The following is a 90,751-nucleotide window of genomic DNA, read 5'->3' on the forward strand; positions in this document are numbered from 1 at the left end:
ACTGGGCGGTCTCCAAGCCGCTCCAGGTCGCCCGCTTCGTCGCGGGCCCCCAGCACGTCTTCGCCCGCCTCTTCCGCCCCGTGATCGCCGCGCTCAACACGGTGGCCAACCGGCTCGTCCGCGCTCTCGGTGTCGAGCCCGCCGAGGAGCTGGCCTCCGCCCGCACCCCCGGCGAACTCGTCTCCCTGGCCCGGCACTCGGCGCGGGCCGGCGCGCTGGAACAGGACACGGCCGACCTCTTCGTACGGACGCTGTCGCTGGGCGAACTGACCGCCCAGCACGTCATGACCCCCCGGGTGAAGGTCAGCGCGCTCCAGTCGACGGCCACCGCCGAGGACGTCGTCAACCTCACCCGCGCCACCGGCCTCTCCCGCTTCCCCGTCTACCGGGAGCGGATCGACGAGGTCGTCGGCATGGTGCACCTCAAGGATGCCCTCGCCATCCCCTCGCACGACCGGCTGCGCACGCCCGTCGGCCGTATCGCGCAGGCTCCGCTGCTCGTTCCGGAGACGCTGCCGGTGCAGCCCCTCCTGGAGCGGCTGCGCAGCGAGCAGCCCATCGCCGTCGTCGTCGACGAGTACGGCGGCACGGCGGGCGTCGTCACCCTGGAGGACATCGTCGAGGAACTCGTCGGCGAGGTCCGCGACGAACACGACGGTCTCGACGTACCCGAACTCGCCGCCGCACCTCCCGAGGACGGCCGGCCTGCGTGGGAGGCCGACGGCAGCTGCCGCGTCGACATCCTCCAGCGCATAGGCCTCGATGTGCCCGAGGGCCCCTACGAAACCGTGGCCGGACTCGTCGCCGACCTGCTCGGCCGCATCCCCGCCCCCGGCGACAAGGCCGAACTGCCCGGCTGGCGGCTGTCCGTGCGCCAGGTCGGGCACTACCGCGCCGAACGCGTGCGCCTCGTGAAGACCGCGCCTGTCGTGGAGGCGGCCCGATGAGTCTGCTCCAACTCCTGTTCGCCGCCCTGCTCGTGCTCGCCAACGGCTTCTTCGTCGGCGCCGAGTTCGCGCTCGTCTCCGTGCGGCGCAGCCAGATCGAGCCGCTCGGCACCGCCCGGGCCCGGCAGGTGCTGTACGGCCTGGAGCGGCTGCCCCAGATGATGGCGGCGGCCCAGTTCGGCATCACCGTCTGCTCGCTGACGCTGGGCGCGGTCGCCGAGCCGACCGTGGCGAAGCTGCTTGAGCCCGTCTTCGAGGCGGTCCACCTCCCCGACGGCGTGATCCACCCCCTCGGGTACGTCATCGCGCTCGCCTTCGTGGTCTTCTTCCACCTGGTCATCGGCGAGATGGTCCCGAAGAACCTGGCGATGGCGGCGCCCGAGAAGACCGCGCTGTGGCTGAGCCCGGGGCTGGTTGCCTTCGCGCGCCTGTGCCGACCGGTCACGGTGGGCCTCGGCGCGTGCGCACGGCTCATCCTGAAGATGTTCCGTGTCGAGCCCAAGGACGAGGTCGAGGCCGTCTTCACCAGCGAGCAGCTCAACCGCCTGGTGGAGGACTCCGGTCAGGCCGGGCTGCTCGACCCCGAGGAGCAGGAGCGCCTGGAGGACGCGCTGGAGCTCGGCTCCCGGCCGGTCACGGACGTTCTCCTGGACCGCGACTCCCTGGTCACCGTGGGCCCCTCGGTCACCCCGGGCCAGGTCGTCGCGCTCACCGCCCGCACCGGGTACTCGCGCTTCCCGGTGATCGCGGAGAACGGCGCCTTCATGGGCTACCTGCACGTGAAGGACGTACTGGACCTGGAAGAGTCCGAGCGGGCCGTGCCGCAGCAGATCTGGCGCCCGATGACGACCCTGCGGGCCGAACTCCCGCTGGACGACGCCCTGACCGTGATGCGCCGCGCCGCGACGCACCTCGCGCAGGTCGCCGACGCGGCGGGCAAGGTGCTGGGTCTCGTGGCACTGGAGGATGTACTGGAGCTGCTGGTGGGCGAGGTGAGGGACCCGGCGCACCGGGATGCCGCCGAGCCGCTGACACTCACCGAACCGCGCGCGAGCGCCGCCTCGGAGGAGGCGGCGGCGCTGGCGGGCTGAGGCCGGAGGAGGTTTTTCGCCGGACGGAGCTGGAGATTTTCAGCCCGTCCGGCGATTGAGGACGAGCGCGACAGCGCGATGGCAGGGGAGATCGGCGGTCACATCGCCGACGGATCCTGCGGCCCCCGCCCCGAAAGCACCTCGCCGTACGCCTGCATGAGATCCGGCAGTCGAAGTGTCGACAAGTCGTCCCGCGACGGGATGCCCGGGTACCCCGACAGTCGCAGATCGCGGTAAGCGCAGCTCTTCTCGTACAGCGTGCGCAGGAAGCGGCCGTTGCCCAGCTCGTCGATCCAGCCCTGGTCGACGACGTGTCCGCTGATGGAGCGCAGCTCGTCGAGGGCCTCCTCGTCCCAGATGTCGCCGTTCTCGGCGGCCAGCACCTCGCCGATGGAGGTGAGTTCGAGGGGGCGGTAGGAGGGGAAGTCGACGCGGGTGGTGAAGCGGGAGGAGAGGCCGGGGTTGGCGGCCAGCAGGCGGTCCATGCCCTCCGGGTAGCCCGCGAGGATGACGACCAGGTGGTCGCGGTTGTCCTCGGCCCGCTTCAGCAGCACCTGCAGGGCCTCGTCGCCGTACGCGTCGCCCTTGCCGTAGCCGGAGTTGGAGAGGGAGTAGGCCTCGTCCACGAAGAGGACCCCGCCGATCGCGGAGTCGATCAACTCGTTGGCCTTGACCGCCGTCTGGCCGAGGTATTCGCCCACCAGGTCGGCCCGTTGGGCCTCCACCAGGTGGTCGCCGCCCAGCAGTCCGAGGGCGTAGAAGACCCGGCCGAGAATGCGGGCGACCGTGGTCTTGCCGGTGCCGGAGGGGCCGGAGAAGACGAAGTGGCGTTTGGGCGGCTGTACCGGCAGGCCCTGTCCGGCGCGCAGCCGTGCCATGTTCAACTGGGCGGACAGCGCCTTGACCTGGCGCTTCACGGGCTCCAGGCCCACCATGCGCTCCAGCTCGTTGAGCGCGTCCTCGAGTAATGCGGGGTCGGTCGGGCCCGTGGGCAGCGGCTGCACCGGCACCACTGCCTTCTCACGGACCGCGTCAGTTCGTGGCGGCAGCGCGCCCGGGGGCAGCGGATCCGGCTCCGAGAGCTTCAGGTCGCGTTCCTCGGTGCCGAACAGCGGTTCCACGCCGTCCGGGCCCTCCATCAGGTCCGGTCCGATGCCGGCGAGGGTGATCGCCGCCAGGTCGGTGGCCTCGTCGTACCCGTCGCCCTCGGCGATCGCCGCGAGCCGGGCCGAGGTGTCCATGAAGGCGGGGTCGACGCGGTGCACGGCCCGGTACAGCGGCAGCGCCGCGGCGGAGCGGCCGGTGCCCTCGTGCGCCCGCGCCAGCCAGTACCGCAGCTCCTTGCGCTGCGGCTGCTCGCTTCGGCAGCGCATCAGTGCGGACGACAGGAGCGGCTCCGCCTGTCCGAACATCTCCAGCCGGACCCGGGCCATGCCGCCGAAGAGGCCGGCCTCTATGCCCAGCAGGGCGTCGTCGAGCAGCGGGTCCGTGTGCCGGACCAACTGGTCCCAGTCCTTGACGAGATAGGCGCGGCAGGCGTGCAGGAAGCGCACCTGCGGGTCGGTGTCCACCGGGGGCAGACCGGCCAACGCCCGGTCCAGTTCGGGGACATGACGGCCGTCCAGCCAGTGCGAGGCGTGCGCGAGCAGCAGATCGCGCGGGCTCTCCATCACCGGTTGCACCCACCAGCCCAGCCAGTACCAGGAGTTGAGGGTGCGCCGGTGGCGGGTGCGCTGCTCCCCGAAGCGCTCCCGGTGCCGGAACATCCGCAAGAGCGCGGTCGTCGTGTCCACGCGCAGCGCGTGCAGGCCGAGCCAGCCGTCGGCCATGCCCGGGTCCATCCGGACCGCTGCGCGGAACTCCTCCTCCGCCTGCGGATAGGCGCCCATGGTGTAGGCATCCACACCTCGCAGCCAGGCGAGGTCGGCCGGGGCCTCGGGGCCCTGCGTGCCGAAGTCCATCACGTCCCCCACAAACCGTGCCCCCGTTGTTCTCCGCCGGGCCGGTGCCCGTCGGCAGCTTTGCTCAACCGCTGTGCCGCGGACGGGAGTTGCATCGGTGCGCGAAGCAGCCGTCCGAAGGTCGCACCGAGAGGCATCGTACCTGCGAGGACGGTGCGGACCGTAGGGTGCCGCACGGCCCGTTCCGCGAGGTGGGAGCAGATGGGGCGCACTCGGCGCAGTCACCCAGGGTGAGCAAATCGCGGCGCGGAGCGTCCGGAAAAGGGGGTGAGGACAGAACGAAGCCCCCGATCACGGGGGAACAACCGGGGGCTTCGCGTCTGAGGGCGGCTTCGAAAGGCCGCACATTGAGAACGTAAGTCCTGTACGGCCCCTCGGTCAAGCGGAGTTGGGACACTGAGGCAACTTCTCGCGCAAGGGTCTTCACAAGTTCAGCACACTGCGGATGGTCCGTCACCGTGGGTGACGGAAGGGCGCTCTCAGGGGGTCGCAACAGGCCCCGGCAGCACCTCGTACCCCTCGGGACACTGGCGCACCAGATGGTCGGCGAACGGCCTTGAGGGATCCTCAAGGAAGTGCCGGCGCTCGGCGCGAACCCACCTGACCCAGAACTCGCTCTGCTCCTCACCGTCCCGCAGCCTCCCTCGCGCCCAGGCCTCCTCGCGCGGCAACTCCATCCACAGCAGACCCGCGAGAAACGGGCGTACCTCGCGGCGGCCCGCCCCTACCCCCTCCAGCAGGATCACGGGGGCGGGCGGCAGCTCGCGGACCGCCCCGAAGCGCCGGGTGTTCCAGTCGTACGGGGGATAACGCGCCGGCTCGCCCTGCCGCAGCGGCTCGATCACCTGGGCGAGCAGCCGGCCGGTCCAGGCGAACAGTTCCTCGTGTGTCGCGATGTCGTCGAGGTGCAGCACGGGCGCACCGCCGAGCGCGGCGGCCAACTGCCGGGCGCAGGTGGACTTTCCGGAGCCCGCGTGTCCGTCGACGCCGATCAGGCGGGTGGGGCCGCAGGAGGGCGGCAGGCGTCGCAGGTGGGCGGCGAGGTCGTGAATCGTGGTTCCCGGGGAGCGGTGGTCGGTTCGCATATTCCAACAGCACATTCTATCGCGGTCGATACCGGACGAATTCAGGGGGAAGCGGGATCGTATGAAATTGAACAGTTTTCGAGTCGTCGCCGGCCGTCGCTTTCCGGCCGCCGCCGCGGATGAATGGCATCGATCCAGGTATTTCGGAACCCAGGTTCCGGTTCTGCTTGATGCTGAGTAGTGTTCGGGTTGCTGTCCGTGCGGGCGAGGAAAGTCCTGACCGAAATTCAAACCCGGACGGCATATGCGCACTGCGAGGCGTCGTACGGGGATGGACAGGGGAAGATGGCCGCGGGGTTATTCGAAGGGCAGTATGTCTGGCATCCGGCGGCCGACGACCGCAGACTCGCGAGCGTATGCGTGGATGTGCGGGCCGGCCGCTATCTGAGCGCGCAGGAGGCCCTGGCCGAGGCACGCGACGACTACGGACTGCGCGCCCACCGCTCGCTGGTGCTTGCCTCCGAGGCCGCCGACTCCGACCTGGCCGAGCAGTGGCTCGCCGAGGAGCCGACCCCCGAGGCCGGGCTGATGTGGGCCCGGGTGGCCGTGCAGCGGGCGCTGCGGGCGGCCGACGCGCGGGACGACCGCGCCGAGGCGCTGGAACGGATAGCGCTGGCCGCCTGTGAGCGGGCCTCCCAGATGGCCCCCGCCGACCCGACGCCCTGGGTCGCCAAGCTCTCCATGGCCCGGCTGCACGACCTCCGCGATCCCGCCCCGCACGGTCTGCTCACCGCGCCGCCCGGCCCCTGGCAGCTCTTCTCGCACGTGCTGCGGCTCGACCCCTGGAACCGTGAGGGCCACCACCGTTTCCTGGCCTTCTTCTTCACCCGGCACGGCGGTTCGGTGAACGCGGCCTGGGACGTGGCCGCCTTCCTCAGTCAGCGCGCGCCCGTCTCCTCGCCGCTGCGGCTGCTCCCGCTGGTGTCCCTGGTCGAGAGCTACAACCCCTCGCAGCTGCTCGCCGACCGCGTCTGGGAGCAGCCTCAGTGGCGCTCCACGGCGCTGGCCATCTACCAGAACTGGCTTCCCCAGGTGTCGGGCTACCGGTTCACACCGGTGCTCGACCTGGCGTATCTCGCGCACGCGCTGTTCATGGCGCAGCGCGAGTTCGAGGCGCGGGCGGTCTTCATGGCGATGGGCCCCTACGCCTCCCGTATGCCGTGGAGCGCGTTCGGCGAGCCCGCGGAGCAGCTGTCCCGCGCCCGCCGCTCCTGCGGCCTGCCGGTGCCGGGCGCCGGCTGATCCGCCCGGCCGGGCCTCCGGTCGCTCCCCAGACCTCCGGTCATCCCCAGACCTCCGGTCATCCCCCAGAGAAAGGTCAGGTTGTGTCAGAACGGATATCGGTCCCACGGACGAGAGGGCGTGCGGGTGAGGATCCCGCCGCCCTCGACGACGACGCGACGCTGCATGCGATGGGATATCCGCGAAAGCTGACGCGCCGATTCCAGGCGTTCGACAATTTCGCGATCTCCTTCACCATCATCAATATCATCTCGGGTATTTTCTCGTCCTTCGGATTCGGAATGAACGCGGGTGGGCCGCGTATTCTCGTATTCGGCTGGATCGGCGTCTCCGTCATGGTGCTGTTCATCGGCGCCGCCATGGCGGAGGTGGCTTCCGCTTATCCCACCAGTGGTGCGCTCTATTTCTCGGCGGGAAAGCTCGCCAAGCGTCACAAGGGCGCATGGTCCTGGTACACGGGTTGGCTGAACTTCGTGGGCCAGGTCGGCGGTACGGCCGCCACGGGCTACGCTGCCGCCACCTTCATCCAGGCCTTCATCGCCCTGCAGTGGTCCTCGTACCAGCCCACTGCCCACCAGACCGTACTGATCACGGCGTTGATCATCGTGCTCCAGGGTCTGGCCAATACCTACACCGTGCAGTTGGTCGCACTGCTCAACCGGATCTCGGTGTGGTGGCTCCTGATCGGGCTGGTAGTGATCGTGAGCACACTGATCGTGATGCCCGACGACCATCAGTCGGCCTCGTTCGTCACGCATTTCGCGAACAACACCGGTTTCACGAACGGCCTTTACGGAGGGATGCTCGGTCTGCTCGTCACCAGCTGGACGTTCACCGGCTTCGACGGCAGCTTCCACATGTCCGAGGAAACAGTGCGGGCCACGGTCAACGCGCCGAAGGGGATCATGCGGGCGATCGGCTATTCGGCGATCACCGGACTGATCCTGATGCTCGCCCTTGTGTACAGCATTCATGATTATGACCAGGTGGCCGGTTCCTCGGCGCCGCCGGTGCAGATTCTCATCGATGGCCTTGGCATGGGCATGGCTAAGTTCATCCTGTTGATCGTGATCGGGGCCATGCTCTTCTGCGGCCTGGCCAACCTGACGAGCAACACCCGGCAGATCTTCGCCTTCTCGCGCGACGGCGCCATGCCCGGCTCGCACTGGTGGCACTCGGTCTCGCCGCGCACCCGCACGCCCGTCAAGGCCGTCTGGCTCGCCGTCGGCTGCTCGCTGGCCCTGGTGGTGCCCGGCTGGTGGTCGCACACGGCCTTCACCGCCATCGTCAGCGTCAACGTCGTCGGCCTCTTCCTCGCTTACGCCGTGCCGATCTTCCTGCGGCTGCGGCTCGGCGAGGAGTTCCAGGCCGGCCCCTGGAACCTGGGCCGCTGGAGCAAGGTCGTCGGCTGGGTGGCCGTGCTCTGGATCCTGGCCAGCAGCGTGCTGTTCATGCTGCCCTCGGTCTCGCCGATCACCGTCGACACGTTCAACTACGCGCCGATCGCCCTCGCCGCGGTGCTGATCATCGCGACCGTCTGGTGGTTCGCCACCGCGCGCCGCCGCTTCCAGGGACCCGTCAGCTACGGGCGTCCCGACGAGGTCGCCGCGATGGACCTCATCTGACCCGCGCGCTCCCGGCCCCGGCCCACGGCATCGCCGTCGGCCGGGGCCTCGCAGGTCATGCCAGTGGTCCCGACCAATATTGATGGGCGTGGCGCGGGTCGAAGTGCTGGCAGGAGTCGGTGTACGGCGTCCATAGTGGGCGCACAGCCGTGTGCCTGAACCGCCGCTTCCGGACGAACTGGGGGTCACCCGCCCATGACCAGAGCCGCAGAGCCGTCCCGCAGAGTCATCCTGGCCGTGGCCCTCGCCGCGGCGGCGACCGGTGCCGGGGGCCCCGCGGCCGCGGCACCCATGACCCGCTCGACAAAGGCGCCCTCGCCTCTCGTGGACAACCACGCCTGGACCTCGTGCGCCGACTGGCGCGGCGGCAGCGCGCAGGGCACCCGTGCCGTCGCGGGCGCGCGCCCCGGTCTGGTGATCGCCGCCCCGGCCGGGACGACCGACTACACAGACCCGCACACCCAGAAGACCGCCACCTGGGAGTACGCGGTCTGGACGTCGCCGCTCCACCGGCTCTCCGTGCCGGCCACCGAGGTCATCGCCTGCTGGAACGCGAATACCCCGGCCGGCACCTGGCTGCAGGTCGAGCTGACGGGCACGTACTCCGACGGCACAGACACCCCCTGGTACGTGATGGGCCGCTGGGCCGCCGGTGACCAGGACATCAAGCGGACCTCGGTGGACGATCAGACCGACGACAAGAGCACCGTCTGGACGGACACCTTCTCCATCGACGACGCCGCCTCCGGACTGCGCCTGACCGCCTACCGGCTGCGGCTGACGCTCCACCGCACTCCGGGCACGAAGCAGACGCCCACCGTGTGGCGCCTGGGGGCGATGGGCTCCGACATCCCCGACCGCTTCACGGTCCCGGCCTCCGCACCCGGCCCCGCCGCGGAGTTGGCGGTGCCGCGGTACTCGCAGGAGATCCACGCCGGCCAGTACCCGCAGTACGACAACGGTGGCGAGGCCTGGTGCAGCCCGACCTCCTCGCAGATGATCATCGAGTACTGGGGCCGCAAACCCACCGCGGAGCAACTGGCCTGGGTCGACCCGCAGTTCGCCGACCCGCAGGTCTGTCATGCGGCCCGGTTCACCTACGACTACCAGTACGGCGGCTGCGGCAACTGGCCGTTCAACGCCGCCTACGCGGCGACGTACAAGGATCTCCAGGGCGTGGTCACCCGGCTCGGTTCACTCACCGACCTGGAGACGCTGATCGCCGCGGGAATCCCGGCCATAACGTCGCAGTCCTTCCTCAAGACCGAGCTGACGGGGGCCGGTTACGGCACCTCCGGCCATCTGATGACGGTGATCGGCTTCACCGCGGACGGCGACGTGATCGCCAACGACCCGGCCTCGCCGGGCGACGACGCGGTCCGCCGTGTCTACAAGCGGCGCGAGTGGGAGAACATCTGGCTCCGCACCAAGCGCTACAACGCCTCCGGAAAGGTCGTCTCCGGCACCGGCGGTGTCTGCTACCTGTACTTCCCCGCACATCCGACCCCGGCGCAGCGGCGCGCGCTGGCCGCGGTCGGGGTGCGCTGAGGGCACCGCCTGCCAGTGGTCCCGGTTCGCGGCGGCGAGGAGCGTCCGCAGGCGCACCTCCCCACCGCGGGGTTCAGCTCTGGACCGGGGTGACCACCCAGTCCGGGTGGTTCGGCATCGGCGGGGTCTTCGGCCCGTACAGCCACGGGTGCAGGAAGTCCTCCAGGTCCTCACCGGAGACCTTCGACGCCAGGTCGATGTAGTCCTGCGTCCCGGCCGTCTTCCCGTGGTACTTGGCGAACCAGGCCCGCTCGATCTTCCCGAACGTCTCCTGGCCGACCTTCTCGCGCAACGCGTACAGGACCAGCGTCGAGCCGTCGTACCGCATCCGCTTGAAGAGGTTCGGCTCGGTCGGCTCGGCCGGGGCGCCGTAGTCGTGGCGCCACTGGTCGTGGGCGGCGTACGCGGTCTTCATCGTCTCCTCGAAGTTCACGCCGCCGTGCGCCTCCGAGTAGAGCCGCTCGTAGAAGCGGGCGTGGCCCTCGCTCAGCCACAGGTCCGACCACGTCTTGACCCCGACGCTGTCGCCCAGCCACTGGTGGGTCAGCTCGTGCACGAGGTTCCGCTCGGCGCTGACCTGGTCGCCGAGCAGGTCGGCCTTCGGGACCAGGGAGAGGGTCTGCGTCTCCAGGGCCACGCCCAGGTCGGTGTCGCCGACCAGGACGCCGTACCGGTTGAAGGGGTACGGGCCGAGCCGCGCCTCCAGCCAGGCGATGTGGTCCGAGGTGAGCTTGCGGTACTGCGCGGTCGGCGCCACCAGGTCGTCCGGGACCACGTCACGGATCGGCAGTCCGTGCGGGCCCGTGCTGTCCACGAAGGTGAACTTGCCGATCGCCAGCTGCGCGAGCTGCGCCGCCACCGGCTGCTCCGAGTCGTACGTCCACTTCACGCGCCCGTCGGCCTGCTCGGTGCGGTCGGTGAGCTTGCCGTTGGCGACGGCCTTCAGCCCCGCCGGGGTGGTGATGTGGAAGGTGATCGGCGCGCGCAGGCTCGGGTGATCGTCCGACGGGAAGATCATCTTGGCGCCGTTGGGCTGCGGATACAGCACGGTGCCGTCGGGAGTGGGGATCCAGCCGTAGTCCTCGATCGCGTCGTCGCGGTGCCGTATCTGGGTCGGGTCGGCGGTGTACGTGACCTTGACCGTGAAGGACGTTCCGTTGGGCAGGGGTGCCTTCGGTGTGACCACGAGCTCGTCGCCGTCGCGTTCGGCGGTGGCCTTCGCCCCGTTCACGGTGACCGTGTGCAGGGTGTTGCCGGCGAAGTCGAGGTTGAAGCGGGACAGGGACTGGGTGGCGGTCGCCTTGATCGTCGCGGACGCCTCGAACGGGGTCTTCGGCGCCTGCCAGTCGAAGTCGAGGGTGTAGCGGCCCACCTTGTATCCGCCGTTGCCGTCGAGCGGGAAGATCGGATCGCCGATGCCCGCCGCGCCCGGGGACGGGGCTGCGGAGGAGGAGGAAGCGGCTTGCGAGACCGGACCCGTGAAGGCTGCCGCAACGGTGATCGCCGCCGCGAGTGCGAGGCGGGCTCTGCGGTGAGGCGTCCGGAATGAGCTCATCGAGGACCTTTCGTTGGCTGACCACTGTCATGTGAAAAGACGCACAGCCGACGCACATCGTTGTGGTCACCCGCACCATTCGAAGGTCGTCGAAACGTGGGGCGTGACCAAGCTCTCTACCGCTCGGAGCCGTTCCGGTGGCAAGGTGGTCGGGTCGGAGGGGAGCCGGCCGAGGCCGGGGGGTGTCCAGCGCACCACTACGTCAGCGAGATGCCAATGACCGCGACCTCCGCCACCGCCACCCGTCTCCGTGCCCGCACCGGCGGCCCCAAGGACGACGGGCCGAAGATCCTCGAGCACGTGCTGGGCTGGACCCTTGTGGTGGTCCTCGCGATGCTCGTGACCCAGCTGGGCCTGGTCTGAGCCATCCGGCCCGCCGCTGTTCGAACCCAACTGCCGTGATCGTCAAGCGAGTTGTCGATCATCGTCGAACGGGCGGATGACCCGGTCTGCCATACTGCGGTTGTCCCGTCGGCAGTTGGAGACCAGGGCTGAAATTGAATCAGAGTCAACAGCGCGGCGTCGACCGCCCGCGAGCGCGCGGAACCGACCGCTCACTGGCGCGCCGCGCCGAACTCATCGCCGTCGGACGGAAGCTGTTCGCCGACACGTCCTACGACGCACTGTCGATGGACGACATCGCCAAGCAGGCGCGCGTCGCCAAGGGGCTGATCTACTACTACTTCCAGTCCAAGCGCGGCTATTACCTGGCCATCGTCGAGGACTCGGTGGCCGACCTGGTCTCCCGCGCGGCGAGCGGCCTCGAACTGCCCCCCGAGGAGCGGGTGCACCGCACCATCGACGGCTACCTCCGTTACGCCGAGTGCAACCAGGCCGCGTACCGCACGATCATCAGCGGTGGCGTCGGCTTCGACACCGAGGTGCACGCCATACGTGACGCGGTGCGCGCGGCCATCGTGGAGACCATCGCCGAAGGCGCCTACGGCAGGCGAAAGATCGATCCGCTGCCGCGCATGGCACTGCTCGGCTGGCTGTGCAGCGTGGAGGGGGCGACCCTGGAGTGGATCGGCCGGCCGACCCTGCAGCGGGCCACCATGCGTGACCTGCTGGTGAAGATGCTGGGTGGCGCGCTGCGCGCCGTCGAGGAGATCGACCCCGCGTATCCGGCCCCGGCGGCGGCCCGCCGGGACAACTGAGCGAGGGGCGGGGGTCCGGAGACCCCCGCCCCAAGTGCCGTATCTCCGACGCTAGTTGATCGCCTTGATCAGTTCGCCGTTGGAGGTGTCACCGCTGAGCTCCCAGAAGAAGGTGCCGCCCAGGCCCTGCTGGTTCTTGTAGGTCATCTTGCCCGCGATGGTGGAGGGGGTGTCGTAGCTCCACCAGTTGCTGCCGCACTTGCCGTACGCCGTGCCGCCGACCGTGCCCGTGGCCGGGCACTTCGTCTTGAGCACCTTGTAGTCGTCGATGCCCTGCTCGTACGTCCCCGCAGCCGGACCGGTGGCCGTGCCGCCCGGCGCCGCCTGCGTGACGCCCGTCCAGCCGCGCCCGTAGAAGCCGATGCCGAGCAGCAGCTTCGAGGCGGGGATGCCGAGGCCCTTGAGCTTGGCGATGGTCGCGGAGGTGTAGAAGTTCGCCTTGGGGATGCCGCTGTACGAGTTCAGCGCCGAGTGCGGAGCGGTCGGACCCGTGGCGTCCCAGGCGCCGAAGTAGTCGTACGTCATCGGGTTGTACCAGTTGACGTACTGCGCGGCGCCCGCGTAGTCGGCCGCGTCGATCTTGCCGCCGCTGGTGGCGTCGGCCGTGATCGCCGAGGTGACGAGCGCGCCGGAGCCGAACTTCGAACGCAGCGCCCCCATCAGGTTCTTGTACGCCGCCCTGCCGCTGGTGTCACAGGTGTTGCCGCAGGCGTTGGGGTACTCCCAGTCGATGTCGATGCCGTCGAAGACATCCGCCCACTTGGAGTTCTCCACCAGGTCGTAGCAGGACTGTGCGAAGGCCGCAGGGTTCCTCGCCGCCTCACCGAAACCGCTCGACCAGGTCCAACCGCCGAAGGACCACAGGACCTTGAGGTTCGGGTGGAGCTTCTTCAGTTTGCGCAATTGGTTGAAGTTGCCGCGCAGGGGCTGGTCCCAGGTGTCGGCGACTCCGTCGACGGACTGGGCGGCGGTGTAGGCCTTGTCGGTCGCCGCGTACGCGTCGCCCATGGCGCACTTGCCGCCGGTGACGTTGCCGAACGCGTAGTTGATGTGGGTCAGTTTGGCGGCCGACCCGGACGTCTGGATGTTCTTGACGTGGTAGTTCCGGTCGTAGACACCCCATTCCGTGAAGTAGCCGACGACCTTCGATCCGGCCGCGGTCGCGGCTGCGGGGGTGTCGGACGGCTGGGCCGTCGCGGTCGCGGTGCCTGCGCCGGCCAGCAGTCCGGCGCCGAGGACGGCGCAACACGCGGTGGCGAGAAGGGTGCGGAGGCGGGAGCCGTGCGGTCTGAGCATCATGTCTCCTCGTGGGGGAGGGGAGCGCGGGGAAGTGGTGCCGGGACCTGCTGGGAGCAGACAGTAGGAGGACTAGACCAGTGCGTCAATGGTTCGGACCAATTTCCCTTTCTTTTAGTAAGCGGTCGTTAACTGGTGACTCGATGCCGCCGATCGGGCATACTCACAGCGCCACAGTCACTGGTCAGGCCGTTCTCCACCCCCGGACGGCACCATCGGCTGAGCCGTGAAAGACCGGCGGAGCCGCCCCACCCAAGGCGCGTTTTCCGTCGATGTGCCCGACAGGGAGGAGAGCGTCGCCATGCCTGACCGCGCCCCGCAGCCGGTGGACCGTCAACTGCCCACGGACGAGGCCCGGGATCTGATCTCGCTCGTCCGCGACATCGCGCAGCGTGAGATCGCCCCGAAGTCGGCCGAGGAGGAGGACGCCGGGCGCTTCCCGCGCGAGGTCTTCGCACTGCTCTCGCAGTCCGGGCTGCTCGGACTCCCCTACGACTCCGAGTACGGCGGCGGTGACCAGCCCTACGAGGTCTACCTCCAGGTCCTGGAGGAGCTTGCCGCGGCCCGCCTCACCGTCGGCCTCGGCGTCAGTGTGCACACCCTCGCCTGTCACGCGCTCGCGAACTACGGCACCAAGGAGCAGCAGGTCGAGCACCTGCCCGCGATGCTCGGCGGCGGTCTCCTCGGCGCGTACTGCCTCTCCGAGCCCTCTTCCGGATCGGATGCCGCGTCGCTGCGCACGAAGGCCGTCCGGGGGGACGAGGGCTGGACGATCACGGGCACCAAGGCCTGGATCACGCACGGCGGCGTCGCCGACTTCTACACCGTCATGGCGCGCACCGGCGGCGAGGGTGCCCGGGGCATCACGGCCTTCCTCGTGCCCGGCGACGCCGAGGGGCTGCACGCCGCGCTGCCCGAGAAGAAGATGGGTATGAAGGGCTCGCCGACCGCCCAGGTGCACTTCGACGGGGTCCAGGTCCCCGACGACCGGCGCCTCGGCGACGAGGGACAGGGCTTCGCGATCGCCCTGTCCGCGCTCGACTCCGGGCGCCTCGGCATCGCCGCCTGTGCCATAGGGGTCGCCCAGGCGGCCCTGGACGAGGCCGTCGCGTACGCCACGGGACGCGAGCAGTTCGGCCGGCCGATCTCGGACTTCCAGGGGCTGCGCTTCATGCTCGCCGACATGGCGACCCAGATCGAGGCGGGCCGGGCGCTCTACCTGGCGGCGGCCCGGCTGCGCGACGCGGGCCGGCCGTTCTCCAAGCAGGCGGCCATGGCCAAGCTGCTGTGCACCGACACCGCGATGAAGGTCACCACGGACGCCGTCCAGGTGCTCGGCGGGTACGGCTACACCGCGGACTTCCCGGCCGAGCGGTACATGCGCGAGGCCAAGGTCCTGCAGATCGTCGAGGGCACCAACCAGATTCAGCGCATGGTCATCGCCCGTCACCTCGCGGGTCCCGACTCGCGCTGAACGGCCCGTAGCCGTACCCGTACATCGCCGACGGCGCCACCAGTCGGGCCCACTCCGGGTCGTGGCGTCCCGGCAGGGTACGGCCGCGGTCGGCCCAGGTCCTGATCAGGGCGCGGTAGATGGGCGGATCCTGCAGCGGCACAGCCACCTGCGGAACCGATTCTGCCGACGTGGGCCCTACGGGAGCCGCGGGTACGAGAGTGCGGCGCCGACGGCCTGTCGCGGGATATGTGGCGGTCATACCAGGGCAACGCACGGGCGGCGGCCGGGTCACCGGCGGGCCGAATCGAGCGTGAGTTCACGGGGGTCCGGGGCTGAGCGCCGGATGCCGAGAAGCAGGCGACGAAGCCGCCGCCGAAGGCGTGGCCTCCGGCTTCGGGAGCCGAACCCCGCGCGCCGAACCGCCGGGCATCCGCCCCGTTCCGCCGGACGGACCCTGGCCCCCGCATGGCATCTGACGTACCGTCAACTCCGCCGCCGGGGCCGTACCCCTCCGGTCGACGTCAACTGCCGTGCGCCCAGGGAGGCATGCCGTGACCGACGACCGACCCGTCGCCCTCGACGAATACCCCGTGCACCAGGTGCCGCTGTCCATGAAGCACGTCGCCACCGGCGACCGGAACGCGTACGACCGCTGCATCTTCCACGTCCTCGACCACGAGGGACGCGCCCTGCTGATCCTCGGGCTCGGGGTGTACCCGAACCTCGGAGTGATCGACGCGTACGCCACGCTGCGGCTCGGGGACAGCCTGCACGCGCTGCGCGCCTCCGACGCCCTCGGTGACGACCGGACGAACCTCGCCGTCGGACCGCTGCGCATCACGGTCGAGGAGCCGCTGCACCGGCTGCGCCTCCAGGGCGACGGCGACTGCCTGTCCTACGACATCACCTGGACCGCCGGCTTCCCCGCGCTCTGGGAACCGCACCACGTCCAGCGCCGCGGCGGCCGGCTCACCCTGGAGGGGCGGCGCTTCGTGCAGGCGGGCGGCGTCGAGGGCGTCATCCGCGTCGACGGCGAGGAGATCCCCGTGCGCGCCGGCGAGTGGACGGGCACCCGCGACCGCAGCTGGGGCGTGCGGCCCGTACCGGGGGAGGAGAGCGGCCGCCTGGCGGACGAGAACCCGACCGAGGGCTTCCACTGGATCTGGTGCCCGGTCAGCTTCGACGACCGCTTCCTGATGGTCATCACGCAGGAGGACGCCGACGGCTACCGCACCCTCAACGACGCGACTCTCGTCCGCGACGGTGAGAGTGACCGCCAACTCGGCTGGCCCCAGGCCGACATCGCATACCGCTCGGGCACCCGCCACCCCGAGCGCGCCGTCATTCACCTCACCGACCCGCGCGGTCGCAAGCCCCTGGAACTCGGTGTCGAGGTGCTGACCTCGTCCCCGCTCGCGCTCGGAGCGGGCTACCCGCCCGCGGACGACTGGCAGCACGGCACCTGGCGCGGCCGCGGCTGGACCGACGAGCGGGTGTACGACCTCGCCGACGCCTCCGCCCACCCCCTCGCCGCGTACGGCGTGATCGACCACGCCGCCCGCTTCACGCTGGACGGTCAGGTCGGCCACGGCATCTTCGAACACGGCTCGTTCGGCCGCCACGATCCGAGCGGCTTCACGGGATTCGACTCGATGGCCCCCTGACGTGGATGAAGCCCGAAGCCAGTGCGGTCACCGAAGTCCGTGAAGCCCGTGGAGCCCGTGAAATCCCCGAAGGGAGTGGCGAGATGAGCACGGCACCCCGCCCGCGCACGACCACCCGTGACCCGGAGGAACTCGCCCGGCGCCTGACCGTCTGGCTGGACACCCGGCTGCCCGGCGCCAAGGCGGCCGGCGTCCGCGTCCCCGAGTCGAACGGCATGTCCAGCGAGACCCTCCTCTTCGACATCGAACACCCCGAACCCCCGCTGCGTGCCTGCGCGTTGAGGCTGGCGGCGGACCCGGCGGCGTACACCGTCTTCCCGGTCTACGACATGCGCGCGCAGTACCGCACGATGCGCCTGGTCGCCGAGCGCACCGACGTGCCCGTACCGCGCGTGCTGTGGCTGGAGGAGGACCCCGGCCCGCTCGGGGCGCCCTTCTTCGTCATGGAGCGCGTCGAGGGGCGTGTCCCGCCGGACGTCATGCCCTACACGTACGAGGGAAACTGGCTGCACGCGGCGAGCGACGAGGAGCGGGCCCACCTGGAGGCGGCCTCCGTCGGGGTGTTGGCACGCCTGCACGACCAAGTGCCGGTGGGGGAGGCCGAGTTCCTCGCCCCGCCCGGCGAGGGCAGTTACCTTCGCCGTCACGTGGAGAGCCAACGCGCCTACTACGCATGGGTGACTGACGGGCTGTCACCTTCGCCCCTGATCGAGAGCGCCTTCGACCGGCTCGACGAACTGTGGCCGCACGACGAGGGCGAGCCGGTGCTCAACTGGGGCGACGCGCGCATCGGCAACGTCGTCTACGACGGCTTCGAACCCGCGGCGGTGCTCGACTGGGAGATGGCGTCCCTCGCTCCACGCGAGGTCGACCTCGGCTGGACCGTCTATCTGCACCGCTTCTTCCAGGACTTGACCGTCGGCTTCGGCCAGCGCGGACTGCCGGACTTCCTGCGCCGCGACCGCGTGGAGCGCCGCTACGCCGAACTCACCGGCCACACACCGCGGGACATGGACTTCCACACGCTGTACGCCGCCCTGCGGCACGCGATCGTCATGCTGCGCGTCGCCTACCGCCAGGCGCACTTCGGCGAGGTCGCCGTTCCCGAGGACCCGGACACCCTGATCCTGCACCACGGCAGCCTGCGGGCCATGGTGCAGGGCAGTTACTGGGATTGACGCGGGTCGCCGCCGGGACGGCTCAGGCGGCCTCGCGCCGCATCTCGGGGACCCGCATCGGGCGCGAGCCCGGGCCACCGACGTGCGAGAAGGGCTGCGTCCGCCAGTCCAGGCCCTGAGGCAGCGTCAACAGAAGGGCCGTGTCCTGCTCCTGAGGCTCCGCCGACTCGTCGGCCGGGCGGGCGTCGGCAGCCCCGCGGCCCGTGCCGGCGCAGACCGTGAGCCCGAACGGGTTCCACGGGGAGGCGCACAGCGCGTGCTCCGGCAGAACCTCCTCGTCCGCCAGGAGTGCGATCGGCTGCGAGCAGTCCGGGCAGATCACCCGGTACATCTCGAAGGTGTCGTACGCGTCGAACTCCTCGCCGTCGAGAGCGTCCGGTTCGACACCCTCCGGCTCGGCATCCAGCACCGGCTGCTGCCGCTTGGGCGCAGTACGACCAGGGCGCTTAAGACTCTGCATGGGATTCTCCCCCTAGGGCTGGGCCGACAAGGCGCTGCGGCCTCGACCACAGCAAGCACTTCCCGTCCCGTCTCTGCGGTAATCACGAGAACATCACGGACCCGGTTCCAGCTGTGTGGCGTTCGTCACATGCCACCCGCAGGTGCCCGGCCCGGTGGATATGTCCCCGCGCGGCGCACAGGCCGCTCTCAGCCACATCACGAACAGGGTATGACCTGCGCGGCTCAGGTATCCGCCGGGATCAACGGACCTGTAGGTTCTTGCGCCATGGAGGAGCTCGACCGACAGATCGTGCAGTTGCTCGTCGCCGATGGGCGGATGAGTTACACCGACCTGGGCAAGGCCACGGGCCTGTCCACGTCGGCCGTGCACCAGCGGGTCCGCCGCCTTGAGCAGCGCGGCGTCATTCGCGGCTATGCCGCGGTCGTGGACCCGGAGGCCGTCGGGCTGCCGCTGACCGCGTTCATCTCGGTGAAACCGTTCGACCCCAGCGCCCCGGATGACATCGCGGAACGCCTCGCCGACGTCCCCGAGATCGAGGCCTGCCACAGCGTCGCGGGCGACGAGAACTACATCCTCAAGGTCCGCGTGGCCACCCCGCACGAGCTGGAGGAGCTGCTGGCCCGTCTGCGCACCCTGGCGGGCGTGTCGACGCGCACCACCGTGGTCCTGTCGACGCCGTACGAGTCGCGGCCGCCCCGCATCTGACCCCTCTCGCGGACCCGCGCGCGGGAGAGCCCTGCCGAGGCGCGAGACTGTTCCCCATGAGTGAGAGCACCGCCTCGTCGGACACCGTGCTGCTGCGCGGTGGAGAAGTCCACAGCCCCGCCGACCCCTTCGCCACCGCGATGGTCGTCGAACGCGGCCAGGTCGCCTGGGTCGGCTCCGAAGGCGCGGCCGACGCCTTCGCGGACGGGGTCGACGCAGTCGTGGACCTCGAAGGGGCGCTGGTCACCCCGGCGTTCACCGACGCCCACGTGCACACCACCGCCACCGGACTCGCCCTCACCGGCCTCGACCTGTCCGACGCCCCCTCCCTGGAGGCGGCCCTCGCCCGGGTACGCGACTTCGCCGCCGCGCGCCCGGCCGACCGGGTCCTGCTCGGGCACGGCTGGGACGCGGCCCGCTGGCCCGGCGGACGCCCGCCGACGCGTGCCGAACTCGACGAGGCCACCGGCGGACGCCCGCTCTACCTCTCCCGCATCGACGTGCACTCGGCGGTCGTCAGCACGGCGCTCCTCGACCTGGTCCCCGGGGCCCGGGCCCACGAGGACGGCCCCCTGACCCGCGACGCCCACCACGCCGTACGGGCCACCGCGCTTGGCGCCGTCACCGCCGCCCAGCCCGCCGAGGCGCAGCGCGCCGCACTCGCCCACGCCGCCTCGCTCGGCATCGGCTCGGTCCACGAGTGCGCGGGCCCGGACATCTCCTCCGAGGACGACCTCGCGGGGCTGCTCCGGCTCGCCGACGAGGAGCCCGGGCCCCGTGTGGTCGGCTACTGGGCCGAGTGGGGCGACGAAGGCATCTCCAGGGCCCGCGCCCTGGGGGCGATCGGCGCCGCCGGTGACCTCTTCGCCGACGGCTCCATCGGCTCGCACACCGCGTGCCTGCACGGGCCGTACGCCGACGCCGACCACACCGGCACCGCCTACCTGGACGCCGCCGCCGTCGCGACCCATGTCGCCGCGTGCACCGAGGCGGGCCTCCAGGCGGGCTTCCACGCCATCGGGGACGCTGCCGTGGCCTCGGTGGTCGAGGGCGTGCGGTCAGCCGCCGAGAAGGTCGGCCTGGCCCGCGTCCGCGCCGCCCGGCACCGCGTCGAGCACGCCGAGATGCTCACCCCCGAGACCATCGCGGCCTTCGCCGAACTCGGCCTCACCGCCTCCGTCCAGCCCGCCTTCGACGCGCTGTGGGGCGGCGAGGACGGCATGTACGCCGAGCGCCTGGGCGCGGAACGGGCGCGCACGCTCAACCCGTTCGCGGCCCTGCTGCGCGCCGGCGTCCCGCTCGCCTTCGGCTCCGACAGCCCCGTCACGCCGCTCGACCCGTGGGGCACCGTCCGCGCCGCCGCCTTCCATCGCACGCCCGAGCACCGGGTGTCCGTCCGCGCCGCGTTCACCGCGCATACGCGGGGTGGATGGCGGGCGGTCGGACGGGACGACGCGGGTGTCCTGGTGCCCGGCGCGCCCGCCGACTACGCCGTGTGGCGCACCGACGACCTCGTCGTGCAGGCCCCCGACGACCGGGTCGCGCGCTGGTCCACCGACCCCCGCTCCGGCACCCCCGGGCTGCCGGACCTGACGCCCGGGGGCGACCTGCCCGTCTGCCTGCGCACCGTCGTGGGCGGCCGCACGGTATTCGTACGGCCGGACGAGTGATGTCCGGGGGTGGCGCGGCCCCGTTCCGCGTCCGCGCCCGTGTCGCGCGACCTGCGCATCCTCCCCGCTGACCAGGCGATTGAGGGAAACGTCGCAGGTCAAACGCCTGTTGACAGCTGGCCGCAGGGGGCCGGTAGGTTCGGCCGGGTCCACCACCGGACGTCCGACCGGGGAACTTCCGAGCAGTCGTCGAAGCGCCGCTGGGTCAGGGGTGGTGCGCCGCACCGGCGCACCACACTGGGAGCCAGGCCCAGCGCCCGCGCCAGGCGAGGGAACGTTCAGTCAGTCGGCTTGGTGTGACCCGGGTGGGGCCCGGACGTTCAGTAGACAACGGCTTTCGGTCGATCCGCAGCCAGCGGGTCCCAGGTCGGCCCGAAGGGCGCCGGGCCCCGATCCGCAGCACGCCTGCTCAAGGCCGCAAGGCACCCTCTTACCCGCCTCTAGGGGAATCGACACCCCCGTACTAACGCGTCGACGCGGAACCACTGGTTACGGCCACTATGGTGGACCCCTGCGTACGGACATGAAGGGGCAGCAGTGAACGACGGCGACGGGACCCTCGCGGCAGAGGCCCAGGGGAGACGGTTCGGCCCGCTCGGCACGGCCTTGGTGATCATCCCGACCTACAACGAGGCGGAGAACATCAAGAAGATCGTCGCCCGGGTGCGGACCTCCGTGCCCGACGCGCACGTTCTCGTGGCCGACGACAACAGCCCCGACGGCACGGGCAAGCTGGCCGACGAGGTGGCCGCCGAGGACGACCAGGTCCAGGTGCTGCACCGCAAGGGCAAGGAAGGCCTGGGCGCCGCCTACCTCGCGGGCTTCCGCTGGGGCATGGACAACGGCTACGGCGTCCTGATCGAGATGGATGCCGACGGCTCGCACCAGCCCGAGGAACTGCCCCGGCTGCTGACCGCCCTCAAGGGCGCCGACCTGGTTCTCGGCTCCCGCTGGGTGCCGGGCGGCCGGGTGGTGAACTGGCCCAAGTCCCGCGAGTTCATCTCGCGCGGTGGCAGCCTCTACTCCCGCGTCCTGCTCGACGTGCCGATCCGCGACGTCACCGGCGGCTACCGCGCCTTCCGCCGCGAGACCCTCGAAGGCCTCGGCCTCAGCGAGGTCGCCTCGCAGGGGTACTGCTTCCAGGTCGACCTGGCCCGTCGCGCCGTCCGGGCCGGCTTCCACGTCGTCGAGGTGCCGATCACCTTCGTCGAGCGGGAGCTGGGCGACTCCAAGATGAGCCGCGACATCCTCGTGGAGGCCCTGTGGCGGGTCACCACATGGGGCGTGGGGGAGAGGGTCGGCAAGGTCTTCGGCCGCGGCAAGCAGCCCTAGCCGTACGGCCGCACAGCTGCCGTCGATCGTCCCCTTATCCCGCGCTGAGCTGCGTCCAGGCACACTGGACGTATGACGACAGGCGCACCGACCCCCACCTACCCCGCCCGGCCGCGGCGTTCCCGGCTGCGCACCTTCCTGCCGCTCGGCGTCGCCGCCTGGCTGGTGCTGGAGATCTGGCTGCTCACCCTGGTGGCGGGCGCCGCCAGTGGCTTCACGGTCTTCCTGCTGCTGGTCGCCGGGTTCGTGCTCGGCTCCGTGGTCATCAAGCGGGCCGGGCGCCGGGCCTTCCAGAACCTGAGCGAGACGCTGCAACAGCAGCAGAGCGGCACGCCGCCCACGGCCGGCAGGGGCAACGGCAACGGCCTGATGATGCTCGGCGGCCTCCTTCTGATGATCCCGGGCCTGATCTCCGACGCCCTGGGACTCCTCCTGCTCGTCCCGCCGGTCCAGAAGGCTCTCAGTGCCTACGCCGAGCGAGCGATCGACCGCAGGATGAGCCAGGCCGTCCCGGGCCCTCTGGGCGACGCCTACCAGCAGACCCGCATCCACCGCCCCGACGGAAAGATCGTCCAGGGCGAGGTCATCAGGGACCGGAGCGAAGGGGCTTAGCCCCTACGGGCCCGTCCGCCGGTCGGGCCCGTCCGGCGTTCGGTGACGAGGCCGGAAGAGGACGCACGAAACCGCAGGCACCGTACCCAAATCACGGTGCCTGCGGTTTCGTGCACTATGCCGCCCAACCCCCGGAGGGACTACGCGGACTTGCGGCTGTCTCGCGGGTGCACCGCGATGTTCATCGCGCCGGAGCGGAGAACCGCCAGACGCTCTTCGAGGACCTCTTCGAGCTCCTCGCGAGTGCGCCGCTCCATCAGCATGTCCCAATGCGTACGCGCGGGCTTGGCCTTCTTTTCCTCAGGGCCGTCGCCGTCCACGAGGAGTGCCTGGGCCCCGCAGACCTTGCACTCCCACTCCGGCGGAATTTCGGCCTCCACCGAGAAGGGCATCTCAAACCGGTGCCCCTTCTCGCATGCGTACTCCACGGCCTGGCGCGGAGCCAGGTCGATGCCGCGGTCCGTCTCATAGCTGGTCACTACGAGGCGTGTGCCGCGAAGAGCTCGCTCACTCATGAATCGTGCCTCCCGGGCTTGTCGCCCACAGGACAGGTGTCGCTGTCGTCGTCATCCGGTCAACGTCCGGTCGGCGGTAAAGATTCCCGTTCCGGGCCATGCGTCGCCGTCGTAGCCGCCCCTTGTTGTACCCACCTGCGCCCGGTTTGTCACATCTGACAGTAGATGTCACCCAGCGTTTCGTCTTCTTTGACGCGCAGTAACGGTACGCCTGGCAGGCCAAACGCGTACACTACCGGCCTTTGGCCTCGCGCGCTAAATCCTGTCCGGTACGGGATTGCCCGCGTCGCGCACCGCCTGCTCCACCGGGACCCTCGCGAGCAGCACGAATCCGACGACGAAGAAGGCCACGAGCGAGATGATCGCGTCCCGATAACTCCCGGTCAGCTGGTAGGTCAGGCCGAACAGCAGCGGTCCCAGCCAGCTCATGCCGCGGTCGCTCATCTCGTACGCGGAGAAGTACTCGGCTTCCTTGCCGGGCGGCACGAGATGCGAGAAAAGGGAGCGCGACAGGGCCTGGCTGCCGCCGAGGACCAGACCGATCCCGGAGGCGAGCACGAAGAACCAGACGGGCGCGCCCGCCGGCAGGAAGTACCCGGCGGCGAGCGTCACCGTCCAGGCGGCCAGTGAGCCGAGAATCGTGCGTTTCGCCCCGTAGGTGCGGGCCAGCCGTCCCATGCCGAGGGCGCCCGCCACCGCGAGCACCTGCACCAGCAGCACGGCGGTGATCAGGGTGGACTGGCTGAGACCGAGCTCCTCCGAGCCGTACACCGACGCCTGGGAGATCACCGTCTGGATGCCGTCGTTGTAGACGAGGTAGGCGAGCAGGAAAGCGAGGGTGAGGGGCTTGCCGCGCATGTCCCGCACGGTGGTGGCCAGCTGCCGCCAGCCGTGTACTGCCGGCGCCGCCGCGGTGGCCCGGCCCGGCCGGCGGTCGCGCAGCCGCTTGAGCGGGACGAGGGTGAAGGCGCCCCACCAGACGCCCGCCGAGGCCAGACAGATGCGCACGGCCGTCGACTCGGAGACACCGAAGGTGTCGTGGGCCGTGAAAAGGACAAGGTTCGCGACCAGAACCAGGGATCCGGCCGCGTACCCGAAGGCCCAGCCCCGGGAGGAGACCGCGTCGCGCTCCTGCGGCGGGGCGATCTGCGGCAGGTAGGAGTTGTAGATCACCATCGACACGGCCACCGACGCGTTCGCCACGATCAGCAGCAGTCCGCCGAGCAGATAGCGGTCGCCGTCCAGGAAGAACATGCCGGTCGTCGCCGCGGCGCCCAGATAGGCCGCCGCCGCGAGGAGCGGCTTCTTGCGGCCCGTGCGGTCGGCGGCCGCGCCCGCGATCGGCATCACGAAGATCGACAGGATGACGGACGCGGAGACCGAGTACGCGAAGAAGGCCCCCGCGCTGACCGGGACACCCAGGGGATGCACGAAGCCGTCCGCGTCGGCCGCCGACTTGGCGACCGAGGTCAGATAAGGGCCCAGGAACACGGTGAGCACGCTCGTCGAGTAGACGGAGCACGCCCAGTCGTACACGTACCAGCCGTGTTGTTCGCGCCGTCGCTCGGCGGCCTCGTCGGCAGCCTCCGCCCGCACGGTGTCGGTGCCCACCCGTGCCCTCGCTTCCCCGTGAACGGACCGCGCGAGGGGCCTTTCGAGGGGTCCTGCAGGGACTCAGGCCCAGGTGCCCCGGTCCTCCAGGACCTTGCGCAGCGTGTCGATGTGATCGGTCATGATGCCATCGACTCCCAGGTCGAGGAGGCGGTGCATGCGTTGCGGTTCGTTCACGGTCCACACGTGCACCTTCAGCCCGCGCGCGTGGGCGGCGCGTACGAAGCGGTGATCGACCACGGGGATCCCCGACTGGGACTCGGGCACCTGGGCGGCGACCGCCGACCGGCGCAGCGCGGCCGGGATGCCGTACGAGAGCAGGCGCAGGCCCAGGACGCCCCGGGTGCCGTAGGACGTGGCGAGGCGCGGGCCGGCCAGCTGCTGGGCGCGGGCCACCCGCGGCTCGGAGAACGAGCCGACGCATACGCGGTCCCAGGCGCTGGTGCGGTCGAGCAGGTCCAGCAGAGGGCGCACGGCGGGCTCGGCCTTGATGTCGACGTTCCAGCGCGCCTGCGGGAAGGTCTCCAGGAGTTCCTCGAAGAGGGGGACCGGTTCCTTGCCCGCCACGCGCGCGTGGCTCACGTCCTGCCACGGAAGGTCCGCGATCCGGCCCGCCCCGTCCGTCATCCGGTCCAGGGTCGAGTCGTGGAAGGCGACGAGCCGGCCGTCCGCCGTGGCGTGCACGTCCGTCTCCAGATACCGGTAGCCCGTCTCCACCGCGCGCCGGAACTGGGCCACGGTGTTCTCCAGACCGTCCGCGGCCCCGCCCCGGTGGGCGAAGGCGATCGGTCCCGGGTGGTCGAGGTAGGGGTGGCGTATCGGCGTGGTCACGGACGCAGTATCGCCCTCTCCGGTTGACCCGTGGCAACGACCGTGCTTCCGCCCGATGCCGACGGGACGGCGAACACGCGCAGGAACACCTGGGCCAGCGGGCCGATGGACAGCGCGTACAGGACGGTGCCGATGCCGATGGTGCCGCCGAGCACGAAGCCCGTGACGACGACCGCCACCTCGATCCCCGTCCTCATCAGCCGGATCGAGCGGCCGGTACGGCGGTGCAGTCCCGTCATGAGGCCGTCGCGCGGGCCCGGGCCGAAGGCCGCGGAGATGTACAGGCCGGTGGCCACACCGTTCAGGAGGATGCCGGCCACGAGCAGCGGGACCCGGATCGCCAGGCCGTGGGCGTCGGGGGCCAGCGCGAGGGTGCCGTCCATGGCGATGCCCACGACGAACACGTTGGAGACCGTGCCGAGGCCCGGGCGCTGGCGCAGCGGGATCCACAGGAGCAGCACCGCCGCGCCCACGATGATCGACACCACGCCGATCGTCAGGCCGGTGAGCTTCGCCAGGCCCTGGTGGAGCACGTTCCATGGCTCCAGGCCGAGGCCGGACTTCACGAGGAGCGCGGAACTCGCGCCGTACAGCGCCAGGCCGACGTACAGCTGGATCAACCGTCTCGCGAGACGGCTCTGCGTGGACAAGAAGTGCCCCCCTGTGGTGGTAGTGGCCTGACACATGACACTCTGTGGCTTGGAAAGAGAAGCCATCCATGGCCAATTCGGGGAAGGTGGACTGGTAGACATGGCGCAGTGGACTTCGGCGGTGGGGGCGGCGCAGCTCGCCCGGCTGCTCAACTCCCAGCAGGAGCGGCCCGCCGGCCCCGGCACGCGCCGCCCGCCCGCCTACCGCGCGCTCGCCGACGGGATCCGGCTGCTCGTCCTGGAGGGCCGGGTGCCGGTCGCCGCCCGGCTGCCCGCCGAGCGGGAACTCGCGCTGTCGCTGTCCGTCAGCCGTACGACGGTCGCCGCCGCCTACGAGGCGCTGCGCGCCGAAGGCTTCCTGGAGTCCCGTCGGGGCGCGGGCAGTTGGACCGCCGTGCCCGCCGGGAACCCGCTGCCCGCACGTGGCCTGGAACCGCTTCCGCCCGAGGCCCTCGGGTCCATGATCGACCTCGGCTGCGCGGCGCTCCCCGCGCCCGAGCCATGGCTCACCCGCGCCGTGCAGGGCGCCCTGGAGGAGCTGCCGCCGTACGCGCACACGCACGGCGACTACCCGGCCGGACTGCCCGCGCTGCGCGCCACGCTCGCCGACCGGTACACCGCGCGGGGCATTCCGACGATGCCCGAGCAGATCATGGTGACGACCGGGGCGATGGGCGCGATCGACGCGATCTGCCATCTCTTCGCCGGGCGCGGCGAACGGATCGCCGTCGAGTCGCCCTCCTACGCCAACATCCTGCAGCTGATGCGGGAGGCCGGGGCCCGGCTGGTCCCCGTCGCCATGGCCGAGGGACTCGCCGGCTGGGACATGGACCGCTGGCGGCAGGTCCTTCGGGACGCGGCACCGCGGCTCGCATACGTCGTCGCGGACTTCCACAACCCCACCGGGGCGCTCGCCGACGAGGACCAGCGGCGGCGGCTCGTCGACGCGGCGCGGTCCGCGGGCACCGTCCTCGTCGTCGACGAGACGATGAGCGAGCTGCATCTGGACGAGGGCCTTGAGATGCCGCGTCCCGTGTGCGGCTTCGACCCCGCCGGGTCGACGGTCATCACCGTCGGCTCCGCCAGCAAGGCGTTCTGGGCCGGGATGCGGATCGGGTGGGTGCGGGCGGCTCCGGACGTCATCCGGAGTCTGGTCGCCGCGCGGGCGTACGCCGACCTCGGGACGCCGGTGCTGGAGCAACTGGGCGTGAACTGGCTGCTCAGCACCGGGGGCTGGGAGCAGGCCGTGGACATTCGGCGAGGGCAGGCCAGGGAGAACCGGGACGCACTCGTCGCCGCCGTACGGCGCGAGCTGCCGGAGTGGGAGTTCGACGTGCCGCAGGGCGGGCTGACGCTGTGGGTGCGGACCGGGGGGCTCTCGGGGTCGCGGCTGGCCGAGGTGGGGGAGCGGGTGGGGGTGCGGGTGCCGTCGGGTCCCCGCTTCGGCGTGGACGGCGCCTTCGAGGGGTATGTGCGGTTGCCGTTCACCGTGGGGGGTGCGGTCGCCGAGGAGGCGGCGGTGCGGCTTGCTGCTGCGGCGCGGTTGGTCGAGGCCGGGGTCAGTGGGGGTACTGAGGCGCCTCGGACGTTTGTGGCGTGATCTGGCGGGGCGCCCTTCGCGGGGCGCCTGCGGGTGACTTGTGGGTCGGGGCCGTGCCGGTGCATCCGCCCGTCGCGTACGCGGTCACTTCTGTTTTCCGGGATGGCTGGAGTTGGATGTGACCGCGTACGCGACGGGCATGTGATGTACCGGCACGGCCCCTTCCGTGCGTGGGCGCCTGCGGGTGCGTGGGGGTGGCGGTCGCCTTCAGCGCCGGCGTCGGTGGGCGGCTGCGGGTGTGTGGGGGTGGCGGTGGCAGTCGCGTTCAGTGCCGGGGGGCGGCTGCGGGTTGCGGGGGTCTGCGTCTCGGATGTTGGGGTGGGGTTCGGGGGATGCGGGGGCGGGGCTAGCGTGGGGGCATGACCACTGCTCCTGTCTCCCTCGACCGTGCCCGTAGCGACTATGCGGCGCTTGTCGGACGCGGCCTCTCCCTGGACATCACCCGTGGCAAGCCGTCTCCGCGGCAGCTGGACCTCGCCAATGAGCTGCTTGCTCTGCCCGGTGGTGACGTCCACACGGCCGAGGACGGCACCGATGTGCGCAACTACGGGGGGCTGAAGGGGCTGCTCGAGCTGCGGCGGATCTTCGCCGGGCCGTTGCAGGTGCCGGTCGAGCAGTTGCTGGCCGCCGGGAACTCGAGCCTGGAGCTGATGCACGACGTCGTCGTACAGGCCCTGCTGAGCCGGGTTCCCGGGAGTGAGCGGCGCTGGGCCGACGAGCCGCGTGTCGCGTTCCTGTGCCCGGTGCCGGGGTACGACCGGCACTTCGCCCTGACCGACCGCTTCGGGATCGAGATGATCCAGGTGCCGATGACCGACGACGGTCCGGACATGGACGTCGTCGAGCGGCTCGTCGCCGAGGACGCCGGGATCAAGGGCATCTGGTGCGTGCCGAAGTACAGCAACCCGAGCGGCGTCACCTACAGCGACGAGACCGTGCGGCGACTGGCCTCCATGACCGCCGCGGCCGGTGACTTCCGGGTCTTCTGGGACAACGCCTACGCCGTGCACCACCTGACCGAGGAGGAGACGCCGCTCGCCGACTTCCTCGCCCTCTGCGCCGAGCACGGCAACCCGGACCGGGCGCTCGTCTTCGGTTCGACTTCGAAGATCACCCTCGCGGGCAGCGGTGTGGGCTTCCTCGGGGCTTCCGAGGCGAACATCGCCTGGTGGCTCGGTGTGGTCGCCAAGCGGACCATCGGGCCGGACAAGGTCAACCAGCTGCGGCACGCCTTCTTCCTCAAGGACGAGGACGGTGTGCGTGCGCACATGCGGCGGCACGCCGGGATCATCGCGCCCAAGTTCGCCGCGGTGGAGCGGATCCTCGCGGAGGAACTCGGTGACTCGGGGCTCGCTTCTTGGACCGAGCCGATCGGCGGCTACTTCATCTCGCTGACCGTGCCCGAGGGGACCGCCAAGGAAGTGGTGCGGCTGGCCAAGGAGGCCGGGATCGCGCTCACCCCGGCCGGGGCCACCCATCCGCGTGGTGAGGATCCGGCCGACGCGATCATCCGGATCGCCCCGACCTATCCGGACCTCGCCGAGGTCGAGGAGGCCATCCGCGGTCTGGCCGTGTGCGTTCGACTGGCCGCCGCGCAGCGGGCCTGATCAGCTCTCGACGATCGCCGCTTCCGCCGCTACCGGCTGCGCTTCCGCCGATACCGGCTGTGCGTCCGCGGGTACCGGCTGCGCGTCCGCCGGAGTCGTGCGGTCCGGGAGCAGGTCGAGGACCGCGCGGCGGTGGGTATCGCTCGTCGCGTCGTCGTACGGGTCGGGGGTGGCCGGGACCTGGAGGCGCAGCACCGGGCCCGTGCCCAGGCGGGCGTAGCCCCGGCCGGGCGGCACGTCCTTGACGGGGGTCGTGTGCGGCGGGGCGCCGAGTACCGCTTCGAGCCGGTCCGGGGACGCCGGGCCCAGGACGACCCGGGCGCGCGTGTGCTGCCGTACGGCGTCGCTGAGGGTGTCAAGGGTGTCGAAGTGCTCGGCCACCACGACCGTGACGTTCGCCGCGCGGCCGTGGCGCAGCGGGACCTGGAGGAGGGTCTGCGGGTCCGGGTGGCCGTCGGCGGCGGCGACGTGGCCGAGGACGCTCGGGCGGTCCAGCAGGATCCACAGAGGGCGCTTGGTGTCGTCCGGCGCCGGGTGGCCCGCCTGGCGGGCGCGGTTCGCGGCGATCAGGCGGCGTTCGGTCTCGTGGGCGGCCCACTCCAGGCTCGCGAGCGCCCCGGCGAGGCCGCACTCGACGGCCAGCACGCCGTCACGGCCGGTCAGACACGCGTACTCGCCGGTGCCGCCGCCCTCGACGATCAGGACGTCGCCGTGGCGCAGGGCCTGGAGCGCGAGGGAGCGCAGCAGAGTGCTCGTGCCGCTGCCCGGCTCGCCGGCGACCAGCAGATGGGGCTCCGTGGAACGGACGCCCGTGCGCCACACGACCGGCGGGACGTCGCGCTGCTCCTCCCCGTGGGTGAGGGGGAGCGTGCGCTGGACGCCGGTCGGGTCGGTGAAGCCGAGGACGGTCTCGCCCGGCGCCGTGACGAAGCGCTGGGCGGCGATGTCGGTGGGCAGCGGCGCGAGGACGGTGACCGCGAGCTGGTTGCCCTCCTCGTCCCACTCGAAGTGGTACTCGCGGCCGCGGCCCGACTTGGCGTGCAGCAGCTGCTCGATGCGGGCGCGGCAGTCCGTCTCGCCGTCCGCGAAGTAGGCCGGGTAGTGGATGAGGAGGCGGGACACGCGCCCGGTGTCGTCGAAGTCGTAGGCCGGGAAGGCCTTCTCCCAGTCCCCGCCGTGGGCGTAGAGCGGGGCCGGGTCCTCCGCGGCCGAGAAGTACGGGACCAGGGCTTCGTAGAGCGACCTCAGGCGTTGGACCTGTGATTCGTCGGGGCCCTCGGGCTCGGGATCGGTGCGGTCACGGCCCGTCCAGGCTGCCGCCGCCATCAGGGTGATGGCGGCGAGCAGCGGTCCGTACGGCACCAGGGCCACGACCAGGATCACCGAGGCCACCAGGAACAGCAGCGGCCCGCGCCGGTCCTTGGGAGTGGCGGCCCATCTGCGCCGTCCGGCGGTTGCCAGCCGGCGCAGACCACGAGTGATCGTGATCAGTGGATGGAGGACGTCGGTGGCGCTGTCGGCTGCCGTCCGGGCCAGCTCCCTGCTTCGGGCGATCTGGGCGGTGCCGTTGCTCAGGATGCGGGGGAGGGGGCGCCGGGCCACTGCTGTCTCCTGAAGGTGCGTACGAGCTGGACGAACGTCAGAACTTGATCCCGCCGAGGAGGCTCGCGAGGCTCGCCCCGCCGGCCGTGATGCTCGGGGCGATGGCGGTGCCCGCGAGATAGAAGCCGAAGAGTGCGCACACCATGGCGTGCGAGGCCTTGAGGCCGTCCTTGCGGAAGAAGAGGAAGACGATGATGCCGAGCAGGACGACGCCTGAGATGGACAGGATCATTTGAGCTCTCCTGGTTGAAGGGGGACAGTCACCATGAGTTCTTCCAGGCTCACAGGATGTATCCATACGATAAAAGGTGCAACTGGGTGAATTTCGGCGTTTTTCACCCAGGTGGGGGAGCCGTCCTGGGCCGCCTGAGCAGGTCTGTCGTCTCCTGTGGCGCCCGTGCTGATCCTTGCCTCGGGCGGGGCCCGTCATGTGTCGCCGCAGCCAGTACGCTGGCGATTCACCCGTACGGCTGCAAGCGCTCGCTGCCGTACGCTCACGCAGTCCCCCGTTGCAGTCGTAGTGAGAGGCGGTCCGGCCGATGAGTGAAGCCCCCGACCCCGAGGTCGTGGAGCTGGCGACCAAGATCTTCGATCTGGCCCGCCGGGGCGAGACCGAGGCGCTGGTGGCCTATGTCGACGCGGGCGTGCCGGCCAACCTCACCAACGACCGCGGCGACTCGCTCGTGATGCTCGCCGCGTATCACGGCCACGCCGAGGCGGTGCGCGCCCTTCTGGAGCGGGGCGCCGAGGCCGACCGGATCAACGACCGGGGCCAGACCCCGCTCGCCGGAGCCGTCTTCAAGGGCGAGGAAGCGGTCATCCGCGCCCTTCTGGACGCCGGAGCCGATCCGGCCGCGGGCACGCCCTCGGCCGCCGACACGGCGCGGATGTTCGGCAAGACGGAACTGCTCGAATTGTTCGGCGCACACTGACTCGAACGCCCTGACCAGGCGAAACGCAGCAAAAGGGGGAGGCGGAACGGGGCCGCCGGAAATACGGTCGCGGCAGGAAGAACTGCCGAGTCATCATGACTTCGTGATTCACGGACGTGATGGCTGGGCAGATGTTGCCGCACCGCGCGGGCCGTGACGCGGCCCGCATGGGCCACCGACGAGAGGCAGAGGAAGATGGTCTACAGCAAGCAGGAAACGGCGGGCGCCCCGACGTGTTGTCACGCGGCCAGGTAAAGCACGATCCCCGGTTGCGTCGACGCTTGATGTGAGGCTGTTTCCCATGTTCGATCCGGTCATAGCGCCCAGCGGTACGCTGCTCGGCCTGCTCCAGAGGGGCCGCGGCGACGGCACGCTGCACGCACTCACCGCCCCGCGCGCCGAGGCGCTCGCGGCACTGAACCACTGCGTGCTGCGCGACCCCCGCCACGACTGGCAGGTGGAGAACCGCTCCCTTTACTACGCCCGTCTCTACCTCGATCTGAGCGGTGAGCTCGACGAGATCGAGCGGCACCTCTTCGACGCCGAGGACATCCTCGACACCTGCGAGTCCCGCACCGGGCTCGCCCTCGCGGTCCTCGGGCACCTCGCCTCGTACGGCAGGCGGGACGCCCTGGAGCTGCTGCGGCGCTACGCCGCCGGCGGCACAGGCTGGGCCTGGGCCCTCGACGAGCTGGCCCTGCGCGACGACGACGCGGGCCTGCGCGCCCTCGCGGAACCCGTGCTGGCCCGTTTCCCCGCCGACCCGGAGGGCGAGGCCGAACTCGCCGTCGTCGTGCGCGACGCCTTCGAACCCCGGCCCTGGCGGCTGTGGGCCGAGGATCCCCGGGCCTCCGTCGGCGGACGCGTGCGCGCCGCCCAGGAGGCCGGCTCCTTCGACCGCTGGCAACGCCAGATGCGACCGTCCGGGCCCCGCCCGGGCTGGAGCGTGCAGGCCGTCTTCGAATGGGCCCAGCAGGGCATCGAACGCGGAGCCGCGCTCCATGTGCCGGCCGCCCGCTGCCTCGCGGCCGTCGCGGGCCCGGAGGACCGGACCGCGATCATCGAAGCCGCCCGCTCCGGTGGCGACGGCGCTCGCTGCACCGCCCTGCGCTATCTCGCCGACAGCAACGATCCGGACGCCCTCGACCTGATCGAGGGCGCGGTGGCCGACGGCTCGACGACAGCCGTCGACGCCGCAGTGGACGCCTTCGAACGGATGCGCAGCGTCGCCGCCGTCGACCGGGCACGAAACTGGGCGCACCGCCCCGACGCGCTCGGCGCCGCCGCAGGACGGATGCTCGCCTGCCGGGGTGGCGCCCAGGACAGCGAACTGGTCCTCGGCGCCCTGCGGGAAGCCATCCGCGGCGAAGGCCCCGACGCGCCCACCCTGTGGACCCTCGTCGACGGCACCGGACGCCTCGGCATCGCCTGCGCCGCACCCGTGCTGCGCCATATCTACCGCGAGACCGCCTCCTCCCATCTGCGCGGCCGCGCAGCCCGCGCCCTCGCCGCCACCGACCCCTCCTTCCCCGCCGGCTTCGCCGTCGAATGCCTGTGGGACTGCGAGGAATTCACCCGCGAGGTCGCCGCACGCCACGCCGAGACCGGTGACGCGCGCGTCGTCGACCAGCTCCGCCGACTGGCCACGGACCCGGCCGAGGAAGCGGAGGTCCAGACCGCCGTACGCAGCCGGATGGGGCCCGACATGCCCGCCGTATGAACGCGGGGTGACCCGGCGAGCAGCCGGGCGTGGACGCCACCCGACGCGCTCGGGTGTGCAGCGCAACGCTCATGGGACGTTCCTCGTCCGGAAAGATCGACGTTGACGTGACCACGTCCGGCTCGGCGACAACACGGGTATGCGTGTCGTCATCGTGACCGAGTCCTTTCCCCCCGATGTGAACGGCGTGGCCCACTGCGCGCTCCAGACCGCCCGGCACCTCGTCGATCGCGGTCACTCCCCCCTCGTCGTCGCCCCGGCCACCGCCGGGCACGGGCCCGACGCCTCCGCGCCGTGCCCCGTCGTCCGTGTCCCCTCCCTACCGCTCCCGGGCTACCCCCAGGTCCGCGTCGCCCTCCCCAGCCGACGCGTCGCCGCGGCGATCACCGAACACCGCGCCGACCTCGTCCACCTGGCCAGCCCCTTCGTCCTCGGCGTCCGCGGCATGGCGGCCGCCGCCCGGCTCGGCATCCCCGCCGTCGCCGTCTACCAGACCGACCTCGCCGGATACGCCCGTACGTACATGGGCGCGGGCGAGGCCACCGCCTGGCGGCGCATCCGCTCCGTGCACGCCGCCGCCGACCGCACCCTCGCCCCGTCCAGCGCGGCCCTGCACGACCTGGAGGCGCACGGTGTGCCCCGGGTTCGGCTGTGGCCGCGCGGTGTGGACACCGTCCGCTTCCGCCCCGACCGCCGGGACGAGGCGCTGCGCCGTGAACTCGCCCCCAACGGCGAGCTGATCGTCGGCTACGTCGGCCGGCTCGCCCCCGAGAAACAGGTCGAACTGCTCGCCGCCGCCTGCGCGCTGGACGGCGTACGCGTCGTGGTCGTGGGCGACGGCCCCAGCGAGACCGCGCTGCGCGAGACGCTCCCCGGCGCGGTCTTCCTCGGCCGCCGCACCGGCGACGAACTCGCCCGGATCTTCGCCTCGTTGGACGTCTTCGCGCACACCGGCCCCTTCGAGACCTTCTGCCAGACCGTGCAGGAGGCCATGGCCAGCGGCGTGCCGGTCGTCGCGCCGGCGGCGGGCGGACCGCTGGACCTGGTGGCCCACGGCCGTACGGGGCTGCTGGTGCCACCCGGCGACGCCGACGCCGTACGCGACGCGGTGTGGTCCCTGGTCGCCGATCCGGCCGGGCGGGCCGCCTACGGCGCCGCCGGGCGCCGCACCGTCGAGGGCCGCACCTGGGCGGCCGTCGGCGACCAGCTCATCGGGCACTACGCCGACGTCCTCTCGGCGCGGACGGCGGTCGCGGCATGAGCCTCAGGATCGTACGGCTCGCCAACTTCGTCGCCCCGGCGTCGGGTGGACTGCGCACCGCCCTGCGGGAACTGGGGACCGGCTACCGCAGGGCCGGGCACGAACCCGTGCTCGTCGTCCCCGGCGAGCGCGCCACCGACCGGGACACCGAGCAGGGGCGGGTGATCACCCTGCCCGGGCCGCTGCTGCCCGGCACCGGCGGCTACCGCGTCCTGACCGACAAGCGCCGGGTCGCCGCCCTCCTTCGGTCGCTCGCCCCCGACCGGCTGGAGGTCTGCGACCGGACGACCCTGCGCTGGACGGGCGTATGGGCGCGCCGGGCGCGGGTGCCCGCGGTGATGGTCTCCCACGAGACCGCCGACGGCGTGCTGCGCACCTGGGGGATCCCCGAGGGCATGGCGCGACGCACGGCCGACGCCCTCAACACCCGTACGGCGCACATGTACGCGCGCGTGGTGTGCACCACGGAGTTCGCGGAGCGTGAGTTCGTGCGCATCGGCGCCCGCAATGTCGTACGGGCCCCGCTGGGCGTCGACCTGACGGGCCGGCACCCCGCGCTGCGCGACCCCGGCGTGCGCGCCCGGTACGCGCGCGTGGACGAGGCGCTGCTCGTACTGTGCTCCCGGCTGTCCGTGGAAAAGCGGCCCGGCACGGCGCTCGACGCGCTGGAGGAACTGCTCGGGCGCGGCCGACGCGCCGTGCTCGTGGTCGCCGGGGACGGGCCGCTGCGGGGCCGGCTCGAACAGCGCGCCCGGGAGCGACGGTTGCCCGTCACGTTTCTCGGACATGTCGCCGACCGCGAGGTGCTGAGCGCGCTGCAGGCCTCCGCCGACGTGTGCCTGGCCCCGGGGCCCGCCGAGACGTTCGGGCTCGCCGCTCTGGAGGCGATGGCCTGCGGCACACCCGTGGTGGCCAGCGCCTCGTCCGCTCTTCCGGAGGTCGTGGGGTCCGCGGGGGCCACCGCGGCCGACAGCGGCGAGGCCTTCGCGGACGCGGTGCGGCTTCTTCTGGGGCGCCCCGAGGGCGCGCGCAGGGAAGCGGCACGCGCGCGTGCCGAGTGTTTCGGATGGGATGCCTCGGTTGCGGCGTTTCTCGCCGCGCACGACGCGGAGGTCCCGGTGCGGCGCCGACTGCAGGAGGGCGTCGGATGAGGCCCCTGCGGTTCGTGGCCATCGGGGACTCGCTGACCGAGGGCGTGGGCGACCCGGTGGGCGAGGCCTGGCGGGGGTGGGCCGCGCTGCTCGCCGCCGGGCTCGCGCCGAAGGACGCGCCCGTCGAGTTCACCAACCTCGCGGTGAGCGGAGCGCAGTCCCGGGACGTGCTGGAACGGCAGACCCCGGCCGGCCTGGCGCTGCTGCCGGACGTGGTGTCCGTCGTCATCGGCGTCAACGACACCCTGCGGTGCACCTTCGACATCCACGCCGTGGCCGCCCGGCTCGACCAGGTGTACGCGGCGTTCACGGCACAGGGCGCGGTGCTGCTCACGGCCTGTCTGCCCGACCCCGGCGCGATGCTGGGGCTGCCCGGAGCGCTGGGGCACCCGCTGGCCCGGCGGCAGCGGGCCGTCAACACGGTCGTGCACGCGCTTTCCGAGCGGTACGGCGCGGTGCACCTGCACGCGGCGCAGGGCGCGTGGCTGACGGACCGCGCCCTGTGGAGCGCGGACCGGCTGCACCCGGGGGAGCGGGGCCACCGGCAGCTCGCCGTCCGCTTCCATGCCCTGCTCACCCAGGCGGGCCTGGCCACCGGCCCGGCGCCCGCCGCCGAACCCGAGTTCCCCGTGCCCACCCGGTCGGCGAGCCTGTGGTGGCTGGCCACCGCGGGCACCGGCTGGGTCGCCCGGCGCTGCACCGACCTGCTCCCGCAGCTCCTCACGCTGGCCGCCGACGAGGTACGCCACCGCGCCCGCGGCACCAGCGCCCGCCTCGACCTGACCGCCTCCCGCGCCGTCGCGTCGGCGCTGGCCGCGCTGTCGGTCGCGGAGCGGCCGGATGCCGCATGAGGGGTGAGGGCGGCCGGTTCAGGAGCGCGGGACTCAGCGCCGGCGCCGTACCGCCGTGAACCGGACGGGGATGCCCGGCACCGCCTGGGCCGCGGCGGGCAGGTCCGCCGGGTCGACGACGGCTATGACCGGGTAGCCGCCGGTGGTGGGGTGATCGGCGAGGAAGACGACCGGTCGGCCGTCCGGGGGAACCTGGACAGCGCCCAGGACCATGCCCTCGCTGGGGAGCTCGCCGGAAACGGCCCTCTCCAGGGAGGGCCCTTCCGTGCGCAGGCCGATGCGGTTGCTCGCCGAGGACACCTGGTAGGTGCGCGTGGTCAGTGTGCGCAGGGCCGAGGGTGTGAACCAGTCGTCGCGTGGGCCCGGTGTCACGCGCAGGACCAGTTCCGAGGGCGGCGCCGGCTGCGGGACGACGTCCACGCGCGCGCGGACGGTGGCGGCGCGGCCCAGCGGCAGCACCATGCCGTCGGTGAGGGGTGGCGGGCCGAGCCCGGAGAGGAGGTCCGTGGAGCGGCTGCCGAGCACCGGGTCGACGGCCACTCCGCCCGCGACGGCGACGTAGGCGCGCAGCCCCCGGTCGGCCCGTCCGATGTCCAGCAGGGCTCCCGCAGGCACGCGTACGGCAGCACCCCAGGGCGCTGGACGGCCGTCCACGGTGACCGGGCAGGGCGCGCCCGCGACCGCCACGGTGAGCGTCGAACGCGGGCGCAGGGCACAGCCGTTGAGGGTGGTCTCCAGGACGGCGGCCTCGGGCGGGTTGCCGACGAGACGGTTGGCGAGGTCCGCCGCGGGCGCGTCCAGGGCCCCCGAGCGCGGTACGCCGAGGTGGGCATGGCCGGGGCGGCCCCGGTCCTGGACGGTGGTCAGGGCCCCGGCGCGGACGACGGAGAGGGCCCGGTCGGTCATGCCTGCCTCACCGGTACGAAGCGGACCCGGGTGCCGGGGGCCAGCAGTGCGGCCGGCACGCGCGCGGGGTCCCACAAAGCGGCGTCCGTCGTGCCGATCAGCTGCCAGCCGCCCGGCGAAGAGCGGGGGTACACGCCCGTGTAGGGGCCCGCGAGGGCCACGGAACCCGCCGGGACGCTCGTGCGCGGGGTCGCCCGACGGGGAACGTCGTAGCGGGCGGGCAGCCCCGTCAAGTAGCCGAACCCGGGCGCGAACCCGCAGAAGGCGACCCGGAACCCGGCCGCCGCGTGTATCGCCGGAACCTCGGCCTCCGGCACCCCCCACAGGGCCGCGACGTCCGCCAGGTCCGGGCCGTCGTACCGTACGGGGATCTCGACCGCCGCCTCCGCGCGCACGGGCAGCGGCGGGATCCGCCACGAGGTGAGTGCGGCGGCCAGGCAGGCCGGGTCGTCCACGCCGTCCAGGAGGACCGTGCGGGCCGCGGGGACGATCTCACGCACGCAGAGGGAGCCCTCCGCGCGGCGGCGCAGCAGCTCGGCGTGCAGGGCCTGTGCGGCGTCGCCCGAGGACACCTCGACGAGCAGTGCACGGTCGCCGACCGGGAGGGCCCTCATGCGAACGCCTCCACCAGGACGCCCGAGGACTCCAGCCGGGCGCGGACCCGGCGGGCCAGGTCCACCGCGCCCGGCGTGTCCCCGTGCAGGCACAGCGAGCGGGCGCGGACCGGGATGCGCTCCCCGGAGTGGGCCGTCACCGTGCCGAAGCGTGCCAGGCCCACCGAGCGTTCGGCCACCGTGTCGGCGTCCGTGATCACCGCGCCGTCCTGGGAACGCGGCACCAGGGTGCCCTCGGCGGTGTACGCGCGGTCCGCGAACGCCTCGGTGGCGATGGGCAGTCCGGCCTTCTCGGCGAGGGCCAGGAGCCGTGAGGAGGGGAGGCCGAGGACGGCCAGGCGGGCGTCCGCGAGCAGGACGCCGTCCACGACGGCCCCCGCCTGCTCCTCGTCGTGCACGACGCGGTTGTAGAGCGCGCCGTGCGGCTTCACGTACGACACGCGCGTGCCCGCCGCGCGGGCGAAGACCTCCAGGGCGCCGATCTGGTAGGCCACTTCGGCCGCCAGCTCGTCGGACGGCACGTCCATCGAGCGCCGCCCGAACCCCGCCAGGTCGCGGTAGGAGACCTGGGCGCCGATCCGTACGCCCCGCTCGGCCGCCAGCTCGCACACCCGCCGCATGGTGGCCGCGTCCCCGGCGTGGAAGCCGCAGGCCACGTTGGCGCTGGTGACGACGGACAGCAGCTGTTCGTCGTCGGTCAGCCGCCAGCGGCCGAAGCCCTCACCGAGATCGGCGTTGAGATCGATCGGGGTCATGAGATCTCTGTTTCTCCTGTTCGGTCGATGCTCAAAGGACGCGGTACTGCTCGTCGCGGGTGTCCGTGACGAACATCTGGCCGGGCGCGTGGGTGATCGCGAAGGGCGGGCGCGACGCCATCACGGCTGCCTGCGGCGTCACTCCGCAGGCCCAGAACACGGGTATGTCGTCGGGCGCGAGGTCCACCGGATCGCCGAAGTCGGGGCGCGAGAGATCCTCGATGCCGAGGACCGACGGCTCGCCGCAGTGGACCGGGCTGCCGTGCACGGCCGGGAGCAGACTGCTCTCCCTGATCGCCGCGGCCAGGTGCTCGGGCGGGACAGGGCGCATCGACACCACCATGGGGCCGTGCAGCCGCCCGGCCGGGCGGCACCGGCGCCGGGTCACGTACATCGAGACGTTGCGGCCCTGCTCGATGTGGCGCATCGGGACGCCCGCCCCGGTCAGCGCCCACTCGAAGGTGAAGCTGCAGCCGATGAGGAAGGTGACGAGGTCGTCGCGCCAGCGGTCCACCACGTCCGTGGGCTCCTCGACCAGCTCGCCGTGCTCCCACACGCGGTAGCGCGGCAGGTCGGTGCGCAGGTCCGCGCCGTCGGCGAGGACGGTCGTCCACGCACCGGCGTCGGTGACGTCGAGGACGGGGCACGCCTTCTGGTTGCGCTGGCAGAACAGCAGCATGTCGTACGCCCAGTCGGCGGGCACCGAGATCAGGTTCACCTGGGTGTGGCCCGCGGCGACTCCGGCGGTCGGCCCCGACACGCCCGAACGGAACAGGGAGCGTGCCTTCTTGGGGGTCCACGCGTGCGCGTGGCCGTCGACCACGCACAACGGGCGGTCCTGGGAGGTGCGGTTCACCGGAGCTCCTTCCCCAGGGTCTCGGGGAGCCCGAGCAGCGCCAGCGCGGCCAGGGCGTAGCCGATGGCGCCGAAGACCAGGGCGCCGCCGACGCCCCAGCTGTCGGCGAGGAAGCCGACCGTCGTGGGGAAGGCGGCCCCCACGGCCCGGCCCGTGTTGTAGGTGAAGCCCTGGCCGGTGCCGCGCACCGCCGTCGGATACAGCTCGCTCAGGAACGAGCCGAAGCCGCTGAAGATCGCCGACATGCAGAAGCCCAGCGGGAAACCGAGTACCAGGAGCAGCGTGTTGGCGCCGCTGGGGATGTTGGCGTACACGAGGATGCCGGCCGCGGAGAGGACGGCGAAGAGCAGGATGTTGCGCTTGCGGCCCAGCCGGTCGGTCAGATAGCCGCCGGTGAGGTACCCGATGAAGGCTCCGGAGATCAGGAACGTGAGATAGGCGCCGGTGCCGACGACGGACAGACCGCGGTCCGTCTTGAGGTACGTCGGCACCCAGGTGGCCAGCGTGTAGTAGCCGCCCTGTACGCCGGTGGACAGCAGAACGGCGAAGAACGTGGTGCGCAGGAGGCCCGGGGAGTCGGCCGTGGCGGGCTTGAAGATCGCCGCGAACGAGCCCTTGTGGCCGCTCTTGGCGCGTTCGGCGGCCGCCTCCGGTGCGTCGTGCACCCGGCGCCGCACCCAGACGACGAGCAGCGCGGGCAGCGCGCCGGTCCAGAACATGACGCGCCAGGCGAGGCCGTCGTCGAGGTACTGGAAGACCAGGGTGTAGACGATCACGGCCAGCGCCCAGCCGACGGCCCAGGCGCTCTGGATCGCGCCGAGCGTGCGGCCCCGGTGCTTCGCGCCGGTGTACTCGGCGACCAGGACCGCGCCGACCGCCCACTCGCCGCCGAAGCCGAGGCCCTGAAGGGCGCGGAAGACCAGCAGGGTCTCGTAGTTGGGCGCGAAGCCGCAGGCCACGGTGAACACCGCGTACGTGGCCACAGTGATCATCAGCGCCTTGACGCGTCCGATCCGGTCCGCGACCACACCCGCGACGGCGCCGCCGACCGCCGAGACGACCAGCGTGACGGTGGTGAACAGGCCGGTCTGGCCGCTGTCCAGGCCGAAGTACGCCGCGAGCGCGACCATGCTCAGCGGCAGGGTGAAGTAGTCGTACGAGTCGAGGGCGTAGCCGCCGAACGCACCGCCGAAGGCGCGTCGGCCTCGCGGGCTCAGGGCGCGCAGCCAGCCGAACGCGCCGTCGGGGGTGTGGGGTTCGCCCGTACCGGGAGCGGGATCGGCGGTCAGGGCCTGGGAGGGAGGGGTCGTGCTCATGGGCACCTCGCAATGAGGGACGGAGGGTGCTTGAGGGATGAGCCGTGCCGTGCGGAAGCGGGGGCGCCGGGGCTGTGCCGTCGGCGCCTGACCGACAAGGTAGAGGATCGTTGAACGATCCCTCAATACCTATGTTGTTTCGTTCTTATTTCTGCGATTGAATTCCGGGCATGGCAGAGCTGACGGGACTGGCCGACGATCGCGCCCTGCTGGGCCGCACCAGCACCGCCGAGCGGGTCTCGGACATCCTCAGGAGCCGGATCGCCGACGGGTTCTTCCCGCCCGGGACCCGGCTGTCCGAGGACAGCATCGGCGGCGCGCTCGGCGTCTCGCGCAACACGCTGCGCGAGGCCTTCCGGCTGCTCACACACGAGCGGCTGCTGATCCACGAGCTCAACCGGGGTGTCTTCGTCCGGGTGCTGACCGTCGAGGACGTAGAGGACATCTACCGCACCCGCGGTCTCGTCGAGTGCGCGGTCGTACGGAGTCTCGGCCGGCCGCCGTACGCCGTCGACGGGCTCGCCGAGGCGGTCGACGACGGGCAGCGCGCGGCCCGCGAAGATGACTGGAAAGGCGTCTCCACCGCCAACATCCACTTCCACGGGGAGCTGGTCGCGCTCGCCGGCAGCGCCCGCACCGACGAACTGATGCGCAGCGTTTTCGCCGAACTGCGGCTCGCCTTCCACGTGGTGGACGATCCACGCCGGCTGCACGAGCCGTACCTCGCACGCAACCGGGAGATCCTCCGGACACTCCAGGCGGGCGATCGGGACGGTGCCGAGCGTCTGCTCGCGGAGTATCTCCAGGACTCGCTCAAGGGACTCGTCGAGGTGTACGGGCGACGAGTGGGGTGATCCGGCCGGGCTGCGGGGCGTGCACCCGCCGGGACGGCGGTCGCATCTGCGTCGTTTCGACCGTTGTCAGACCGAGGACCTAGTCTGTGCACCGTGACTTCGCCTGCATCGACGGACAGCGTTCCGCCCCAGCTCAGCGCGGGGCCGCGCCCTGCCCCGGGCCCGGCCGCCGACGAGGGCCTGGCGCGGCGGCTGCGCGCGCTCGCCTGCACCGCGCCGCTGCACGACCTCGACGCACGCAAGGCGAACCTCGCGGGTGAGTACTCGGTGTACGGCATGGCGGAGGTCGCCCTCGCCGCCATCGACCTCGTCACCCTGAACATGGACTTCGACACGGGCGCCGACCACGACCAGATAGTGGCCAGGCTCATCCCGCGCATCGCCGCCCAGGCCCCGCAGCGGCCCGTCGCCGAGCACGAGCGCGTGGCCCGCTGGGTCCTGGAGAACCTGATCAACGTCGGCAGCGTCGACCGCGGCTTCCGCGCCGTGTACGGCACATTCGCGCCCGACGGCTCCTACGTACGCCGCGACTACGACTTCAAGCTGATCGAGGAGGTCCCGGGATACGGCGGAACCGTCTACCTCCGGACGACCGACGAAGCGGTCAACGTCCTCGTCGGCGCCCTCGACACCGACGTCACCAGCGCGCAGATCGCCGCCGAGGTCAAGCTCGAGGTGCTGATCAGCCGCGGCCGGCTCGCCGACGCCCAGCTCGCCGCCGAGCAGGCCCGGTACCGGACCGTGCAGTACTCGGAGACGCTGCGGCGGGCGCTTGACGCGACCCGGCGCAACGTCCGCGCGGTGGACTGGCTGCAGGCCGTACCCGACATGATCGCCGAGGCCCTCGACCACGTCGCCGACCGCTACCGCCACGAGAACGCGATCCTCACCAACATCCGCAAGGCCCGCGACGAGTCCGAGGACTCCGAGCAGAAGCGCCGCGCCGCCGAACTGGTCGACATCGTCAAGGACTGCATCCGCCGGCACACCCAGCTGCAGTCCCGGCTCCTGGAGGCCGGACCGCTGTTCCGCGCCGAGCAGGACCGGCAGGCCTTCGCCACGCCCATGACCACCTCGGGGATAGACCTCTACGGGCACCTCGTCGCGCCGCTGCTGCCGCTGCCCGTGGAGCAGGCGTTGCGCGTGACCGACGCCTTCTTCGCGCGTGGTACGGGCCTGCGCACGCCCGTCTCCGTCCGCGTGGGGGACCTCGTCGACATACTGCTGACGCCGCCCACCGAACGGGAGCACCTCGGCGCCGAGATGCCCGAGCCCGACCTGATCGCCACGCCCGACGACAGCCGGTTCAGCGAGGAGCAGCTGGCGAGCGCTCTGGAGCTGCTCGACCTGCCCGCAGACGCACCCCGTCGGCTGTCCGGGCTGCTCGCCGAGGCACGCCGCCGTGACCCCGAACTGCCGTACCTCGTCGCCCTGCTGGCCGTCCACGCGGCCAGCCCCCCGGTCGGCACCGCCTACCGGCAGGGCGAGGAGAAGCTGCTGTTCGCCGTCGACGACGGCACCGAACTCGACGACCCCGAGTTCGGCGGCGCCGACCTCGTCGTCGGCATGGCCCTGCTGGACGCTGCCGGCATGGCGGCGGACCGGACGGAGGCGGCGTGAACTCTCCGCTCAAGGCGCAGGCGAACTACGGGTCGTCTCAGAACAAGGAGCAGCAGCCGTGACCGAGCCCGTCGAGTGGAGCGAGCCGGAGGCCGCCGCCGCACTGGCGCCCAGTGCCGCCGTCACCCCCGCCGACGCCGCCGACGCGGCGCGGCTCGTCGCCTTCGGGCTGCAGCCCAAGCTGCAGCCCGCGCGCGACCAGGAGTACGCCGAACTGCTGCGCCGCTACCGCGAGGACGCGCCCTTCGCGCGGCTCGCGGACGCCGTGGCCGCCGGTCTCGGCCTGGTCGTCCTGGAGGTGTCCCCGCGTGCGGGGATGGCCGTGACCGCCGCCGAGGACTCCGTGTTCGCCGTCCGCATGGGCGACTACGCACGTCGTACGTCGGCCGACGGCACCGACCGTTTCCTGCACGGCCTCGCCCACCTCGCCGTCGCCGCGATGGCGTTCCCCCGCCCCGAGGACCTCGCCGACGACGGGTACATCGGGCGCGTCTCGGTCAACGGCGTCGACGCGTTCGTCCGCCAGGCCTGCCGCAGGCTGGAGGAGCGGGCCGAGGAGACGGGGGAGAACACCGACCCGGCGACGGACGCGCCCGGCCTGGAGGCCGCCTGGCGGATCTGGGCCCGCAGAAGCTCCGCCGGCGCCACCAAGGACGCGCGCAGACTCGCCGGTTCGACGACCGGCATCGTCGGCAAGGCCCTCGCGTTCCTCACCGATTCCGGGTTCCTGCAACGCACCGGCGACGACGCCGGGGGAACGTACCGGACCACCGCCCGCTACCAGCTCCAGGTGCGCGACATGGCGGGCAGTGCCGCCCTCGCCGAGCTGCTGGAGCTGGGCATCGTCCCGGTCACCGACGGCACGGCGACGCTGCTGCCGGCCCAGGACACCGAGGACCTGGAGCTGGTGGCCGACGCCGGGCTCCCGTTCCACTCCTGACCTCCCGAACTGCCTTCACGACTACGAGAGTCCGCCCATGTACGAGCTGTCCCGGGTTCGCCTCTACTCCATCGGACCGGCCGGTGCGCGCTATGCCGACACCGTGCTGGACCTGCGGGGTGTCGGCGAGCCCGTGCCCGACCCCGCGCCCACCCAGGCGGAGTTCTTCGCGGACGAGCCCGTCGGGCCGCCCCGCCGGCCCGCGCCCGCGGGCGTGCTCTTCCTGGAGAACGGCGGCGGCAAGTCGGTCCTGCTCAAGCTGATCTTCTCGGTGATGCTGCCGGGCCACCGCAACACCCTCGGCGGCGCCAGCTCCGGAGTGCTGCGCAAGTTCCTGCTCGCCGACGACTGCGGGCATGTCGCGCTGGAGTGGCAGCACACGCTGACCGGTGAGTGCGTCGTCGTCGGCAAGGTGAGCGAGTGGCGCGGGCGGCAGGTCTCCAACGACCCGCGCAAGTTCGCCGAGGCCTGGTACTCCTTCCGGCCCGGCCCCGGCCTCAGCCTGGACAACCTCCCGGTCGCCGAGTCCACCGCCGTCCGGCCGTCCGTGGAGGGCGCGTCCGGCGCCCAGGGGCGGCGGCGCACTATGAAGGGCTTCCGGGACGCGATCACCGAGGCGGGCAAGGCGTACCCGCACCTCGAAGTGCACTGGGAGGAGATCCACGACCGCTGGATCGAGCACCTCGGCGACCTGGGCCTGGACCCCGAACTCTTCCGCTACCAGCGGGAGATGAACGCCGACGAGGGCGAGGCCGCCGGCCTCTTCGCGGTCAAGAAGGACTCCGACTTCACCGACCTGCTGCTGCGCGCCGTCACCGACACCCGGGACACCGACGGCCTCGCCGACCTGGTCGGAGGCTTCGGCAACAAACTGGGCCGACGCGCCGAGCTGATCGCCGAACGCGACTTCACGGCCGGCTCCGTGGACCTGCTCGGCAGGATCGTCGAGGCCGCCGAGGCCCGGGGCCGCGCGCGGGACGTCCACACGGCCGCCGAGCGGCGCACCCGGACCCTGGCACGGCGCCTGTCCGCGCGCGGCGTCCAGGAGCGCCTCCGCGCCGGAGACCTGGCACAGCGGGTCACGGCCGCCGCGTACGCCGTCACGCACGCCGAGGGCTCCCGCGGGCGCAGCGCCCTCATCGCCGCCGAACTCGCCTTCCGGCACGCCTCGTTGGCGCTGGCCGGAGCCGAGAAGTCCGCCGCCGCGCAGAAGCGGGAACTGGCCGACGCGCGCACGCTGCACTCCGCCTGGCAGGCCGCCGAAGCCGTGCTGCGCCACCGGGCCGCCGCCGACCGCTCCGCGCGGGTGGCCGCCGCGATCCTCGAGGCCGAGCGGGACGCCGCGCCCGCGCTCGCCGCCCGCGCCAGAGCCGCCGTCGACCTGGTCCGCGCCCTGCACCGCGCCGCCGACGGCGCCGAGGCGCTCGCCAACGAGGAGGAGGAGCGCTCCGCCGGGCTCCAGGAGGTCGGCGAGGCCGCCCACCGGGACGCCACCGCCGCCGCCACCGCGGCGCAGCGCGCCCGCAGCGAGGTCGGACACCTGCGCCAGCGCCTGAGCGAGGTAGAGCAGGAGACCGCCGAGGCCGTGCGCGCGGGCTGGCTCGACGACAGCGCCCCGGACGCCGACCCGGCCCGGGCCGCGCTCGCCGCGAGCGACGCCGAGAAGACCGCCGTCGCCGGCTGGGACACCGCGCGCGAGGCATCGAGGCGCGCCGGCGAGCACGCCCGCGAGGCCGCGTCCGCCGAGTCCCGTGCCGAACTCACGGCGGCCCGCGCGTCCGACGCCGCGACCGCGGCGGAGCGCGCCTACGACGTGGAGCGGCGCACAGCCGAGGGGCTGGCCGCGGAAGAACGCCTCGCGGAGCTGCTGAGCCTGCCGGGCCCCGTCGGCGCGGGGCGCGGCGCGGTGCCGGTGCCCCGGGCGGGCGGGGCACACGACGAGGACGCCGGCGACACGGACCGCACCTCCACCGAGCCGGACACCGGAAAGGCCCGCGGTGCGCGCCCCACCGCCGAAGGTCCCCTCGCCCCCGAGGAGTTGGACCGCTACGCCGACGAGCTTCGGGAACTGCTCGACGACGGGGTCGCCTCCGCCGAACGCCAGCTCTTCGACCTGCGGACCGCCGCGGCCGACGACGCCCGGATCCTCGGCGCGCTCGGTGACGGCGGGCTGCTGCCGCCGGGCCCCGACGTGCTCGCCACCGTCGAGTACCTCGGCGAGCACGGCATCCCCGCACTGCCCGGCTGGCGCTACCTCGCGCAGGCCGTCGACCCCGCCGATCACGCACGGGTACTGGCCGCGCGGCCCGAGCTGGTCGACGGTGTGATCATCACCGACCCGGACACGCACGCCCGGGCCAGGGAGGCACTCGGCGACGCCGCCCTGCTGCCCCGCTCGGCCGTCGCGGTCGGCACGGCCGCCGCGCTGCTCGCCCCCACTCCGGCCCCCGACGCGGCCGACAGCAGCGTCTTCCTCGTACCGCCGAACCCGGCCATGCACGACGAGCACGCCGCCGACGAGGAGCGGCAGGCGCTGCGCGCCCGGGCGGCCGAGCGGGACGAGGAGATCCGGGTGCTCGCGGCCCGGCTCGGAAAGGACCGGGAACTGGCGGCCCGGCTCGCGTCCTGGCGCACCGGCTGCCCGGCCGGCCGGCTCGTCGAGCTGGCCGCAGCAGCCCAGGAGGCGCGCGCGTTCGCCGAGGAGAGCGAGGCCGAGCTGTCCGAGGCGCGCACCCTGCGATCCGAGGCCGACGAGGCCGCGGCCGAGGCGGCCCTCGTGCGCGACGAGCGGCAGGAGGCAGCCCAGCGCGCCCGGCGTGCCGCCGACGCCCTCGCCGGACTCGCCTTCCGGCTGCGGGAACGGGCGGGCTGGCAGGTCAAACTCCGCGAACTCGCCGACGAGGCGGCCGAGTCGGAGGCCCGCGCCCAGGTCTGCCTGGAGCGCGCCCGCGCCGCCGACGAGGACCGCCGCGCCATCCAGCGGGCCGCCGACGACGCCCGCCGCACGGCCCGCGCGCTGCGCGCCGAGCGCGCCGAGATCGCGGGCGCCCCCGACGACGTACCGGACGACGAGCAGGCAGCCGCGAAATCGTCGTTGCCCGCTCTGCGGGAGGCCTACCGGGCCGCCTCGCAGCTGTACGAGAAGGTCGGCGTCGGCGCCGACCTGCGGGCCGAGCAGGCGCGGGCCGAGAGTGACGAGAGCGGCGCGCTCGCGGACCTGGACCGGCTCAGCAACAAGGTGCGCACGCGCGCCGCGCAGCTACTGGAGTCGACGGACGGATCCGACGGGCCGTCCCGGCAGGCCGCGGCCGCCCGCGCCGAGGAGCTGGTCCAGCTCCTGGAGACGCGTATGTCGACCGCGAGCGAGCAGCTCGGACGGCTGCGCGGCGAGGCCGAGCGGCACGCACCGCAGGAGGGCGAGGCGCACACCGAACTGCCGGAGGAGCTGATCCCGCGCGACGGCGAGCACGCGCAGATCCTGCTGCGCACCGCCACCGGTGAACTCGCCTCCCGCACCGAGGCGTTGGCCCAGGCACGCGAGGCACACGCCGAACTGCTCGACGCCCATCGCGCCGCCGAGGACGGCGCCGGAGGGTTCGACGAGACGGCCGCCCTGCTCAGGGACCTGCTGCGCGAGCACGGCGACGACGAGCAGGAAGAGCCCGAGCCCTACCCCGGGGACCTGGAAGAGGCCCGCCGGGCCGCTGCGGAGACCCGCAGATCGCTGCGCGGCTGCGCCGCCGACCTCTCCGCCGCCGAGGCCGCCGTACGCGAGGCGAGCGACATTCTCGTACGGCACGCCAACTCCACCCGATACGAGCAGGTCCGCACCCCCGCCCGCCAGCAGATCCGCGAGCTGCCCGCCTCCGCGCTGCCCGAGCACGCGCAGAAGTGGGCGGATGCCTTCGCACCCCGACTGCGCGTCCTCACCGACGAGTTGGCGCAGCTGGAGCGCAACCGCGACTCGATCGTGGACCGGCTGCGCGGCCTCGTGGAGTCCTCCCTCGCGACCCTGCGCTCCGCGCAGCGGTTGTCCCGGCTGCCGGAAGGGCTCGGCGAATGGTCCGGGCAGGAGTTCCTGCGCATCCGCTTCGAGGAGCCCGACCAGGCCACCCTGGCCGAGCGGCTCGGCGAGGTCGTCGACGAGGCGACCCGCGCGGCGGTGAAGAAGAACTCCGACCTGCGGCGGGACGGCATGACGCTGCTCCTGCGGGGCGTCGCCGCGGCGCTGGAGCCCAAGGGCGTCGCCGTGGAGATCCTCAAGCCGGACGCCGTGCTGCGCGCCGAGCGCGTCCCTGTCGGGCAGATGGGCGACGTGTTCTCGGGCGGCCAGCTGCTCACCGCGGCCATCGCCCTGTACTGCACGATGGCCGCGCTGCGCTCCAACGACCGCGGCAGAAGCGACAAGCACCGGCATGCGGGCACGCTGTTCCTGGACAACCCCATCGGGCGCGCCAACGCGACGTACCTGCTGGAGCTGCAGCGGGCCGTCTCCGACGCGCTGGGCGTCCAACTCCTCTACACCACCGGTCTGTTCGACACGACGGCGCTGGCCGAGTTCCCCCTCGTCATCCGGCTGCGCAACGACGCCGACCTGCGCGCCGGGCTGAAGTACATCAGCGTGGAGGAGCACCTCCGGCCGGGACTGCCTCAGCAGGCCCCGGCCGGGGAGGACGAGTCGGTGCACAGCGAGATCACGGCGACTCGGATGTTCAAGCGCCCGGCGCCCACGACGAGTTGATCAGCTGTCCTCCTTCAGCATGTCCGCGCACTTCTCGCCGATCATCATCGTCGTGATGCACGGGTTGACGGAGATGAGGTCCGGCATCACCGAGCCGTCCGCGACCCGCAGGCCCTCGACCCCCTTGACCCGCAGCCGCGCGTCGAGCGGGGCCGAGGCGTCGTCGTCCGCGCCCATCTTCACGGTGCAGGACGGGTGGTAGACGGTGTTGTGGGTCTTGTGGATGTAGTCGAGCAGCTCGTCGTCGGTCCGCACGTCAGGTCCGGGCGCCAGCTCGGCGCCCGCCCAGCCGCTCAGCGCGGGCTGCTCGGCGATACGGCGGGCCAGCTTCAGGCCGTACGTCATCACACGCACGTCGTGCTCGTGCGTGAAGTAGCGCGGATCGACCCTGGGCTTGTCCCGGTAGTCGAGGGTGCGCAGCCGTACCGTGCCCCGTGACCTGGCGCGGGTCACGTTCGGGGTGAGGCAGAAGGCGTTCTCGGATGTCGGGTAGCCCCAGCGCGCCGTGTTCATGTCGAAGGGCACCGAGCCGTAGTGGAACATCAGGTCGGGCCGGTCCAGGCCCGGTTCGGTGTCGTAGAAGATGCCCGCCTCCCACCACTGGCTGGACGTGGTGGTCATCGGCTGCTTGGCGTCCCACATGATGACGCCCTCGGGGTGGTCCTGGAGGTTCTCGCCGACGCCCGCCGAGTCCACCACCACGTCGACCCCGACCTCACGCAGATGCTCCGCGGGCCCGATGCCCGACAGCATGAGCAGCTTGGGGGTGTCGATGGAGCCGCACGACACGATCACCTCGCGCCGGGCGCGCACGGTCCGGGTGTGGATCAGGTCCGGGTCCAGGTACTCGGCGCCCACGCAGCGTCGGCCTTCGAGGACCAGCTTCTTGGCCCGCACCCCGGTGCGCACCTCCAGGTTGGGGCGCTTGCCGATGATCGGGTGGAGATAGGCGACCGACGAGGACTGCCGGATGTTGTTCTCGTCGGAGTTGATCTGGAACCAGTTGGCGCCGCGCACCACGGTCGTACCGGAGTTGAAGGCCGTCGTCGGGATGCCGGCCTGTGCGCACGCCTCCAACAGGGCGGTGCCGCACGGGTCTTCGCCCTTCAGCGTGCGCAGCTTCACCGGGCCCGTGCGGCCGTGGTGGTCGCCGGGAGCGTCGTTCGACTCCAACCGGCGGTAGAGCGGGAAGAGTTCGGCCGCACTCCAGCCCGTACAGCCCGCTGCCGCCCAGTCGTCCAGGTCCTGGGCGGGTGCCCAGAAGGCGATACAGGAGTTGTGCGAGGAGCAGCCGCCGAGCACCCTGGCGCGGGCGTGCCGCATGAAGCTGTTGCCGCTGGACTGCGGTTCGACCGGGTAGTCCCAGTCGTAGCCGGACTCCAGCAGGCCCATCCAGCGCTCCAGCTTCATCACGTCGTCGTCGCCGACGTCGCTTGGTCCCGCCTCCAGGACGCACACCGTGACGGCGGGGTCCTCGCTGAGCCGGGCCGCGACCACGTTCCCCGCGGTGCCGCCGCCGACCACGACATAGTCGAACTCATCGATGCTCATGGGAAGTTGACCTCCTTGAGTGACGCGTCAGTCGGTCTTTCGCCGGTCCTCAGTCGGCGGCGGGGGCGGCGAGGGGAGTGGCGGCGGCGGGGTCGTGGAGCCGGTGCTCGGCGAGTACGCCGGTCTTGTGGCGCTGGATGAACCAGTAGTAGGCGAAGCCGCCGCCGGCGATCACCGCGACGAACAGGACCGCGCCCCACTTCAGGTACCAGTGGAAGGGGGCGGCGGCGTTGTAGACCTCGGCCCGTGGCCAGATCAGGTTCAGCGTCATGGCCGCGCCCCAGACCACGGCGATGATGTTGACGAGCAGGCCCCAGCGGCCGAGCGAGAACTTCCCGTCCCCGGCGGGCTGCCACCTGCCGCGCAGCCGGGCCACCAGCATCGGTCCGGTCACGCCGAGGTAGGCGAGGTAGATCATGATGATGCCGATGCTGGTGACGACGGTGAAGATCTGCGGCTGGCGGATGTTGACCACGAGGATCGCCACGGCCAGTATGCCGATGATCACCGCGGGCAGCACCGGCGTCTGGAAGCGCGGGCTGACCTTGGCCAGCAGCGAGGAGGCGGGCAGGTTGTTGTCCCGGGACATCGCGAAGGCCAGCCGGATCGCCGCCGTGTGCACGGCCAGCGCGCAGACGGTGACCGCGATCAGCACGCACCACAGCATGGCCTTGCCGGCCGTCGGGCCGAGCACGTCGAGCACGATGTACTGCAGGCCGTCCGTGGACAGCTTCTCGCCCTTGAGGCTGGAGACGCTCATCAGCGCGAACAGCAGCACCAGGCCGCCCAGGATGAACGAGGCGACGATGGCGCGGATGATGGCGCGCGGCGCGTTGCGCGAGGGGTCGAGGGACTCCTCGCCGAGCGAGGCGGCCGTGTCGAAGCCGTACATGACGTACGCGGATGCCAGCGAGGCCACCATGAACGCGCCCAGGTAGCCCGCGGAGTGCCCGGCTCCGGTGCCCTGGGTGTCGGTGACCACCTGGGGGCCTCGTGTGATGTGGACGGCGAACAGCACGATGAGGACGACGGTGGCGACCAGTTCGATGAGGACGCCGGCGCTGTTGATGGTGGCCATCAGCTTCACACCGAAGGCGTTCACCAGGGTCGTGAACAGAATGAGGACCGTGGCCAGGACCACCGCGTTCGTCGCCACGTCGTACTTGCCGGTGCCGTCGCCCACGAACTGGAAGACGGAGGAGATCTGAGGAAGCGTCAGTTGATAGGCGAGGGCCACCGCGGAGATCGACACGATGGACGCGATCAGCATCATCCAGCCGGCCAGCCAGCCGAGGTGCGGATTGCCGATCTTCTTCGACCAGTTGTAGACGGAGCCCGCGACGGGATAGCGGGCGGCCAGCTCCGCGAAGCACAGCGCGACCATGAACTGGCCGACGAAGACCATCGGCCATGACCACCAGTAGGCGGGGCCGCCGCTGCCGTAGCCGAAGTAGAAGAGCTGGAAGGTGCCGGTGAGGATGGAGATGTAGCTGATGCCGGCGGCGAAGGTGTGGAAGTTGCCGAGGGTGCGCTTGAGTTCGGGTTTGTAGCCGAACTCGGCGAGCTCGGTGTCGTCATGACCGTGTTGGCCGGAACCGGATGGTGGTTGTTCGGTTTTCGTCATGAGCGGACTCCTGGTGGGCCTGGAGGAGGGGTGAGGGAGCGGCTCGTGCGGGTGCCGGGATCAAGGGGACGCGTTCGAAGGGGACGTGTTCAAGGGGGAGGCGGGCCAGGACGGCGCGGCTACGCGAACCAGCCCTGCGGGGAGGGGTCGGTGTTGCGCCAGATGTGCTTGGTCTCGCGGTACTCGGCGAGACCCGAGGGCCCGAGCTCGCGGCCGAAGCCGGACTGCTTGAACCCGCCCCACTCGGCCTGCGGCACGTAGGGGTGGTAGTCGTTGATCCACACCGTGCCGAGCCGCAGCCGGGCCGCGACCCGCTGGGCCTTGGCCTCGTCGGTGGTCCAGACGGCGCCCGCGAGGCCGTAGATGGTGCCATTGGCCAGTCGTACGGCCTCGGCCTCGTCGGTGAAGCGCTCGACGGTCAGCACCGGCCCGAAGGACTCGTCCTGGACGACGGTCATCTCGGGCGAGCAGTCGTCAAGGACGGTCGGCAGAAAGTAGAAGCCCTCGTCGAGTCCCTCGGGGCGCTTGCCGCCGCAGCGCAGTACCGCGCCCTCGGCGATGCCACTCTCGACATACGCCTCGACCTTGGCGCGGTGCGCGGCCGAGATCAGCGGGCCGGTCTGCGCCCGCTCGTCGAACGGGCCGCCGAGCCGGATCTCCGAGGCCCGGCGTACCACCTCGTCGACGAACCGGTCGTGCAGCGAGTCCTCGACCAGGAGCCGGGCCCCTGCCGAGCAGACCTGCCCGGAGTGCAGGAACACGGCGGTCAGCGCCATGTCGACGGCCGTCTCGAAGTCGGCGTCGGCGAAGACGATGTTGGGGTTCTTGCCGCCGAGTTCGAGCGCGACCTTCTTCACCGTGCCGGCCGCGGCGGCCATCAGCCCGCGCCCGGTCTGCAGTCCGCCGGTGAAGGAGACGAGGTCGACGTCCGGATGGTCGGCGAGCGGAGCACCGGCTTCCGGTCCCGCCCCCAGGATCAGGTTGGCCACGCCCGCTGGAAGTCCGGCCTCCTCGAGGAGTCGCATCAGATGGATCGCCGTATGCGGGGTCAGCTCGCTCGGCTTGAGGACGAAGGTGTTGCCCGCCGCGAGCGCAGGGGCGACCTTCCAGGCCGTCTGGAGAAGGGGGTAGTTCCAGGGAGTGATCAGCGCGCAGACGCCGACGGGTTCGTACACGACCCGGCTGTCCGCGGCGGCGGAACCCGTCTCGATGATCCGGCCCGGCTCGGTGGCGGCCTGCCGCCCGAAGTAGCGGAAGCAGTTCTCGATGTCATCGATGTCGTACGCGCTTTCGACCAGGCGTTTGCCGGTGTCGAGGGACTCGGCGCGGGCGAGCTCGTCCTTGTCGCGTACGAGGAGGTCGGCGACGCGCAGCAACAGGTCACCGCGCTCGGCTGCCGGCGTCGTAGGCCAGGGGCCCTCGTCGAAGGCACGGCGTGCCGCGGCGATCGCCTCGACGGTGTCCTTGCCGCCCGCCTCGTCGACGACGGCGACCAGCGAGCCGTCGGCGGGACAGTGGATCTCACGGGTGCGCCCGTCGAGCGCGTTCTTCCAGCTGCCGTCGATGTAGAGGGTGGGGACGGCGAGGGCGGGTCTGTCGGTGGTCTCAGCCACGGGGGCCTCCCGGCGAATCGTTTCGTTCAGGCACCGTGGCCTCCCAGCCGCTGGATCAGCCATTCGTGGAAGATCCCGATGTGGTGCTCGGTGGGCACCAGCACACCACCGTTCCGGTACGCGCGCGAGGCCATGGCGGGCTGGGTCCGCTCGCAGGCTTCGAAGTCCTGTGCGTTGACCCGGTGGAAGAGCTCGACCGACTTGGACACGTCGGCGCCGGACCGGACGACCTCCGGCGCGTACAGCCAGTCGCACTCGACCACCGTGCGGTCCTCCGCGAGCGGGAACATGCGGTGCAGGATGACATGGTCGGGGACCAGATTGATGAAGACCGTCGGTTTCACCGTGATCGCGTAGTAGCGGCGGTCCTGGTCGTCCGCCACCGCCGGGAGCCTGCCGAAGCCCTCGCTGCCGTCGACCGTGAACCCCTTGATCTCCTCGCCGAACTCGGCGCCGTGCCCGACGTAGTACTGGGCGGCGTAGCCCTCGGCGAACTCCGGGAGGACATCGGTGAGTTCGGGGTGGATCGTGGCGCAGTGATAGCACTCCATGAAGTTCTCGACGATCAGCTTCCAGTTCGCCTTCACGTCATAGGTGATGCGTTTTCCGAGTGCGAGGTTCTCGGTGCCGTAGTGCTCGATGGCCGCCGCGTCGCCGAGGCGCTCCACGGCCGCGCTCATCACCGCCTCCTCGAAGGAGGGCGGCTCGTCCGCCAGGCACACCCAGGCGTAGCCGAGCCACTCCCGCAGCGCGACCTTGACCAGGCCGTACGCGGTGCGGTCGACGTCGGGCATCTTGACCAGGTTGGGCGCGGCGACCAGCTTGCCGTCGAGGTCGTAGGTCCAGGCGTGGTACGGGCACTGGAGGTTGCGGCGGACCTCGCCGGACTCCTCCGTGCACAATCGGGCCCCGCGGTGGCGGCAGATGTTCAGGAAGGCGCGCAGTTCACCGGTGCGCGAGCGGGTGACCAGGACGGACTCGCGGCCGATCCGGACGGTCCGGAAGGCGCCGGGTTTCGCCAGGTCGGCACCGCGCACCGCACAGAACCACATCGACTCGAAGAGCCGCTCCTGCTCCTGCCGGAAGATCTCCGGGTCGGTGTAGTAGCGGCCGGGAAGGGTGGCGACCAGGCTGGCGGAGAGCTGGGTCGGGGAGAGGGGGGTCGTCGTCACGTGCGTACTCCTCGGGCGGGCGCGGCGGCGAGGCGGTGGGGGTCGAAAACGCCGATCGGGTGAGCGGTGGCGCCGGTCGGGCGGGACGTGCGGTCCGCCGTGGGCCGTACCTCGTGGTCGTACACGGTCCGGTCGACGGTCTGCGGCGTGCCCTGGGCACCGAGGTCGATTTCCTCCGCAGAGCTCACGACCACGTCGTAAGTGGGGGACACGGGTGCCTCCTAGCGGCGGATGCGGGTCATCTTCGGGTCGAAGAGCGGTTCGTCCGCGACGGTCGCGGGGACCTTCTCGCCGAAGTACTCGATGTGCACGCCGGTACCGGTCGGCAGCGTGGGCAGCCAGGCGTAGGCGACGCAATGGCCCAGCGTGTAGCCGTACGAGGCGCTGGTCACGTAGCCGGCCGGGGCGCCGTCGACATACACGGGCTCCTTGCCGAGGACGACGGCGGCGGGGTCGTCGAGGAGGAGCGGGGTGAGCCGGCGGGCCGGGCCGGCGGCCGCGTCGAGTGCCTCGCGACCCACGAACTCCTTGTCCATGCGCACCGCGAAGCCGACGCCCGCCTCGAACGGGTCGTGCTCGTCGGTCATGTCGGTGCCCCAGGCGCGGTAACCCTTCTCCAGGCGCAGGGAGTTGAAGGCGGAGCGCCCGGCCGCGACCACGCCGTGCCGCTGCCCCGCCTCCCACAGGGTGTCCCAGAGCCGCAGACCCAGGTCGGCGCTGGTGTACAACTCCCAGCCCAGCTCGCCGACATAGCTCAACCGCATGGCGGTGACCGGGACATGGCCGAGATACGTCTGCTTCGCGCGGAAGTAGCCGAAGGCCTCGTGCGAGAAGTCGTCGCGGGTCAGCGGCTGGACGAGGTCACGGGCGAGCGGACCCCAGACGCCGATGCAGCAGGTGCCGGAGGTGATGTCCCGGATCTGCACGTCGGCGGGCGCGTGCCGTGTCAACCAGTCGAGGTCCGCGGGGGAGTTGGCGCCGATCTGGAAGCGGTCGGGGCCCAGACGCGCGACGGTCAGGTCGGAGCGGATGCCGCCCGTCTCGTCCAGGAGCAGGGTGTAGGTGACCGCGCCTGGCTTCTTGCGGAGGTTGTTGGTGGTCATGCGGTGCAGGAAGTCGAGGGCGCCGGGGCCGGTGACTTCCAGACGGCGCAGGGGAGTCATGTCGTAGAGCGCGACCTTCTCGCGGGTCGCCCGGGCCTCGGCGGCCGCGATCGGGGACCAGTAGCGGGCCGACCAGGCGTCGCGCTCGGGCAGCGGGCCGAGCGCGTCGACGAGCGGGGCGTTCGCCTCGTACCAGTGCGGCCGCTCCCAGCCGCCGCCCTCCAGGAAGAACGCGCCGAGCTGCTGCTGGCGGGCGTAGAAGGGGCTGACCCGCAGGGGACGCGGCTGCTCCATCGGCTGGAGCGGGTGGAGGACGTCGTACACCTCGACGAACTGCTGTGAACCGCGTTCACGGATGTACGACGGTGAACGCTGCGCGTCCTCAAAACGCGTGAGGTCGCATTCGTGCAGGTCGATGGAGGCGCGCCCGTCAACCATCCATTCGGCGACCGCCTTCGCGACGCCCGCGGAGTGGGTGACCCAGACGGCCTCGGCCAGCCAGAAGCCGCGCAGTGCGCGTGATTCACCCAGCACGGGCATGCCGTCCGGGGTGAAGGAGAAGACGCCGTTGAAGCCCTCCTCGATCTCCGTGTCGCGCAGCGCCGGGAGCAACAGGCGGCAGTCCTGCCAGCTGGGCGCCCAGTCCTCCTCGGTGAAGGGGAAGGAGGAGGGCATCTCCATGTCGTTGGCGCGCGCCTCGTCGTAGCCGAGGATCGCGAACGGGTCGACGGGCAGCGGCTGGTGGGCGTAGCTGCCGATGCCGATGCGGTCGTTGTGCTCGCGGAAGTAGAGGTCGCGGTCCTGGAAGCGGAGGATCGGCTTCTCGGCCTCGGCGGTGGCGCCCGCGAGTTCGGGCAGTGGCTTGGTCTTCGCGTACTGGTGGGCGAGTGGCTGGAGAGGGACGTCGATTCCGGCCATACGGCCGATGACCGGGCCCCAGAAACCGGCCGCCGAGACGACATGGTCGGCCGGGAAGGTGCCCCGGTCGGTGACGACCGCGGTGACCCTCCCGTCCTGCTGTTCGATGCCGGTGACCGTGTGGCGGTCCAGGAAGCGGGCGCCGCGGCTCTCGGCGCGCGTCATCTGGGCGCGGGCCGCGAGCAGGGCGCGGGCCAGGCCGTCGTCCGGGGTGTGGAAGCCGCCGAGGACGGCCGACTCGTCGATGAGCGGCCACAGTTCCTTGCAGCGGGCCGCGCTGACGAGTTCGCCGCGTACGCCCCAGGAGGCCGCGTAACCGGCCTTGCGATGCAGGTCGGCGAGGCGCTCGGGGGTGGTCGCGAGTTCCAGCCCGCCGACCGGGTTGAAGCAGGAAACGCCGTCCACCTGCAGGGAGTTGAACTTCTCCACCGTGTACTGGGCGAAGGCCGTGAGGGTCTTGGACGGGCTGGTCCGGAACACCAGGCCCGGCGCGTGCGAGGTGGAGCCGCCCGGGGCGGGCAGCGGTCCCTGTTCGAGGACGGTGACGTCGGTCCAGCCGCGGGCGGTCAGCTCGTCGGCGAGGGAGCAGCCGACGATCCCGGCGCCGATGACGACGACCTGGGGACCGCGCGGGCGGGTTGCGGGCGTGCTGGACATGCCCCTCCTAGTGGTGGCGGGGATGACGGGGGGTCTGCGGAGCTTGCGAGGCCTGGGTGGCGAAGGTGGCGAGGAGGCGAGATGGCTAGGCGGCGGGGACGTGGGGCCGTTCGGCCGCGATCGTCGTGTCCTGGCCGTGCCCGGTGTGCACGACGGTGTCGCCGGGCAGGGTGAGCAGGCGGTTGCGCAGGGAGGCTTCGATGGTGGGGCGGTCCGAGTAGGAGCGGCCGGTGGCGCCCGGGCCGCCGTGGAAGAGGGTGTCGCCGGTGAAGACGGCGTTCAGGAAGGGGGCGTGGAGCGAGCAACTGCCCCAGGTGTGGCCGGGGTTGTGGATCACCTGGAGTTCGATCCCGGCGACCGCGAGGATCCGGCCGTCGGTGAGCTCGCCGTCCGGCTTGCGGGCGGGGTGGGTGAAGGACCACAGCTCGTTGTCGTCGGGGTGCAGGAGGACGGGGGCGCCGGTCAGGACGGAGAGTTCGGCGGCCGCGCCGACGTGGTCGTCGTGCGCGTGGGTGCAGACGATGGCGGTGACATGGCGGCCCCCGACGGCCTGGTGGATCGTACGGGCGTCGTGGGCGGCGTCGACGATCAGCACCTCTTCGTCGTCGCCGACCAGCCAGACGTTGTTGTCCACGTCGAAGGTGTCTCCGTCGAGACTGAAGGTGCCCGAGGTGACCACGCGTTCGACGCGGGCGGTTCCCCGGGCGGTCACAGGACCACGACCGAGCGCAGCACTTCACCGCGCTGCATCTTCGCGAACGCCTCCTCGACCTGCTCCAGGACGATGGTCTCGCTGACGAAGGCCATGAGGTCCAGCTGCCCGTAGAGGTACTGGTCGATGAGGAACGGGAAGTCGCGGCTCGGCAGGCAGTCGCCGTACCAGGACGACTTGAGCGCGCCGCCGCGGGAGAACAGGTCGATCAGCGGGATCTCGACCTTCATCTCCGGGTCGGGGACGCCGACCTGGACCAGGATGCCGGCGTGGTCGCGCATGTAGAACGCCTGCTTGTACGTCTCCGGGCGGCCGACCGCGTCGATGGCGATGTCCACTCCGAAGCCGTCGGTGAGTGCCCGTACGGCCTCGACGGGGTCCGTACCGCGGGAGTTGACGGTGTGGGTCGCGCCGAACCTCTCCGCCTGGTCGAGCTTCTTGTCGTCGATGTCGACGGCGATGACCTTCATGGCGCCGTTCAGGCAGGCGCCCGCGATGGCCGCGTTGCCGACACCGCCGCAGCCGATGACGGCGACCGTGTCTCCGCGGCCGACCTTGCCGGTGTTGACCGCGGCACCGTATCCGGCCATCACGCCGCAGCCGATGAGGCCGGCGGCCTCCGGGCGGGCGGCGGGGTCGATCTTCACCGCCTGTCCGGCCGCGACCAGGGTCTTCTCGGCGAAGGCGCCGATGCCCAGGGCGTTGCTGAGCGGGGTGCCGTCGAGCAGCGTCATCGGCTGGGTGGCATTGCGGGAGTCGAAGCAGTACCAGGGCCGGCCGCGGCGACAGGAGCGACAGGAGCCGCAGGGGGCGCGCCAGGCGAGGACGACGTAGTCGCCGGGGACGAGGTCGGTGACGCCGTCGCCGACCGCCTCGATCGTGCCGGCCGCCTCATGGCCCAGCAGGAAGGGGAAGTCGTCGGTGATCGCGCCTTCCCGGTAGTGCAGATCCGTGTGGCAGACCCCGCAGGCCTGCACGTTGACGAGCACCTCGCCCGGCCCGGGATCGGGAACCACGATCGTCTGCACCTCGACGGGTGCGCCCTTTTTGACGGCGACTACGGCACGGACCTCGTGTGGCACGACCGGGCTCCTCTGCTGTTGCGCAGTGCACGATGGGTTGCGTGATGAGAGACATATTGAGAACGGCATCAAGCTGCCGTCAAGAGGTTCGAGTTAACCCTTGGCAAAAGGAACGGGCGGTACGAAACCCGGTCGACACACAGAAGCGCGGGACCAGGAGATTCCTGGCCCCGCGGTGCGTTGCGTGGTCCTTGCGAGATTCCGTGCGGTTCCGCCGTGAAGTGCGGCGCGCGTTACGGGGCGGCTTCTTCCGGGGCTGCCGCGGTCCGTCAGAAGCCGTAGCCCATACGGCGTGAGAGGTCGGCCGCGGCGGCGACCGTCCGCTTCGCCAGCTCGGGCAGCCGGTCCGCGCCCAGCCGGTACACGGGCCCGGAGACGCTGATCGCCGCGATGACCTTGCCGTCGTGGGCGCGCACCGGGGCCGCGACGGCGGCGAGGCCCAGCTCCAGCTCCTCCAGGGTGACCCCGTAGCCCTGCTCGATCACGGCCTCCAGTTCGTTGCGCAGCACCGAGGTACCGGTGATCGTGCGTTCCGTGAAGCGTGGCAGGGAGCGGGCGAGCAGGCCCTCGCGCAGGGTGGGCGGCATGTGGGCGAGCAGCACCTTTCCGCTGGAGGTGGCGTGCAGCGGGGTGCGTCTGCCCAGCCAGTTCTGCGCGGTGACGGACGCGGTGCCGCGGGCCTGCATGATGTTGACGGCCGCGTCGTCGTCCAGGACCGCGATGTTGACCGTCTCGCCCAGCTCGTCCGCGAGTTCGCGGCAGACGGGCACGCCCTCCTGCGAGATGTCCAGGCGCACTGCGGCCGCCCCCGCGAGGCGCAGTACGGCAGCGCCCAGGTAGTACTTCCCGCGGTCCTTGGCCTGGGCCACCAAGCCGCGGTTCTCCAGGACGCCGAGCAGGCGGAACGCGGTCGACTTGTGGACGTCCAGCTCCTCGGCGATCTCGGTCACGCCCACCTCGCCGTGCCGCGCGAGGATCTCCAGCACGCTCACCGCGCGGTCCACCGACTGGACGGCGCTGGTCGTGCCCCTGCCCTGCTGCTTGTCCGGACTCTCCTCGCCGCGGTCAGGATGCTTCTGCGTGCGGGTCATGACTCAACTCTCACCACCTTGCGGCCCGGTTTGGGCCGCATCTGCGGGAAGCCCTTGACGTGGCGGGACCCCCGCGCGGATTCTGTTGCGCATAGCGCTCCCTCGTGCGCCATACGAAACATCATGTTACCGAAGCGTCCGCAACCGCAAAGGGTTCGGACAGCCTGGACCTGAAAGGTCCCGGACATCGTGTCCCGGACCGAGAGGGGGGCCCGTGATTCCCGTCTGCCGCCTTGAAGACCTCCCCGAGGGCGAATCCGTCAGAGTCGACACCACGCCGCCCGTCGCCGTGTTCAACGCCGACGGCGAGTTCTACGCCATCGACGACACCTGCACCCACCAGGACGCCTCCCTGTCGGAGGGCTGGCTGGAGGGCTGTCTGGTCGAATGCCCGCTGCACGCCGCATCATTCGATCTCCGCACGGGACAGCCGACGTGTCTGCCCGCACGCCGCCCCGTCCGCACCCACCGCGTCACCGTCGACGACGGCATCATCCACGTCCACCTGGCCGCGGAGGAGGACACCGCCGCATGACGAACGAGACCGGGGCCGACCAGGCCGAGGCCGGTACGACCTGGGCCCGAGGGGCCGGCTTCCACGGGTCCGAGGTTCCAGGAGCCGGAGTCCCGGGAGCCGGAGTCCGTGAGGCCCGTACTGCGGCCGGGGACACAGGGGAGTGCCCATGAGGACCGTCACCGTCGTCGGAGCCTCTCTCTCCGGGCTGTACGCGGCCCGCGAACTGCGGGCCCAGGGCTTCGACGGGCGGCTGGTGATCGTCGGCGACGAACCCCACCGCCCCTACGACCGCCCGCCGTTGTCCAAGGACTTCCTCACCGGCCGGGCCGACGAGGACCGGCTCGCCCTCACCGACGCGGAAGAGAGCGCCGAACTCGACGCCGAGTGGCTCCTCGGCGTCCGTGCCCGCGGACTCGACGCACGTGGCCGCACCGTCCTCCTCGACGACGGCCGCACCGTCTCCACGGACGGCGTGGTCATCGCGACCGGCGCCTCGGCCCGCCGCCTCCCCGGCGACGACCTCGTCGGAGTACACACACTGCGCACCCTCGACGACGCCCGAGCCCTGCGCGCGGAACTCACGCGAGGCACATGCCGAGTCGTCGTCATCGGCGGCGGCTTCATCGGCGCCGAGACCGCGTCCTCGTGCGCCGCCCTCGGCCACGAGGTGACCGTCGTCGAGGCCGCTGCACTGCCGCTCGTGCCCCAACTCGGCTCCGACATGGCCGCCGTGTGCGCCGCACTGCACCGCCGAAGCGGCACCGACCTCGTCACCGGCACCGGCGTCGCCGGGCTGCGGGGAAGGAGCGTCGCCGGGACCGACGGCCGCCGCGCCGTGAGCGGCGTGGAGCTTGCCGACGGCCGGACCCTTCCCGCCGATGTCGTGATCGTCGGCATCGGCGCCACCCCCAACACCGGCTGGCTCGCCGGTTCGACGCTCGCCCTGCACGACGGCGTGCTGTGCGACGACGGCTGCGTGACCGGACTGCCGCAAGTGGTCGCCGTGGGCGATGTCGCCCGCGTCGCCGGTTCCCGCGCCGAGCACTGGACCTCCGCGACCGAGCAGCCCCGCGTCGCCGTACGCAACCTGCTCGCCGCGCGAACCGTCGAGACCGTGCGGTCGACGCCCTACTTCTGGTCCGACCAGTACGGTGCGCGGATCCAGTTCGCGGGCCGGCGCCACGCCACCGACACCGTCCGCATCGCCGAGGGCACGCTCGTGGACGGTGCGCCCGCCGAGGGTGGCCTCCTCGCCCTGTACGAACGCGGGGGCCGCACGACCGCCGTCCTCTCCGTCGACCGCCCCCGCCTGTTCATGCGGGCGCGTCGCGAACTCGCCCGCAGCGCAGGCCCGGTGGAGCCGGCGCCTCTGTGACGCCCGAACTACGGGCGGGCGCGCCTACGGGCGAGCGGGCCTACGAGTGCGACAACTGCCCCGCCCCGCCCCTGCGGCGTATTCGCTCCTGCGCCCGTGCAGCCGTGCGGGCCTGGCGTCGGGCCTTGCGCCGCTCGCGCCGCAGGGCCCGTGCGGTGCTGTTCGGGGCCGACACCACACCGTTGCGCTGGTTCCACACCTGTCGGGTCACCCACACGTCGAGCGCGCCCCAGGTGGCGACGATCGTGCTCGCCACGCTGCTCAGCACCATGGGGAAAGCCAGCCAGGATCCGGCCAGCGTGGACAGGAAGGCCACCATCGCCTGGATCAGCGTCACGCTGATGAGCAGTACCGCGCGCACCGCCGCCGTACGCACCGGATCGGGCAGTCGCCGTCTGCGCGCGGGTTCCTCGATCCACAACGGGCGGTAGTACGCCTGCTCTTCCTGCTCCTGAGCCGCGGCGATCCGCACGTCCGAGCGAGCGCGCTCGCGCGCCGACGTCGAATGCCCGTCCGTGTCCTCGCGTCCGCTCCCCGGAATGTCGCGATCCGGTGCCTGAACGGCCCGCCGCTCCGTCACGGGCGCCGCGACACCGATCTCGGGCGCCTCGCTCCGCTCTGCCGTGCCCATCAACTCGTCACTCCCCACCGCCCAGCAGACACCTTGCACCGGTGTCACGAGACACCGCTCCCCAGTGGCTGCCCGGCTTGCGCTGTTTTACGCCGCCTGGACGCGGCATGCGGCGCCTGTGGCCGATTCCGCCCCCAATTCCCTTACAGAAAGACGAACGACGTACCCCGAAGATTCCCACTGAACGAAGAAATCCGGCCAACTGACCATGTTCGTCACCGGACACGATCCAGGCCCAAGTGCCGCACCGGAGGCGGCAATCTCCCCCAATGAACGGACAACTCCCCATGTCTCGTTCCCCGGCCACCAAGAGTGCGTTCGGACGGGCCTTCGAGTTACCTGTGTGTCGGTAGTAGGCTCACGCCGTTTGTTGACGCACATGTGTACCCCCCGGGCCGGAGGGGGTCGAGCTGGGGGAGGCCATGCGCTTTCGCGGGAAGTCCATCCGCCGGAAGATCGTGGCGCTGCTCCTCGTGCCGCTGGTGTCCCTGACCGCGATCTGGGGTTTCGCCACGATCATCACCGGGCGTGAGGCAAGTCAGCTGTTCAACGTCTCGGACGTTGTGGAGAAGGTCGGCTATCCGACCGAGGACGCCGTCCGCGTCCTGCAGACCGAACGCCGCCAGACCCTCGTCTATCTCGCCGACCCGCGCGCCTCCGACGCCCTCACGGCTCTCAAGCGCAGCAGGGCCGCCACCGACAAGGCCGTGGCCAAGGTGCGCCGGAACGCCCGGAACGACGAAGTACGCGACGACATGAGCCCGGGCACCGCGCAACGCCTCGCCTCCATTCTCGACGCCCTTGAGGGAATCGCATCGCTGCGCCACAGCGTCGAGGAGGGCACCGTCGACCGGTCCCAGGCCCTCAACCAGTACAACCGCCTCATCGACCCCTGTTATGTCCTGATGGCCAACCTCCATGTGCTCGACAACGTGGAGATGGACAAGCAGGGCCGCGCGCTCGTCAACGTCGCCCGCGCCCGCGAACTGCTCTCGCGGGAGGACGCCCTCCTAGGCTCCGCCCTCGTCGCCGGACACCTCACCCGCGACGAGATCCGCGACACGTCCGACCTCGTGGCCCAGCGCACCCTCCTGTACGACATCAGCCTTCCGCTGCTGCCCGCCGCCGACCGCGAGCGCTACCAGAGCTATTGGAAGAACGCCGACACGGCGCCTCTGCGCGTCGCCGAACAGGCCATCGCCCTCTCCCCGGCAGGCTCGCCCAGCGGGGTCACCGCCAAGAGCTGGGACGGCGTGGCGGGACACGTCCTGGGCCAGCTCAGCAAGCTCGACGACCAGGCGGGCGACCGCTACCAGGACCGGGTCCGGCCCGTGGCCATGGGCATCATCGTCAAGGCAGCCGTCGCGGGCATCCTCGGACTCATCGCCCTGCTGGTCTCGCTCTTCATGTCCGTACGCGTCGGCCGCAGCCTCATTCGCGACCTGCGCCGACTCCGGCTGGAGGCCCACGAGGCGTCCGGGATCCGACTTCCCAGCGTCATGCGCCGCCTCTCCGCCGGCGAACAGGTCGACATCGAGACCGAAGTGCCGCGCCTGGAGTTCGACAAGAACGAGATCGGCGAGGTCGGCCAGGCGCTCAACACCCTTCAACGCGCGGCCGTCGAGGCCGCCGTCAAGCAGTCCGAGCTGCGCGACGGCGTCTCCGAGGTCTTCGTCAACCTCGCCCGCCGCAGTCAGGTCCTGCTCCACAAGCAGCTCACCCTGCTCGACACCATGGAGCGCAGAACCGAGGACACCGACGAACTCGCCGACCTGTTCCGCCTCGACCACCTGACCACGCGCATGCGCCGCCACGCCGAGGGCCTGGTCATCCTCTCCGGGGCCGCTCCCTCCCGGCAGTGGCGCAAGCCCGTCCAGCTCATGGACGTCGTCCGCGCCGCCGTCGCCGAGGTCGAGGACTACGAACGCATCGAGGTACGCCGTCTTCCGCGCGTCGCCGTCACCGGCCCCGCGGTCGCCGACCTCACCCACCTGGTGGCCGAACTCCTGGAGAACGCCACGGTGTTCTCGCCGCCGCACACGGCCGTGCAGGTTCTCGGCGAGCGCGTCGCCAACGGCTTCACCCTGGAGATCCACGACCGCGGCCTCGGCATGGCCGCCGAAGCACTCCTCGACGCCAACCTGCGCCTCGCCGAGACACCCGAGTTCGAACTGTCCGACACCGACCGCCTCGGCCTCTTCGTGGTCAGCCGGCTCGCCGAGCGCCAGAACGTCCGTGTCTCCCTCCAGCCCTCTCCGTACGGCGGCACCACCGCCGTCGTCCTCATCCCGGACACCCTCCTCACCGACGACGTCCCGGACACCAACGGTGTCGGCTTCCGCCTCGACCGTGCGCTGCCCTCGAAGGAGAGCGGCAGCGAGGAGGAGCGCAAGGCGGCACTCTCCCAGGTACCGGTGCAACTCCCGGGTCTGCCCGCCTCGATTCTGGACGGGCCGGTCGAACTGGAGGCGCCCGTCGACCTGGACGCCCTCACCGACTTCCCCGGCGCGCTCGGAGACGACGACAGCGAACGCGGCGGTCTGTTCCGTCCGCGCCGCTCCCTCGCCGGCGTCGCGGGCGAACAGCACCAGCAGGCCCGCGACAACCGGGGCGAACCCGCACGCCCCGGCGACGAGGACCACCCCGGCGGCCCCGTCCCGCTGCCGCGGCGCCGGACCCCCAAGCTCGTCAGCTCGCACGGGCGTCCCGTGACCGAGTCGAGGACCCGGCGTGGCGTGCCGGACGAGGAGCAGCCCGCGCAGAACCGGGAACCGATGGGCGGCCTGGAGCCGGTGGACCGGGGCGTGACCGACCGGGCCATCGGGGAACTCGACGCGGCCAAGCCGTCGGCGAATCGCCGCGAGGCGCGCGCCGAGACACCCGCGCGTCGCAGCGGCGATCGCCCTGCGGGCTCGGCGCGCCAGGGCGTCGAGAACGCCGAGGCACTCGGTCTCCGCCAGAGCCCCGCCCTGCCTCAGCGCACCCGTCGCCCCGCCTCCGCGTCGGGCGCCGAAGGCACCTCCGCGCGAGCAGGCGGCACCACCCCGCGCTCCGACGCAGCGACGGACGGGGCAGAATCGGGCGCGGGTCTGCTGCCCCGCCGCGTCCGACAGGCCAATCTGGCCCCGCAGTTGAAGAAAGGGCCCGCGCGACAGACCGAGCGCGGCAAGGACCAGGGCGGGACCGACCCCGCCGACCGCGACGCCGACGAGGTGCGCAGCCGGATGGCCTCGCTCCAGCGGGGCTGGCAGCGCGGCCGCGACGAGAACGCCGCGGGCGACGAGGCCCAGGACGGCACAGCACGACGAAACACAGAGGGGGACGGTCGATGACCGCACCGAAGGCCGCAGGGCCCACCACGACCAGCACGGCGACCGGGGAGCTCAACTGGCTCCTGGACGACCTGGTGGACCGCGTCGCCAGCATCCGCAAGGCGATCGTGCTCTCCGGCGACGGCCTTCCCACCGGCGTCTCCAAGGACCTGACGCGGGAGGACAGCGAGCACCTGGCTGCCGTCGCCTCCGGATTCCACAGTCTCGCCAAAGGCGTCGGCCGCCACTTCGAGGCGGGCAGCGTCCGGCAGACCGTCGTCGAGCTCGACGACGCCTTCCTGTTCGTGACGGCTGCAGGCGATGGCAGCTGCCTCGCCGTGCTGTCGGACGCCGACTCGGACGTCGGGCAGGTCGCTTACGAGATGACGCTCCTGGTGAAGCGAGTAGGCGTACATCTGTCCGCCGCTCCGCGCACCGATCTGTCCTCGGGCGGGTAGTGGGATGACATGAGCGGAGACGGTCAGGGAAAACGCCACTGGTTCGACGACGAGGCCGGACCGGTGGTCCGTCCGTATGCCATGACGCGCGGCCGCACCACGAGTGCGGCGCAGCACCGCCTCGACCTGATCGCGGTGGTCGTCGCCCAGACGCACTCGGACGACCCCGACGCGGACCGGACCCTGTCCCCGGAGCACGTGGACATCGTCGAGCTGTGCCGCGACACCCCCCAGTCGGTCGCCGAACTCGCCGCCGAGCTCGACCTCCCCATCGGAGTGGTACGCGTCCTCATCGGGGACCTCGTGGACGAGGAAATGGTCCATGTGACACGGCCGGTACCCCCGGCGGAGCTGCCGGACGAGAGTATTCTGCGCGACGTGATCAGCGGCCTCCGAGCGCTCTGAACAGCGCGGAAGCGGGGAACAGACGTGACAGGCTGGCAGTTCTGGGTCGACCGAGGCGGCACCTTCACCGACATCGTCGCGCGGCGCCCGGACGGCCGCCTGCTCACCCACAAGCTGCTCTCCGACAACCCGGCCCGGTACGCCGACGCGGCGGTCGCCGGCGTACGCGAACTGCTCGGCGAGGGCGGTGAGATCGACGCCGTCCGCATGGGAACCACGGTCGCCACCAACGCCCTGCTGGAGCGCACCGGCGAGCGCACCCTCCTCGTCGTCACCCGCGGATTCCGCGACGCGCTGCGCATCGCCTACCAGAACCGCCCCCGGATCTTCGCCCGCGCGATCGAGCTGCCCGAGCTGTTGTACGAACGCGTGGTCGAGGTCGACGAGCGGATCGCCGCCGACGGCACCGTCCTGCGCGCCCCCGACCTGGACGCGCTCGCCGGGCCCCTGCAGGAGGCGTACGACACCGGAATCCGCGCCGTGGCCGTCGTCTGTATGCACAGCCACCTCCACCCCGCCCATGAACAGGCCGTCGGCGAGCTGGCCGCCCGCACCGGCTTCCCGCAGATCTCGCTCTCCAGCGAGGTCAGCCCGCTGATGAAGCTCGTCCCGCGCGGCGACACCGCCGTCGTCGACGCCTATCTGTCGCCCGTCCTGCGCCGCTACGTCCAGCACGTGGCCGATGAACTCCTGGGCGTGCGGCTGATGTTCATGCAGTCCAACGGCGGGCTCACCGAGGCCGGCCAGTTCCGCGGCAAGGACGCCATCCTCTCCGGGCCGGCGGGCGGCATCGTCGGCATGGCCCGCATGTCGCAACTGGCGGGCTTCGACCGCGTCATCGGCTTCGACATGGGCGGCACGTCGACGGACGTCTCGCACTTCGCGGGCGAGTACGAGCGGGTCTTCACCACGCAGATCGCCGGCGTACGGCTGCGGGCGCCCATGCTGGACATCCACACCGTCGCGGCCGGCGGCGGCTCCGTGCTCCACTTCGACGGCTCCCGCTACCGCGTGGGCCCCGACTCGGCGGGCGCGGACCCGGGACCCGCCTGCTACCGGGGCGGCGGCCCGCTCACCGTCACCGACGCCAACGTGGCACTCGGCCGCATCCAACCCGCGCACTTCCCCAAGGTGTTCGGCCCCGCTGGAGACCAACCCCTGGACGAGCCCCTGGTCCGCGACCGGTTCGCCGCGCTCGCCCGCGACATCCGGGAGAGGACCGGCGACGACCGCACCCCTGAGCAGGTCGCCGAGGGGTATCTGCAGATCGCCGTGGCCAACATCGCCAACGCGGTGAAGCGGATCTCCGTCCAGAAGGGGCACGACGTCACCCGGTACGCGCTGACGACCTTCGGCGGCGCGGGCGGCCAGCACGCGTGCATGGTTGCCGACTCGCTCGGCATCCGCACCGTCCTCGTACCGCCCATGGCCGGCGTCCTGTCCGCCCTCGGTATCGGTCTCGCCGACACGACGGCCATGCGCGAGCAGTCCGTCGAGGTGCCCCTGGAGGCGTCCGCGATGCCCGGCGTCCTGAAGACCGCCGACGACCTGGAGGGCGCCGCCCGCGCCGAGCTCCTCGCCGAGGACGTGCCCGAGGACCGCATCCGGGTCGCCCGCCGCGCCCAGCTCCGCTATGACGGCACGGACACGGCGCTCACCGTCGAACTCACCGAGCCCGACACCATGACCGACGCCTTCGAAGAACGTCATCGCGCCACCTACTCCTTCACACTCGACCGCCCGATCGTCGTAGAAGCCCTCTCGGTGGAAGCCACCGGTCTCACCGAACCCCCCGATCTCTCCGCCCTCGCCGCCGACGCCACCGCCACCGCCCGTACCCGCCCTCCCGCCGCGCTGACGGTCAGCCTCCATACAGGCGGCGCCCGGCGCGACGTACCCCTGCACCGCCGCGAGGAGCTGCCCCCCGGTGAAACGGTCACCGGCCCCGCGATCATCACCGAGGCAGGTGCGACGACCGTCGTCGACGACGGATGGCAGGCCGCCACGACCGACGACGGGCATCTGGTCATGGAACGCGCGGCGGTCACGGAGAGTTCCGATCTCGGCACAGAAGCGGACCCGGTTCTCCTGGAGGTCTTCAACAACCTCTTCATGTCGATCGCCGAACAGATGGGCGCCCGGCTGGAGTCCACCGCCCAGTCGGTCAACATCAAGGAGCGCCTCGACTTCTCCTGCGCACTGTTCGACCCGGAGGGAAACCTGGTGGCCAACGCGCCGCACATCCCCGTCCACCTGGGCTCGATGGGCACCAGCGTCAAGGAGGTCATCCGGCGGCGCGGACCGCGGATGCGGCCCGGGGACACCTACGCGGTCAACGATCCGTACCACGGCGGCACGCACCTGCCCGACGTCACCGTCATCACCCCCGTCTTCGACACGGCGAGCACGGAGGGTGACCACAGGCTCCTCTTCTACGTGGCCTCCCGCGGCCACCACGCCGAGATCGGCGGCATCGCGCCCGGTTCCATGCCCGCCAACAGCCGCACGATCGAGGAGGAGGGCATCCTCTTCGACAACTGGCTGCTCGCCGAGGACGGCCGGTTCCGCGAGGTGGAGACCCTGCGTCTGCTCACCGACGCGCCCTACCCCTCCCGCAACCCGAGGACCAACCTCGCCGACCTGCGCGCGCAGATCGCCGCCAACCAGAAGGGCGTGGACGAGGTCGCCCGCATGATCGAGGACTTCGGACTCGATGTCGTGCAGGCGTACATGAAGCACGTCCAGGACAACGCCGAGGAATCCGTCCGGCGTGTCATCGACACCCTTGAAGACGGCGAGTTCGCCTACGAGACCGACTCCGGGGCCGTCATCCGGGTCCGTGTCTCGGTGAACCGCGAAAGCCGCTCCGCGACGGTCGACTTCACCGGCACGTCCCCGCAGCTCACCACCAACTTCAACGCGCCCTTCGCCGTGGTCAACGCCGCCGTCCTGTACGTCTTCCGCACTCTGGTCGCCGACGACATCCCCCTTAACGACGGCTGCCTGCGCCCCTTGGACATCGTTGTGCCGCCCGGCTCGATGCTCGCGCCCGAACCTCCGGCCGCCGTCGTCGCGGGCAACGTCGAGACCTCGCAGGCGATCACCGGCGCCCTGTACGGAGCCCTGCGCGTGCAGGCCGAAGGTTCCGGCACCATGAACAACGTCACCTTCGGCAACGAGCGGTACCAGTACTACGAGACCGTGGCCTCCGGGTCCGGCGCGGGCGATGGCTTCCGAGGCGCGTCCGTGGTGCAGACCCACATGACCAACTCGCGCCTCACCGACCCCGAGGTCCTGGAGTGGCGGCTGCCGGTCCTGCTCGACGAGTTCGCGGTGCGCCCCGGCAGCGGCGGCACGGGCCGGTGGCGAGGTGGAGACGGAGCCGTGCGCCGCATCCGGTTCCGCGAACCCATGACCGTCTCCACGCTCTCCCAGCACCGCCGCGTCCCGCCCTACGGCATGGCCGGCGGCGCCCCCGGAGCGCTCGGGGCCAACCGGGTGGAGCGCGCGGACGGTACGGTCTTCGAGCTCGCCGGAAGCGACGCGGCGGATGTCGGCCCCGACGACGTGCTGGTCATCGAAACCCCCGGCGGCGGAGGCTACGGCCCACCGCCGCACGACCCCCATCAAGCAGGAGAAGAAAGCGATGATCTTCGGGCGTACTGAGCGCGGCAAGCCCCCGGTCGAGCCCGTCACCCTCAAGATCCTGGTGGCCGGCGGATTCGGCGTGGGCAAGACGACCCTTGTCGGCGCGGTCAGCGAGATCAAGCCGCTGCGCACCGAGGAGCTGCTCACCGAGGCCGGCCGCCCGATCGACGACACCAGCGGCGTGGAGGGCAAGAGCACCACCACTGTCGCCATGGACTTCGGCCGCATCACGCTCCGCGAGGACCTGGTCCTCTACCTCTTCGGGACACCGGGGCAGGACCGCTTCTGGTTCCTGTGGGACGAGCTGGCCACCGGCGCCCTGGGCGCGGTCGTGCTCGCCGACACCCGCCGCCTGGAGGACTGCTTCGCGGCCGTCGACTACTTCGAGCGGCGCTCCATACCGTTCGTCGTCGGCGTCAACTGCTTCGAGGGCGCCTCCCGTTACCCCGCCGACGACGTCCGCCAGGCACTCGACCTCGACCCCGAGGTGCCCGTCGTCCTGACCGACGCGCGCGACCGCGAGCCGGTCAAGGAGGTCCTCATCCGCGTCGTCCAGCACGCGATGGCGTACGCCGCGGCCCGCCGGGAGACCGTCGCGACCTGACGCCGGGTACCGCCGCGGGCGCACGTACGGCCCGTACCCCCGCCGACCGGGGTACGGGCCGCAGTCGTGCACGCGCGCGTGGTTCACGCGGGACGCACGCGCGCGTGGAGCCCGGTTCTCAGCCCACTCCGTCCTCGTGCCAGCCGAAGCTCTTCTCCACCGCCTTGCGCCAGTTGTGGTACTCGCGATCGCGTTCGGACGCCTCCATTGCCGGCGTCCACTCGACGTCCTTCTGCCAGTGCGACTTCAGCTCGTCGAGGTCGTTCCACACTCCGGTCGCGAGTCCGGCCGCGTACGCGGCGCCCAGACACGTCGTCTCGGAGACCTTGGGCCGCACCACCGGCACGCCGAGCACATCCGCCTGATGCTGCATCAGCAGATTGTTCTTGGTCATGCCGCCGTCGACCTTGAGGATCGTGATGTTGACCCCCGAGTCCTGGTACATGGCGTCCACGACCTCGCGGGTCTGCCAGCTCGTCGCCTCCAGGACCGCGCGGGCCAGGTGTGCCTTGGTGACGTACCGGGTGAGCCCGGTGATGACGCCCCGCGCGTCGGAGCGCCAGTAGGGGGCGAACAGACCGGAGAACGCGGGCACGATGTACGCGCCGCCGTTGTCCTCGACGCCGGCCGCCAGGGTTTCGATCTCGTCGGCGGAACGGATGATGCCGAGCTGGTCACGGAACCACTGCACCAGTGCCCCGGTGATCGCGATCGATCCCTCCAGGCAGTAGACCGGCGCCTCGGTGCCGATCTTGTACCCCATCGTCGTGAGCAGGCCGTTCTTCGAGGGAACGGGCCGGTTACCGGTGTTCAGCAGCAGGAAACTGCCCGTGCCGTACGTGTTCTTGGCGGTGCCCACGTCGTAGCAGGCCTGCCCGAACACCGCGGCCTGCTGGTCGCCGAGCGCCGACGCGACGGGCACGCCCGCGAGTTGGCCCACGGCGGTGCCGTACACCTCGGCGGAGGACCTGATCTCGGGCAGGACCGCCTCGGGGACGTTCATCGCGGAGAGGATGGACGGGTCCCACTGAAGCGTTTCGAGGTTCATCAGCATGGTGCGGCCGGCGTTGGTGACGTCGGTGACGTGCTGTCCCCCGTCCGTGCCACCGGTCAGGTTCCAGATCAGCCAGGAGTCGATGGTCCCGAAGGCGATCTCGCCGCGCTCGGCGCGGGTGCGCAGGCCCGGCACGTTGTCGAGCAGCCAGGCCGCCTTCGGTCCGGAGAAGTAGCTGGCCAGCGGCAGTCCGGTCTGCTCGCGGAAGCGATCCTGCCCGTCCGTTCCGCCCAGTTCGTTGCAGAGCGCGGACGTCCGGGTGTCCTGCCAGACGATCGCATTGTGCACGGGCTTGCCCGTGGCGCGGTCCCAGAGAACCGTCGTCTCGCGCTGGTTGGTGATGCCGAGCGCACTGAGCTCGTCGGCCCGCAGCCCGGCCTTGGCGATCGCTCCCGCGACCACCGCCTGCACCTTCGACCAGATCTCGGTGGCATCGTGCTCCACCCAGCCCGGCTTCGGGAAGATCTGGCGGTGCTCGCGCTGGTCGACGGCGACGATCGCGCCGTTGCGGTCGAAGATGATGCAACGGCTGGAGGTGGTGCCCTGATCGATTGCGGCAACGTACTTCTGGGCGTTGTCCGGCATGACGTCCCCTTCGTCAGAAGGCTGCGTTGTGGATCACGGCTCCGATGGCGCCGCCCGTGATCGGGCCGGCCACCGGGGTCCAGGAGTAACCCCGCTCCGAGGTGCCCTTGTCGGTGATCGGCAGCAGCAGGACGGGCAGGCCTGCGCCGCCGGTGCCGTCAACGCGCTTGCCCAGCGTCTCGGTGGGGTTGCCTCTGGTGAGTTCGATCCGGCCCGGGCAGAGCAACCGGCTCAGCGCCGCTCCGGTCATGGCTTCGGCGAAGTGCCTGTCCGCCCCGGCAAGCACCCCGAAACCCCGTGCGAGGGCGATGACCGCCCGGCCGACGCCCTGCGCCGTGGACTTGCCGGGGGTGAGAGCGGCGCACCCGCCCGCGCCGAGCGGGATCGGAAACGCCGCGCCGGTCAACTCGCCGACAGAGATGTCTCCGTTGCTCATGGCGGCTCCTAGGCCTCGCCCGGAGTGGACCGTTCCGGGCCGGCGTGCAGGGTGCGTTTCCCAGGGCTACTTCAGCCGGAGGCAGGGAGATCCCGCCCCCCGCCCGGCGTCCGTGACGAGCGTGCCGTCGCACCGGAATCGCCTGTGGGGGATGGTCCTTGATGCAGGCGGGAACCCGAGCGGCGCAGTGCCTGGAGACGCCCGAATGCGGCGATGCCGACTGACACCCGGAAGTGTTCACCGGCGCCCAGAGGGCGTCAAGGTCGCGGACCGCAATGGTTGGGGCGCGGACGCGCCACGAGGCCCGGGACTTCCGGCGGACCGTGCCTTCTTCGCGGGTGCGGGCCCACAGCGGGGTCGTAAGCCGCCGTGGACGGCTGCGGTATGCGCTTGCGGTTGTCGCGTCGAGACGGAAGGCCTGCCCCGCCGGCCCGTCAGGCCCGGTGCCGCACGTTCGTTGCTCGCGGCATAGGTGACATCCATGGCGTTGTCGCCGCGGACCGGCGGCTGGCGCACGCAGGACAATCGGGCATGGTCGGCGCGGCAGGGGGCCGGCTCCGTCAAGCCCGCACTCTCCCGGAACGCCTGTGCCTCGAACTCCTGATCTCGCCCGGGCGGCCACTACTGCTGCCAGTCGGCCTGCGGTCAACTGTCCTGCCTGCCAAGTCGGCTGTCGACTGATCAGCCCCTGCTCGGCTCACCCGCCCCGCAGCCGGCCTGCGTCGGCGCCGTCGCTTGCGCCGCTCCCGAACCGCGCCGGATCTCATGCCCGGGAAAGCCCGCACGGCCCAGCACCCAACTCGCCCCGCTGAGCGCCTTGGCGGCCTGCTTGAGCGGCGCCAGGCAGGCGGCGGCCTGCCGGTGGTCGAGAACGCTGCCCGGCGCACACAGAACGGTCGCCAGCGACAGCGTGACGGCCCGTCCGCCCGCCGACCACGGCGCGTCGAGCACCGCGGCGGCCAACGGGTCGAGTGTGTCGGGGTCCGCGAGGACGAGGAAGTCGTCGCCGCCGATGTGGCCCACCCGCGTCGCGCCGGAGGCCGCGTGCTGCAGCGCCCGGCCCACCGCCCGGATCAGCTCGTCGCCCGCCGCGAACCCCGCACCGTCGTTGACCCGCTTGAAGTGGTCGATGTCCAGCCAGGTCAGCGCGAACATCCGGCCGTCCGCGATCCTGCGGTCCACCTCGCCGGTGATCGCGTCGGAACCGGGCAGCCGGGTCAGCGGGTTGAGGGATGCCGCCTCCTCGACGCGGCTCTCGGCCAGCGCCCGTACAAGATCCGCCAGCCGTACGACACCCACGCACCGTCCGTGGTGGTCGACGACCGCGACGTCGTCGGACGTACGGTCCCGGTCCCCGACCGCCACCACGTCGAGGACCTCCCACGCGGTGGCGTCGACGCCGACCGTGCGCGGCGCGTCGCCCAGCTTGGCGGCCGGCCGGTCGGCGTACAGCGCATGCCCGTAGCGCCCCGACATCGACAGCAGGAACCGGGAGCGGTGCACCGACCGCACCGGCGCCCCGGTGGCGTCCACGAGCAGCACCCCGGACACGTCGGGAGAGCCCGTGAGCAGCGCCCGCACCTGTCCGGCGGACGCGGTGGCGGGCAGCAGCGCCGCCGGTCGTACGAACTGCCGTACTGGCGGCCCCGAGCGCGGTGTCGTGAGGACGGCGGGGGAGAGCGCCGGAACGTATACGTCCGCCGCGGGCAGCCGGGAAGGCGGCGCGAAAAGCTCGCCCTGCGCCCACTGCGCGCCCGCCGCGATCGCGGCCGCGCACTGCCGCTCCGTCTCGACCCCCTCCACCGACAGCAGCGCGCCCAACTGCTCGCACAGGGTCCGCATCGCCCGGATCGCCGCGGGCCGTGCCAGCAGGGAGACGTCGAGCTTCATCAGGTCCGGCGCGAGGTCGGTGAGCAACCGCAGGGGTGCGTCACCGTCGCCCACTCCGTCCGCGCAGATCCGGAAGCCCTCGGCGCGCAGCGCCGCGACCGCCTCCAGCAGGGCGAGCTGGGGCACGTGCGTGTACGGCGGACCGATGTCGATCGTCACCTCCCAGGGCCGCCGCCCGGCCTCGCGCACCGCGTCGCGCAGGGCGGCGAGCCCACCGAGATCGGCGAGGGTCCCCGCGAACACGTTGACGTGCAGCGGCAGCAGCGTCTCCTTCTGAGCTGCCGCCCGGATCGCCGACGCGGCGAGACGGCCGTCGAGTTCCGGGTCGCGCCGGGCCTGCGCCAGGACGTCACCGGTCTCCGGGCGTGCGAGTATCTCCAGCGCCGCGACTCCTCCGGTCGTCAGGTTGACGATCGGCTGGAAGGCGAAGCGAAGAGCGTTCGTCCAGGAGGGCACGGGAGCATGATGGCGCCGCAGGCGCACCCCCGGGCGCGATTCATGAGCTGTTCACGCACGATTCCCGACCCGTCACACTGGGTGGGCACACCTGTCCGAACGCCGGGTGTTCGTCCGGCGGGGGAGCACCGTAGGACTTCGCGATCGCCGCACAGCGTCGAGGGCCGGGGCGCGACCCCTGCGCTACCGCACGGCGACGACCGACGACCCGTGCCCGAACAGGCCCTGGTTCGCGGTGATCCCCACCCGCGCCCCGGCGACCTGCCGTTCACCCGCGACGCCCCGCAACTGCCAGGTCAGCTCGCACACCTGGGCGATTGCCTGCGCCGGAACCGCCTCTCCGAAGGAGGCGAGCCCGCCGCTGACGTTCACCGGTATGCGCCCGCCGAGCGTCGTGGCGCCCTCGCGCAGCAGCTTTGCGCCGTCGCCCTCCGCGCACAGGCCCAGGTCCTCGTACCACTGCAACTCCAGGGCCGTGGACAGGTCGTACACCTCGGCGAGGGAGAGGTCCTCGGGGCCGATGCCCGCCTCTTCGTAGGCCGCCCGTGCGATCGACGCGCGGAAGGTCTCGGCCGACGGTTCCACGGCGGCCGCCGAGTCCGTCGCGATGTCGGGGAGATCGAGCACGGTGCTGGGATAGCGCGGCGTCACCGTGGAGACGGCCCTTATCCGTACGGGATCCGCGGCCCCGTGGCGTCGCGCGAACTCCATGCTGGACAGCACCAGCGCCGCGCCGCCGTCGGAGGTGGCGCAGATGTCGAGCAGCCGCAGCGGATCGGCCACGACCGCGGAATCGGCGACCTCCTGCGCGGTGACCTTCTTGCGGTAGCGCGCGTTCGGATTGAGCGCCCCCTGCGCCGCGTTCTTCACCTTGACCTGCGCGAAGTCCTCCGGTGTGTCTCCGTGCACGGCCATCCGCCGCCGCGCGTACAACCCGAAGTACGTCGGATTCGTGGCCCCCAGCAACCGGAACCGCAGCCAGTCGGGGTCGTCCGCCCGCTCCCCGCCCGCCGGGCGGAAGAACCCCTTGGGTGCCGCATCAGCACCGACCACGAGCACCACGTCCGCGAACTCCGCGAGGATGTGCGCACGCGCGGTGTTGATGGCCTGCGCCCCGGAAGCGCACGCCGCGTACACGCTGGCGACGCGCGCCCCCTGCCAGCCGAGCGCCTTCGCGAAGGTCGCCCCCGCCACGTATCCGGGATAGCCGCCGCGCACCGTGTCCGCGCCCACGATCGAGCCGACGTCCCGCCAGTCGACCCCCGCGTCGGCCAATGCGGCGCGCGCTGCCACCACCCCGTACTCGATGAAACTCCGCCCCCACTTGCCCCATGGGTGCATGCCCGCGCCGAGCACCGCCACCTCGCCTGTCATGCCGTCACCCCCGTAGGCCGCCAGTGCCATGTCGTCCAGGTCGTCTCCGCGTCCTCGCTGAGCACACCGGGGACGACCTCCACCTCCATGCCCACCGTCAGGTCGGCGACGGTGACCCCGGGAACCGTCTGACCGAGCACCACGATGCGCTCGGATTCCAGCTCCACTGCGATCAACGCATAGGGTTCCCACGAGAGTTCCGGATCGGACACGTACGGTGACGGAGGCCGGTAGCGGCTGTCCGTGTACGACCAGACGCGGCCCCGCCGGGACAGCGGCACCTCCTCCAGCTCGCCGCCTGGACAGCCGGGGTTGCGGCAGAAGGCGTCCTCGCGAGGGAAGAAGACCGAGGCGCACGCCGAACATCGTGTACCGAGGAGATGGAAGCCCTCCCCGTCCCCGGCGAACCATCCTGCGACCACGGGTGTGCGTGCAGGCGACAAGACCCCTCCATGACACTGGATCTGACGGAACGTCAGAAGTGTGCCACGGGCAACCGTAATCCGGCAGGCCGTCACGGAGAACCATGCGGGCCCTTCCGGCGTCGGAGTATCGGAAGGGACGGCCGGGGCCCACGGGGGTGGTTCCGGCCGCCCCTCGTCCTCCAACAGGGCGGGGCTGCATGCGATCGCTTCCCACGAGGAGCCCGCGCCTGATAGATGCAGGGGGCATGACACGACTCTCCACCGCCGTACGGGGACTGGTGACCACGCTCGCCGCCCTGCTGGCCGTGACCGCCGCCTCCGCCACCGCGCAGGCGAAGCCCGAACCGAAGGCCCCCAAGGACTTCGTGGCCCTGAGATCCGTGGACCCGACGATCATCCAGGAGATGCGCTACTTCACCACCCACAACTTCGTGGGCGAGCACATCGACGGCTACCGGCAGCCCATCTGCATCCTGACCCGGACCGCCGCCGAAGCACTCCACAAGGCGCAGACGCGACTCCTGCGTCAGGGCTACACCCTCAAGGTGTACGACTGCTACCGCCCCCAGCGCGCCGTCGACCACTTCGTCCGCTGGGCCGAGGACCTCGACGACCAGGCGATGAAGGCCGAGTTCTATCCCCAGGTCGACAAGACCCGCCTCTTCGAGGACGGATACATCGCCGAGAAGTCCGGACACAGCCGCGGTTCGACGATGGACCTCACCATCGTCCGGCTGCCCGCTGTGCCGACCCGGCCCTACGTCCCCGGGGAAACCCTCGTGCCCTGCTATGCGCCCAAGGACGAGCGCTTCCCGGACAACTCCGTCGACATGGGCACCGGCTTCGACTGCTTCGACACCCTCGCCCACACGCTGGATCCGCGTGTTCAAGGCAGCCGGCGCGCCAACCGGTTGCTTCTGAAGAGCACCCTGGAAGGAACCGGTTTCGTCAACCTCCCCGAGGAATGGTGGCACTTCACGTACAAGCCCGAGCCCTACCCGGACACCTACTTCGACTTCCCCGTCTCCAAGAAGTCCCTCACTTCCTGCCGTTGAGCCTCCGCGGGCCCGCACCGGTGCACGGTACGGGCCCGCCGAGGGCGCCCTTGCAGTGATCGGCTACAGTCCGCGGCGTGTCCGCAACCCAGCACCCGCCCGCCGACTTCGCGCCGGATTCCCACTGTTCCAGCTGCGGAGCGCGCTACGGAGAGAACGTCTCCGGCTGGCCCCGCACCTGTGCCGCCTGCGGCACCGTGGCCTACCGCAACCCCCTGCCCGTCGCCGTGGCCCTGCAGCCCGCGTACGACAGCACCGGCACCTCCCTGGTGGTCATCACCCGGACCATCGCTCCCGCGCGCGGAGGCATCGCTCTGCCCGGGGGGTTCATCGACCACCGGGAGGACTGGCGGCATGCCGTCGTCCGGGAACTCAAAGAGGAGACGGGCATCGACGCGGCGAGCCACGAGGTACGTCTCGCCGACGCGATGAGTTCCCCCGCCGGGCACCTGCTGCTCTTCGGGCTCCTCCCGGAGCGCCCTGCCGCCGACCTTCCGCCGTCCGCGGCCACGGACGAGACGGAGGGCTGGCACCTGCTGCGCAGACCGGCCGAACTGGCCTTTCCGCTGCACACCCTGGCGGCCCGCGCGTGGTTCGAGGGGCGGTACTGAGCGGGCCGCCACCGGCCCGCCCGACGACCGGTCACCGCGTCCCGAGACCGCGAACCCGCACCGGATAGGACGGCTCGACCGAACCGTCGTCCCCCTCCCGCCGCACGACCACCCGTTGCCCCTCCCAGTACGCCACATAGCGCTCGATCTCGGGCTCGTCCCAGCCGTCGCCCCCGTCGGGTACGACGAGCCCGCCCCCAATACGCCCGCGCGCGGGCGCCCACACCTCCAACTCCAGACCGCCGTCGTCACCCCGCACAGGCACCACCGACCCCGCACGGGCCAGCACCGCAATCCGCCCCAAGGGCGCCTCGACGAGCACCTGAGCAGGCCCTTCGTACGCCTCCTCGGTCACCGTGTCGTACCAGCGCCCGCGCGGCAGCTGCACCGCACGCCGGTCCGCCCCGGGGTCGAGCACCGGCGCCACCAGCAGACAGTCGCCGAGCAGGAACGCGTCCTCGCAGTCGCGCAGCGTCCGGTCCTCGGGTGCGCCCCACCACAGAGGACGCACGTACGGCGACCCGGTACGCCGCGCCAGATGCGCCAGGGTCAGGAAGTACGGCAGCAGACGGCGCCGTTCGACGAGCGCCACGCGCGCGTGCTCCAGGACGGCGTCACCGAACTCCCAGGGCTCCCTGCGTCCGGCTCGCAGGCTCGCGTGGGTTCGGAACAGCGGGAGGTACGCGCCGAGCTGGAACCACCGCAGATACAGCTCCGGTGACGGACTGCCGTCGAAGCCGCCCACGTCGGGCCCCGAATACGGCACCCCGCACAGCCCGAGGCCCAGCACCAGCGACAGCGATGCCCGCAGACCCGGCCATCCCGTGGCCACATCCCCGGACCAGGTGCCGCCGTAGCGCTGCATGCCGGCCCACCCGGAGCGCGAGAAGAGGAACGGCCGCTCCTGGGGTGCCAGTTCGCTCAGCCCTTCGTATCCGGCCCGGGCCATGCACAGCGCGTACACGTTGTGTGCTTCACGATGGTCCCCGCCGCGCCCCTCCAGGGAGTGCCGTGCCGAGCGCGGCAGCGTGTTCTCCCCGAAGGCCGTGAACGACGTCGGCTCGTTCATGTCGTGCCAGAACCCGGAGAACCCCTGCGCCAGCCGCTCCTCGTAGAGCCCGCCCCACCACCGCCGCACGCGCGCGTGCGTGAAATCCGGGTACACCGACTCCCCGGGCCACACGACACCACGGACGAGCCGGCCCGCGGAGTCCCACACGAACGCGTCCTCGACGAGACCGCTGTCGTACACGGCGTTGCCCGGCTCGGCCTTGACCGCCGGGTCGACGATCGACACCAGCCGTATGCCGTCGCGGCGCAGCTCCTCGGCGAGTACGGACAGCTTCGGGAAGCGCTCCCGGTCGACCGTGAACACCTGGTGGGCGTCGTAGTGGTCGATGTCCAGATGGATCGCGTCGAGCGGAAGCCCGCGCTCCTGGTACCCCGCGACGATCCGCCGCACCTCCTCCTCGCTGCCGAACCCCCACCGCGCGTGGTGGTGCCCCAGCGCCCATGCCGGGGGCAGCGCGGGCGCCCCGGTGAGCGAGGCCCAGGCATGCAGCACGCGCGCGGGGGTGCCCACGATCACCCAGCAGCGCAGCGGGCCGCCGTCCATCCGCAGCTCGCTCGTCCCGGCCCGGTCGTGCCCGGAACCGGCGCCCTCCTCACCTTCGCGCAGCTGGACCGTGCCGTCCCACGAGGTGTCGTGGAAGACCAGATGCGTGGCCGCGTCGGAGACCACCATCTGCACGGGCATGGTGATGTACAGGGGATCGTCGCCGGGCGCGAAGGTGTGCCGCGGATCCGTGTTCCACAGCCGATGGCTTCCGTTGCGCAGCCGGGGGCCGGCCGCACGCCCGCCCAGGCCGAAGAACCGGGCATCGGCGGCCACCTCCGAGCGCTGCAGCCAGCGCGCCGCGCCGCCGTCGACCGGCTCCCACCAGCGGGGCGGCAGATCGCGGCGCAGGACCACGCCACCGGGGGTCTGCACCTCGATCGCCCCGTGCCGCGAGACGACGACCGTCGCCCGCTCGGACACGACCCGCCACCCGCCGTCCTTGTCGGGCTCAAGGACCGCTCGCGGGTCCGGCTCGGGACAGCGGCCCGCAAGGGCGTACGACGGCTCGGGATCCGCCCCGTCCCAGCCCCAGAACACGGCTCCGTTGACCGTGACGACGATCCGCAGCTCGGAGCGCGTGAACCGTACGACACCCCCGCCGGGCTCCGGCTTCACATCCTGCACCGGCCCGGGCACCCGAGCGCGCTCTGCCCCCCGCCGCGGCAGCCCGCTGGCATCGGCACGCCTCCTGCGCCACGCCGCCCGCACGGTCCGCAGCCTCTGGGCCGCCCCCACCGAACCAACCACCTTCACCGAACGCACCAGGTCACGACCGTTCATGCTGCTCACCCTGCCATTGACGGCGCCGAATGGGTGAGTCGTTCAACTCCCGTTCACCCGTGGTGGCAGCACATCTTCACGTCGCCGACTATGTGCGGCGCGCCCTGGTGTAGAAGTCGATCACATGGCATCGTCCGTGTCAGCCGCGTGACGCGCACACCCCTGCTCGTGCGCGACCTACGCACACGACGCGCACAGTCCGGGAGCCGCCCCATGTCCACCGCGAACCCCTCGCCGCTCTGGCAGCCAGACGGGGACCGTATCGCCCAGGCACAGATCACGAAGTTCCAGGCCTGGGCGGCCGAGCACCACGGAGCCCCGTCCGACGGCGGCTACGCGGCGCTGCACCGCTGGTCGGTCGACGAACTGGAGACCTTCTGGAAGGCCGTCGCCGACTGGTTCGACGTACGGTTTTCGACCCCCTACGCGCGCGTACTCGGTGACCGTTCCATGCCGGGCGCCGAGTGGTTCCCCGGCGCGACCCTCAACTACGCCGAGCACGCCCTGCGCGCGGCCGGCACCCGTGGCGACGCGCCCGCCCTCCTGTATGTCGACGAGACCCACGAGCCGATCCCGGTGAGCTGGTCCGAACTGCGCCGCCAGGTCGGATCCCTCGCCGCCGAACTGCGAGTCCTCGGCGTACGCCCCGGAGACCGGATCAGCGGGTACCTTCCCAACATCCCGCAGGCTGTCGTCGCCCTGCTGGCCACAGCCGCCGTGGGAGGCGTCTGGACGTCCTGCGCCCCCGACTTCGGCGCCCGCAGCGTGCTGGACCGCTTCCAGCAGGTCGAACCCGTCGTGCTGTTCACCGTCGACGGCTACCGCTACGGCGGCAAGGAGCACGACCGCCGCGACACCGTCGCCGAACTGCGCCGCGAACTGCCGACACTGCGTGCCGTCGTCCACATCCCGCTGCTCGGCACAGACGCCCCTGAAGGGGCCCTGGAATGGTCCGCTCTCACGGCCGCGGTCGTGGAGCCCGTCTTCGAAGAGGTGCCTTTCGACCACCCCCTGTGGGTGCTCTACTCCTCCGGCACGACCGGCCTGCCCAAGGCCATCGTCCAGTCGCAGGGCGGCATCCTCGTCGAGCACCTCAAACAGCTCGGCCTGCACTGCGACCTCGGACCGGAGGACCGCTTCTTCTGGTACACGTCCACGGGCTGGATGATGTGGAACTTCCTTGTCTCCGGGCTGCTGACGGGCACCACGATCGTCCTCTACGACGGCAGCCCCGGCTACCCGGACACGGCCGCCCAGTGGCGCATCGCCGAACGCACCGGCGCGACCCTCTACGGCACTTCCGCCGCGTACGTCATGGCCTGTCGCAAGGCAGGCGTCCACCCGGCCCGTGACTTCGACCTCTCCCTTGTGCAGTGTGTCGCCACCACCGGCTCGCCGCTGCCGCCCGACGGCTTCCGCTGGCTGCACGACGAGTTCGCCGAGAGCGGGGCCGACCTGTGGATCGCCTCCGTCAGCGGAGGCACCGACGTGTGCTCCTGCTTCGCAGGAGCCGTCCCCACGCTCCCCGTCCACATCGGCGAACTCCAGGCCCCTGGGCTGGGCACCGACCTGCAGTCGTGGGACCCCAGCGGCAAACCGCTCACCGACGAGGTCGGTGAGCTCGTGGTCACCAACCCGATGCCGTCCATGCCCATCCGCTTCTGGAACGACCCCGACGGCAGCCGCTATCACGACAGCTACTTCGACACCTATCCCGGCGTGTGGCGCCACGGCGACTGGATCACCGTCACCTCACGTGGCTCCGTCGTCATCCACGGCCGCTCCGACTCCACGCTCAACCGTCAGGGCGTGCGCATGGGATCGGCCGACATCTACGAAGCCGTGGAGCGGCTTCCGGAGATCAAGGAGTCGCTCGTCATCGGCGTCGAACAGCCGGACGGCGGCTACTGGATGCCGCTGTTCGTCCACCTCGCCCCAGGAGCCGTCCTGGACGAGGCCCTGCTGACCCGCATCAAGCAGACCATCCGCGAACAGCTCTCGCCGCGCCACGTCCCCGACGAGGTCATCGAGGTGCCCGGAGTCCCGCACACCCTCACCGGCAAGCGCATCGAGGTCCCGGTCAAGCGACTCCTTCAGGGCTCGGCCCTGGAGAAGGCGGTCAACCTCGGCTCCGTGGACGACGTCGAACTGCTGCGCTTCTACGAAGAGCTGGCCCGCAAGCGCGCCTGATCAACCCCCGTAGGTGGCCTCGGACTCGCCGAGCACGGCAGCGAAGTCCGAGGCCAGCCGCGCCGCGTCGGCGGGCTCGAGTTCGGCGACCGTGAGGCGTACACCGGGTGCGGAGGCGAGCCGGAAGCGCGAGCCGGCGGCGACCCACCATCCGTAGGACCGCAGCCCGTTCACGACATCGGACTCGTCCCGCACGGGCACCCACACGTTCATCCCGCTCACCGCGTGGGCCCCGATACCCCGCGCGCCGAGCTCCCGGACCAGAGCACCCCGCCGCGTCCGGTACGCCTCCTCGGCCCGTGCGACCAACGCGCGCGTGCCCTCATCCTTCAACAGGCCGTACACGGTCTCCTGCAGCAGATGGCTGACCCATCCCGAGGTCAGCAGCAACCGGCCGTCGTGCCGGGCGAGCGTCGTCGGATCACAGGCCGCCGCGGCCCACCGCAGGTCGGTGCCCAGGAACTTGCTCACGGTCCGCACATGCACCCACCGCGCCAGACCGCCCCCGGTCAGCGTGTGGAGAGGCGCGCCCGCGACAGCGGACGCGTGGTCGTTCTCCACGACCAGCACATCGGGTTCCCGCTCAAGGACTGCCACCAACGCGTCCCGGCGCGCGCTCGAGAAGCACCCGCCGTACGGATTCTGCGCCCGGGGACTGCACACCACCGCCCGTACACCGTCGCCGAGCGCGTCGCGCAACGCCTCGGGACGCATTCCCTGGTCGTCCACGGCGACGGGGACCGTGCGCAGGCCCATCGCCGTCACGAGATCCAGCAGATGGTGATAGCCGGGGTCCTCCACGGCGACGGCGTCTCCCGGACGCAACTCCACGGACAGCAGTCGTCCGACCAGATCCAGGGCGCCGTGCGCGAAGGTCACGTGCTCCGTGGGTACTCCGTCCGGCCCGAGCCAGTTCCGCACCGCGTCCTCCAGCCGCTCAAGGCGAGGCGTGCCGCGGTGCGATCGCGCCCCGGGGGAGAGACGGGAGGGCGGCACGAGCCCGGGGAGCCGCTCGGGATCCGGATGCCCGCCGGCCAGGTCGCGCAGCCCTGCGGGCACCTTGGGAGGCCGGCGTGACGCCACAGCAGGGGCCGCGGACACAACTGTCCCCCCGCGCCCGCGCGTCACCACGATCCCGCGCCGCCGCAGCTCCTGGTAGGCCGTCGCGACCGTCCCCGGGCTCACCCCGAGCTCGTCGGCCAGCCGCCGAACCGGAGGCAGCGCCTCCCCTGGGTCCAACGAGCCCTCGGCCACCCCTCGTTCGACCGAGGAGGCAATTCCCTTGGCCGTCGTACCCGTGATCGCATATTGTGTTGCCACGTTACCAAGTATGTATCAATACATAAATGGAAGCAAGGGGGAGCAGTGAGTCCGATACGCCGCGCAGCCGCATGGTGGACCCGCATGCCAGGAGGCCCCGACGGCCGAAGAATGCTCTGGATCGCCCTGGTCGACCGAATCGGCAGCGGCCTGTGGGCCACCGTCTCCGTCCTCTACTTCACGTACGTCACCGGTCTCTCCGTCGCCCAGATCGGCACTCTCGCCGCCGTCTCCGGGGCCATCGGCATCGCCGGAGCGCCGCTCGGCGGCCGCATCGCGGACCGGCTGCCCCTCACCCACGTCCTCATCGCCCTTCAACTGCTGCGGGCCCTGGCCTCCCTTGCCCTGCTCACCACCGACAACTACACCCTGCTGCTGGCCGTCTCGGCCGTCGGCAGCCTCGGCGACCGCGCGGCCAACGTCCTCACCAAGCTGTACGCCGCCCGCGTCTCCGGACAGGACCGCGTCCGCTACCAGGCCGTCAACCGGACCCTCGCCAACGCCGGCTGGGCCCTGGGCGGCCTCGCCGCCGCGGCGGCTCTCGCCCTCGACACCAGAGCCGCATACCAGTGGCTCCTCGTCGGAGACGCCCTCTCCTTCGTCGCCGTCGCCCTCCTCACCTCACGCTGCGGCGAACCGCCCTCCCCCTCCCGCACGGTCGCCTCGTCGAAGGACACCGCCCCCGCCCCGCAGACGACCGGGCCCTGGCGCGACCGCACCTACCTGGCGTACGTCGCCACGGAGACCGTCCTCTTCCTCGACGACGCCGTCTTCAAGGTCGGCCTCCCGCTGTGGATCGCCCACTCGACGAACGCGCCGCACGGCCTCGCCCCGCTGCTCATGGTCCTCAACAACGTGATGGTGGTGGCCCTCCAGGTCCCGCTGGCCAGATTGGGCGCCACCACTGCCGCGGCACGCGCCCTGCTGCTCCCCCTCTCCGCCGCCTTCGCGCTGGGCGGCATCACCATGGCTCTCTCCGCCATGGGCGGGCCCCTCAACGCAACCCTCTTCCTGACCGCCTCGGCAGCCGCTTTCACCGCTGCCGAGATGCTTCACGCCACCGTGTCCTGGGAGCTCTCTCTCGCCCTGGCACCCGACGCGGCGCAGGGCGCCTACCTCGGAGCCCACGGTCTGGCACAGTCCGCCCAGCGCAGCATCGGACCACTGGCCGTCACCGCGGCCATCGCCACCGGCCCCGTCGGCTGGACCGTCTTCGGCGCGACCATCGCTCTGACCTGCATCATTCAACACCGACTGGTTCGGGATGCCCTCGTCCGACCGCCGTTGTCAGTGGCGCCAGTTACTGTGAGTGAGCATTGATCGACTGCGCACAGGGGGAAGAATGGCGCACACCCAGCACCAGACCATGCGACGTGTCCTGCGCCGGGAAATCGCCGGCACCATCGGCCTGCTGACCGACGAACAGGACTTCACAGCGATGCGGCGCTACCGCACCTTCACCTTCGACGACCACACTGCCTATCTCAAACAGGTGGAGGCTCTGCTCAGGACGCTCGCCGCGCAGGGCGGCCACACCGCCGTGGCCCTCTTCGACCCCGAGGAGTACGCGGAGTTCTGCGCCGACAAGGGCCTCGAACCCGACGCCGTGGCCAGCCGCACCCGCTTCACCGCGGAACTGGCGGCCACAGGCCCGACCCTCCTGTACGAGGGACAACCCCTCGCCGAACTGGTCCCGGGTCTGGTCGACGAGGCCATCCGCCAGGCGACCTGGCAGTACGCGACGACGATCCTGGCCCGCATCGGCGACTGCGCGTCCTGCGGAGAGGACGTCGGACGTGCAGCCTTCGCCCGCGCCTCCCATCTGCTCACCCGAATCCTCGCCACCGCCGGCCGGGGAGCCTGCCACCTCGTCTGCAGTGTCGCGGCATCACCCGAAACCCTCGTCGCCGTGCTCCGCACCACTGACCAATCCGAGGGCGTCGCCCGCCTCGACGAGACAGAAGCCCTCGAATTCACCACCGTCCTGGCCCTCGGCATCGCCACCGGAAGCGCCGGGGGACTCGTCATGCGCGTCACCGAGCAGGACACGTCCGACCGTGTCTACGGATGGCGCCTGCGCAACGACGGCCTGGAGGCCCTCACCGCCGGAGAAGTGTTCGACGCCTACTGCACCGACATCGATTCCGGCGACCTCGTCTCCCCGGAATCCGGAGTCGACTACTGCTTCCCACCCGACCTCGGAGAGCAGGGACAGGGGACAGGGCACATCCACTGACAACGAAAAGGGGCGCCCCACCCGCAGGTGGAGCGCCCCACGACGCCCGTACGCCGACCGGATCAGGCTGATCGGCTCGACTGGGCGACCTGTTCCAGCTAGTTGCGCATTGCTACTCGCCGGACAGCACCGCCTGAGCTGCGGTGCGTGCTTCCTCAGCCGTGTCCGCGGCACGCGCGGCCGCGGCGGCACGCTCGCACTGCGCCAGCGTGTACTTGGCGAGAGTCGACCGGACGTAAGGGATCGACGCGGCGCCCATCGACAGGGAGGTGACACCCAGACCGGTCAGCACACATGCGAGCAGCGGGTCCGACGCGGCCTCGCCGCAGACTCCACAGCTCTTGCCCTCGGCCTTCGCCGCCTCCGCGGACAGCGCCACCAGGTCGAGCAACGCAGGCTGCCAGGGGTCCTGCAGACGGGACACCGCGCCCACCTGCCGGTCGGCGGCGAAGGTGTACTGCGCCAGGTCATTGGTCCCCAGCGACAGGAACTCGACCTCCTGCAGAATCGACCGCGCACGCAACGCGGCCGACGGAATCTCCACCATCGCGCCGAACTTCGCCTGCAACCCGGCCTCACGGCACGCATCGGCGAACGCCTTGGCGTCGGTGCGGTCCGCGACCATCGGAGCCATGACTTCCAGGTAGACCGGAAGCCCCTCCGAAGCCTTCGCCAGGGCGGTGAGCTGCGTACGCAGCACCTCGGGGTGGTCGAGCAGCGTCCGCAGACCTCGCACGCCCAGCGCGGGGTTCGGCTCGTCACCCGGCGTCAGGAAGTCGAGCGGCTTGTCCGCACCGGCATCCAGCACACGCACCACGACACGCCCCTCGGGGAATGCCTCGAGGACCTGCCGGTACGCATCGACCTGCTTCTCCTCGGTCGGCGCGTTCTTGCTGTCGTCGAGGAAGAGGAACTCGGTACGGAACAGACCGACACCCTCGGCCCCGGCCTCGACAGCGGCCGGCACGTCCGCAGGACCACCGACGTTGGCGAGCAGCGGCACCTTGTGCCCGTCGGAGGTGGCGCCCGGACCGCTTGATGACGACAGCGCCGCCTTGCGTGCCGCGGCAGCCGCCTCCAGCTGGGCCTTCTTCTCAGCACTCGGTTCCACGAAGATCTCACCGGTGCTGCCGTCCACCGCGATGACCGTGCCCTCGCTGAGTTCACCCGCACCCGGCAGCGCGACCACGGCGGGCACACCGAGCGCCCGCGCCAGGATGGCGCTGTGGCTGGTCGGCCCGCCCTCCTCGGTGACAAAACCGAGTACGAGAGTGGGGTCCAGGAGCGCGGTGTCCGCGGGCGCGAGGTCACGCGCAATAAGGACGTACGGCTCGTCGCTGTCCGGGACGCCCGGCATGGGCACCCCCAGAAGCCGGGCGACGATACGATTCCGCACGTCGTCGAGGTCGGCCACGCGACCGGCGAGGTACTCACCCGCACCGGCGAGCAGAGCACGGTACGAGGCGAACGCGTCGTAGACCGCGCGCTCGGCCGTGCTGCCGACCGCGATCCGCCGCTCCACATCCGCCATCAGCTCGGGGTCCTGGGCCATCATGGCCTGGGCCTCAAGCACGTGCTGGGCTTCGCCCCCCGCCAGATTGCCTCGCGCAATCAGATCGGCCGCCACAGCCTCGACGGCCTTGCGGGCGCGCCCCTGTTCGCGCTCCGCGTCCTCCGCCGGGATCTGCTTGGCGGGCGGCTCAAGCACCGCCGTTCCCATGTGCCGAACCTCGCCGATCGCCACACCGTGGCTCACGCCGACGCCTCGCAGCGTTGTCTCCATCTCACCCGTCTCCGATTTGTGCGGCGGGCCCCGCCACCGCGATGGTTGTGTACTTGCCGTCTAGTACGGGTTTGACGTCAGCGCCAGGTGAAGAGCTGGTCGCCGGACTTCACGTCGCCGTCTTCTCGGAGGTCGACGAGAGAGTCGGCCGTGGCCTCAAGGGCCACGATCGGGCACACAGGGGACTTACCGGCCGCCTCGACGGCAGCCGGGTCCCAGCGGACGACAGCCTGACCGCGGGTCACGGTGTCGCCCTTGTTGACGAGCAGTTCGAAGCCCTCGCCGTTGAGCTGGACGGTGTCGATGCCGAGGTGAGTCAGCACACCGTGGCCGTCTGCGTCGACCACGACGAAGGCGTGCGGATGGAGCGAGACGATGACTCCGTCCACGGGGGCGACAGCCTCAGAGGGCTCACGGACGGGGTCGATGGCCGTTCCGGGACCCACCATCGCTCCGGAGAAGACGGGGTCCGGCACAGCGGCGAGCCCGATGGCGCGTCCTGCAATAGGGGACGTCACGGTGGTCATGGGAAGCCTCCCAGGGGTGGAGATTCATATGGGCCGTCACTGCCTGTACCGGACGGCGCACTGTTGAGCAGGGTATGTCATATGAAGTGCCGGTTCCGCGCGAGAGGTCCCGGTTGGCGGCCGTAGAGCACAGCACAAACGATTTGCGCCCGCTCCAAGCCCCCGTGTACAGTCGTACTCCTGCTTGAGGCTGAGCGGCGTGACCAAGCGCCCTTGCCTGGCAGGACCCAACTTGTCAGATCCTATCTCGGGGTCCGTTTCCGCATGCCTGCGGGACGGTGGTCAGAGAGCCGGAGAAACACTGATAGAGTTTGGGAACACGAAGGGAAGCGCCCGGAGGAAAGCCCCAGAAAATGTTCTGTGGGTGAGTACAAAGGAAGCGTCCGTTCCTTGAGAACTCAACAGCGTGCCAAAAATCA

General features: G+C 71.4%; 73 protein-coding genes (1 of these 73 running past the window's edge). 37 read left to right on the forward strand and 36 right to left on the reverse strand.

The features are described 5' to 3' along the window. Both ACN6LB_RS13845 and ACN6LB_RS13850 read left to right on the forward strand, forming a co-directional pair. Window positions 1-947, forward strand: the 3' portion of a protein-coding gene (locus ACN6LB_RS13845) for a hemolysin family protein (protein WP_356143248.1). It extends 379 nt beyond the left edge of the window; only the last 947 of its 1,326 coding nucleotides appear in the window; the start codon falls outside the window, past its left edge; it ends in the stop codon at window positions 945-947. Next, window positions 944-2,038 carry a hemolysin family protein gene (locus ACN6LB_RS13850; RefSeq protein ID WP_445026047.1) on the forward strand — a complete coding sequence of 365 codons (1,095 nt, stop codon included), beginning with the start codon at window positions 944-946 and terminating at the stop codon, window positions 2,036-2,038. The genes ACN6LB_RS13845 and ACN6LB_RS13850 overlap by 4 nt, the downstream gene beginning before the upstream one ends. Window positions 2,039-2,136: 98 nt before the next feature. Here the strand turns inward: ACN6LB_RS13850 and ACN6LB_RS13855 are convergent, their stop codons facing one another. Both ACN6LB_RS13855 and ACN6LB_RS13860 read right to left on the reverse strand, forming a co-directional pair. Then, window positions 2,137-3,999, reverse strand: a complete 1,863-nt coding sequence (locus ACN6LB_RS13855; RefSeq protein ID WP_445026048.1) for an AAA family ATPase — start codon at window positions 3,997-3,999, stop codon at window positions 2,137-2,139. Between the two features lie 479 nt (window positions 4,000-4,478). Continuing rightward, a complete protein-coding gene (locus ACN6LB_RS13860; RefSeq protein WP_445026049.1) occupies window positions 4,479-5,084 on the reverse strand; it encodes a uridine kinase family protein in 606 nt (201 codons plus the stop codon). Window positions 5,085-5,369: 285 nt separating this feature from the next. Here ACN6LB_RS13860 and ACN6LB_RS13865 point away from each other — a divergent pair, with 285 nt between their 5' ends. The 3 genes from ACN6LB_RS13865 (at window position 5,370) to ACN6LB_RS13875 (ending at window position 9,499) form a co-directional block, all read left to right on the forward strand. Continuing rightward, the gene (locus ACN6LB_RS13865; protein ID WP_445026050.1) at window positions 5,370-6,326 is read left to right on the forward strand and encodes a hypothetical protein; all 957 of its coding nucleotides are present in this window, start codon (window positions 5,370-5,372) and stop codon (window positions 6,324-6,326) included. A gap of 83 nt (window positions 6,327-6,409) precedes the next feature. Then, window positions 6,410-7,951 (forward strand): amino acid permease, encoded by a 1,542-nt coding sequence (locus ACN6LB_RS13870; RefSeq protein ID WP_445026051.1) that lies wholly within the window; start codon window positions 6,410-6,412, stop codon window positions 7,949-7,951. 195 nt (window positions 7,952-8,146) lie between these two features. Further along, window positions 8,147-9,499: a peptidase C39 family protein gene (locus ACN6LB_RS13875; RefSeq protein WP_445026052.1), complete on the forward strand. Its 1,353-nt coding sequence runs from the start codon at window positions 8,147-8,149 to the stop codon at window positions 9,497-9,499. 73 nt (window positions 9,500-9,572) lie between these two features. Here ACN6LB_RS13875 and ACN6LB_RS13880 read toward each other — a convergent pair whose 3' ends face one another. Next, window positions 9,573-11,054: a M1 family metallopeptidase gene (locus ACN6LB_RS13880; RefSeq protein WP_445026053.1), complete on the reverse strand. Its 1,482-nt coding sequence runs from the start codon at window positions 11,052-11,054 to the stop codon at window positions 9,573-9,575. Window positions 11,055-11,270: 216 nt separating this feature from the next. Here ACN6LB_RS13880 and ACN6LB_RS13885 point away from each other — a divergent pair, with 216 nt between their 5' ends. Beyond that, window positions 11,271-11,417 carry an SCO1431 family membrane protein gene (locus ACN6LB_RS13885; protein WP_356143231.1) on the forward strand — a complete coding sequence of 49 codons (147 nt, stop codon included), beginning with the start codon at window positions 11,271-11,273 and terminating at the stop codon, window positions 11,415-11,417. Between the two features lie 134 nt (window positions 11,418-11,551). Then, window positions 11,552-12,211, forward strand: a complete 660-nt coding sequence (locus tag ACN6LB_RS13890; protein ID WP_445026054.1) for a TetR/AcrR family transcriptional regulator — start codon at window positions 11,552-11,554, stop codon at window positions 12,209-12,211. 51 nt (window positions 12,212-12,262) lie between these two features. On the opposite strand, the gene ACN6LB_RS13895 is transcribed toward ACN6LB_RS13890, so the two are convergent. After that, window positions 12,263-13,507: a glycoside hydrolase family 18 protein gene (locus ACN6LB_RS13895; RefSeq protein ID WP_356143267.1), complete on the reverse strand. Its 1,245-nt coding sequence runs from the start codon at window positions 13,505-13,507 to the stop codon at window positions 12,263-12,265. Between the two features lie 301 nt (window positions 13,508-13,808). On the opposite strand from ACN6LB_RS13895, the gene ACN6LB_RS13900 reads away from it, so the two are divergent. Then, window positions 13,809-14,981, forward strand: a complete 1,173-nt coding sequence (locus ACN6LB_RS13900; RefSeq protein WP_445026055.1) for an acyl-CoA dehydrogenase family protein — start codon at window positions 13,809-13,811, stop codon at window positions 14,979-14,981. On the opposite strand, the gene ACN6LB_RS13905 is transcribed toward ACN6LB_RS13900, so the two are convergent. Further along, complete coding sequence (locus ACN6LB_RS13905; protein ID WP_445026056.1) at window positions 14,944-15,222, reverse strand: hypothetical protein; 279 nt, start codon at window positions 15,220-15,222, stop codon at window positions 14,944-14,946. The two genes, ACN6LB_RS13900 and ACN6LB_RS13905, sit on opposite strands and share 38 nt — an antisense overlap. A gap of 292 nt (window positions 15,223-15,514) precedes the next feature. Between ACN6LB_RS13905 and ACN6LB_RS13910 the strand changes: the two genes are divergently transcribed. Both ACN6LB_RS13910 and ACN6LB_RS13915 read left to right on the forward strand, forming a co-directional pair. Further along, window positions 15,515-16,627, forward strand: a complete 1,113-nt coding sequence (locus ACN6LB_RS13910; RefSeq protein ID WP_445026057.1) for a hypothetical protein — start codon at window positions 15,515-15,517, stop codon at window positions 16,625-16,627. Window positions 16,628-16,710: 83 nt separating this feature from the next. After that, window positions 16,711-17,805, forward strand: coding sequence for a phosphotransferase family protein (locus ACN6LB_RS13915; protein WP_445026058.1), 1,095 nt, complete (start codon window positions 16,711-16,713; stop codon window positions 17,803-17,805). 22 nt (window positions 17,806-17,827) lie between these two features. Here the strand turns inward: ACN6LB_RS13915 and ACN6LB_RS13920 are convergent, their stop codons facing one another. Beyond that, on the reverse strand, window positions 17,828-18,265 hold the full coding sequence (locus tag ACN6LB_RS13920; protein WP_445026059.1) for a hypothetical protein: 438 nt from the start codon (window positions 18,263-18,265) through the stop codon (window positions 17,828-17,830). A 267-nt stretch (window positions 18,266-18,532) separates the two neighbouring features. Between ACN6LB_RS13920 and ACN6LB_RS13925 the strand changes: the two genes are divergently transcribed. From ACN6LB_RS13925 to fxsA, 4 genes are all read left to right on the forward strand, one after another. Further along, the gene (locus ACN6LB_RS13925) at window positions 18,533-18,973 is read left to right on the forward strand and encodes an Lrp/AsnC family transcriptional regulator (protein ID WP_356143216.1); all 441 of its coding nucleotides are present in this window, start codon (window positions 18,533-18,535) and stop codon (window positions 18,971-18,973) included. Between the two features lie 56 nt (window positions 18,974-19,029). Beyond that, window positions 19,030-20,643, forward strand: a complete 1,614-nt coding sequence (locus ACN6LB_RS13930) for an amidohydrolase (RefSeq protein ID WP_445026060.1) — start codon at window positions 19,030-19,032, stop codon at window positions 20,641-20,643. 537 nt (window positions 20,644-21,180) lie between these two features. Continuing rightward, window positions 21,181-21,975 carry a polyprenol monophosphomannose synthase gene (locus tag ACN6LB_RS13935; protein WP_356143212.1) on the forward strand — a complete coding sequence of 265 codons (795 nt, stop codon included), beginning with the start codon at window positions 21,181-21,183 and terminating at the stop codon, window positions 21,973-21,975. A gap of 72 nt (window positions 21,976-22,047) precedes the next feature. Beyond that, window positions 22,048-22,587, forward strand: coding sequence for an FxsA family membrane protein (gene fxsA / locus ACN6LB_RS13940; protein WP_445026061.1), 540 nt, complete (start codon window positions 22,048-22,050; stop codon window positions 22,585-22,587). A gap of 140 nt (window positions 22,588-22,727) precedes the next feature. On the opposite strand, the gene ACN6LB_RS13945 is transcribed toward fxsA, so the two are convergent. The 4 genes from ACN6LB_RS13945 to yczE all read right to left on the reverse strand — a co-directional run bounded on the left by ACN6LB_RS13945 (window position 22,728) and on the right by yczE (window position 26,230). Continuing rightward, window positions 22,728-23,102: an RNA polymerase-binding protein RbpA gene (locus ACN6LB_RS13945; protein WP_003977404.1), complete on the reverse strand. Its 375-nt coding sequence runs from the start codon at window positions 23,100-23,102 to the stop codon at window positions 22,728-22,730. A 255-nt stretch (window positions 23,103-23,357) separates the two neighbouring features. Beyond that, window positions 23,358-24,713 carry an MFS transporter gene (locus tag ACN6LB_RS13950; protein ID WP_445026062.1) on the reverse strand — a complete coding sequence of 452 codons (1,356 nt, stop codon included), beginning with the start codon at window positions 24,711-24,713 and terminating at the stop codon, window positions 23,358-23,360. Between the two features lie 63 nt (window positions 24,714-24,776). Continuing rightward, window positions 24,777-25,544: a glycerophosphodiester phosphodiesterase gene (locus ACN6LB_RS13955; protein WP_445026063.1), complete on the reverse strand. Its 768-nt coding sequence runs from the start codon at window positions 25,542-25,544 to the stop codon at window positions 24,777-24,779. After that, entirely contained in the window at window positions 25,541-26,230 is a 690-nt protein-coding gene (gene yczE / locus ACN6LB_RS13960) for a membrane protein YczE (RefSeq protein ID WP_445026064.1), read from the reverse strand. Before yczE ends, ACN6LB_RS13955 begins: the two co-directional genes overlap by 4 nt. A gap of 64 nt (window positions 26,231-26,294) precedes the next feature. On the opposite strand from yczE, the gene ACN6LB_RS13965 reads away from it, so the two are divergent. Both ACN6LB_RS13965 and ACN6LB_RS13970 read left to right on the forward strand, forming a co-directional pair. Next, a complete protein-coding gene (locus ACN6LB_RS13965; protein WP_445026065.1) occupies window positions 26,295-27,794 on the forward strand; it encodes an SCO1417 family PLP biosynthesis transcription factor in 1,500 nt (499 codons plus the stop codon). A 359-nt stretch (window positions 27,795-28,153) separates the two neighbouring features. Further along, on the forward strand, window positions 28,154-29,401 hold the full coding sequence (locus tag ACN6LB_RS13970) for an aminotransferase class I/II-fold pyridoxal phosphate-dependent enzyme (RefSeq protein ID WP_445026066.1): 1,248 nt from the start codon (window positions 28,154-28,156) through the stop codon (window positions 29,399-29,401). Here the strand turns inward: ACN6LB_RS13970 and ACN6LB_RS13975 are convergent, their stop codons facing one another. Both ACN6LB_RS13975 and ACN6LB_RS13980 read right to left on the reverse strand, forming a co-directional pair. Then, complete coding sequence (locus ACN6LB_RS13975; RefSeq protein WP_445026067.1) at window positions 29,402-31,003, reverse strand: hypothetical protein; 1,602 nt, start codon at window positions 31,001-31,003, stop codon at window positions 29,402-29,404. It lies immediately after the preceding gene. Window positions 31,004-31,040: 37 nt separating this feature from the next. Continuing rightward, the gene (locus ACN6LB_RS13980) at window positions 31,041-31,235 is read right to left on the reverse strand and encodes a hypothetical protein (protein WP_356147615.1); all 195 of its coding nucleotides are present in this window, start codon (window positions 31,233-31,235) and stop codon (window positions 31,041-31,043) included. A gap of 307 nt (window positions 31,236-31,542) precedes the next feature. Between ACN6LB_RS13980 and ACN6LB_RS13985 the strand changes: the two genes are divergently transcribed. From ACN6LB_RS13985 to ACN6LB_RS14005, 5 genes are all read left to right on the forward strand, one after another. Continuing rightward, window positions 31,543-31,935, forward strand: a complete 393-nt coding sequence (locus ACN6LB_RS13985) for an ankyrin repeat domain-containing protein (RefSeq protein WP_445026068.1) — start codon at window positions 31,543-31,545, stop codon at window positions 31,933-31,935. Window positions 31,936-32,236: 301 nt separating this feature from the next. Next, the gene (locus ACN6LB_RS13990; RefSeq protein WP_445026069.1) at window positions 32,237-33,655 is read left to right on the forward strand and encodes a HEAT repeat domain-containing protein; all 1,419 of its coding nucleotides are present in this window, start codon (window positions 32,237-32,239) and stop codon (window positions 33,653-33,655) included. A 139-nt stretch (window positions 33,656-33,794) separates the two neighbouring features. Further along, complete coding sequence (locus tag ACN6LB_RS13995; RefSeq protein ID WP_445026070.1) at window positions 33,795-34,916, forward strand: glycosyltransferase family 4 protein; 1,122 nt, start codon at window positions 33,795-33,797, stop codon at window positions 34,914-34,916. Further along, complete coding sequence (locus tag ACN6LB_RS14000) at window positions 34,913-36,067, forward strand: glycosyltransferase (protein ID WP_445026071.1); 1,155 nt, start codon at window positions 34,913-34,915, stop codon at window positions 36,065-36,067. Before ACN6LB_RS13995 ends, ACN6LB_RS14000 begins: the two co-directional genes overlap by 4 nt. Beyond that, entirely contained in the window at window positions 36,064-36,918 is an 855-nt protein-coding gene (locus ACN6LB_RS14005; RefSeq protein WP_445026072.1) for an SGNH/GDSL hydrolase family protein, read from the forward strand. Before ACN6LB_RS14000 ends, ACN6LB_RS14005 begins: the two co-directional genes overlap by 4 nt. Window positions 36,919-36,951: 33 nt before the next feature. On the opposite strand, the gene ACN6LB_RS14010 is transcribed toward ACN6LB_RS14005, so the two are convergent. The 5 genes from ACN6LB_RS14010 to ACN6LB_RS14030 are packed head-to-tail and all read right to left on the reverse strand — an operon-like array spanning window position 36,952 to window position 41,365. After that, window positions 36,952-37,824, reverse strand: a complete 873-nt coding sequence (locus ACN6LB_RS14010) for a biotin-dependent carboxyltransferase family protein (RefSeq protein ID WP_445026073.1) — start codon at window positions 37,822-37,824, stop codon at window positions 36,952-36,954. After that, complete coding sequence (locus tag ACN6LB_RS14015; protein WP_445026074.1) at window positions 37,821-38,438, reverse strand: 5-oxoprolinase subunit B family protein; 618 nt, start codon at window positions 38,436-38,438, stop codon at window positions 37,821-37,823. Before ACN6LB_RS14015 ends, ACN6LB_RS14010 begins: the two co-directional genes overlap by 4 nt. Next, on the reverse strand, window positions 38,435-39,193 hold the full coding sequence (locus ACN6LB_RS14020) for a LamB/YcsF family protein (RefSeq protein WP_356147525.1): 759 nt from the start codon (window positions 39,191-39,193) through the stop codon (window positions 38,435-38,437). Before ACN6LB_RS14020 ends, ACN6LB_RS14015 begins: the two co-directional genes overlap by 4 nt. A gap of 31 nt (window positions 39,194-39,224) precedes the next feature. Continuing rightward, window positions 39,225-40,049 carry a putative hydro-lyase gene (locus ACN6LB_RS14025; protein ID WP_445026075.1) on the reverse strand — a complete coding sequence of 275 codons (825 nt, stop codon included), beginning with the start codon at window positions 40,047-40,049 and terminating at the stop codon, window positions 39,225-39,227. Continuing rightward, the gene (locus tag ACN6LB_RS14030) at window positions 40,046-41,365 is read right to left on the reverse strand and encodes an MFS transporter (protein WP_445026076.1); all 1,320 of its coding nucleotides are present in this window, start codon (window positions 41,363-41,365) and stop codon (window positions 40,046-40,048) included. Before ACN6LB_RS14030 ends, ACN6LB_RS14025 begins: the two co-directional genes overlap by 4 nt. A gap of 170 nt (window positions 41,366-41,535) precedes the next feature. On the opposite strand from ACN6LB_RS14030, the gene ACN6LB_RS14035 reads away from it, so the two are divergent. The 4 genes from ACN6LB_RS14035 to ACN6LB_RS14050 all read left to right on the forward strand — a co-directional run bounded on the left by ACN6LB_RS14035 (window position 41,536) and on the right by ACN6LB_RS14050 (window position 49,520). Beyond that, the gene (locus ACN6LB_RS14035) at window positions 41,536-42,219 is read left to right on the forward strand and encodes a GntR family transcriptional regulator (protein ID WP_356147533.1); all 684 of its coding nucleotides are present in this window, start codon (window positions 41,536-41,538) and stop codon (window positions 42,217-42,219) included. A 93-nt stretch (window positions 42,220-42,312) separates the two neighbouring features. Next, window positions 42,313-43,839, forward strand: coding sequence for a hypothetical protein (locus ACN6LB_RS14040; protein ID WP_356147539.1), 1,527 nt, complete (start codon window positions 42,313-42,315; stop codon window positions 43,837-43,839). Between the two features lie 58 nt (window positions 43,840-43,897). After that, window positions 43,898-44,779, forward strand: coding sequence for a hypothetical protein (locus ACN6LB_RS14045; protein WP_445026077.1), 882 nt, complete (start codon window positions 43,898-43,900; stop codon window positions 44,777-44,779). Window positions 44,780-44,816: 37 nt separating this feature from the next. Beyond that, window positions 44,817-49,520 carry a hypothetical protein gene (locus ACN6LB_RS14050; protein WP_445026078.1) on the forward strand — a complete coding sequence of 1,568 codons (4,704 nt, stop codon included), beginning with the start codon at window positions 44,817-44,819 and terminating at the stop codon, window positions 49,518-49,520. Here ACN6LB_RS14050 and ACN6LB_RS14055 read toward each other — a convergent pair whose 3' ends face one another. The 9 genes from ACN6LB_RS14055 to ACN6LB_RS14095 form a co-directional block, all read right to left on the reverse strand. Further along, complete coding sequence (locus ACN6LB_RS14055) at window positions 49,521-51,071, reverse strand: GMC family oxidoreductase (protein WP_445026079.1); 1,551 nt, start codon at window positions 51,069-51,071, stop codon at window positions 49,521-49,523. 49 nt (window positions 51,072-51,120) lie between these two features. After that, window positions 51,121-52,695: an APC family permease gene (locus tag ACN6LB_RS14060; RefSeq protein WP_445026080.1), complete on the reverse strand. Its 1,575-nt coding sequence runs from the start codon at window positions 52,693-52,695 to the stop codon at window positions 51,121-51,123. Window positions 52,696-52,814: 119 nt separating this feature from the next. Next, window positions 52,815-54,371: an aldehyde dehydrogenase family protein gene (locus tag ACN6LB_RS14065; RefSeq protein ID WP_445026081.1), complete on the reverse strand. Its 1,557-nt coding sequence runs from the start codon at window positions 54,369-54,371 to the stop codon at window positions 52,815-52,817. Then, window positions 54,335-55,480 (reverse strand): aromatic ring-hydroxylating oxygenase subunit alpha, encoded by a 1,146-nt coding sequence (locus ACN6LB_RS14070; protein WP_445026082.1) that lies wholly within the window; start codon window positions 55,478-55,480, stop codon window positions 54,335-54,337. The genes ACN6LB_RS14065 and ACN6LB_RS14070 overlap by 37 nt, the downstream gene beginning before the upstream one ends. After that, window positions 55,477-55,692, reverse strand: a complete 216-nt coding sequence (locus tag ACN6LB_RS14075; RefSeq protein WP_445026083.1) for a hypothetical protein — start codon at window positions 55,690-55,692, stop codon at window positions 55,477-55,479. The genes ACN6LB_RS14070 and ACN6LB_RS14075 overlap by 4 nt, the downstream gene beginning before the upstream one ends. A gap of 9 nt (window positions 55,693-55,701) precedes the next feature. After that, window positions 55,702-58,158: a GcvT family protein gene (locus tag ACN6LB_RS14080; protein WP_445026084.1), complete on the reverse strand. Its 2,457-nt coding sequence runs from the start codon at window positions 58,156-58,158 to the stop codon at window positions 55,702-55,704. Between the two features lie 85 nt (window positions 58,159-58,243). Continuing rightward, the gene (locus ACN6LB_RS14085) at window positions 58,244-58,870 is read right to left on the reverse strand and encodes an MBL fold metallo-hydrolase (protein WP_445026085.1); all 627 of its coding nucleotides are present in this window, start codon (window positions 58,868-58,870) and stop codon (window positions 58,244-58,246) included. Beyond that, window positions 58,867-59,952, reverse strand: a complete 1,086-nt coding sequence (locus ACN6LB_RS14090; protein WP_356140327.1) for an S-(hydroxymethyl)mycothiol dehydrogenase — start codon at window positions 59,950-59,952, stop codon at window positions 58,867-58,869. Before ACN6LB_RS14090 ends, ACN6LB_RS14085 begins: the two co-directional genes overlap by 4 nt. 269 nt (window positions 59,953-60,221) lie before the next feature. After that, window positions 60,222-61,043: an IclR family transcriptional regulator gene (locus ACN6LB_RS14095; protein ID WP_445026086.1), complete on the reverse strand. Its 822-nt coding sequence runs from the start codon at window positions 61,041-61,043 to the stop codon at window positions 60,222-60,224. A 214-nt stretch (window positions 61,044-61,257) separates the two neighbouring features. On the opposite strand from ACN6LB_RS14095, the gene ACN6LB_RS14100 reads away from it, so the two are divergent. Both ACN6LB_RS14100 and ACN6LB_RS14105 read left to right on the forward strand, forming a co-directional pair. Beyond that, window positions 61,258-61,578, forward strand: a complete 321-nt coding sequence (locus ACN6LB_RS14100) for a bifunctional 3-phenylpropionate/cinnamic acid dioxygenase ferredoxin subunit (RefSeq protein ID WP_356140325.1) — start codon at window positions 61,258-61,260, stop codon at window positions 61,576-61,578. Window positions 61,579-61,726: 148 nt separating this feature from the next. Next, window positions 61,727-62,935, forward strand: coding sequence for an NAD(P)/FAD-dependent oxidoreductase (locus ACN6LB_RS14105; protein ID WP_445026087.1), 1,209 nt, complete (start codon window positions 61,727-61,729; stop codon window positions 62,933-62,935). 40 nt (window positions 62,936-62,975) lie between these two features. Here the strand turns inward: ACN6LB_RS14105 and ACN6LB_RS14110 are convergent, their stop codons facing one another. Continuing rightward, entirely contained in the window at window positions 62,976-63,566 is a 591-nt protein-coding gene (locus ACN6LB_RS14110; protein WP_445026104.1) for a hypothetical protein, read from the reverse strand. A gap of 422 nt (window positions 63,567-63,988) precedes the next feature. Here ACN6LB_RS14110 and ACN6LB_RS14115 point away from each other — a divergent pair, with 422 nt between their 5' ends. Genes ACN6LB_RS14115 through ACN6LB_RS14135 form a run of 5 tightly spaced genes read left to right on the forward strand, consistent with a single transcriptional unit; the run spans window position 63,989 to window position 71,992 of the window. After that, entirely contained in the window at window positions 63,989-66,898 is a 2,910-nt protein-coding gene (locus tag ACN6LB_RS14115) for a nitrate- and nitrite sensing domain-containing protein (RefSeq protein WP_445026088.1), read from the forward strand. Next, a complete protein-coding gene (locus tag ACN6LB_RS14120) occupies window positions 66,895-67,335 on the forward strand; it encodes a roadblock/LC7 domain-containing protein (RefSeq protein ID WP_445026089.1) in 441 nt (146 codons plus the stop codon). Before ACN6LB_RS14115 ends, ACN6LB_RS14120 begins: the two co-directional genes overlap by 4 nt. A 9-nt stretch (window positions 67,336-67,344) precedes the next feature. Further along, a complete protein-coding gene (locus tag ACN6LB_RS14125; RefSeq protein ID WP_356140321.1) occupies window positions 67,345-67,740 on the forward strand; it encodes a DUF742 domain-containing protein in 396 nt (131 codons plus the stop codon). A 24-nt stretch (window positions 67,741-67,764) separates the two neighbouring features. Continuing rightward, window positions 67,765-71,406 (forward strand): hydantoinase B/oxoprolinase family protein, encoded by a 3,642-nt coding sequence (locus ACN6LB_RS14130; protein WP_445026090.1) that lies wholly within the window; start codon window positions 67,765-67,767, stop codon window positions 71,404-71,406. Continuing rightward, complete coding sequence (locus ACN6LB_RS14135; RefSeq protein WP_356140319.1) at window positions 71,387-71,992, forward strand: GTP-binding protein; 606 nt, start codon at window positions 71,387-71,389, stop codon at window positions 71,990-71,992. Before ACN6LB_RS14130 ends, ACN6LB_RS14135 begins: the two co-directional genes overlap by 20 nt. Window positions 71,993-72,110: 118 nt before the next feature. Here ACN6LB_RS14135 and glpK read toward each other — a convergent pair whose 3' ends face one another. The 5 genes from glpK to ACN6LB_RS14160 all read right to left on the reverse strand — a co-directional run bounded on the left by glpK (window position 72,111) and on the right by ACN6LB_RS14160 (window position 78,209). After that, window positions 72,111-73,631: a glycerol kinase GlpK gene (gene glpK / locus ACN6LB_RS14140; protein ID WP_356140318.1), complete on the reverse strand. Its 1,521-nt coding sequence runs from the start codon at window positions 73,629-73,631 to the stop codon at window positions 72,111-72,113. Window positions 73,632-73,644: 13 nt separating this feature from the next. Continuing rightward, window positions 73,645-74,067 (reverse strand): hypothetical protein, encoded by a 423-nt coding sequence (locus ACN6LB_RS14145; protein ID WP_445026091.1) that lies wholly within the window; start codon window positions 74,065-74,067, stop codon window positions 73,645-73,647. Window positions 74,068-74,748: 681 nt separating this feature from the next. Then, a complete protein-coding gene (locus ACN6LB_RS14150) occupies window positions 74,749-76,413 on the reverse strand; it encodes an EAL domain-containing protein (RefSeq protein WP_445026092.1) in 1,665 nt (554 codons plus the stop codon). A gap of 183 nt (window positions 76,414-76,596) precedes the next feature. After that, window positions 76,597-77,787, reverse strand: coding sequence for a lipid-transfer protein (locus tag ACN6LB_RS14155; RefSeq protein WP_445026093.1), 1,191 nt, complete (start codon window positions 77,785-77,787; stop codon window positions 76,597-76,599). Further along, window positions 77,784-78,209 (reverse strand): Zn-ribbon domain-containing OB-fold protein, encoded by a 426-nt coding sequence (locus ACN6LB_RS14160; protein ID WP_445026105.1) that lies wholly within the window; start codon window positions 78,207-78,209, stop codon window positions 77,784-77,786. Before ACN6LB_RS14160 ends, ACN6LB_RS14155 begins: the two co-directional genes overlap by 4 nt. Window positions 78,210-78,457: 248 nt before the next feature. On the opposite strand from ACN6LB_RS14160, the gene ACN6LB_RS14165 reads away from it, so the two are divergent. After that, window positions 78,458-79,267, forward strand: coding sequence for a M15 family metallopeptidase (locus ACN6LB_RS14165; RefSeq protein ID WP_445026094.1), 810 nt, complete (start codon window positions 78,458-78,460; stop codon window positions 79,265-79,267). Between the two features lie 77 nt (window positions 79,268-79,344). Beyond that, window positions 79,345-79,878 carry an NUDIX domain-containing protein gene (locus tag ACN6LB_RS14170; protein ID WP_445026095.1) on the forward strand — a complete coding sequence of 178 codons (534 nt, stop codon included), beginning with the start codon at window positions 79,345-79,347 and terminating at the stop codon, window positions 79,876-79,878. 31 nt (window positions 79,879-79,909) lie between these two features. Here ACN6LB_RS14170 and ACN6LB_RS14175 read toward each other — a convergent pair whose 3' ends face one another. After that, window positions 79,910-82,276, reverse strand: coding sequence for a glycoside hydrolase family 31 protein (locus ACN6LB_RS14175; protein ID WP_445026096.1), 2,367 nt, complete (start codon window positions 82,274-82,276; stop codon window positions 79,910-79,912). A gap of 213 nt (window positions 82,277-82,489) precedes the next feature. Here ACN6LB_RS14175 and ACN6LB_RS14180 point away from each other — a divergent pair, with 213 nt between their 5' ends. Next, window positions 82,490-84,466, forward strand: a complete 1,977-nt coding sequence (locus tag ACN6LB_RS14180; RefSeq protein ID WP_445026097.1) for an acetoacetate--CoA ligase — start codon at window positions 82,490-82,492, stop codon at window positions 84,464-84,466. Here ACN6LB_RS14180 and ACN6LB_RS14185 read toward each other — a convergent pair whose 3' ends face one another. Then, entirely contained in the window at window positions 84,467-85,786 is a 1,320-nt protein-coding gene (locus ACN6LB_RS14185) for an aminotransferase class I/II-fold pyridoxal phosphate-dependent enzyme (RefSeq protein WP_445026098.1), read from the reverse strand. 84 nt (window positions 85,787-85,870) lie between these two features. Here ACN6LB_RS14185 and ACN6LB_RS14190 point away from each other — a divergent pair, with 84 nt between their 5' ends. Then, the gene (locus ACN6LB_RS14190; protein ID WP_445026099.1) at window positions 85,871-87,106 is read left to right on the forward strand and encodes an MFS transporter; all 1,236 of its coding nucleotides are present in this window, start codon (window positions 85,871-85,873) and stop codon (window positions 87,104-87,106) included. A 22-nt stretch (window positions 87,107-87,128) separates the two neighbouring features. After that, window positions 87,129-88,022 (forward strand): hypothetical protein, encoded by an 894-nt coding sequence (locus tag ACN6LB_RS14195; RefSeq protein ID WP_445026100.1) that lies wholly within the window; start codon window positions 87,129-87,131, stop codon window positions 88,020-88,022. Between the two features lie 112 nt (window positions 88,023-88,134). On the opposite strand, the gene ptsP is transcribed toward ACN6LB_RS14195, so the two are convergent. After that, on the reverse strand, window positions 88,135-89,805 hold the full coding sequence (gene ptsP / locus ACN6LB_RS14200; RefSeq protein WP_445026101.1) for a phosphoenolpyruvate--protein phosphotransferase: 1,671 nt from the start codon (window positions 89,803-89,805) through the stop codon (window positions 88,135-88,137). Between the two features lie 77 nt (window positions 89,806-89,882). Continuing rightward, the gene (locus ACN6LB_RS14205) at window positions 89,883-90,332 is read right to left on the reverse strand and encodes a PTS sugar transporter subunit IIA (RefSeq protein WP_356140306.1); all 450 of its coding nucleotides are present in this window, start codon (window positions 90,330-90,332) and stop codon (window positions 89,883-89,885) included. Between the last annotated feature and the right edge of the window lie 419 nt (window positions 90,333-90,751).

The organism is Streptomyces sp. SAS_270, from assembly GCF_052543295.1.

Coding starts and splice junctions, on each gene's coding strand:
- ACN6LB_RS13850 (WP_445026047.1), top strand. CDS start 944: ATGAGTCTGCTCCAACTCCTGTTCGCCGCCCTGCTCGTGCTCGCCAAC.
- ACN6LB_RS13855 (WP_445026048.1), bottom strand. CDS start 3,999: ATGGACTTCGGCACGCAGGGCCCCGAGGCCCCGGCCGACCTCGCCTGG.
- ACN6LB_RS13860 (WP_445026049.1), bottom strand. CDS start 5,084: ATGCGAACCGACCACCGCTCCCCGGGAACCACGATTCACGACCTCGCC.
- ACN6LB_RS13865 (WP_445026050.1), top strand. CDS start 5,370: ATGGCCGCGGGGTTATTCGAAGGGCAGTATGTCTGGCATCCGGCGGCC.
- ACN6LB_RS13875 (WP_445026052.1), top strand. CDS start 8,147: ATGACCAGAGCCGCAGAGCCGTCCCGCAGAGTCATCCTGGCCGTGGCC.
- ACN6LB_RS13880 (WP_445026053.1), bottom strand. CDS start 11,054: ATGAGCTCATTCCGGACGCCTCACCGCAGAGCCCGCCTCGCACTCGCG.
- ACN6LB_RS13885 (WP_356143231.1), top strand. CDS start 11,271: ATGACCGCGACCTCCGCCACCGCCACCCGTCTCCGTGCCCGCACCGGC.
- ACN6LB_RS13895 (WP_356143267.1), bottom strand. CDS start 13,507: ATGCTCAGACCGCACGGCTCCCGCCTCCGCACCCTTCTCGCCACCGCG.
- ACN6LB_RS13900 (WP_445026055.1), top strand. CDS start 13,809: ATGCCTGACCGCGCCCCGCAGCCGGTGGACCGTCAACTGCCCACGGAC.
- ACN6LB_RS13905 (WP_445026056.1), bottom strand. CDS start 15,222: ATGACCGCCACATATCCCGCGACAGGCCGTCGGCGCCGCACTCTCGTA.
- ACN6LB_RS13915 (WP_445026058.1), top strand. CDS start 16,711: ATGAGCACGGCACCCCGCCCGCGCACGACCACCCGTGACCCGGAGGAA.
- ACN6LB_RS13920 (WP_445026059.1), bottom strand. CDS start 18,265: ATGCAGAGTCTTAAGCGCCCTGGTCGTACTGCGCCCAAGCGGCAGCAG.
- ACN6LB_RS13925 (WP_356143216.1), top strand. CDS start 18,533: ATGGAGGAGCTCGACCGACAGATCGTGCAGTTGCTCGTCGCCGATGGG.
- ACN6LB_RS13930 (WP_445026060.1), top strand. CDS start 19,030: ATGAGTGAGAGCACCGCCTCGTCGGACACCGTGCTGCTGCGCGGTGGA.
- fxsA (WP_445026061.1), top strand. CDS start 22,048: ATGACGACAGGCGCACCGACCCCCACCTACCCCGCCCGGCCGCGGCGT.
- ACN6LB_RS13945 (WP_003977404.1), bottom strand. CDS start 23,102: ATGAGTGAGCGAGCTCTTCGCGGCACACGCCTCGTAGTGACCAGCTAT.
- yczE (WP_445026064.1), bottom strand. CDS start 26,230: ATGTGTCAGGCCACTACCACCACAGGGGGGCACTTCTTGTCCACGCAG.
- ACN6LB_RS13965 (WP_445026065.1), top strand. CDS start 26,295: ATGGCGCAGTGGACTTCGGCGGTGGGGGCGGCGCAGCTCGCCCGGCTG.
- ACN6LB_RS13970 (WP_445026066.1), top strand. CDS start 28,154: ATGACCACTGCTCCTGTCTCCCTCGACCGTGCCCGTAGCGACTATGCG.
- ACN6LB_RS13980 (WP_356147615.1), bottom strand. CDS start 31,235: ATGATCCTGTCCATCTCAGGCGTCGTCCTGCTCGGCATCATCGTCTTC.
- ACN6LB_RS13985 (WP_445026068.1), top strand. CDS start 31,543: ATGAGTGAAGCCCCCGACCCCGAGGTCGTGGAGCTGGCGACCAAGATC.
- ACN6LB_RS13990 (WP_445026069.1), top strand. CDS start 32,237: ATGTTCGATCCGGTCATAGCGCCCAGCGGTACGCTGCTCGGCCTGCTC.
- ACN6LB_RS13995 (WP_445026070.1), top strand. CDS start 33,795: ATGCGTGTCGTCATCGTGACCGAGTCCTTTCCCCCCGATGTGAACGGC.
- ACN6LB_RS14000 (WP_445026071.1), top strand. CDS start 34,913: ATGAGCCTCAGGATCGTACGGCTCGCCAACTTCGTCGCCCCGGCGTCG.
- ACN6LB_RS14005 (WP_445026072.1), top strand. CDS start 36,064: ATGAGGCCCCTGCGGTTCGTGGCCATCGGGGACTCGCTGACCGAGGGC.
- ACN6LB_RS14010 (WP_445026073.1), bottom strand. CDS start 37,824: ATGACCGACCGGGCCCTCTCCGTCGTCCGCGCCGGGGCCCTGACCACC.
- ACN6LB_RS14015 (WP_445026074.1), bottom strand. CDS start 38,438: ATGAGGGCCCTCCCGGTCGGCGACCGTGCACTGCTCGTCGAGGTGTCC.
- ACN6LB_RS14020 (WP_356147525.1), bottom strand. CDS start 39,193: ATGACCCCGATCGATCTCAACGCCGATCTCGGTGAGGGCTTCGGCCGC.
- ACN6LB_RS14030 (WP_445026076.1), bottom strand. CDS start 41,365: ATGAGCACGACCCCTCCCTCCCAGGCCCTGACCGCCGATCCCGCTCCC.
- ACN6LB_RS14035 (WP_356147533.1), top strand. CDS start 41,536: ATGGCAGAGCTGACGGGACTGGCCGACGATCGCGCCCTGCTGGGCCGC.
- ACN6LB_RS14050 (WP_445026078.1), top strand. CDS start 44,817: ATGTACGAGCTGTCCCGGGTTCGCCTCTACTCCATCGGACCGGCCGGT.
- ACN6LB_RS14055 (WP_445026079.1), bottom strand. CDS start 51,071: ATGAGCATCGATGAGTTCGACTATGTCGTGGTCGGCGGCGGCACCGCG.
- ACN6LB_RS14060 (WP_445026080.1), bottom strand. CDS start 52,695: ATGACGAAAACCGAACAACCACCATCCGGTTCCGGCCAACACGGTCAT.
- ACN6LB_RS14065 (WP_445026081.1), bottom strand. CDS start 54,371: ATGGCTGATCCAGCGGCTGGGAGGCCACGGTGCCTGAACGAAACGATT.
- ACN6LB_RS14080 (WP_445026084.1), bottom strand. CDS start 58,158: ATGTCCAGCACGCCCGCAACCCGCCCGCGCGGTCCCCAGGTCGTCGTC.
- ACN6LB_RS14095 (WP_445026086.1), bottom strand. CDS start 61,043: ATGACCCGCACGCAGAAGCATCCTGACCGCGGCGAGGAGAGTCCGGAC.
- ACN6LB_RS14105 (WP_445026087.1), top strand. CDS start 61,727: ATGAGGACCGTCACCGTCGTCGGAGCCTCTCTCTCCGGGCTGTACGCG.
- ACN6LB_RS14110 (WP_445026104.1), bottom strand. CDS start 63,566: ATGGGCACGGCAGAGCGGAGCGAGGCGCCCGAGATCGGTGTCGCGGCG.
- ACN6LB_RS14115 (WP_445026088.1), top strand. CDS start 63,989: ATGCGCTTTCGCGGGAAGTCCATCCGCCGGAAGATCGTGGCGCTGCTC.
- ACN6LB_RS14120 (WP_445026089.1), top strand. CDS start 66,895: ATGACCGCACCGAAGGCCGCAGGGCCCACCACGACCAGCACGGCGACC.
- ACN6LB_RS14125 (WP_356140321.1), top strand. CDS start 67,345: ATGAGCGGAGACGGTCAGGGAAAACGCCACTGGTTCGACGACGAGGCC.
- ACN6LB_RS14135 (WP_356140319.1), top strand. CDS start 71,387: ATGATCTTCGGGCGTACTGAGCGCGGCAAGCCCCCGGTCGAGCCCGTC.
- glpK (WP_356140318.1), bottom strand. CDS start 73,631: ATGCCGGACAACGCCCAGAAGTACGTTGCCGCAATCGATCAGGGCACC.
- ACN6LB_RS14145 (WP_445026091.1), bottom strand. CDS start 74,067: ATGAGCAACGGAGACATCTCTGTCGGCGAGTTGACCGGCGCGGCGTTT.
- ACN6LB_RS14155 (WP_445026093.1), bottom strand. CDS start 77,787: ATGACAGGCGAGGTGGCGGTGCTCGGCGCGGGCATGCACCCATGGGGC.
- ACN6LB_RS14165 (WP_445026094.1), top strand. CDS start 78,458: ATGACACGACTCTCCACCGCCGTACGGGGACTGGTGACCACGCTCGCC.
- ACN6LB_RS14175 (WP_445026096.1), bottom strand. CDS start 82,276: ATGAACGGTCGTGACCTGGTGCGTTCGGTGAAGGTGGTTGGTTCGGTG.
- ACN6LB_RS14180 (WP_445026097.1), top strand. CDS start 82,490: ATGTCCACCGCGAACCCCTCGCCGCTCTGGCAGCCAGACGGGGACCGT.
- ACN6LB_RS14190 (WP_445026099.1), top strand. CDS start 85,871: ATGCCAGGAGGCCCCGACGGCCGAAGAATGCTCTGGATCGCCCTGGTC.
- ACN6LB_RS14195 (WP_445026100.1), top strand. CDS start 87,129: ATGGCGCACACCCAGCACCAGACCATGCGACGTGTCCTGCGCCGGGAA.
- ptsP (WP_445026101.1), bottom strand. CDS start 89,805: ATGGAGACAACGCTGCGAGGCGTCGGCGTGAGCCACGGTGTGGCGATC.
- ACN6LB_RS14205 (WP_356140306.1), bottom strand. CDS start 90,332: ATGACCACCGTGACGTCCCCTATTGCAGGACGCGCCATCGGGCTCGCC.